The organism is Paenibacillus chondroitinus NBRC 15376 (assembly GCF_004000765.1).
Classification (GTDB): Bacteria; Bacillota; Bacilli; order Paenibacillales; family NBRC-103111; genus Paenibacillus_E; species Paenibacillus_E chondroitinus.
The window spans coordinates 1-115,343 of the sequence record NZ_BILW01000016.1; the positions used below are offsets into that span (position 1 = coordinate 1).

Sequence of the window (115,343 nt, forward strand, 5' to 3'; positions counted from 1 at the left end):
AAACTTCCCGATCTGCTTTTTTGTGTGGAAGAATGGAGCCGCGGCTAAACTTCCACCGTCGGCAGCTTAAAGCTGAAGATGGAGCCCAGGCCAATGGCGCTTTTCACTTCCAGCGAGCCGCCGTGATCAACGGCGATCTTTTGGCAAATGGAGAGGCCCAGGCCTGTCCCGTTTTCTTTGGTGGTATAGAAAGGATTGAAGATTTGCTCCATTTCGGTTTCGGACATGCCCTCGCCGGAATCCTCAATTTCAATGATCGCGAGTTCATTTTCCTGTTTAATGCGCACGTGAACATCGCCGGGATGCTTCATCGCTTCGAATGCATTTTGGATCAGATTCAGCAAAACTTGTACAATTTTATCCCGATCAATGAAAATATAAAGCGCTTCTTCCGTATCTTCGAAAATAATGGTGTGTCCGCGATAAAGCGCATCCGATTCCGCTAAGGATAGAACCCGATCCAGACACTCCGTGATGGACTCCGGCTTCATATTGCTGATATGCGGTTTGGAAAATTGCAGGAATTCCGCGGTCAGCTCATTCATTCTACGAATCTCACTCATAATTAATTCATGCCAAGGCTGAATATTATATTGGCTTTTGGTCGCGATTTGCATGAAGCCTTTGATCGTTGTAAGCGGGTTTCGAATTTCGTGCGCCATTCCTGCCGCCAATTCGCCGATCATCTTCATTTTCTCAGAGCGGAATAAATGCTCCTCTCGTTTGAGCCATATTTCCCGTTTGCTTTTGAACAAGCGCTCCTCGGCCAAGGAGATGAGTTCTTCCTTCGTTGCAGCCTCAAGTGGGTGCTCGGCAAAGCTGTAAGTCACTTGGAAGCCCAAAATATTTGAATTCAAGGATTCGCTAATATTAGAAATAAGGTTCTCTTTCGCAGGTAAAATGATGGCAAACCGGTCTCCCGCGTAACGGGATATGGCATAGGAATCATAGAAAATGCTGCCCAGCAACAGCGCAATTTGATTCAAGGTTTCATTTCCGTTGTGGATATTCTCGTAATTGATCGACTTGAAATCCTGAAAGTCCAACAGCACCAAAACAAAACTGAAGCGCTTAACCATTAAGTTTTCAACAGTGGTTACGTAGCCTTCATAATTCAATAGCCCTGTCAGCGGGTCATGCGTCGTGAGATAATCCTTTTCTTCGCGTAAACGTTTCTTTTCTGACTCTGATTTAATCACATATTGGACAAGCAGCACGAACATAACCGCGCTTGCAATATCGTAGATCGACACCAAGAGATTGTAGGTGGTGAAAGGCACATAGCTTAAACGTATGCACGTATATAAACCGATGTACACGACCGCTTTCTGCACGGTGTAGGTATACTTCTGCCCGTTTTGTATCGAAAAGCCGATCAACATATAATACAGCAGCAAACACCAATTCAGATGACTGGACCAATGAAACAACGCGAGGAAGATAAACTGGATGTTGGGTAAAAACGGGTGCTTTCGCTCGAGGGCGATGCTGAGGTAAAAAGCGCAGCCTAATACAATAACTGCTGTGGTATTTGGTGCATTCCCCATTGCTATGGATGATACCATGGTCAAGCAACAAATAAAGGGAATACCTATATGTTTGATTATCTTGATGACCAACGGATAACACTCCCGACTCTTGTATAGAATTGGCAATCTTCATATTGTTAGATTATAAACGAAGTTGGATTCAATATATGTCGGTTTATGTCACGAATTTCGTTAAATTTTGATGATTTTTTTTAGGTGTTTTTAAGCGTTTGAGAGAAGGATGTCGATTGAACGACACCCCTGTTACCGGTGATTCCGATACTCCTTGGGAGACATTTGAAATTGCTGCTTGAATACGTTGGTAAAATAGTTCGGCTCGTCGAAGCCAATGGCGCAAGCGATTTCGAATATTTTCATATCCGTGTTTCGCAGCAGCAGGGCAGCTTTATCCATGCGTAGACGGGTCACGAAGCGAGTGAAGCTTTCCCCGGTTGCTTTCTTAAACAGCACGCTAAAATAGCTGGAATTAAGGTGAAGGTGAGCGGCTACATCCGTTAGGCGGCACTCCTCGTTGTAATGCTCCTCGATGTACTTCGTAGCTTTCTCAATGACATTGTCGCTTTTGGACGCTTGCCAGTGATTGAACAGAAGCAGGAAGTTGTTCACCTGTGCGTCTGCCCAGCGAAGGACTTCCTCCACCGTCCAATGGGCTTGCGGCATATCGGTCGGTATTCTTGCCGTTGCTGTATGACCGTCGGGATCGAACTGTTTCTGAATGGTTCCCAGCAAAGCAATCGAGAGCGTGAGCGCCTGAATTTTCATATCTTCAGGCAGCTGATGGGACAAATCCGTAAGCAGCTGATTGAGAAGCTGCTGCAGCGCGTTTTCCTGTGCGATCAGAATAGCGGACATCAGCTTCATTTCCAACTCATTGACTTTCGCCTGATTTAAGGAGAGTGTCATGCCTGAGCCTGTACCCGCTTCTTTATCGATTCGTTCGCCGTCAGAATCCGAAGGGGTCTCACTGCTCTTGAACTGGTCATAGAATTCAGCCAGCTGTTTATAAGGAGGAGCTGCACCCATAGGTTGAACGTTCACACGAATGTTCAAGTATTCGAGGGAAGCATCCTGCACAGCTTGGATGAAGCTTTCGTCCGGCCCAGGCTGATCGGCGACCACGACGAAACGATCATGTTCAACCAAGAGGAGCCTGGCGGGAAGGCCGGCGCCTTTCAACAGCTCCTCGACAATATTGGAGAAAGCGAATTGGATTAAGCTGAGGTCCGTTTTGCCGTAGTTTTTGAGAGCCAAGTCTTCGCTGTTCAGCTGAAGCAGCCACAGCTCCTTCGTCAGAAGAATCTCATCCATGTTTTTCATGGCTGCGTAAGACGAAGGCAGATCTAATAAAGCTGCACGCAGCTCTTGGTCCTGCTGCAATTTGCGCTGGGCGAGAAGATGCTGCTGCTGCGCGTATTTCTCATAATACCGCTCGGAGGCTTTATTCATGACTTGCATGACATCCTGTTCGGTGCAAGGCTTGATCAGCAGATCGAGAGCTCCGAGTCTGACGGCTGCCTGGGCGTACTCAAAATTTTTGTAGCCTGTAAGGATGATCACCAGCAGATCCGGATAATGCTTCCTTAGGTGCCCTACGAATTCGATCCCATCCATGACAGGCATGCGAATGTCCGTTAGCACGAGATCAGGCTTGACCCGATCTACCAAGGCCAGCGCGTCTTGCCCATTGCTGGCCTCCCCGACAACGTTCCAGCCAACTTGTCCTTCTTCGAACATTTTGATCAAGCCCTTACGGAAGTTGGGCTGGTCTTCCACGATGACAACGTTACCCTTCAGCATGTTGGCTCAGCTCCTTTCTAGTTGGGTGATTAGGCAGGATGAGGCGCATCGTCGTTCCGCTATTCACTACGCTCTCAACTTCGAGGCGGTAAGGCTGCCCGTGAACGAGCTCCAGACGCCTAACAACACTGCGAACGCCCAGGTGTTCCCGTCCATCCGAGCGCTGAGGCAGAGAAGCCCCCTTCGGTCCCAGCAGGATCGCGATCGCGGATTCATCCATGCCGCAGCCGTTATCGGTCACTTCAATTTCCAAATGGTCATGGTGCCGATGAGCTCGAATGACCAAGATTTTATGAGATACCTTATTGCGAAAGGCATGTACGAATACATTTTCTACAAGAGGCTGGAGAAGGAAGCGCATCATCTCGTTGTCCAGCACCTGCTCATCCGCTTGGATAATCGTTTCCAAATCCGGTTCGAATAATTCGGTTTGCAGCTTCACATAATTGCGAATTTGCTGAAATTCTTCCTGTACGGTTGTCAGTGTCCGGACGGGCATCAGGGAGTACTTGAGCATTTCCGAAATGGTGGCGATTAAGGCGGCGGTGTCCTTTTCATTTTGCAAATAAAGCTTCCAATAAATTTCGTTGAACATATTGTGCAGAAAATGAGGGTTAAGCTGAACCTGCAGCGCTTTGAGCTCAGCTTCCCTTTCGCTTAGCTGCGTGAGATAAACTTCTGTAATCAACCTGCCGACCTGTTCAGCCATGGCATTGAAGCTCTCGCCCATATAGGCGAGTTCATCTTTGGTACGGATTTCAATGCGGGCGCTGAAGTCACCGGAACGTACTTTGCGAAGTCCAAGCAGCAGATCCTTGATCGGTCTCAAGAGTTTGCCTGTCGAGATGACGATAAGGATGCTCGTTAACAAAATACTGATGAAGCCAGTATACGCAATGCGTTTGGATAAAATTTTATTTTTAACTTGAATGTCGGAAAGGGATGTTGAGCTGACAAGCTTGAAGGAGGTCGCTTTGGAAATCCCCTGTACATAGAGATGATTGTTCATCACCCGGGTTTCGCTCATATCCTGCAGCATCTGGGCTTTCTCCGCTGTTTCAAGCGTGGAATTGCTGTAGAGCAATTCCTTGTTTTCGTTGTACAAATAGACTTCGCCTGTACCGTCTTTGATTAACTCTTTCAATATCCCGGCAAAAAAGGATTCATCCACAGCCATGACGAGAACACCATAGGTTTGCAGAGCGCTATTTTTCATCAGCCTCGCGATAATAATGGTTTGCCTGAAGCCACTAGGTTCAATCGAGCTGGGCAGAGGCATGCTCATCCAGGCCAGATTCCCATAGGTATCGTTTAGTTTGGACCGGATGATTCGAAAGGTTGGATCATCCAAGTTTTTAATCGCAGAAGTCGTATAGCTGAAATAAGAGGGATTGCCGTTTAAGTCATACAGATACATCCCTGTAATATAAGGCGCGTCAGATTTGATTTGGAAAATCTGCTCTTCGATTTGCTTTTTATCATAATACAGATTAAAGGCATCGGCATCCTCTTGGGAATTGATGCGTTTGATGAGCATTTCAATTTGCGGATTGAATACTACGGTCTGGGATACACGCACAATTTCCTGAACCTTCATCTCAATTTTGGCCAAAGCCTCTTCATTCGTGCGGGAAAACTGCTTGCTGATCTCCTCTTCGAATAACTTCAGATTATACTGATAAGTCAAATAACCGGTAATCCCGAAGGCAAGTAAAATGATGGCGGACAGGCTAATAATGAGTCTGATTCGAAAGCTGCGGTTGATGCCTATGAGTAGTTGTCGCCAGATTTGCATCTCAGATTCCCCAATTAACTTATAGTTTGCAAGCCATAACGTTGCTGAGGACATTATACAATATTTCTGTCAGATAAAAATCGCTTTCAAACATGACCAAATGAATTTATAGAATCTTCTATAATTTTTTAAGGGTTTTGATACACGAACCCGGGTATGATAGGATGCATACCAACGAATTAGGGAGTGAGCAAGCATGAGCAGTCGAATCGGAGAACCCCCTGTCACTTCATCATCAGTGAACCTGCACAAGACAGCTTCTTTAAAGCGGAGCAGGCGATTGAAACAAAATATTCCTTTGTTCATCATGCTGATTCCAGTTATCGCTTATTATGTGATCTTCAAATATTGGCCTATGGGCGGACTTGTTATCGCTTTCAAAACCTATAACTTTGCAGATGGCATCTGGAATAGCCCTTGGGTGGGACTAAAGAATTTTAACCTGTTGTTTTCCAGCGCGAGCACGCTCCAAATCATTTGGAACACATTTTGGCTGAGCTTCCTAAGCTTGGTGCTCGGATTCCCGGTTCCCATTTTCCTCGCTGTTTTGCTCAATGAGGTCCGGAAGTCATGGTTCAAAAAATGGGTGCAAACGATCATTTATTTACCGCACTTCTTCTCTTGGGTCATCGTGTCAGGTATCGTATTATCGTTATTTGCCACCGATTATGGTTCCATCAATAAGGTGCTCAAGCTGTTCGATCTGGAGCCCATTACTTTTTTATATGAATCGAACTCATGGATCAGCATCTTTATCGGTTCTGGCATTTGGAAGGAAATGGGTTTCAGCACGATCATCTACCTGGCTGCTCTAACGACCATCGATCCGTCGCTTTATGAATCGGCCTGTATGGATGGAGCTACCAAGTGGCGTCAGATGTGGCATGTAACGCTTCCCGGCATTCGGCACACCATTATTTTATTGCTGATCTTAGCGATGGGTAAAATTATGGAAGTTGGGTTCGATCAAGTCTATAACTTACAGAACGCTGCCGTTGCGGACGTGTCGGAGGTTATAAGTACTTACATTTATAAAATAGGGCTGGGCAGCTCGCAATTCAGCTTAACGACAGCCATGGGACTATTCGAATCGGTCATTAGCTGCAGTCTCGTGTTAATCGCCAACCGAATCGCCAAAAAATTCGATCAAGCCCTGTTCTAGAGAGGAGGACATGTAGTGAAAGCGACAAGAGGAGAAAAGCTTTTTTATACGGTCAATTACGTGCTGCTTGCACTCATTGCCTTAACTTGCATCCTGCCGTTTATCCATATCATAGCGTTATCGCTTAGCGATCGGTCATCTGTAGATTCCGGTCATGTCTTCTTTTGGCCGATAGGGCTGCAGTTCACGGCCTATAAAATTTTCTTCATCGCAAGCCCGGCTTTCAACGCCTTCAAAAATAGCATCTTCATTACCGTGGTCGGCGTGGCATTAAGCTTATTGGGCACCATTTTAGCAGCGTATCCGTTGTCAAGATCCTATTTGTTCGCTCGTCGCTATCTGGTTCTCGGCATGGTATTCACGATGTTATTCGCCGGTGGTTTAATTCCAACTTATCTCGTTGTAAAAAACATGCATCTCATTGATTCCTACTGGTCCTTATGGCTGACAGGATTCATTAGTACTTACAACATGCTGCTGATGAAAAGCTATTTCGAGAACATTCCTTATGAGGTGCAGGAAGCTGCACGAATTGACGGATGTAGTGACACCGCACTGCTCATTCGCGTCATTTTACCCTTATCCTTGCCGATGTTGGCGACTCTGGCGTTATTTTATGGCATTAACTATTGGAACGCGTTCATGAGTGTTCTAATGTATATCAATAAAAGCGATATGATGAACTTAACTGTCGTTGTGCAAGCCATGCTGCAAAAAAACGATTTACTGAACTCTCCTTCCCTGAATACGGAGGAGCAAGCAGCGGTTGCTACAGAGATGGTGAAAGCTGTGGGCGTTGTTGTGATGGTTGTGCCTATGCTGGTGATTTATCCTTTCTTGCAGAAGTATTTTGTCAAAGGCGTCATGCTTGGATCCGTTAAGGGTTAAAAACGTTGGTGTTCCCGTTTAACAAAACTTCACTATAAAATTTTGCAGGGGGAAAATGTGCATGAAAAACATGAAACTGTGGCTTGGAATCACCGTAGGGGTTGTCGCGCTTGGTGCAACGTTAGTTGGCTGCAGCAGTGACAAAAAAGAAGGGGCAGCAGCAACGACAAGCAGCAAAACGGGTGAAGAGAAACCGGCAAAGCGTGGCGATGTAACCGTATCCATGTATGATCGGGGTGCAGTACCTGCATCAGAGGGATCCTATGAAGAGAACCGTTGGAGCAAATGGATCAATCAAAACGGACCTGTCAACGTAAAGTATGTTCCTATCCTCCGCAGTGATTCAACCAAAAAATTGAACGTTCTGTTTGCGTCGGGTTCCGCTCCGGATATCGTCAACGAGTACAACACACCGTTTCGAGGAAGTTTGTACGATCAGAAACAACTTCTTCCTATTGATAACATTTTGCAATATATGCCTGAATACAAGAAACTGCTGGATCAATATCCTCAATTGAAAAAAGCGGGGACGAAACCGGACGGGAAGCTGTACGAGATCGGTAAGGTGAAAGAGGCGGTTCCTGCCCATATTTTGCTCATTCGGACCGATTGGTTGAAGAAATTGAATCTGGCGATGCCGACCACAACGGATGAATTATTGAAAGTGGCTAAGGCTTTCGCTGACCAAGACCCTGATGGGAATGGTAAAAAAGATACATACGGCCTGAATATGAGCACGTATTCCGAGCAAGCCATCAATGAGATGTTCGGCGAGAGTTCTTCGAGCTCGCTGCTGGCTTGGGATCTGAAGGATGGCAAAGTTGTCCGTGCGTGGGACAAAGAGCTTGCTTCGCTCACCTTCAAGAAGCAGCTCTACGATGAAGGCCTGATCGACAAGGATTATATCAACGATAAAGATGGCGCCAAGGCGAAACAGGACTTTTTGAATGGGAAGATCGGCATTTATGTGAAGTTCACCGGCGGCTGGTATGACTTTATCATGAACGATCTTACGACACTGCAGAAAAACGCGCCTGGGGCGGAAGTGGCTCCATTAGGTTATCCGAAGTCACCGCTGGGGACATTTACCGGCGCCATTGATAACCCAGTTCAAATGACAACCGTTGTGAACGCTAAATCGAAAGATCCGGAAGCCGTTGGCCGCTATCTTGACTTTATTATGAAGCCGGAGACCGCTAAGAAAATTGTCAATGGAGACGAAGGCACACATTGGAAGAAAGCCCCCAATGGTTGTCCGCAAGCGATCGATCCTGCAAAGTCCAAGAACGAAGTCAGCTATGCGTACGACTATACCATGTTCTTCTCATCGGGCGTTGATAAATGTACGTATGTACTGAATGGTTTCAATGCTGAAGTACCGGCGCAAAAAGCAGGAATGGATATGTATAAAGAAGTTCAGAAGCTCTATTTCGATCCGCAAAGAGAATATCCGGGAATTGCCTTAGGTGACCATATGCCTGTGTACAGTGCAGATCTGCAAGTTATTAACACAACGATTTTGAAAGAAAAAGGCGACCTGTTCGTGAAAGCCATTCTAAGCGGCGCTAAATACACGCCGGAGCAAGCGATCAAAGATTCGCAAGCGGCTTGGGCGAAAGCAGGCGGCCAACAGCTCGAGGATTTCATGAACAAATGGTATCAAGAGAATAAAGATACGGCATTCCTGGCTAAGGATGCGATGATTATCGCGAAGCAGCAGATGGAAGCAGTGAAGTAAATCATTCTTGAAGGAGGGCTGGATATCGATTAGGATGCCTGTGCATTCAGGTTCTCATCGGTGTCCAGCATCTTGCATCATGGGGGGAATCATAATGAACAAAGTTAAAGTAGCTATCATCGGATGTGGCGGTATCGCAACGGGGAAACATTTGCCTAGCTTGAGCAAGGTTGCGGAGGCTGAAATCATCGGTTTTTTCGACATCTTCCCGGCAAGCGCACACCAAGCAGCAGCGAAATTTGGCGCTCCCGGTGCTAAAGTATACGACGATTACCGCGAATTATTGGCAGATCCTGCGATTGATGTTGTACATATTTGTACGCCGAATGATACGCATGCGGAAATCTCGATTGCTGCTTTGGAAGCAGGCAAGCATGTTATGTGCGAGAAGCCGATGGCCAAAACAGCTGCGGATGCCCGTCGTATGGTGAAAGCTGCCAAGCGGACAGGCAAAAAATTAACGATTGGTTATAATAATCGGTTCCGAGCAGACAGTCAGTATTTGAAAAGGGTCGTTGAAAATGGCGATTTGGGCGAGATCTACTTCGCTAAAGCACATGCCGTTCGCAGACGCGGTGTCCCTACTTGGGGAGTTTTTCTGGATGAAGAGAAACAAGGCGGCGGTCCATTAATTGATATTGGCACACATGCGCTTGATTTGACACTGTGGTTAATGAATAACTATGAACCTAAAGTGGTGCTGGGCACTGCTTATCATAAATTGTCACGCAAAGAGAACGCCGCTAATTCATGGGGATCATGGGACCCGGATAAATTCAAGGTCGAAGATTCGGCATTTGCTATGATTGTCATGAAAAATGGGGCCACCATTATGGTGGAGGCCAGTTGGGCGCTCAATACGCTGGATACCAAGGAAGCGAAGTGTACGCTTTGCGGTACCGAAGGGGGAGCGGATATGCAAGACGGGTTGCGCATTAATGGCGAGAACCATAGCCGTCTATATATGAACCAATTGCAGTTTGAGGCCAAGGGTGCAGACTTCTACGAAGGCAAGAAAGAAAGCATGCAGGATAAGGAAATTCGTCTATGGATTGATGCCATTATGCATGATAAAGAGCCGATCGTAACGCCAGAGCAGTCCTGCATCGTATCGGAAATCCTTGAAGCGATATATGAATCGAATCGAACTGGAAAAGCCGTATATTTTGACTAAATGATCGAAAAAAGATCGGAAAAGGAGTCTCAAACGATGATTAGAGTTGCGATGTTGAGCTTTTGGCATGTTCATGCCAAAGATTACGCACGTATGGCAAGTCAGCATCCCGACACCGAAATCGTGGCTGTTTGGGATGAAGATGCGCGGCGTGGCAGAGAGAAAGCCGGTGAGTTCAGCGTCAGGTTTTATGAGAAACTGGAGGAGCTCTTGGCCAATCCTGAGATCGATGCGGTTATTGTGGATACACCCACAACGGCGCACCGGGATGTAATTATCGCCGCGGCTCGTGCGGGTAAGCATGTCTTTACAGAAAAGGTTGTTGCTACTACAACAAAGGAATGCAAGGAAATACTAGCGGCGGTTGAAGCTGCTGGCGTGAAGCTCACCGTCTCTTTGCCGCGGTTGTACACCGGGTTCACCCAAAGCATCATGAAGGCTATTCATGAAGGCTATCTTGGCACGATATCGACGGTGCGTATCCGGCTTGCTCATAACGGCGCGCTCCCGACAGAGAAAAATCCGAATGGCTCGCTGCCTTCGTATTTCTTCGATTTGAAGTCATGCGGGGGAGGAGCCTTGATGGACCTTGGCTGCCATCCGATGTACTTAACTCGCTTATTTCTGGGTTTGCCGGAAAGCGTCAGCGCCAGCTTCGGCTATATCACGGGGCGCGAGGTAGAGGATAGTGCTGCAGCTACGTTGCGTTATCCAAGCGGAGCACTAGGGATTGTTGAAGCGGGATTTGTAAATAGCTACTCGCAATTCGACATTGAGGTGCAGGGGACCGAGGGAAGCATGAAGTATTCTCGCACCGATGATCGGGTCTATATCCGCAGCTCCAAGTTATCAGGTGAGGCAGCAGCAGAATGGCAAGTGGCGCAGGAACTTCCGGCGAGTCTGCCGACTCCGTTCGAACAGTGGCTGTCACATATACAGAACCAAACAACAGCTTCAGAGAACATTCAATTAGCGCTTGATTTAACACGTTTAATGGAAGCATCGACGCAATCGGCACAGACGGGCACAGCTATTTATTTGCGAGATCTTACCGAATAAGGCGGCATTTCCGCAGAAAGGCCAGTTCATCCCCTGCATATGGAAGAAGGGTGATCTGGTCTTTGTCATAATAGAAGGAGGCATAAGGATGATCGACAAAGGGGAATATTCATTTTCAACATGCTGGAATATCAAAAAACATACCATTGGCCGGGAGATGGTGGAGGAAATTAAGAGGCTTGGCTTTCGATATGTAGAACTGAATTACAATGTGACTGAAGAGATGATGAAAACCATTGAACCAATGATTGAAAAAGGGGAAATAGGCGTTTCGAGTGTGCACAATGTGTTTCCGTTCATCGACGATAAGGATTATGATACCGATTCCGTGATGCTGGGTTTTGATGACGAAGAGAAGCGCAAACGCTCTGTGGAGCTGCTCATTCGATCCCTGGAATATGCTAACCGCTATGGAGCGAAAGCCGTAGTCGTACATCCTGGCGAAATCCCATTTGAATATAATATTGATCTGGATTTGAAGAAGCTTTATCAGGAGCATGGAAGGGCGTCGGCGGAGTATCAAGGGCTGTGGCAGAATATGCTGGAAAGGCGCCAGAGGCTCAGTCCTCGGTATACGAAACGGATCCAGGATAGCTTGGACGAAGTGAGTGATTATGCAGCGAAAAAAGGATGGAATATCGCGATTGGCATCGAAACGCGCTCGAGATCGTATCAGATGCCGACGCTGATGGAAGCCAAGACGATTTGCGATCATCTGGAGGGGAGCCCGGTTCGTCTTTGGTACGACATCGGTCACGCGATGATGATGGATCGAATGGGTTTGTACGACAATTTGAAGGAGCTGGAGGAAGTTAAGCACTATATTTATGGTGTCCATATTCATGAAACACTCGGGCTCTCCGACCATTGGTGTCCTTATGTACACAGCAAGGATCTGCATTTCTTTGACCATTTCCTTGAGGCTATCGACATTGCCAAGGTTAAAGTGTACGAGTTGAAGGCGGTATGTCAACCGGATGAGATCGAGGAGAGCCACAGACTGATCACAAGTAAAATAGCGGCCGGGAAAGGGCAATAGGTGATACACATGGACTTCATATATAAACGGTTGGTGGAAAATAACGACGATTTGGCGGCATCTGCGCTTCAAAGCCAAGTGCTTGATCCGGCATCCAAGTATTACGGCGGAATTATTGACGAGACGGGCATTGCACGTGCTAGTCATCATAGTACGCCTGTTTATATTGCTGCCTGGGCAGCGGCCTTGGTGAATCCAGACTCCAGATTCTACCATAGCGAGTCATTAGCAGCTTCCTTGGAACTGGCAGCAGCGTTCATGCTGAACAGGCAGCATCCGGACGGAACGATTTCGCTGGGGTCAACCAATTACAACTCCCCACCTGACACCGGTTTTGTGATTGGCGGCGTGGCGCAGATTTATCAGCTGCTCGCTGGTCATGATTGGTCGGTCCTACAGCCAATAGCGGGCCAATTAAAGCTATTTCTTGAACGGACGATACCGGCCATGCTGACGGGCGGCTGCCATACGCCGAATCATCGATGGGTGCTTACGGCTGCCTTAGCCCAGATGTATGATATTTTCAAAAGGCCAGAGCTCCTCGCAAGAGCGGATGAATGGCTCGCAGAAGGCCTGGACATTACGGCAGATGGCGAATGGACGGAGCGGAGCAACGGCATTTATAATGCCGTCAGCAATGTTGCGCTGTATCATACGGCTCGCATCTTGCATCGCCCCGAATTATTGGATAGCGTGCGCCGGAATCTGCGTATGATGGTCTACCTCATCCATCCGTCAGGTGAAGTGGTGACCGACTATTCGGGCCGGCAGGATTTTGGCCAAACCTATGACATGGCTACCTATTATACGATTTATCGCTTAATGGCTGCACATGACAAAGACCCGCTTTTCGCTGCCATGTGCGATTATGCCGCTGGTTTCGTCAAGCGTCCTGACGGCGTAAACAATAACGCTCTGCTGCACGTGCTGCTTTATCCGGAAGTAGAAGAAACCATCCGTGGCTTGGAACGCGTCGAACTTCCCGATCAATATGCTTGTATGCTGAATCAGCATCATCCTATGAATGAGCACCTGAGCCTCATCGATGCTGTCGGCCATCATCTGAAAATTCAGCACAGCTCCATGCATCTGGCATTTGGAGCGCCGGTCGTGCGCATTCGCGAGAAGGAGAAGAGCATAACGATTATGCCGCAAACGCCGTCCTTTTTCTCGCTTCGTCATGGGAAAGTCAGGCTGCTGGGCATTAAGCTGTCCACGTCCTTTTCTCCGGGGATCGTTAAATTTGATCAGTTAACCGCCCAGGATGGTGTTTATCGACTAAGTGTCGGTATGGAAAAAGGCTACAATGGACCTGTTCCGCAGCAGCATCTTCCCCTTACGGCGAAAGGACCGGTAAGTCCGTGGTATTTGCTGCCGCATCAGCACCGGCCAATGACGCATTTGCAAACCCATGAGCTGAAGGTGGAAATTCAACAAAATTCGTCCGACTGGACGGTGCGCATACATTCCGATGAGCGGGAAGACGTCTTTACGCAGCTAACCTTTATTCTGGGCAATGAAGGAGCAGTAGAAGGAGAAGATCTGCATGAAGCAGGCGACGGGAAATATTTCCTCAAAAGCGGATCTATGACCTATCGGGTGGAGGAAGACAGCATTGAAATATCTTCAGGAGCTTTCGAACACTTATTGCCTATCCTTCGTGAAGACCAGCACCCGGCAGGCTGCCAATATGTCCATGTGAACTTGGTGACGCCGTTTGACCGAACCTTCACAGTAAGACTGCTGTAGAAAGGATTGTGGAGAGATGACCACCTATTTCAATGAACAAGAGAGCATCCAGTCCCGCTTAGGCCAAGACGAAAAACGCACGCTGAAAGTGCTTGCTGATCGCTATATCGGTGCCAATCCGCCTGTACCGTTTGCCTTTCGGGCGTTCAATCGAGCAGGTATGCTGCAAAATGACGAGGGTTTATTCGACCTCAATCTTCATCACAAATTCCCTGAAGCAAAGCAGGGGCAAATTTCTTATGCTTACTCGCTAGTATGGAGCGATAGTGACCGGAATCTGGACGTGTTGATGCGTTGTTTGGGTCCGATTCAGTTTTACTTTAATAATGAGCTATCCTACCGTTCCAACGTTATGGATGAGCTGAAGCCGGATGCGACTGTCAAGTTGAATCTCAATTTCGTCAAAGGCTGGAATCGTCTTTTCATAAAAGCGAGAGTGACGGCGGCGGGATTCGGATGTCTATTCGGATCGGATGAAGCCAAAGTTAGAATTTTGAATGTGCGTTCTCCTTTTGCTGAAAGAGCAGGCCAGGCAGGATGGGTATACTCCGCTCCAATCGACGCTGACCTGTTCGAGGAGAGTCCGCTGCCGGCAGCGTTCTCTTCCGAGAAAGAGCAGGGCGTCAAGTGGCTACCGGAATCTGACTGGCGTGAAGAGGAGCTGGCTTTACAGGTTTGCGAGCGCTTATTCGGCCTTCAGCCAGGCAAGCGGGCATACGCTTGGACACAGCTGAACGCTACCGGCATCGGCAAGGCTCCTTATGTGTTAAAAGGGAGCACAACCGGGCCGCTGGCGGTTTGGGTGAACGGTCATCCAGTCGCTGCGGTTCAGACGGCGGGCAGCTTCGAAGTGGAGGTGCCGCTAGCCTTCGGCAAACACGATATGGTGGTCCGCAGCGAGTGTGAACCAACTTCGCAAGCGTGGGGCTTCACCGTGCAGGCTTATGCGGGCGGAGATCAGGTACCGTTCCATGCGCCTGTGGACGTGCATGGCTCGGATGAGGTTTGGCTCTATTTGGGTCCTTTTGATGCCAATGTGGAACTGAATGAGAATGAAATCGCTACGACAAAGCGCGTTTTTGCAGGCAATTACTGGCGCTTGGACCGCCCAGAGACGTGGATTCGTCCCTATTATGAGAACGCCATGCTGAGCAATAAATGGACCGTTGGCCATGTGACCAACTTTGCCCGCTGGGATTATCCGCTCGGGGTGACCATCTACGGGCTGCTGCAAACCGGCCGTTTATTGGAACGGCCAGACATTCTCTCGTATGCGCTCGCCCATGTTCAAAGCTGTACGGATATGTTCGAGTACTCGCTATGGGACCGCGAGCAGTACGGGTTCCCGGCCATCAATCAGCAGCTGGTCATGATGAAAATGCTCGACAACTGCGGATCGTTCGGATCGGCCATGTTGGAATCGTACAAAGAAGCTCAGCATGCGGGTTATCTGCCGATTGCCCACAGGATTGCCGACTTCATGCTTCAGCAGCTGGAGCGGAAGGAAGACGGGGCTTTTTATCGTGTGTGCCAGGATGAGTATTCGGAGAATACCATGTGGGCGGACGACCTCTATATGAGTACGCCGTTCCTGTGCCGTTATGCGGCGGTAACAGGAAATCGTGAAGCGCTGGATGAGGCGGCGAAGCAGTTCCTGTTATTCCGGAACTACTTGTTTATGCCGGAGCAGCGCATCATGTCCCACGTATTTGATTTCAAATACGGGATGCCGACTAGAATTCCTTGGGGGCGCGGCAACGGATGGACCTTATTCTCCCTGACCGAGGTGCTGGAGGCTTTGCCGGCAGATCATGCGCTTCGCGCTGAGCTTGTCCGCTTTTTTAACGAGCTGTGCGCAGGCTATGCCGAGCTTCAGGCAGCAAGCGGACTATGGCATCAGGTGTTGAATGACCCTGATGCGTATCAAGAAGCTTCTTGTACGGCGATGTTTGCGTATTCGTTTGCCAGGGGCGTCCGCTTTGGCTGGCTTGCCGAGCCGCAGCGGTTCATCCAGGCTGCGCTTAAAGCTTGGGACGGCTTGACGCGGTATGCCATTGACGCGCAAGGTAACGTGCACGGCGTTTGCAGCGGCTCGCGGTACGCTTTTACAGCGGATTATTACAAAAAGGATCTGCTTACCGTTACGAACGATAACCACGGGGTAGGTATCATGATGCTGGCGGGCACGGAGATCGTTAAGCTGAAGGGTTGGTTGAGGGAACCGGCAAGATGGGATTGAAGACGTCCTGTCACGGCGGATTTTATATTCAAAAAGTTCTATTTTTCTTTGTCGATTTCTGACAGGAAATAGCTCTTTCCTCTAGTATGCGAGAGAGATTCTCTCGATGTATTAGAGGTTTTTTGTATTTTCTACAATTTCCTACAGGTAACCTAAGCAAATAGTGCTAAAGATACATAGTATAGGAGTATAGCAGTCATAAAACTTGCTAGATTTATATAACATGTACGCCATTATACGAATACATTGCGGGGTGAGTAGGAGGATGCTTCCGATTAATGCAAAAGCTAGCCAGAGAGCCGTTGATGTTTTGAATTATTTGTATGCGATATCAGGATCCAAAACATTAACGGGTATTCATAACTGGCTGGAGGACCCAAGTGGTTATGTCAATGAAATTAACAAGCTGTACGGTGATTATCCTGGTGTCGCCGGGTATGAGATGGGGCCCATTTCAGGTCAGACAGCTGCGCAGGTCACATCTCAAAGACAAAATGTAACGAATGCAGCAAAGAAATATGTTCAAAGTGGCGGTCTCGTGACCATGATGTGGCATCAGAACTATCCACTCACAACCTACACCTGGTCCAATGTGCAAAGGAATACGACGGATGCGGAGTTCAACCGTGTGTGCACGCCAGGAACAGCAGAGTACAATTGGCTGATCTCGGAGTATGACAAGGTTGCGGTTTTTCTGAAACAGCTGAGAGATGCCGATGTTCCCGTTCTATGGCGCCCGTACCATGAGATGAACGGCAACTGGTTCTGGTGGGGGAAGAAGCAAAATTTTAAACTCCTTTGGGACATTATGTATGATCGGTTTACGAATTATCACGGCTTAAATAATTTGCTTTGGGTTTGGAATGCGAATGCGCCTAAGAGTTCAGACATTAACCCTTACATGACACATTTCGTAGGGACAGGCAAATGCGATATTTTAGGAACGGATTTATATATGTATGGCAGTGAACCCTTTAAGCAGGAATATTATGATGGTCTCGTCGCTATTTCAGGTGGAAAACCGGTTGCTGTTGCAGAAATCGGCCAATTATTTCCGAGCGCAACCTTTGCGAAGCAACCCAAATGGGTATGGTTTATGGAGTGGGCAAATTATTTATATGACTATAATACCTCATCTCAGCGAAATGCCTTATACGCGACTTCCGTAGAAAGAATGTTGAATCGAAGTAAGGTTTATATCCCCACAACACCGATTCCGGATACGCAAGCACCGACAATGCCGATGAATTTGGCGGCGTCTTCCAAGACAATGACTTCAGTTACACTGACATGGACGGCATCCACAGATAATATTGGCGTTACGGGGTACGAAGTTTACGTGAATAACACAATCTTGGCGGGAACTACGACCACGACCAGCTTTACGGTCACGGGTCTGACGGCGAATACGGCGTACCGTTTTCTAGTAAAAGCAAAAGATGCTGCGGGGAATAATTCTGCTTTTACGCCACCGCTCACGGTGACAACGGATGCCATTTATACGGGTTTTGTTCGTGGGATTAATTTCGGAGGAGCATCTGTCACGATGGATGAGCAAACCTGGTTAGCTGGAGATCATGTTCTATTCACGTATTCCTCCAATAGCAAAACTTACGTCAATTCGCCGGCAATTACACCGGTTCCAGCTGTTGACAGCGTTTCAAGCGTAATGCTTAATTCTAAAATTTATGCTTCAGAATCCAGTTTTACGGTTGCTCAAGCGCTGTCCAATGGCAATTATCAAGTGTATGTTTGGTCTCTTGAAAGTGCTCAAGCAAATCCGTCTTCTTATGATGTGGTTCTTGAAGGTGTGCAGGTCACAACAGTCCCAATCGGTTTATTAGCTCTAAACAATTGGGCTAGATATGGCCCTTACAGTGTCACCGTGAAGGCCGGCGTACTGAGTATGGAGGTGCGTCGGGTAACTGGCGATCCGGGCCTGGCAGGGATGGCGGTCTACACAGCCGCCGTGTAAAGCAGAAAGTCCGACACCCACTTAACGTGTGTGTCGGACTTTCTGCTTTCATTGCTCTGTTAGCAGGTGAAGGACTCGATAAAACGTAAATCGATACCGAAGAACATCCAGGAGAAACCATTCCAACGGAAGCCGGCAATGGAATTACGACCGACAAAAGTCGGATAATACCAGAACTGCTGGCCATTGCTTAGCCATACGTAGGTAAAGCGGAACATGCAGCGTCTAATGCCACCCGGATCTACTGCGAATGTAGAACCAGCCAAAGATTGCGGCTTTTGCGGGGTATACGCAGGCGGAGCCGATGTGGGCGCTTGCTCATTGCCGCCTGTTACGCCAGGTTGCCCTGGGAATCCAGGCTGCCCCGGGAATCCAGGCTGCCCCGGGAATCCAGGCTGTCCTGGGAATCCAGGTTGCCCCGGGAATCCAGGTTGCCCCGGGAATCCAGGTTGCCCTGGGAATCCAGATTGCCCTGGGAATCCAGGTTGCCCTGGGAATCCAGGCAAGCCCATGCCAGGCAGGCCGGGAAGTCCGAGCATGCGTGTATCATATACAGGTACCCAAGCGTAGGCTTGCGGTACAGGATAGCCGTATGCATAAGGCGCGGGTTGAGGATAGGCTTCCGCATACGCAGGGTTAATTTCGGGCTGCTGCAATACGTCAGTTTCCCGTTCCGATTGCCGAGTCTCTTGTTTTTTGTTTGAAGTCATGAATGTAAGTTCCTCCTTAGGTTAAAGCGGATTAGTCGATACTTACTATATGCAGGAGGCTAGACGAATGTCACGGTTAGAACTGGTCTAGAGGAGAGATTTTGCCAAACTATACCATTAGTCCTAATTATATTTTGATTTATGAAAGCCCTAGGCTTTTTCTCCTAGTAATATAGGAAAAATACGGGATTTACCTCCCATGGTTGGAACCTAATTTGTCGTATATAATAGAAATTGGTTATATTTTGAAATAATTGGGGCGGGGTTAATTGAAAGAACTTACGGGGAAAATGTTGAAATACGATGTAACAACGAGCTATGGGCTTGTATTGGCACCAAGCTTAACCGTTCTTACGGCAGAGCATTTAGATTTATTTAGACAGCATCGTATTGACTTCATGGACATTATTACGACAAATCCCCAAGAGCAACTGGAACAAGAACTAGTCGTCGCCGACACCCAAGATTCTTCAGGAATTCTAGTACAGCAAGCTTCTCAGCTAGCCAAGAAAATTTTCGAGCAAATAGAGTCAGAGAATAAAATCCCATTGCTTGAAATTAAGAGCCAACTCATTCCTATTGTTCAGCAAGCTGCCGAACATCCTGATTTATTCGAATTACTTGAAGCTGTCAAAGCCAAAGATGAGTACACGCATCAGCACAATGTCGGAGTAGGCATACTTTCGACACTAATCGGAAAGTGGCTTAAGATGGAAGAAAAAGAGATAGCCTTGTTGACGTTAGCGGCTACTTTGCATGATGTTGGTAAAATTAAAATATCGCAAGACATTCTCCAAAAGCCGGGGAAATTAACAAAAGATGAATTTAACACCATGAAACAGCATACCATTCGGGGCTATAACATGCTGAGGGAGACTGTTGGAGTCAACTACCGAGTTTCACTTGTTGCCTTGCAGCACCATGAGCGAGCAGACGGAAGTGGATATCCTATGGGTTTAAAAGATAGCCAAATCGATCGCTTGAGCCGGATTGTTGCCGTTGCCGATGTCTTCCATGCCATGTCCTCGAATAGACCTTATCATGAGATGATGCCGTTCTACGAGGTTGTACGACAGATGCGCGCAGGTCTTTTTGGAGAGTTGGATCCACATATCGTATCCGTGTTTCTAAAGAATATCATTCGAAGTTTAGTCGGCAGGAAAGTGAAATTGACGGATGGTCGTTGGGCGGAAGTCGTCTATATTAATCCTACAGATGATACAAATCCACTTGTAAGAGTCGATGAAGCATTTGTAGACCTTAGCCGAGAACGCCACATTCATATAAAGGAAGTTGTTGTATGATGCCTAATTCAAAAGCAGAGAATACAGTTTTGCAACAATTTTTCACGAATTATGGGCTGACGCAGCGAGAATCGGAAATTCTTTCCCTGATCGCAACTCACGGGTACACAAACAAGGAAATTGCTGAAAGCTGTTGCATCAGCGAGAAAACAGTCAAGATTCACCTAGCGAATATTATGAGCAAAATTGGCATTGGCTCGATGCGCCGGTTGCTGGCACTACTTTTGCAGCAAGCGTTGATGGTTTCAGGGCTTACAAGTGAGAAAAATTTAGTGAAATCCGTGGGGATGAATTAAGAAAAAGAGAAGGCCTTTCGAGGTGCTTTTCTTTTTTTTTATGCGCATTTTCGGTGATACAATTTGGAACTTAGAAATGGAATATTTTGTTGACATGATACGAAAAGTATCTTAAAGTAGTAATAGAATTAAGATACAAATAGTATCATTGAATTTCGAAAAAAGATGACTTCTCACGGAGGGGAAACATGGAAATTAATTTAAAAGATTATTTGATGATTATAAAGAAGCGTTGGTGGCTAATTGCATTAATTGTATGTGGTTGTACCCTTCTAACCGCCATGTATACGACAGCCAATTACGTTCCGATTTATCAGGCTTCGACAAAATTGATTGTCAACAAAACATCTGAACAAGGTCAACTAGGCACGGAGCAAATCGATTATGGAGCCATCGGTGTTAATATGGCCCTCATTAATACCTACAAAGAAATCATTAGAACCCCGGCGATTATGGATAAAGTCGTTCAACGCTACCCTGACCTCAACGTATCTACCGACCAATTAATTTCTATTGTTAATGTGTCGAACCTCAATGAAACGCAAGTGATGTCGATTACGGCCCGACATGTTTCCCATGATCGAGCGGTGAAGATTGCGAATGCCGTATCGGATGTTTTCCAAACAGAAATCCCCAAAATTATGAAGGTCGATAATATCACCATTCTGAATAGAGCCAAAGTTCAGGACAATCCTATACCCGTGAATCAAAAGTCAAATCAATACATCATTCTTAGTTTTGTTGCATCGCTCGCTGTTACAGTTGGTATCATTCTTCTGCTGGACGCTTTAGATGATACTTTGAAAACGGATGAGGATGTTCGAGAGGCTTTTGAACTCTCAACCTTAGCTTACATACCGAAAGTGAAAACCAAAGCACTAAGGGCGGCACAGAAAAACAAATCCAGAAAAAAAGTAGAGGATATTGCATATGCCAAAACTATCCACTGATTCTTCCATAACGATGCAAAAGAATCCTAACTCTCCGGCATCCGAAGCTTATAGATCTTTAAGATTTAATATCGATTGTTCGGTATTTGGGCGTGAAGCAAAGACGATTACCGTCACATCTTCAGGCAGAGGTGAAGGGAAAACAACGACGGCTATTAATTTAGCCGTTGCGTATGCACAAACGGGCAAGAAAGTGGTGCTTGTAGATGCTGACCTGCGAAATCCTTCCATTCACTTAACGTTTCGTGAGGATAATGCTAAAGGGCTGACCAATTATCTGGCTAATCAAAGTACATTGCACGAGATCGTACGGGAATCTTATATTGAAAATTTATCATTCGTAACTTCGGGTCCTGCTCCTCAAAATCCTTCCGGCTTATTGGCCTCTCACCAAATGGATGTCTTGCTGGCAGAGCTTAGTGCGACATATGACATGGTTATTGTGGACACAACCTCCATTCTAACAGTAACGGATGCCAAGATTATGGCAACAAAATGCGATGGGACGCTCCTTATCGTCAAATCCGGTAAAGTCAAACGCGGGATCGCCAAGAAAGTGAAAGAAGAGCTCCATCTGGCCAATGTGAATTTAATTGGCGTCGTCATGAATGAAGTGAAAAGCGATTATGCGTCGTCGTACCTTTAATCGTTACGGGAAATCAAAGTAAGGGGAGAGAGTTCATATCCAATGAGAAAAAAACGGCGGAAGCAGCAACCGAAAGTCGTGAGAACCCTTTGTATTTTGACTTTAAGCATTGGCATATTGGCCGGGTGCTCGGATACGGCAGTGAACAATGCAGACAGCAATTCCATGTACAGTGATCAAGCGCCGAAAAGCATTAAAGCCTTCAAGGTCATTAAACAAAAAATCGGTGATCCGTTGGAACGTGCGGCAGAAGCACAATCATCAGCACAATTTGACATTACATCCAAGGCAGCCGGAGATATTGATCAAATTTTGAAAAAACGCGGAGATATGGTTCAAGAAGGCGATGTGATTCTCCGGTTGAGATCCGGCGATCTCCAGACACAGAGAGAAACCGCGGCTATTGCTGTACAAACGGCTCAGGATGCGATAGAAAAAGCGAAAATAAGAGCTAAAAAAGAGACGCAAAACCAAAAGTTAGATATGAGCAATGCCATTCAAAAGATGGAACTGTCGATGACGGGTTTAATGCGAAATTACAATAAAATGAAAAACGATTATGATATCGGACTGGTTACGAAAGCTCAGCTCTACCAGATGGAGACTCAAATGATGAGTGCCCGCATGGATCTGGATCAGCTTAAACAGAAGCTAAGCGCTGTAGAGCCGCAGGAAGTTTCTCCTGAATTGGACGCGCAGCTCAAAAATGCTCAGGTTAACCTGCAGCAGCTTGACCAATCGATGAAAAACCTTGAAGTGAGAGCTACGGTAAGCGGCTTATTGACGGAGATGCCGATGGAGGCAGGGATGGCGCTGCAGGCAGGAGCTAAGGTCGGGGTTATTCAAAGGCTGGACCCGATTAAAATTAAAGCACAGTTATCAGAAGCGGAAACGAACCAAATCGGTAATAAAACTCAGCTTTCTTATTTCGTAGTGGGAGCAAATGAGAAATATAAGGGAGCTATCAGCTATCTCTCCAAAGTGATCGATCCGGAAACGAAGGCCTATGAAATTAATCTTGAAGTGCCGAATAAAGATTTGGCGTTGAAACCTGGCATGAAGCTGAAGCTTCAACTGACGGAAGAGCAGGACCAGATTGTAGTGACCGTCCCTACCTACAGTATTGTTAAAGAAGGTGACAATGCATTCGTATTTGTGCTCAATGGAGACACCGTAGAGAAACGCAGCATTCAACTAGGCAGATTGAACGAGCCTAATCAAGAAGTGCTTTCGGGCCTCAAAGAGGGAGAACTGGTCGTGAAAACGAGTCCAAGTCAGTTAAGCAATAAACAAAAAGTTCAAATGACGGCTATTGAAGAGCAATAAATAAAATTGGAGTGACTTGACTTGAAAATAAATTGGAAACATACGATGGTTATGTTCATTTTATCCGTTTCACTCGTGATTCCATCAGCAGCTTTCCATGTAGCAGCCGATGAAAAATATGCATCAACAACGACGGTGAAAAGCTATTCGTTGACAAGTGATATCAAGGTAGAAGTGAAAAGTATTTTAAACGAATCAACCCCCGAAGGAGCTAGAATCGGCACGGTTGTACGTTTGTATAACGATGGGGATCGCCTGACGGGCGTACCGGAGTATGAAGTTCGTGCCAAGACGCAAGAGGGCTTGGAATATATCATGCGTCCAAGTCAGGCTAACGCCAAAAACATTCAGCCCAAAGAGACGGTAGAGCTTAGTTATATGACGGTCATCGAGCGCTTTGATGTCTTTTCATTAACGGATCTTTCCTTCTATGATGTAGACGAATTCGTTTATCCCAAGCAAGAAAAGAAAATCATATCCCTGCCGATTTCAGACTTAGAATGGAAGGGTGAAAAGGCAGTCCTTACCGATCCTTCTACGACGAAGAAGTGGGAAGATTCGTTTACGATCCCGGTGCTGTCCAGCACGCTGTCATACAAGCCGGTCAGTCTTGCTGAACAGAATACACCGGACGGGCCTATGACCATTGTGGCATTGCTGGCTAAGAATACGGGGGATAAGAAAACCAACATCCCTGACTTCCGGATCAATGGCAAATCCGAGAATAAGATTTACAGCGGAAAGCGAATCGAGAAAGATCCGATCACCCTCGAACCTGGGGAAGAAAACTATGTCCATTATGCCATTCCGATTAGAAACAAGATGGATTTGAAAAGTTTGTCGGTCCTGACGCCAGAAGACTTTGTGGGTGAAGACAACAAACATACCGAATATTTGATTGGCAGATTGACGATTACACCGCCAGGAGCTAACGATGTGCGGTATTTTATGAATCAATTGTCACAATATGAGTGGAATAAACCGCTTCAGATAGACCCTTTAACGAAGCTGATTCGGCCAGAAATCAGTGTTTCCATGGTAGATCTTCGCGTCTATGAAAGTGCGGGAGGCGGATTTAAAGCCGCTGTGGCCAAATTCAAGCTGCTCAATAAGAGTGAAAGCCCCTTGCAGGTTCCTCTCTTTCAGACGGTCCTGACAAGCAGCAGCGGTAATAAATATTTGGGTACAAGACAAAATACGCAGGTAGACACACTCATTCCTAATCTAAGCTACGTCATCTACTATTCCTTCATTATTCCGAATGCCGAAAACGGTGAGCAGTTAGCCATGGAAATTACGGATGGGAAAAGTGTACAGCCCTACAACCTGCCAGTTGCTGCCTTCAAGACGAAAGTTATGGATGAGACGGACGATAAGGATGCCGCCTTCTTTCCTTTCCAAGTCACGTTGAATAATTGGTCAATTGGAATCAACTACAATATGGGACAAGGAAGTGTTCCTTACTCGTATAAAAACAATCTGGATTTCGGCATTAAACTTCAGGATGAAATCGTTGTTGATCAAAGCTTTTCTCAAATGAGACTTGAGTTCGCCGATGCCAAAAACAGAATCATGGCTTCCAAGGTCTTAACCTTTACAGGAGATAATAAGCTGGTTAGCGGAGCACAATCCATTGATTTTAACGCGGACCGATTGGAAAATACCGTCTATCTTCGGATTTATGAAATTATTGATACACCATTTGGTGAAGCAAGACGCCTTGTCCAAACAGTGAAACGATAGGAGAGCGAATGCGATGAACGATGAAACGAAGAAGGTACCCAAATTGTATACTCGCCCCATGGTACTAAGTCAACAGCCGGTTCGCTTTGAGACAGCGCAGAGCTGGAATAAAGGCAAAGGCAATTTGAATCACCCAGGTAAAGGGAATGGCGGCATTAATTATCCCAACCCTCCGTATACCGGACCTCATAATGGCAATGGAAACGGCAAAAATAAGTGAATTTATTCGAGGAGGTTAATGGCTAACTGCCGTTGGCCTCAACGATCAATTAAGTCCCAAGGGGATGTACAATGGCGCGTTTTCACACAATGATTGGAGAGCATCTGGTTCAAATGATTTGCGACTCCGATCAGATGACGTATTGGATTGAGCGAAATTTCCCCGTGGTAGATACGAGCAATCGAAACCCGGATCTCTTCATTCAACTTACAGGGGGATATGGGACACCTTTTGTTGACTATCACGTGGAGATTTCCAAAGAATCGCACAAGATCTTATTTCAAAGGGCAGATTATTGCATCGAGACCAGCTTGGATTATCAGGACTCCAACATTTCTGTGCATAATGAGTTGGCGTTAAAACACGCGCTGATGAATCTATACAGCTCCTATCTGGTCTACCATCAGTGCGGACTGCTGATTCACTCATCCTGTGCGATAGATAAGGGCAAAGCCTATATGTTTGCGGGACACTCGGGGGCCGGAAAATCTACGGCGGCTAAGCTGTCGCATCCCCGGGAGCTGCTTTCCGATGAGGCAACCATTATTAAAATCACTCCTGGTCAGATCACGGTTTACGATTCTCCCTTTCGAAGTGAACTGGTTAGAACAGGTGCAGGAGAGACTAGTCCGTTAACCAACATCTATCTATTGCATCAGGCAATGGATAATCAGCTCGTTCCGCTTAGCAAATCGAACAGCCTTCTTTTTCTTATGAATAAAGTGTTTTATTGGTCTCACAGTTTGGAAGAAACAAGGAACATCTTCCGGCTGCTGCAGCAAGTCGTTCATTCGGTTGCGATTTTCGAGCTGCATTTTCAAAAAAACGAGACATTTTGGGAGCTGATATCCTAATGACCAAATACCTTCGGATGAATGATTATGAGTTTATTCAACTGGATATGGAATGTATTATTTTGAACACGGATGAATTTACGTTGACGAAATTAAATGAAGTAGGCGGTTACTGCTGGTCGTTACTTGGCGTGGCTCAGACAGTAAGCTCCATAAGCGAAGCGGTTCGCGAGGAGTATGCCTCCGTCAGCGAGAGCGTCGAAGAGGATGTTGAAGCCTTTTTAACGGAGATGATAGGGCGGGGTTTGGTCCAATATGCTGTTTCCTAAAGAATCGATCCAACTTCTTACACGTGTGATGGCCAAAAATGGCTGGATTGAACTTCCGGCACGAGGAACAAGCATGTATCCTTTTATCAAAAAAGGTGACATTTGCCGTTTCAGCGTTACTACCGTGGAAAGTATAAAAAAAGGCGATGTCCTTTTATTTCGTACGCTAGGCGGAAACTTGGTGGCTCATCGATTTTGCCGGATGGTCACAAAGAATCAGCAGTTGTATTACCTATGTAAAGGTGACACCAACTTAAAGCATGATGAAGCAATTGGGCTGGATCAATTGATTGGGAAGTTGACTTGGATCGAGCGGAAAAAGCGGATCATCCATACAACGGATCTATTTGCTCATGTTTGGGGAAGGATCATCCTGACATTTCCAATGATAACGTTATTATTAAGATTTTATCTAAATCGGAAAGAAAGCTTTCAAGTCTAGACTTACAGTGGAGTGTCGCGGGTATGATGGGAAGATTGGCCATAAAAGATGTTCGCACGACTTACTCCATATTGAAGCCCTACATGATTACGCATCGTAAGGCATACATGGGGCTATTCCTTTTGTTATTCGTGGATATCGGTTTAACGTTATCCTTCTCATGGTTCTTTGGCCATCTCACGGATGCGGCCATTCATAGTTTTTTTGGACGAATGAAATGGTTGGTGCCTTTAGGCGCGTTACTGGTTGCCGTAAGTATTGCTTCAACGTATCTCACAACACTGTGGGAGACCATCGCAACAAATGGGGTAAAAAGGGACTTCTCCGCTGATGTGTTCAAACATATTATGCAGCTGCCTGGAAAGCACATCGACGGTAAACATTCCGGGGATCTGTTGGCGCACTTCACGAATGATATTCATAATCTAGATGGCATTATTGGCAGCAGCCTTATTTATTTGATTAAATTACCGTTCATCTATGTGGCTGTTTTCATTTACTTGCTTCAAATCAGTTGGAAACTAGCGCTCGTAAGTGTGTTTGTAGCGCCTGTTGCCATGGTTTCCGGGGTTATTTTTGGCTTCATGCTTCGGAAAAATAATCGGCAGATTCAGGATTTAGTAGCTCGAATGAACGTGTTGCTGAATGAAACGTTCAGCGGTTTGTTCGTTATCCGTTCTTTCCTCATGGAAAAGTTCATTTTCGCCAAATATGTAAATAGGAATCAGGAACTATATGCACTGGAGCTGCAGAACGCCAAATTGCGCGGATGGTTTTATGTGGGGAGCCAGGCTGCTGCTTCCGTCACATTTTTGATAAGCCTATGTTTGGGTTCGTACTATGTCTCAAGCGGTGTCTTGACCGTAGGTGCCCTATTAACGTTTATCAACCTTGTTAACCACTTGGTATATCCGCTGACAGAGCTGGCCGGACAATGGGCAGGCCTTCAAAAATCCATTTCCGCCATGGAAAGGATATTTAAGATCCTGGAAATAGAGATTGAATCCGACAGCTTGCCTGAGGCTATTGCCTATAAGCCTATGCTGTCAGCCATTCATTTCAAAGATGTTTCGTTTAGCTATGATGGGCAAAAGCTTGTATTCGACCAATTTCATTTGCAAATTCCGCCCGGAAAGGTCGTTGCTATTGTCGGTTTAAGCGGGGCAGGAAAGAGCACTTTGTTTCATTTGCTTCAGGGCTTTTATTTGCCGCAATCAGGCAGCATTACAATCAACGGCCATTCGACTGCTGCTATGACCGTTTCCGAACAGAGGAGCTTATTCGCTCATGTTTCCCAAGAAACCGTGTTGTTCAGCGGTACGGTCAGAGAGAATCTGCAGCTAGCCAAACCTGGCATCACAGATGCCCAGATGATACAGGCGGCGTCAATTGCCGGCATTCATACCTTTATCACCACTCTTCCGAATGGATATGATACCGAAATCGGGGAGAGAGGCTCCAGACTTTCCGGTGGGCAGCGTCAGCGTATGGCGATTGCACGTGCCCTGTTAAAAGATGCTCCTATCCTTCTGTTGGATGAAGGCACGTCAGCTTTGGACAGCGAAACGGAGTATCATGTGCAAAAGTCGATGGAGAAGCTGTTATATAATCGCACCACATTAGTGATTGCTCATCGACTATCCACCGTACAAAATGCGGATCTCATCCTTGTTATGGATGAAGGAAAGATCGTGCAAATGGGCCGTCATGAAGAGATCATTAGGCAGGAAGGGCTGTATCGTCGATTATACCGGTTGCAAGCGGAGAAAGGAGCTCCTCCAAGTGATGATCATTCCTTTGATACACGCGTTGTATGATCCGCGGGCTTCTTTACCTCAGGATGTTACCTTTTATGAGAAAGCGTTAGAGGATATTGCGTACTTTGGCGTAGCTTCCCAGGTGTATTTCTTAATCCAACAACAAGGCAGAGGGGCGCAAGTTCCGCTCTTTTTTCAAGAACGATTAAAACAAGAATATAATGAAACGTTATATCTCAATCTTTTTATTAAAAATCAAACGGACCGGCTGCTGAAGAAATTTGAGGAGTTGGCGATTTCTGTCATTCCGCTTAAAGGCGTCTATTTGGCTGAAAAATATTTTGGTCACCTTGGAGCTAGAGGGACAACCGATATTGATGTGCTGGTGCAGAAGCATGATTTGGAGCGGGCTATTCAGTGTGTGAAGTCACTGGGATATACCAACGAACAAGAGAGCACAATGTCGCATTTCCACTGGAGCTTATCCAAACCATTGCCCCACTGTTCGGTTCCGCTCACGGTTGAACTCCATTGGGATTTCCTGATCGAGAAAACTTCGAATTTAAATATGGACGAATTTTGGGGAGAAGCGCTGCCGATGGCCTCCTTCCAATATGTCAGGGAGCTGTCTGTTTACCATTCGTTTTACATGATTTGTCTACATGGCTGGAGCCATTATATGAATTCGCCCAAATATTTTATAGATATTATCCAAATTCTCCAGGCAAGGCATGATCAGATTGACTTTAATCGGTTATTAGAAGATGCCGCTGCACATAAAACGCTGCGCAGAATGATAAGAACATTGCTTATCGTGTATCGTTATTTTCCTCATTTATCGGAGATTAAAGAATTGCCGTTGCCATTGCCGCTTCGAAGTAAGCTCAACTTTGAGGGGGCGTACAGGGGAAGAAGCCGTCGAAATTTCAAGCAATTTGTAAGTAAAGTTTATGATAAGTTTTTCAATTTTGATTCCCTTGGACATTCATGGGCAGCGCTCGTTCAATTCGTATGTAACCTAGGAAAAATGATGTTTTCGAGCGAGATGAAAAAGTTTTAGGAAGCAGTTGACAGTAAAGAACGAAGATGATATCCTGAAATTGTTCTCGATAAAGAACAGCAAGTGATCTAATAAATGAAATGTAAGTCGGGGAATTGAACTAGAATTATAAGGCATACGTTCACTTGAACGTTCTTTAAAAAGAACAATTAAGCAGCGAAATGCCAATTACTAATTGTACTGTGGGGTAGAAAATGAGTGCCATCGCCGGGATATTCCATTATGATCAAGAACCGATAAATACGGAACATGGTCATCGTATGATGTTCGATTTAGAGAAATATCCTGCTGACGATATTCAGGTATGGCATCATGAGAAGATCTTCCTGGGCTGTCATGCACAGTGGATCACGCCAGAGTCGATTGGTGAGCGATTACCCTACTATGATCAGAATAGAAAGTTAGCGATAACCGCTGATGCGATCATTGATAACCGAGATGAATTATTTGAGAAGCTTCAAATAGAGCGAGACCGGAGAGCTGGCATACCGGATAGTGAGCTGATTTTACTGGCCTATCACAAATGGGCTGAGGATGCTCCAAAGCATTTGATTGGCGATTTTGCCTTTATGATTTGGGATGAGAGGAAGCAAATGCTTTTTGGCGCCCGGGATTTTTCGGGGAGCAGGACGCTTTATTTTCACTCTAATGCCAAGCGGTTTGCGTTTTGTACGGCCATTGAGCCTTTGTTGACGCTACCCTATGTGAAGAAGGAACTTAACGAACAATGGCTGGCGGAATATTTGGCGATTTCTGCTGTGGTTGAAGCGGTAGATGCTTCAATAACACCGTATCAACATATTGATCAATTGTTACCGTCTCACAGCATTTCGATTACCGGCGGGCAAATAAAGCTTACGAGATATTGCACGCTAACTGCGGGAGAGCGGTTAAAACTGAAATCAAATGATGAGTACGTAGAAGCTTTCCAAGATGTTTTTCGAACAGCTGTCCAATCGCGTCTACGGACGAATCGTGGGGTTGGTGCTCAATTAAGCGGCGGATTAGATTCTGGCTCCATTGTCAGTTTTGCTGCTAATGCTCTAAGCAAGAATGCCAAACGATTGCATACATTTAGCTATATCCCTCCCAAGGATTTTAAAGATTATACGCCCAGGCATTTAATGGCGGATGAACGCCCCTTTATTCATTCGACCGTGCAGCATGTGGGTGGCATTAACGATCATTACTTGGATCTTGAGGGTAAAAACTCGTATACAGAAATTGACGATTTTCTGGAAATAACGGAACTTCCCTATAAATATTTCGAGAATTCCTTCTGGATTAAAGGGATATTTGAGAAAGCGCAGCAGGAAGGAATTGGCGTGTTATTAAGCGGCGCGCGAGGGAATTTGAGCATATCCTGGGGATCCGCTTACGAGCATTACGCCCTGCTTTTAAAAAAAATGAAGTGGGTTCGTCTTGTACAAGAGCTGCATCACTACAGTAGTAAAGTGGGAGGATCAAGGCTGCGGAGGCTTCCTGAAGTGGCAAGAGTAGCCTTTCCGATCATCGACCGAATATTCCCATCAGAGGATAAACCCTATATATTCCCGAGAATTATTAATCAGAATTTAGCTAAAAGAACGAATGTATTTAACAGACTAAAAGACTACGGTATAGATCAAACAGGTTGGTTTTCCTCTAATGCTAATCTGCATGAACTAAGGAGAAAGCACTTCAAGGATGTATTCCACTGGAATACGACAAACACCTTAACGGCAAAGTTGTCACTACGTTACTCGCTATGGCAGCGTGATCCAACCAACGATTTACGGGTGATCCGGTTTTGTCTTTCTGTACCTGAAGAACAATATGTACAAAACGGTGTTGATCGGTCACTTATACGAAGATCTACAGAAAAATTATTACCGGATAAGGTTAGGTTAAATCTGCATTATCGAGGAGTTCAAGGTGCTGACTGGGTTCATCGGATGATTCCGCATTGGGATACATATAAAGCTGAGTTAAAACAACTCAGTAAGGATGATAGAATCTTGAGCTATTTAGATGGTGATGTGTTAAATGCTGCGTTGGTAAAGGTTGAAGCTGGGGCTATACCAGAGTATGCGACCGATGCTGATTATAAGATTTTAATGCGCAGTCTAATCTTATATCGATATATGAAAAAATTTGCTTGAAAGGAGGTGAATATATATGAAAAAAGAATGGAAAAAACCGGAATTAGAAGTGTTGAATGTAAACATGACAATGCTTGATCCTAAAAACGGGAATCACCTCGATCATAATTATCCGACAGGAACGCCTAAAGACCAATTAACATGGAGCTAAGATTAACTTAGCTTAAAAACTAACTAGATTTCTTACATATGTTAAAGCCCTTATACATCTAGACAGTATAGGGGCTTTAACATAATCATGGTAACAATGGAGTGAAATAATGTTAGAAGTCAAACAAAAACTTATCTATAAAGCCTTTGGGTTAACGATATCAAGCGATATGGATTTGCCGGAGTTAATCAAAGTGAGTGAGCAGCAAGAAGCAGCGGATATTGAAATACTTATTGACCCGGATCTTACGCCATTATATTTTGAGTTATCTGATGATCCCAATCAATTTCTAGTCAAAGAGAATTTAACGATGTTTCATATTCCTGAAATCGCAACGTTCTCTATTCAGGATGGGAAAAAAATCACGGTTTCACCGATGAAAGAAGCAGAAGAAGGCGAGATTCGACTTCTCGTTCTTGGAACATGCATGGGTGTCATCTTGATGCAGAGAAAAATATTTCCTCTGCACGGAAGTGCTTTAGCAATTGAAGGTAAGGCTTACGCAATTGTTGGGGATTCAGGTGCAGGGAAGTCAACGCTAGCTTCAGCGTTCATAACTCGAGGGTATCAGCTTCTAAGTGATGATGTGATAGCAATCACGTTGTCACAGGATAACATCCCATACGTTACTCCATCCTATCCACAACAGAAGCTATGGGAAGATAGTCTTACCAAGTTTGGTCTGGTATCCAGCAATTATCAGTCTTTATACGGCAGAGTGGATAAATATTATATCCCGGTATCCACTAGCTACTGTACGGAATCCTTACCTCTCGCCGGCGTGATTGAACTTGTGAAAACAGTGAATGAAGATATAGAGATTCGTCTTATTGAAAAGCTCGAACGTTTCTATCCGCTATTTTATCATACCTATCGCAATTTCTTTATTCCTGGTCTAGGATTAGTCGATTGGCACTTTAAAACATCGGCGAGCATTTTGCATCATATTCAAATGTTTCAATTAAGTCGACCAGTATCCAGCTTTACAGCTCCTCAATTGGTTTCGACCATCCTGGGAACATTAAATTTGGGGGAATAAACCATGATGAATCATGAAACAATTTCACTGCAAGATTGTGTATGTCAAGGAAAAGGGAGCATCGTCAGCGATATGGGCGGTGAAAAAGTCATGCTAAGTGTTCAGAACGGTAAGTATTACAATCTAGGAGAAATTGGTGGTAAAATATGGGATTCTATTGAAAATCCTATTTCCATTGGCCAGTTAGTTTCTACATTAATGCGGGAATATGATGTGGACCAAAACGAGTGCGAGCAGCATGTAATATCCTTCTTAGCACATATGGCAGGAGAAGGTTTGGTTCAAGTTGGAGCTGATGGGCATCGTGAATAAAGTTAGAAGTTTTTTCTCATTAGATACGAAAACAATGCTTTTATTTATAGAAGCTTATATCTATTTGGGGTGGGCGCGTTTGCTACTCTTTCTTCCTTTTTCTAGGGTCGCACCTTCGTTAGGCGCTCAGATGGAGGAAACAACGATTAACCAAATCTTACTTAACAAGGCCACATTAAGCAGAGTTCACGATGCGATTCAGATTATGAGTCGACATACGTTCTGGGAGAGTAAATGTTTGGTTAAGGCTATAGCCGCTTTAAAAATGCTTGAAAAACGTCAAATAGAAAGCACACTGTATCTTGGGACCGGTAGGGACGAGTCTGGCAAAATGGTAGCTCACGCTTGGCTTCGCAGCGGTCCCTATTATATTACCGGAGCCGATGGCATGGAACGGTATGCCGTTGTTGGTAAATTTGCTAAAACAATCAGTCGGTAAATAATGAAGGAGCAGATTATAATGATGGACAATAATGTTCGTTTAGATTCGGCGCCTTTTTCTGATGAATTGAATTTATTGCTATCCATCATGAGAGAGGATCAGGTAGAAATAACGGATATCGATTGGGATAAATTCCTGGCACTCGGAAGACATCATCGGGTTTATTCCATTCTTTTTAACCATCTCAGGAAAACAGATGAAGTGGGGATTCCGCTGAGAGTGAAGCAAGCTCTGAAAAAAGACTATGAAAGCAACACCTTCAATATGCTGCGCTTGAGCGCACAGATGGAAGAGCTCTGTAAGCAGTTCTATAAAACGGATATCCGCGCTATCGTCTTGAAAGGACCTGTTCTTGCAGCTGATCTTTATGGCGATGTGTCCCTTCGAACATCACGCGACTTAGACATCCTGATTCCCATGCAAGATATAAACAAAGCAGAGGAATTGCTCAGAGGGTACGGCTACGTGAAGGAAGAGGAATACAAGACGATACTGAATGATTGGAAATGGAGACATCATCATGTCACCTATATCCACGAAATAACGGGAGTTACCCTCGAGATGCATTGGAGATTAGGCCCGGGTCCTGGGAAAGAGCCTGCTTTCGATGACTTGTGGGAACGGAAACGGATAAGCACGATTACGAGTAATCCTGTCTATTATTTAGGGAGAGAGGATTTATTTCTATTTCTTGCTTCACATGGGGCTCGCCATGGATGGTCCCGTCTTCGCTGGTTGGCCGATATCGATCGGATTTCCAGGCAAAACCTGGACTTCCCTAAACTTTACAAACTGCTGAAGGAATTCAGACTGCTCCATATTGGTGCACAAGCGCTTATTTTGGCTAAACAGCTTTTGAATACTCCGTTAACCGTGGATCTGGAATCAATTACTGCATCCAAGAATGCTAAACAATTAGCAAATGACGCCCTATTCTATATTGGGCAAATGATTAATCTGCACACACCTCCTTTACCGGAGCATGTGGCTAACTATCATAAACGTCATTTATTTTCACTGATGCCGACTCCGCATAAGATCCTTTTCGTCATGAGTTTCTTGTATCCATACCCGGAAGATGCCGAGACACTGCCTTTACCGAAACAATTGCAGTTCCTCTACTTCCCTTTACGTCCTGTCTTATGGGCATGGAGAAAAACATGGAAGCGTAACTTGTCACAGGGAGAAGTGTAATGGAACATCTCTTATATTTTATTAAACAGTTGCATGGCTACGCGGGTAAAATTTTATATGTGAACCTTCTGGCTATGATGCTCATCAGCTTCCTTGACGGCATGGGGATATTTTTATTGCTCCCATTGCTCGGCATCAGCGGTATCATGGACATTAATACGGGATGGAGCTCCCATCTAGGCATCATTAAATTACTGAATGAGCTTCCTAAGTCAGTATCGCTGATCATCATCGTAGGTGTGTATATTGCACTAATAACAGGTCAAAGTTTGATTCAGCGGAATCTCAACCTTAGAGATGTCAAAATCCATACCGGATTTATCAATCACGTAAGATTAGAGACATACAACGCCTTACTTCATGCGAACTGGGACTTTTTCATTAAGAAAAGAAAATCAGATCTCATTAACTCGTTGACTGGAGAGTTGGGGCATGTAACAACGGGATCCTATGTTTTTATGCAGTTCTTAACATCGATTATATTTACTTTGATCCAAGTCGGGATTGCCTTATGGTTATCCGTTAAATTGACGGTCTTTGTCCTATGCTGCGGACTAGTCGTCTCATTCTTTTCTCGTACTTTTATTAAAAAAGCAAACAAGATTGGAAATCAGTCTTTGGAAATCGGGAGAAGTTATATTGGCGGAATAACGGATCACTTCAATGGAATCAAGGACATTAAAAGCAATATGCTGGAGGAGTCACGCCGTAACTGGATGATAGATTGGTGTCAACAATTCGCGCGGGAACGATTCGCAGCTGCTAAAATTAGTGCGAATTCCCAGCTGTACTACAAGGTTTCGTCCTCTCTAATCATTGCTGTTTTTATTTACGCTTCCGTTATGCTCTTCCATACACAAGGACAGCAGCTGATGTTAATTATCCTCGTGTTTTTTAGACTTTGGCCTCGATTTCAAGGTGTTCAGACGAATCTCGAACAAATCGCCACGGCAATTCCTGCTTTTAAATCTTTGAAAGCTTTACAAAATGAATGTCGAGCATCCAGGGAAGTTAAAGAAGAGAATCATGACTTTAATTATGTGAAACCACTTCATATTGGGGATTACCTCGAATGCCGTGATGTGTCTTTTCGATATAATCGCAATGAAGAGGTTCGTTCACTCCAAGATATTAACTTGCGAATTTACTCCAATCAAATGACAGCAGTTGTCGGTAGATCCGGCGCAGGCAAAAGTACTTTAATTGATATCCTGATGGGATTGCTGCAGCCCGAGAAAGGGCAGGTCCTTGTGGATGGAGTTCCCCTTACGGGAACGAATTTATTATCTTTGAGAAAATCGATCAGTTATGTCCCCCAGGATCCGTTCCTTTTTAATGGAAATATACGTGAAAATCTGCTAATGATCGCTCCGGATGCAACAGAAGAGCAGCTCTGGGATGCCTTAGAGTTCGCCGCATCAGCAGAATTTGTCAGGAAGCTTCCTCAAGGGCTGGATACACTCATTGGAGACAGAGGCATCCGGTTGTCGGGTGGAGAAAGGCAACGACTTGTTTTAGCGCGAGCCATATTACGCAAACCTTCCATCTTGATCTTGGATGAGGCGACTAGTTCGTTAGACACAGAGAATGAGACGAAGATTCAAGAAGCGCTGGATCGGCTTCAAGGCAAGTTGACCATTATTGTCATCGCTCATCGATTGTCAACAATACGAAATGCTAATCAGGTTATTGTCATGGATCAAGGGACAATCGTTCAAAGCGGCGGATTTATCAAATTAGCGGAAGAAAAAAATGGGCTGTTTGCGAAATTTCTAGGAAATCAATTGACAGACTTGCAAACGACGGTTGCGAAGTAAATCTAAATTTAATAATTCGGATCATTGACATGTTCTTTATTAAGAACTACAATTGATATGAAAGATAAGGCATCATTCCATTCCCCTCATTGTCGCTTTAATTATTCATGTGTAGTAGTTCACTATAAAGAACGAATGAGATGCCAGTAGTAAGCTCTGGAATATTTATATGATCTAGGGGGCAATATCCTTGAATAATAAAAGCACCAGGATTCCAAAGATTATCCATTATTGTTGGTTTGGCAAAAACGAGCGGCCAGAAATCGTTAAAAAGTGCATAGCCAGTTGGCATAACCATTTAACTGACTATCAATTCATAGAGTGGAATGAAAGCAACTTTGATGTCAACAAAAATGTCTATGTGAAGCAAGCTTATGAAGCAGGTAAATTTGCATTCGTTAGCGACTATGCGAGGGTGTTTGCCCTATATCACTTCGGCGGCATCTACTTAGACACTGATGTTGAAGTGTTCAAATCCTTTGACGACCTACTGCATCATGAGTCATTCTGGGGATTTGAGCAGGAAAATTTTATTGCAACGAGTACGATCGGGGCTGCGAAAGAAAATAAGCTGATCAAAGTTTTTATGGATTCCTATCAGCATAAGAACTTTATTCGGCAAGATGGCTCCTTTGATTCATTGACCAACGTTGCCTTGATAACGAGGATGTTAGGAGACTGGGGAGTTAAGCCCAATGGCCTCTATCAAGAGATCAGCGAGGTTGGCACTTTTTATCCTCAAACGTATTTTTCCCCCTATGATTACATTAACTGCAGAACATTTATGTCCAATAATACTTATGCCATGCATCATTTTTATAAGAGCTGGTTGCCGCCTAAAGCAAGGTTTAAAGGTCAGATGAAATGGATGCTGGCCAAAGTAATTGGTGGCAACAATATCGCAAGAATGAGGGAAGCGCTCAGGAGGATCCAATGAAGAATATATTAATTGCATCCTTTGATATGGAAGTAGGGGGTGTAGAGAGAAGTCTGGTCAGCATGCTTGATCAGTTTGACTATAACTCGCATGAGATTGATTTAATGCTCTACAAACATCAAGGTGAGTTTATGAATTTAATTAATGATAAAACTAATTTATTAAGTGAAGTCCCGCAGTACACCACTTTTAGAAAGTCAATTGGACAGACTTTTCAAGATAAGCATTACACGATCGGCATATCAAGAGTCCTATCCAAGTTACATGCGGAGATGTTTAGACGAATCAGACGGGTGGCTGAGCCGGGATATTACCAAATGCAATTGATGTGGAAATATGCGCTGCCCTATTTACCTCAAGTTGAGAAAGAATATGACGTGGCAATCAGTTATTTATGGCCTCATTATTTTATAGCCCATAAAATTAAAGCAAAGAAGAAGATAGCCTGGATCCATACCGATTACTCCAATGTAGAAACAAACGTACAGATGGATCTGGAAATGTGGAGAGAATTTGATCACATTGTAGCCGTCTCGGATGCATGTAAGGAATCATTTTTATCCAAATATGGGGAATTAAAAAATAAGGTAATCGTTATAGAAAACATTACCTCTCCAGACTTTATTAAAGTTATGGCTGATAAAGAATCAGCTAAACCTATGATGAATGATCAAAGATTTAAATTAATGACCGTAGCTAGACTATCGCATGCCAAAGGAATTGATAATGCTGTAAAGGCTTTAAAGCTGTTAAAAGATAAAGGCTATAAGGAGATTGCATGGTATGTAGTAGGATACGGTGGGGATGAAGTCGCAATAAGGGAGTTAATTGAAAGCAATGGATTACAGGACCAATTTTTCCTATTAGGCAAGAAAACGAATCCTTACCCGTACATAAAAGCTTGTGATCTGTATGTACAGCCATCCAGGTATGAAGGCAAAGCAGTCACCGTAACGGAAGCGAAAATTTTAGGTAAGCCTGTCTTGATTACGAATTATGCTACCGCGAAGAGTCAGGTCGAGGATGGTATTGATGGGGTTATCTGTGAACTTAATATAGAAGGAATAGCAGCTGGAATAGAGCGGCTCTACAAAAAATATGAGCTAAGAAACAAACTAATTAACCATATTACGAATCAAGACTACAGTAACACGTACGAATTAGAAAAGCTGTATGGGGTGATGTAGACATGAATATTAAAGTAAGTGTAATCATCCCCGTCTATAACGCTGAAAATTATTTGAATCATTGCTTGGATTCTCTTATTGGTCAGTCCTTACAGGAGTGTGAGTTTATTTTTGTTAATGATGGCTCCAGGGATCAAAGCGGGCACATGATTGAAAACTATGCGAAGCATGATCCAAGAATAAAATTGTTTCATCAGGAGAATAAAGGTGTAAGTATGGCTCGAAATAAGGGGCTAGAGGAAGCTGCCGGTGAATATATCGGATTTGTTGACGCAGATGATTTTATTGAAGAGGACATGTATGCGACATTGTATAGCGCAGCTCGTGAAGGTGGCTATGATGCCGTTATTTCGAATTTTGAAAGTGAGATTGAGGGGCGGATGGTTACAACCAGGTATCCTTTCCCAACCAATACCATGCTTACAAGGGAATATATTGAGGAGAACATATTACCTTTCTTCTTGCAGTCTGATCAATTAAATACAGCTTGCAACAAGCTTTATAAACGCCAAGCAATCATTGACTTCCAAGCAAAGTTTCCGGAGAAAGTTGCATTAGGTGAGGATGGAATGTTTAATATGCAATTTTTTAGCCGGGCCGGCAGTGCGATGTATCTTGATTATACAGGCTATCATTATCGTGAAGTGGCGGGAAGTGCGACTAGAAACATTTTGGAAAAGGACTACTTCAAAAGAGCATTGGAAGTGTACACACTCGCCATGCCAGAAGCTCTTTTGAGGGGTGTGAATCCATTAAGACATAAGCAACTAAAGGCGATCAAATTAATTCATAGTGTAATGTCTTATGTTTATGTATATCTAAATGCATCAAACGAGTTAAATTTCAGCAAAAGACTTGGCTATGTGAGTGATATGATAAATAACCCTTATGTAAGAGAAGCCTTACCATTTTACTACAAGGAAGTCTACGGGACTTTAAATAGGTATGAAAAATTTGTCGTAAATATGATTCGAAGGAAATCAACCATAGGATTATACTGCGCCACAGCTTACAGCCGAATAAGAAATAAATCGAGTTAAGGAGATCAGAACATGAAGATTATGATGTTTGCTCATGATGGCAGTTTGAATAGAGGTTGTGAGGCAATTGTTCGCGCTTCGACTAGTATTATTAAAGAGAAAATGAAAGGAGCCAAAGTATTTTTAGCCTCGGGGAAACCGGAGACGGATCGTATCATTTCCAAAATAGATGGGATTTATGACGGATCACCTCGTGCTATTAAGAGATATTCGTATGACTGGCTTCTCTCATCAGTTAACGTAAAGCTTTTTAACAATGAATCGTATGCACTTGGAAAAATACACAATAACATCGTTAAACATATTCCTCAAATGGATATTTGCCTTTCCATAGGTGGGGATAATTATTGTTATGGTGAACAACCTGGCTGGTATGAAATTAACAAAAGAGTAAAAGCACAAGGCAAAAAGCTAGTCTTATGGGGATGTTCGATAGGTCATGAAGATATGTCAGACCGGAAATTAGAAGACTTAAAGTTGTTTGATCTCATTCTTGCTAGAGAAACGTTGACGTATCAAATGTTAAAAAGCAAGGGTTTGAATAATGTCAAATTATGTGCAGACGCCGCTTTCACAATGGAAAAGGAAGAGCTGGATCTGCCTAGTGGGTGGCAATCTGGAAACACCGTCGGTCTTAACTTTAGTCCTTTGGTGTGGAAGAAAAATGAAAAATCTCAAACGGCAGTCAGAGATCTCATTACCCATATTCTAAAAACAACTGATATGACGATAGCTCTTACTCCTCATGTAATTGAAAATGGAAATAATGATCATGAAATTCTTCAGAAGTACTATGAGGAGTTTCAGCATACCGGCCGGGTGATTTTATTGCCGAGTCATCTAAATGCCATTCAGTACAAGGGTTATATATCAAGAATGAGATTTTTTATTGGAGCTAGAACACATGCAACAATAGCAGCTTATTCCAACTTTGTACCAACGATGGTTCTAGGATACAGCGTGAAGTCCAAGGGCATAGCAAAGGATATTTTTGGAGAAGAAAAGTTGGTCCTAGGCATCGAAGAAATCTCGAATAGCCTACGCTTAATTTCTAAATTCGATGAGATGGTTAGAGAAGAAGAAACAATCAGAGAGACTTTGCAAGTATCTATTCCTCGTATCAAACAAATGTCCTATAAAGCTGTTGAGTATTTAGACCAATTAGTTTAATGAAATTGAGGTGTGTATGATGAAGAAAAAAATACTATTTGTCATACCCAGCTTAGCGGCCGGTGGTGGGGAAAAGAGTCTAGTCAATTTATTGTATCAAATTGACTATGATCTCTATGAGGTGGATTTACTCTTATTTAGCCGTAAAGGCGCTTTTTTAAGCACTATACCAGGTGAAGTGAACATACTAGATGTTTCTCCCCTGCGAAGTGTGTTTGCAGGCCAGTTAATGACAGCATTGAAGACTTTTCTTTTAAATGGTCAAATGATCCTAGCGTACTCTAGGCTAATGTTTACAATGAAGAATAGATTAATTAGGAACGCAGCTGCCTCAGAGCAATACACATGGAAATATCAGAGAACGTCCTTTGACCCAGTAGAAACGAATTACGATGTTGCAATTGGTTATTTAGAGAAATCATCGATTTATTTTATAGTGGATAAGGTGATTTCGAAAAAAAAGATCGGCTGGATCCATACAAACTATTCGGATTCTGGAATGGATTCGCATTTCGACAAGCCTTATTTTAAGCAATTGGATCATCTTGTAACTGTCTCTGAAGAATGTGCAAAGGCACTTCAAGAAAACTTTGAACAATTTAAGAATAAAATTAAAGTCATCTATAATATTGTTTCTCCTAAGATTATTAGACATGAGTCTGCTCGGGAATTAGACAGTAACTTCACTTATGATTTGAACTTCACAAATATTATTACGGTGGCAAGATTAAGTAGAGAAAAAGGGATTGATCTTGCAATTAAGGCATGTGAGATATTAGTTGCTCAAGGCTTTAAAGTCAGATGGTATGTATTAGGTGAGGGTAGTGAAAGAGAAAAACTTGAAAAATTGATCCAAGGTTGTGGCTTACAAAACCATTTTATCTTGGTAGGAATTAAGGAAAATCCGTATCCATATATAAAAGGTGCAGATATTTATGTTCAACCCTCCAGATATGAAGGTAAATCCATAGCTATTGATGAAGCAAAAATACTTCAGAAACCTATTATAGTAACGAATTATGACACCGCGAAGGACCAGATAACAGATGGGATCAATGGATTGATTGTTGAAACCACAGATGAGGGTATTGCAAGTGGAATTGAAGCATGTATAAATGATGCGCAGTTAAGGGAGTCTTTTATTAGCAATCTTGCCTTAGAAAAATTGGGTACAGAAGAAGAAATAAATAAGCTATACGAAATTTTTTGTTAGGGTGGTCTCTAGTGAAGAAAAAGATATTATTTGTGATGAATAACTTAAACTGCGGCGGTGCTGAAAAGGCTCTCATCTCATTATTGGACACTATAGACTACACGATGTATGATGTCGACTTGTTATTAATGAAACATGAAGGCTTATTTCTAAACAAAATTCCAAGCAGCGTTAATTTATTAGAAGAACCAACTGAATATAAGTACTTTGATATGTCAGTAAAATTAGCACTCGTTGATTGCATAAAAAAAGGGAGACTAGATATTGCAATATCTAGATTGCTTGCTGGAATCATTATTAGAACTGAAAAAAACCGAGTTCGATGTGAGCAAAGAGTTTGGAAGTATATATCGAAATCGTTGAAACATATAAATAAAAATTATGACATTGCGGTTGGATATCTTGAAAAGACACCGATCTATTTTTGCGTTGATAAAGTAAATGCATTAAAAAAGATAGGTTTCATCCATAATGATTATGACAAGCTAGGCATGGACCCATTGCTCGATAGACCATATTTCGAAAAACTGAAGAACGTGGTAACAGTCTCGGAAGAATGCGGGAACGTACTGAAGAATAGGTTTCCCATGTACGACGAGAAGGTGAAAGTCATGCATAACATTGTATCTCCATCGACGATCAATAAGATGTCCTTAGAGCAACGAGTTCTTAGTGAAGATGAAATAAAGATTGTTTCTGTTGGAAGACTAAACCATCAAAAGGGTTTTGAGCTAGCTATAGAAACATGTAAAGAACTTGTCCAAACGGGATACTCAATAAAGTGGTACATCATTGGTGAGGGAGAAGACAGAGAGAAACTGGAAAAAATGATCAGTCTGAATAGTCTTCAAGAAACCTTTATACTCATGGGGATAAAGGAAAATCCCTATCCGTATATAAGAGAGGCAGATATCTATGTTCAGCCCTCCAGATTCGAAGGCAAATCCATTGCGATAGATGAGGCAAAGATACTTAGGAAACCTATTGTATTAACGAATTTTAGTACGGCTAAAGATCAAATAACGAACAATGAAAATGGTTTAATAGTAGACATGAATTCGAAAGCTTTATATGAAGGGATTGCTTCTTTGATAGACAATTCAGCGCTTAGAGAGCAGTTTTCACTTCGTTTATCCAAAGAGAATTTAGGAACGGAGACTGAAATAAACAAACTTTACGAAATGTTTCAGTAATTATAGAGGGGACAGATAATGTGATTATTCAACTAATTGGTATCGCACTGCTTGGATTCATTGGGATTATTGTCGTAATTGATATAGTTCCTATATTTAGGGACTGGTTAAGTCGAATACATATTGGAAGATATCAAGATAAGCAGATTTGGAATAAATCTATCACTAATTTGGGCCTTAAGTGGCTAAATACAACTCCAAAAATCAAGGTGACTGATAATACAAGATTGGTAGTTATTGACATGTTGAAAGGGAATTATACGAAAAGCGCTATTCAGCATTGGCAAGAGGCGTCGTTACTATTAGGGCTATCAGAATATCTAATGAATCATGACGATAAAGAAGTACAAAATGAACTTAGGAAATTCCTAAACTCGAAATTTGATAGTCAAGGCCAGTGGATGAATAAGCCGGTGCATGTGGATGGGGCAATATTAGCTTATGCTGTAATGAAATTAGATTTTATTGAGATCGATCGATATAAACAGGCATTTGATTATACGTGGCAGATGATTAAAGACCATGTAGGGCACGATGGTACCGTGGCATATCGTAAGTTCATGAAAGGATACCGTTATGTAGATACGATAGGGTTTATTTGCCCTTTTTTAGTGTCTTATGGATTAAGGTATTCTATGGATGAATGCGTAGATTTAGCTATAGAGCAAATTAAAGCCTATGATGAGCAAGGTATGCTGAAAGGACACCATATTCCAAGTCATGCCTATCAAGTTGATCAAAAATTACCACTTGGACTGTATGGGTGGGGTAGGGGACTAGGATGGTATGCAATTGGCCTAATTGATGCATGGAATGAATTGCCTGCCGCACATAAATATAAGTCTGTATTAGAGGAAAGTGTGAAAAAGTTTGCTAAGGCTGCAATAACATTTCAGCAAGATCAGGGTAGTTGGAACTGGACTGTAACCAGAAGGGAAAGCAGGCCGGATTCATCTACTACAGCAACATTGGGTTGGTTCATGTTAAATGCTTCGCGGATCACAGACATATCGGAAGATTGTTTAAATAGTGCGAATAAAGCTACCAACTATTTGATGAAGGTTACCAGAAGGAATGGAGCAGTCGATTTCTCTCAAGGAGATACGAAAGATATTGGCGTATATTCGATGTTGTTTAATATACTTCCTTTTACTCAAGGATTCTGTATTAGAATGATGAACTCCCATAACAGTCCTAAGGTCGTGAAAAGATGATAATAAAAAGACTATATAAATCTTTAAAGGTTCGCATTCAAAATCGATTGTTTCCAAAAACAGAATTAGAGATACTACGGGAAAGAGGATTAAAATATGGTAAGAACTTTAAATTTTTTAATAGTCACATAGATTATGGTCATTGTTGGCTCGTAGAGATAGGAGATGATGTAACCATAACTAATAGTACTATTCTAGCACACGATGCAAGCACTAAACTATATTTTGGCAAAGCAAAAATTGGGAAAGTAAAAATAGGAGATAGGGTCTTTATTGGCTACAGTAGCGTTATTTTATGCAATGTAACTATTGGCAATGATGTAATTGTAGCGGCAGGTTCAATAGTTACAAAAAATATCCCCGATAATAGTATTGTAGCTGGAAATCCGGCACGTATTATAGGTAAAACATCTGACTATTTGGAAAAGCATAGGGAGTATCTTAAAGTTAAGCCAGTTTATGATACGTACTGGCCATATAAAACACAGGAACAAATCGAGATAATAAGGAAAGAGTTAGACAATGATTTCGGCTATGACGAATAATTTCGGTATAAGATGCGGAGATAAAAAATGAGGATAAATAATTCGATATTAAATATATCCGTAGGGCTTGGCAATCAATTTATTATTACTGCGCTAAGTTTTTTTTCGAGAACAGTATTCATTAATACTTTAGGTATTAATTATTTGGGAATTAATGGATTGTTTGCTAATATTTTAGCGATGCTTTCGTTAGCCGAAGCTGGAATTGGCTCAAGTATTATCTATAATCTTTATAAGCCTGTTGCAGATAATGACAAAGAAAAAATGATAATGCTTATGAAGTTATATAAAAAGGCTTATCTAGTCATAGCGCTTATTGTATTCATATTAGGCCTGTCCGTTATGCCTTTTCTTCATTATTTAGTAAAAGATACAAACGTTGAACATATCCATCTAATTTATTTGATTTTTTTAATAAATACAGTTATGCCCTATTTTTTTCAATACAAAAGTTCATTTCTTAATGTAAGTCAAAAAGGATATATTGTTACAGGGGTATTTTCAATATCATCTATTATTTCGACTTGTCTTAAGATTGGAATTTTATATACTACTCAGAATTACCTTGTTTATTTAATTATTGATAGCATAATTACACTTACTAATAATACTATTTTGTCTGTTATTGTAAATAAGCTGTACCCATTTCTCAAAGAAAAAATATCGAAGAAAATCGATGATATTACTAAGAGTAATCTGATTAAAAACATTAAAGCTATCATTTTACAAAACGTAGGATCGTATTTAATTTTCGGTACAGACAACATTATTATATCCTATTATGTTAGTGTTGCTGCGGTAGGATTATATTCCAACTATTATATGCTAATTGAAATTTGTAGAACTTTTATTAGCCAAATTTTCAATAATCTTTATTATAGTATAGGAAATTTAGTGGCGAAGGAAAGTAAGGAAAAAATATTTAGTGTATATAAAGTTACAATGCTTCTTACTTTCTGGCTATATTCTATGTTTGCAATTATTTTGTTTGTAACTCTAGAACCATTTATAAGCTTATGGATCGGACCAGAGTTTCTTATGGATAAACTGGTATTAGTTGTATTAGTGGTTACCTTTTTTGAAAGAGGGATGAGAAACTCGATTACCACGGTAAAAACAACAGCGGGTATATTTCATGAGGACAGGTATCTTCCATTGTGCCAAGCTGTAGTCAATCTAGTATTTTCAATTATTTTGGTTCAATCCATTGGGATTGCTGGTGTATTTATCGGTACGTTAATAAGTGCAATGATTGTTCCTTTCTGGACGACACCATATTTTGTATATAAGAAAGTATTCCAAAAGCCATTAATTGAATATTTCATCAGTTATTTTTACTATGCAGGAATAGGAGTTGGCACTTGCCTGATCACGTACTACGTATCTCATTTTTTTGTTGCAAATACGATAATTATGCTAGTGATGAAGGGGCTTACATGTTTGATCCTGCCTAACTTCATTTACATACTCCTATTTCATAAAAGTGATGAGTTTAAATATTTAATGGGAATAGTCAAGAATATAATGTCTAGACTGCAGCAGAAATTTATGCCTAAAGGTAGAACCGAAACTTATTAACTTACTAATTAATGCTGCCAATAATGTTCTTAATAAAGAATAATTCGAAATTTAGACTCAATTGGGCCACCTAATTATTTCCAAGTCTTTGTATAATAGAAGAAGTAAGTCGCTTTGTGTCGTTTCTATTTCTATAAAAACAGAGGGGGTTATAAATTATCGTAGTTTGTAAATAATGAAAATTAGTTAAACACCGCTTCAAGGATTCTTAATAACAGTCTTGGGTTTAAGATAATCTTATAAGGAGTGAAATTTTAAAATGCGTAGGGTTGTTTTTATGGCATTGTCAGCTTTCATGCTTTTCTTCTTAACGTGGCCTGGTGCTTCAGAAGCACAGACCACGTTTTCTGTGTCTAATCAAGAGCGTGTGTATGAGCTAGATTTAAAAAAGTGGAATATCTACAATGATAATTCTCATGCAGCTGAAACAACAGACGGAATAAATAATGCACTTATATGGGCCCATGAGCAAGGATATACTGTTTTCAAAGTTCCCGCAGGAACGTATCGCATAGCGAAAGGAACCAATGGACAATGGGACCCTCGCGGACGTATCAACATGGTTAGTGACATGACATTTTGGCTTGACGATAAGGCTGTAATTCAAAAAGAAACAAATGCCTATGCAGATTATTCGACATTGTTGGTAAACGTTGGTGTCAAGAATGTAACCATTAAGGGTGGTACCTACCGCGGCGACAGGGACACTCATGATTATTCGAGTGGAGGCACTCACGAGAGCGGATATGGGATTATAACAAAAGGTTCTTACAATGTTATTATCGATGGTGTAAAGACTCTAAACTTTACAGGAGACGGGCTTTGTATAGGCGGCGGAAGTGGTACAATGCAGGATTTGTATGCGAAGGATTTTGAAGCTGGAGGGATTGACGACAACGGAAAGCTTATATCTGATCAGACAAAAGTCAGAAGCAAGTCGAGTTGGAAACTTACGCATCCTTCGTATGAGTTAACAAACGCTGTTATTATTGATAATGCGCAGTATCTTTCAAATCAGTTTGATATTTACTTTTACAAGGCTGATGGTACGTTCTTATCTAAAGCAAAACAACAAAGTCAAGGAGAGTATATTTCTATTCCTCCTGGGAGCGACTCCATTAGGCTTGCTTTTAAAGGGACCATTCAAAAAGGACAATATCTAGAGATATGGAACAGGGTACAGTCGACTAATGTTACTGTTCAGAATTCGGAATCTTCTTTTAACCGCAGACAAGGATTGACCATTAACGGTGGTAAAAATGTTCTTGTACAGGGCAATAGCTTTCATGACATTGGAGGCAAAGACGGTACTGCTCCTATGGCAGGAATCGATGTGGAAGGAGGAGCGGGTGATAACGGCTTTATCAATGAAAACATTTCGATCAAAAATAATCAGTTCTATAAAAATAGCAGATATGACGTTATTTTCTACGATGGTCATGATGGGACGCTAGAAGGTAATCAGTTAGCTTCTGTTGGAGCGATTGGCTTAGCAGTGTCAGCCCCGTTTACAGGTGCTACAATAAAAAATAATAATTTTGAAGGTACAAGTATTTATGCAGCTCATGATGTGACGTTTATTGGAAATACGATGACTGATTCACTAACGCATTTTGAAGGCCCCAATATCAATATTAAAGGGATGACTGTAACAAATACGAACTTTGCTATCAGCAGCTCGGTTCCATTTGGTGTAAACGCTTCAGATGTAGTTATTAATATAACAAAGAGGACTTCAAATGCTGGCTTATCGATATGGCAAAATCCTGTTCATTTGACTAACATCACAATCAATGGAGCACCCTCATTAAGATCAGTTTCAGGCGGCAAGGTTGAAGGAAATATTATTGATAATCTAGTAGTTAATGATTACAATTCAACCTACGGATTGGATTTGCCGCCGGGGACCTACAACAATTGTGTATTTAAAGGGCCTAATGATGGGGGAAAAGCAGTACCAAGTGTAGGGCAGTCCGGAGAATATGTATTCAATAATTGCTCATTCACTGGATATGGCGGACTCAGTGCTGGGAACCCGAACTTGGATCTTACAGTCACGAATTCAACATTTAATACGACTGGAAATACAGCTGCCATTTCTGTAGATTCAGCTAAAAAGGTCACAATTGAAAATAACGTGATCGTTGCGAATGGGATTACTACAAAAACAACAGAAATTATTAAAATGAATGATTACTGGCAAAAAGACAAGCCATATGATATTTTATCGGCATCGATTAGGAGTAATAAAATCACCTCCAATATCGAAGCGATTGGGATATCTACGATATATGCTGGAGTTGGTGCACCTGCATTTACAATTGAAGGTAATATTTTGGAGAATGCAAATTTTAGTTTAAAAGCCAACGATATTAAGGATAACAATTAAACAAATGAAAAGGGAAGACAGGGGATTTCCCAATCTTCCCTTTTTAGATTGCAATTAGAGGCTAATGTTATCGATCATTCTAGTATTCGAGTTAGTGTCGGCGGTTACATTTTTGAAAATGCATCTTGCGATTGTCATGGATTTGTCACGTGTTAACCAATGTAAATTTATTTTTGTATCTTCAAGATAGCTAGTACTGATGACAGCCATGTTGACATTATCAGCTTTGCCGATGCTTGAAGTGATAAAAGTGCTGCGATTGTTTGTTACGTTTCCATTATAGTTTATTCCTACATTTTGAAATGTACAGTTATCGACAACTAATTTTCTTGTATAGCGCGCATCATTCGTTCCCAGAGAAATATCTCCACCAAGAATTCCGGTTTTACTTCTGGTAAAGGAACTATTGGTTAAATTACACCCTTCGAAGTTAGCTCCACCTTCAATAAGGGTAACCCCATCTATCTGTATGGGTCTACCTACGTAATTAGCAAGGGGGCGAATATCAATTTCATAGTTTTTAACTGTAACATTTCTAATGAGTCCACCTGTCATGATCAGTTGGAAATTGGGAGATAACGTATTGTCGTTTCTCCAATCCCGTTCCACAACAATATCTGAAATATAACATCTGCCGTAATTAAATCTGCTTATGTTGAACCCAGTTATCCCACTGTCTGTTATCGCCACAGGAGTACCGTTTAGTGTTTCTGATACTTGAAAACTATTTGTTTTAACATTTACAGTGTAGTAGAGTTTATCCACACTGATGCCTGTAGGGACTTTACCAACCCACTGTTCAAAAGAAATCTTTGCACCATTTCCCATTCCGTGCGGCGAACTATAAGTGAACGTGCTTGTAGGAACATCGACAGTTGGAGTACCCAAATATCCATATATACTTGAGCCATAGAACAAGCCGTTTTTTATCTGACAATTTGAAATTACCGCTCCTGTAATATCAGCAATTTTAATATTACCATTGTAACAAATTGCGCCATTTACAAAATTGTCGCCTTTGACGACAAGTTCACAATTAATTATTGTATTGTTGAGGTATTTTACGTACAGGTTGTTCGGATATGAACTGATTCCGCCAACATTGTAACCCTCAAATGTGTTATTCTCTAGAACCACATTAATACCATCTGCATTCACGAAGTGCCCGCGGCTATTATTAGATATATAGTTGTCTCTAATATAAATTCTAGTGTTGAGTTCTAAACCAGTTTGATTAAGCTCGGGTCGCCATGTTGGTATGTTTGTTTCTGACCACATTGACTCGATGTCGATGCCGAACATAGGGGCGGTTCCATCTTCAGTCACGCCATCATCAGCTTTACCAATATGATGGATTCTATTGTTAATAATCGTTACGTCAGTTGAGCCAGCATTAGAAATTCCCTGTCTCCTGCAGTGATTGAGATCACAGTCATGAATATAGATATTGGATCCCATTTGTTCTTGGGTGTAATCAGTAGGGTTAAGTTTGTATTCTAGCCAGGAAGTAAAGATTGCATCTCCAGTGCAATTACTGATAACTACATGATCGATTTCAATATTATTAGAGCCGGCAAGTTCAATACCATGTCCCCATTCATGAGTGTAGTTTTGGGAATCAACTTTTGCAGTAATTTGTGCAATCTGTGCGTCACTTAGCGGGCTTGAAGTGATGTCGATGGCAAATACCATTTTGTTAGCATTCTCAATTTCTGCAAACCACCCACGTCCTGTTGGGGCTGCGGGAGCGAATTGTCCGTTCGTTCTGGACCCAACTAAGGTACTATTGGATACCGTATCTTTGTATTGATAGAAGCTATAGCCTGAGGCTGTTACTCCACTGATACTCCAAAGCCTGAAGGCTTTTAATAACCCGGGATTACAATACCTGTCCACGATCTCGCTGCGGATGGAGTTAGCATTATTGTTTAGCGAGCCGTCGGCATTAACTCCTCCTCTTACAAACTTTATGCCTAGTTGATAAATATGTGTTTTCTTGTCACCCACAATTGTTCCACCTGAAATCCTTCCATTTGTTACGCCTTTCAAACTGAAGATCCTATACCAAGGTGATGAATTCGTTTCCAATTGTAAAATACAACCGGCAGTCATTTCGAAATGCATATCGCTTTGCATAAGGATACATGTGAAGGATGTGTTATCAATTTTTAATGCATAAGTACCACTTGGCAATATGCAATGAGTAATATTTTGGGATTTTGCCCAGCTTAGTGCGTCATTAATACCTTTTGTCGTAGCAGCGGATTCAGTGCCATCATTTTTAATGTTCCACCTATTTAAATCAATGACAAATGGATTAGAAGCACCACTTGTAGTTGGTTTCTTTGGAATCCAACTGGATTGAGTACTGTCATAGGTCAGCACGTCATTGTTAGCAGGGAGATTGTCCGTTAAATTAATGTCATCAAGGTCACCAAGATTAGCTTTTATCACCCACATTCACCTCGTTCTATTTTTCTAGTAGTGTATGATTTACCAGATAAAATAGTTCCAATTTAGAGTCACAATGGGCTGAACCTTTCAATATATTCCGCGTTGACACGTTCTTTATAAAGAACTACAATCGGAGATGTTGACCGTAACCATGTAACTCTCGTCCCAGTATGAAATATTAAATAGAAGAGGTGAAAATGTGAATAACCTTTATAATAATTTCTTAAAGGCTAATAATTTATTAGAGGGAAAAGTGTCTATTTATTTGGATTTTCTACGAGGGTTAGCTGCGATTCTAGTATTAATGGAACATCTAGGATCGAGACTATTCCTAGGTTATGGGTATTTACAGAATCCCAGCGCAATTATTAAATTATTGTATCTTCTTAACCTGCTGGGTGGACCATCGGTTATAGTTTTTTTTGTTCTTAGTGGCTTGTTTATATCGAGATCCGTTTTTAAATCAATCGTTGATAATAACTGGTCTTGGAAAACATACCTTGTGAATCGATTGTCAAGACTATACGTAGTATTAATTCCAGCATTATGTTTAACGATTATCGCTGATAACGTAGCTAGTGATTTTTTTGATTATAATAGGTATATGGATAGTTATACCAATATCAAGGAATTTATTGGGAATCTATTTTATCTGCAAAATATATTTGTCGGCAGTTATGGGTCAAACGGGCCTTTATGGAGTCTGAGTTATGAGTTTTGGTATTACATGCTGTTCCCTATTATTATTTTGCTATTTCTGAATCAGAAGAAAATCTTAAAGGTTGTGTACCTTTTCATTGCTCTAGCTATCATTCTCCTGATAGGGCAACGGATGAGTTATTATTTCTTAATATGGTTAGTGGGAATGCTTGTGTTACTTTTGCCGGCTACTCGAAGAGTAAAGAATAAATTTACTATGACTGCTTCATTCTTGTTTGTTTGTTTGGCTATGATCATGAGACCGCTGGTAAACAATGGGAGACTATTTGTTAAACATTATACAAATGACTTATTTATTGTAGATCTTTTTATAGGGCTATCTCTAGGCCTTTTAATTTACATATTCATGCATGGTACTGCAAAGAAAACAAAGCCAGAGAGTGAAAAAAAATGGATTGAAAAGACCTCGAAGTTGGTAGCCAGTTTCTCATTTAGTCTTTATTTAATTCATTATCCCATTATTAATCTTGTGTATTACTGGGCAGCTAAAAATGGTTTTAAAGGATTACAACCTAACTTAATATCTGTACTAATTGAAATATTGATCGTAGCCTTAATGTGCATAATTGCTTTCATGTTTTCAAGAATAACTGAAGTACGAACAAATGTTGTAAGAGCTATAATTATGAATATTTTAGAACGATTTAGTTATCATGATCAAAAAACAAAAGTGACGAAAATGGAAAACAATCTATTTAAATAAGATATCTTCAAGCTTCGAGTTAATCGGAGCTATGTAGTAGGTCTCAGAATATTTTTCGTTGACACGTTCTTTATAAAGAACTACAATTGAGCTAAGAGAAACGACAATCAATTATAAGTGTTGAATTCTACACATGAGTTCTTTATAAAGAACATAGCATGAATTTAATGTTCTTTATAAAATTTTTCAGGGTTAGGCAAATCTTTTTGTTCTTTATATGAAACGCCTCATGGGGTGTATTAGATCAGATGTTACACGAGTAGCTAACATTAAACTTACTTCGGTGATGCCTCCTAACCGTTATCAACGGAGGCACTCGGCCATGCTGTGGGTTGAATCGACCTTAGACGCGAGTCGTCAAAAGTGTGGTGCGAGGTGGGGTTAGATGCCCTAATAAGATTAAAGGATTTAATTATATGGTCTTTTTTACAAAGGCCTTATACTTAAGAACTTTAGTGAGAGGGTGCATTCATTTGTCATATCGACAAAGATTATCTTTATTAGTCTTCATTGACTCCTTTATCGTTATCTCCTCCATTTTCTTTAGCCGTTTTTTATTGAGTGCAAGTCTAGACGTTATCACGTTGCCTTTGGTTGTTAGCTCCATCACCTTACTACTTAGTCATCATGTATTTTCTTTCGTGTATAAGCTTTATAAGAAAGCTTGGGAACATGCGAGCATTGGGGAACTCATTTTTATTATAAAAGCTACTACCTACTCGTTAATTACCGTCGCTTGTGTTCAGCAGTTAATCATTCATGATATTTACTTCCGGTTACTTGCGGTGACATGGATGCTGCATATGATTCTTATTGGAGGTTCTCGTTTCTGTTGGCGGATCATTCGGAATACATATATTAAGAAGTCAGTCGTTAAGAAAAGAACACTGATTGTGGGTGCTGGGTCAGCTGGAACCATGGTGGTCAGACAGTTGATCAAAAACAACGATACTGAAATGTTTCCTGTAGGTTTCATTGATGATAATGTGAAAATTCACAATCTTGATATTTTGGGGATTCCTGTTATTGGGGGAATTGATCAAATAGAACGCGCGGTTAAAGAGCTAAATATCGATAACATCATCATTGCAATCCCATCCCTCAGCAAAAAAGACTTAAACCTTATCTTCCAGGAATGCACAAAAACCAACGCGAAGACGCAAACTCTCCCCAAGTTAGAAGATCTGGTATCCGGAAAACTTTCGGTAAATCACTTTATGGATGTGCAGGTAGAAGACTTATTAGGCCGAGATCCTATCGATTTGGATATAGATAGCATTTCAGGATACGTCACGAATAAAGTAGTATTGGTAACCGGCGCCGGTGGTTCGATTGGTTCTGAAATTTGCCGTCAGGTCGCGAAGTTTACTCCTCAGAAGCTGGTTCTGTTAGGCCATGGTGAAAACAGTATCTATTCCATCGAGATGGAATTAAAGGATTTATACGAGTCTACATCCATAGAGCTCTTTACGGAAATCGCAGATATCCAAGATGTTAAGAAGATGATGTCGATCATGAACAAATATCATCCGGACGTCGTTTATCATGCCGCTGCTCATAAACATGTGCCTTTAATGGAAAGAAACCCTGAAGAGGCATTTAAAAACAATGTGATAGGTACGATGAATGTAGCCATAGCGGCAAGCCAAAGTGCGGTAGATACGTTCGTTATGATCTCTACGGATAAAGCTGTGAATCCAACCAGTGTCATGGGCGCCACCAAAAGAATGGCCGAAATGATTATTCAGGATATGGATCGAAACAGTAACACGAAGTTCGTGGCGGTTCGTTTCGGCAATGTGCTGGGAAGCCGTGGCAGTGTCATTCCTCGTTTTAAGCAGCAGATTGTAAAAGGTGGTCCCGTCTCCGTCACTCATCCTGATATGATCCGCTACTTTATGACGATTCCAGAAGCCTCCCGGTTAGTCATTCAAGCAGGTGCGTTAGCGAGAGGCGGGGAGATATTTGTCCTAGATATGGGAGAACCCGTGAAGATTGTTGATTTGGCCAAAAACCTGATCAAGCTTTCAGGAAACTCGCTAGAAGATATAGGCATAGAATTTACAGGTATGAGGCCGGGAGAAAAGCTGTTTGAAGAGTTGTTAAATAGCGATGAGATCAATGAAAAGCAGGTCTATCCCAAGATTTATATCGGGAAAACATCGGAATTGTACATGGATGAAATAAAAGAAATGATATCCACCTACACCACACTAGATAAAGAGAATCTAAGAACTCAATTATTGAATCTAGCCAATAGTCATGTCATACCAATTCCAAAAAAATTAATCTCAATTGTTTAAAGAGGAGTTTTGAATCCATGAAAGTACGTAAAGCCATTATTCCAGCAGCCGGTTTGGGCACAAGATTCCTGCCTGCAACGAAGGCTATGCCTAAAGAAATGCTTCCCATTGTCGACAAGCCGACCATTCAGTATATCGTAGAAGAAGCAGTGGAATCGGGAATTGAAGATATCATTATTGTGACGGGGAAAGGGAAAAGAGCGATTGAAGATCACTTTGATAATTCCTTTGAACTTGAACAAAATTTATTTGAAAAACAAAAGTTTGACTTATTAACCGAAGTTCAGAAGTCGTCCAAAGTAGATATTCATTATATCCGCCAAAAAGAGCCTAGAGGCCTGGGACACGCGATCTGGTGTGCACGAAAGTTCATAGGCGACGAACCATTCGCTGTGTTGTTAGGAGATGATATTGTTCGTGCGGATAAGCCATGTCTGAAGCAAATGATGGATCAATATGAGTATCGCCATTCCTCCATCATTGGTGTCAAGCACGTTTCTGACGATGAAGTATCCCGCTATGGCATTGTGGATGGAAGACAAATTGAAAAGCAGCTATTTAGCATCAATCATTTGGTGGAAAAACCTAAGAAAGAAGAAGCTCCGTCTAATCTGGCCATCATGGGGCGTTATATTTTGACAGCACGAATTTTTGATATTTTGAATGACCAGAAGCCAGGCGCCGGAGGGGAAATACAGCTTACGGATGCCATTGAGGCGTTAAATGACCTCGAATCGGTTTATGCTTATGAATTTGAAGGTGAACGGTTCGATGTGGGTGAGAAATTGGGTTTTATACAAACCACGATTAATTACGCCTTGCAACGTGAGGATTTAAGATTCGATTTACTCAAATATCTTTCGTCCGTTCTGGAGAAAGAATTAATTAAGTAGGGGATACAGATGTCTAAAAAAGTGCTGTTATGCGCCACTGTTGATTATCATTTTAAAGCATTTCATTTACCTTACATGAAGTGGTTTAAGGAGCAGGGGTGGGAGGTCCATGTTGCCGCTAACGGTAATATGGACCTTCCTTATGTGGATGCAAAGTTTAATATTGCCATCCAGAGGTCCCCTTTTCAATTAAAAAACCTTAAAGCTTATGGAGAATTAAAGTCAATCATAGATGAAAATAAGTATGACATCATTCACTGCCATACGCCAATGGGGGGTGTGCTCGCACGTTTAGCAGCGCGGGAAGCACGGAAGAGTGGGACAAAAGTGATCTACACCGCTCATGGGTTTCACTTTTGCAAAGGGGCTTCGCGCCTAAACTGGATGGTTTATTATCCACTTGAAAAAATTCTTTCTTATTTGACGGATTGTCTCATAACGATTAATGAAGAAGATTATCAACTGGCCGTTGATCGTCGTTTCAGAGCAGGTCGAATAGAGCATGTGCATGGTGTAGGCGTAGATACCGTTCGATTCCATCCCATAAATGATTTACATAAGAATGAGTTGAAAGTAAAAGCTGGTTACAATTCAGAGGACATCCTCCTTTTTTATGCCGCAGAGTTTAATCAGAACAAGAATCAGCAAATGCTCATTCAGGCTCTAGCCTTAATTAAAAACGATGTCCCGAATACCAAATTGTTACTTGCAGGCGAGGGGCCGCTACAAGAGCAGTGCCGTAATCTCGCTAGAGAGTTAGGTGTGGAACATCAAGTCGATTTTCTGGGGTATCGAGATGATATTCACCTCATACTGCCAATGTGCGATGTTGCTGTTGCATCAAGTTTGCGTGAAGGGCTGCCTGTAAATATGATGGAGGCTATGGCTTGTGCTCTCCCAGTAGTTGCTAGCAGCAATAGAGGACATAGAGAGCTGGTTCTTAATGATAACAATGGCTGGATTGTAGAGCCCAATGATTACGAGGTCATGGCAATGAGGATTAAGCAGTTGGCTCAGAGTAAGGATCTTCGATCAAAGCTTGGCGATCACGGCAGAAATATGGTTGAGATCAGATATGCCATTCAAACTGTGCTAAATGAGAAAAGAAGTATTTATTCCCTATACATGAACGAAAAGGTGGATGTCATGTGGGCGATCCAATAAGGATTTTGCAAGTCGTCGTCAATATGAATCGTGGTGGAGCGGAGACCCTGCTCATGAATTTATATCGTAATATGGATCGATCCAAGGTTCAATTTGATTTTCTCACTAGTAAACCTGGCGTTTTCGATGCTGAAATCGAAGAAATGGGTGGAAGAATTCATCGTATTCCCTATGTATCGGAGATAGGTCATACGAAATATATGCAAGCTTTGGAGCACTTCTTTGAGACACATCCCCAATACCAAATTGTGCATGCTCATATGGACAAAATGAGTGGTTTCGTCTTGCGGGCCGCGAAGAAAGCAGGCGCACCTGTCCGAATTGCTCACAGCCATAATACAAGTAGTGAGGGTGGGGTTGCCGCAAGGGCCTACAAGTGGGTCGCTGGAACATTTATATCCTCTTGTGCAACTCATTTCGTAGCATGCTCGAATAAAGCGGCAAAATGGTTATTTGCCAACAAGGTGAATAAAGCAATGATTTTAAAAAATGGGATTGAGAGCGAGAAGTTTGCCTTCTCTCCTGAGGTTAGAGAGCAAGTTAGGCAAGAGCTGGGGCTTTCTTCGGAGAGTTATGTTTTAGGGCATGTAGGAAGATTTGCGCATCAGAAAAATCATTCGTTTCTTATTGATATTTTCGCACAGCTGCATCAAGAGAAACCGAATGCTGTCCTTATCTTAGCAGGAGATGGACCGCTGCGTGCAGAGATCGAAAAGAAAGTAGAAGCTTTGCATCTACAGGATAAGGTAAAGTTTCTTGGCGTCCGAAGTGACATTACTCGATTACTCCAAGCTTTTGATATGTTTGTATTTCCCTCCTTACATGAAGGTTTGCCTGTTACACTCATTGAAGCGCAGGGGGCCGGTTTGCCTTGTCTCATATCCGATAAGATTACCCAGGAAGTGGATATGGGCATCCAATTGGTGGAGCGGATATCGCTCGAAAACAAGTCGGTTTGGATAGAGCGGATAAATAGTGTTATCGCAAGAAATTTACCGAGACATATCCCGTCGTTCTCTTTATCGAACAATGGATACGACATTAAGAACAGCGCATCTTGGACGGAAGGGTTTTATTTAGGCGTATTGAGGTGATTGGATGAAGAAACTTACTGTGTTTACACCTACATATAATAGAGCTTATTGTCTGCATGTTTGTTACGAGAGCCTTAAGCGACAAACATCCAAAGACTTCGTTTGGCTGATCATAGACGATGGCTCGACAGATAATACGGAACAATTAGTGGCAGGTTGGATTTCAGAGAATGAGATCCAAATTCGATATCACCGCCAGGAAAATCAAGGGATGCACGGCGCCCATAATACAGCTTACAGGTTAATTGATACAGAGTTAAACGTATGTATTGATTCCGATGATTATATGCCGGATGGTGCCGTGGAACAAATCAACGCTTTTTGGGAATTACACGGTGGCGAGCATGTTAGTGGAATCGTTGGACTAGATTCTTTTACAGATGGCCGTATTATCGGCACGAAGCTGCCGGAGAATATGAAGCGTTCAACACTATTTCAGCTTTACAGCAAGCATGGCGTAATCGGAGATAAAAAGCTGGTTTATCGAACAGAGCTTACACGGGAGTACCCTTACCCTATTTTTGAAAATGAAAAATACGTCGGCTTAGCCTATAAGTACTATAAGTTAGACGAGCAGTACGAATTGCTTCTTATGAATGAAGTGCTTTGCTGCGTGGAGTATTTACCTGACGGCTCTTCAATGAACATGCTGAAGCAGTACCGCAAGAACCCAAAGGGTTTTGCTTTTTATCGTAAGGAGCTTATGAAGCTGCCGTTTGCTAGTTCACTTTTTAAATTCAGGCAGTCTATCCATTATGTGTCCAGCAGCCTGACTTCCGGCAATCGCAATTTCATGAAAGAAACACCTGCGAAACTGCTCACTCTTCTCGCAATTCCCCTTGGTGTCATGCTTTACTGGTATGTTATCAGAAAAACGAGTGTCACATAGAACTCGAAAGGAAAACAACAATGGCCATACTGTGGGTTAATCTGATTGTCGTCTATATCGCCTCCTATTTTTCAAGGATTTTGGCCAAACCTGTGGCAATTGGTGCTGAGGCTCTAGCGGTGAAGCCTAATAAATGGCTGGCGGGTATTGTTATGGCAACATTCGTAGTCATAGCCGGGCTCCGCAATAATATTGGTGATACTTTCTTTTATATGTATTCTTACAGATTAAATAATTACACATGGGAACAAGTAAAAGCTGAGAAGGATATAGGCTTCGGTATTCTACAAATGATATTGCAGAAAATCACTGATGATCCACAGTTGTTAATATTTCTCACGGCATTAGTGACTAATGTACTCATTGTCTATGTGTTGTATAAATATTCAAGATTGTTTGATTTAAGCATCTATTTATACATAACCTCAGGACTTTATATTATTTCTATGAACGGAGTAAGGCAATTTTTGGCATCTGCGATAGTATTTGCTGCTACCAAGTTCTTATTTGAAGGAAGCTGGAAGAAATATTTTCTTGTGGTTGCATTCGCTTCCTTATTTCACGGTAGTGCTCTAATTCTTATACCAATTTACTTCATTGTAAGAAGAAAGGCTTGGACAGCATCAACGATTGTTCTTCTGTCTCTGGCAATGATATTGATTCTAGGATATAGCGTAATATCAGATGCCATATTCACTGCAATTGCTGATACTCACTATGGCGAGTATAAAGATTTCCAAGAAGGCGGGGCTAACGTTATTAGGGTGGCCATCGGAGCGGTTCCATTGATTTTCGCATATCTGGGGAGAAATAAACTAAGAGAGATATTTCCTTACGGTGACTATGTCGTGAACATGTCTTTATTGAATTTTGTTGTCATGGCGGTCGCGACACAAAATTGGATTTTTGCCAGGTTTACCATCTATTTTGGATTATACAATATCATTCTCATGTCATGGGTCATCAGCCTATTCGTGAGGAGAGAACGAAAGTTTATCTATTATGCCGTTTTAGGTTTCTACCTTATTTATTTTTACTATGAGAACGTGGTTACTTTACATCTCTTTTATCGAAGTGACTACTTAAAATTTTAACTAACAGTCAGGAGGTTCAAAATGCCAATACTTATAACCGGTGGAGCCGGCTATATCGGAAGTCATACTTGTGTAGAGCTGCTGAACGCAGGATACGAAATAGTTGTTGTTGATAACTTAAGCAATAGCAGCCTAGAGTCTTTGAAACGAGTAAAAGAACTAACCGGTAAAGACTTTGCATTTTATCAGATTGATCTGTTAAACCGTCAGGATGTTGAGTTGGTTTTTAAACAAAATAAAATTGAAGCTGTGATTCATTTCGCAGGACTAAAAGCAGTAGGCGAATCCGTTCGTTTACCATTGCGATATTACCACAACAATATAACGGGCACGATCGTGTTATGTGAGCTTATGCAGGAATATGCGGTGAAAAAAATCGTATTCAGTTCGTCAGCAACCGTATATGGCATGTCGGATCAAGTGCCAATTACAGAAAACTTTCCACTAGGCGCAACGAATGCATATGGTCGTACAAAACTGATGATTGAAGAGATCATGCAGGACATGTATGTGTCCGATCCAACATGGAGCATTGCGCTGTTACGCTACTTTAACCCGATTGGGGCTCATAGTAGCGGCCGATTAGGCGAAGATCCAAACGGCACACCAAATAATTTAATGCCTTACATTACCCAAGTGGCAGTAGGGAGATTAAAGGAATTAAAGATTTATGGAAATGATTATCCAACTGTAGATGGCACGGGAGTCAGAGATTATATCCACGTCGTCGATTTGGCATGTGGGCATGTGAAAGCATTGGAGAAGATTATGGCAAGTACAGGGGTAGAGGCATACAACCTTGGTACGGGGCAGGGGTATAGCGTTGTGGAAATGGTGTTAGCATTTGAAAATGCAACCGGACAACATATTCCATATATGATAACAGATCGAAGACCAGGAGACATAGGCGTCTGTTTTTCGGATCCGAACAAGGCTAAGCGTGAGTTAGGGTGGAGTGCTCAGAGAGGCATTAAAGAGATGTGCCTGGATTCCTGGAGATGGCAAGCCCATAATCCATATGGTTTTCATAAAAAAGAAGAAGAAGTAACGGTATAGCGAGGGCTTACTCATGCGTATGTCGGTACGGACTGAAGGGGGATTCATGTTTGTTCCCTATAAATCAGAAATTTCTTAAAAGAATTAAGACGTTAATTTCCCTTATGAAGAAGGGAATAGTTACTCAGATTTGGTCGATCAAGGTTTTCAGTTCCGCTGACATGATAACAACGTTGTTAAATGAAACCGAATTAGACATGGATAAACCATCTATACAAGCTTCAGACGTAAATGATGCTCCAGCTGAATTTGTAGCAGATCCCTTTATTGTTAAGGAGGATTCGAGGTTCCATCTGTTCTTTGAGATCTTTAATAAAGAACTTGAACGTGGGCAAATTGGCTTAGCCATAAGCGCTGATGGGTTGAAATGGGAGTATCAACAAGTCGTTCTAAGTGAAAACTTCCATCTATCTTATCCTCAGGTTTTTAAAGTTGGGAACGAGATGTTTATGCTGCCTGAGACGATAGAAACCAATCGTGTTTTATTGTACAAAGCCAAACAGTTTCCTTATCAATGGGAAGTTGCATGTGAGCTGTTAGAGGGTAACTTCATGGATCCCTCCATTATCAAATACGATAATAAATGGTGGATTTTTGCAGGGACTGAAGGTGGGAATCTTCACTTATTCCATTCGGCGCAATTGGAAGGACCTTATCTCGTACATCCCCAAAGCCCAATAATTACTAGTAATCTGATGATTAGCAGACCTGGGGGAAGATTCATTTTTTCAGATAGAACGATCTATAGGTACACACAAGCGGATTATCCTCATTATGGCGATTCGGTAAGAGTGTTCAAGGTAAACAAGCTAACGGAGTTCCAATATGAGGAGGAGGAAATCTCCTTAATCTTGTGCGGTACGAAAAAAGAAGGCGATTGGAGAAAAGATGGGATGCACCATATCGACCAGCTAATGATTGATGATCATCAGTGGTTAGTAGCTGTCGATGGTCACAGTACCCAGAAGTCCAATTATTTTGTATGGAAGCTCAACCGTTTGAAATCTAAATTTTTAGTTAAGACCAATAGGAGCATGATTATGATGAAGCGATTTTTCGATTTGCTAATCTCAATTCCTTTATTACTCCTTTTTTCCCCGGTTATCGGCATTGTTGCTGTTTTGGTTCGAGTAAAGTTAGGATCTCCGATTATCTTCACACAGTTAAGGCCTGGATTGCACGGTAAACCGATTAATATCTATAAATTCCGAACCATGACAGATGCAAGGGACAACGAAGGGAATTTATTGCCCGATTCCATACGCTTAACTTCCTTTGGGGAATTCCTTAGAAAATACAGCCTTGATGAGTTGCTCCAATTAGTGAATGTGATTAAGGGAGACTTAAGTTTAGTAGGTCCAAGGCCGTTGTTAATGGATTATTTGACGCTATACACGGAAGAGCAGGCCAAACGCCATCAAGTACGCCCTGGAATTACGGGATGGGCTCAAGTTAACGGGAGAAACGCCATCTCATGGGAAGAAAAGTTCAGGCTTGATGTTTGGTATGTGGAGAATCAAAGCTTTCTTCTTGATTTTAAAATTCTAGCTTTAACTTTTGTGAAAGTGATTAAATCGGATGGAATTAGCCACGGAAATCATGTAACCATGGAGAAGTTCTCCGGATCAAATCTATCATGAAGGGTTTGGTACAGGTTGGATTTAGTCGTTATTGGTGAGGGTGGCCACAGCAAGGTCATCAAGGATTTGATTCATTCAAAAAGTGATGTTAAAATCATTGCCATTTTGGATGACAAGTATGACGAATTAACTGTAATTAATGAGATATATATAGGGCCCACCTCTTCCGCACATCTTTTATTGAGTCAAAGGAATCATCTTAAATTTGTAATTGCGATCGGGAATAACGAGGTTCGAAAGTCAATTGTGACAAAGCTTGGCCTAGCTAAGGAAAACTATGTTTCACTCATTCACCACACAGCGATTGTCAGTTCGAGTGCTTCTATTGGGAATGGTACAGTTATTATGGCTAATACCATTGTCAGTGCTGATACATGCGTTGGCGATCATGTGATCATTAACTCGGGTGCCATCGTAGAGCATGATAACCATATTGGTGACTATGCCCACATTGCTCCTAAAGCTACACTTACCGGTTCCGTGATTGTAAAAGAAGGGACTATGATTGGTGCGGGAGCAACCGTCATTCCTGGGAAAAGCATCGGAGAATGGGCGATTATCGGAGCAGGTGCCACCGTCATTAGTGATATCCCGACGAATAGTACAGCAGTAGGAACTCCGGCCAAAATTATTAGCAGCCGAAAGTTCGCCTAACAGCGCCCAGGGCGCTTTTCTTGTCCCAAGAACCCAAATAAAGGAAGTGCATACCCTGTGTTCACGCATACAAAAAGAATATATCTTTCCCCTCCACACATGAGCGGGAATGAAATGACCTATATTCAAGATGCTTTTGATACCAATTGGATCGCTCCGCTTGGCCCGCATGTCGATGCATTTGAAAAAGAGCTTGCCTCCTATGTGGGGGTTAACGACGCGGCTGCGGTTAGCTCCGGAACGGCGGCTATTCATTTGGCTCTACGGCTGCTGGATGTTCAAGCAGGGGATACGGTTTTTTGTTCAAGTTTAACCTTTGTTGCGAGTGCCAATCCGATTGTCTATTTGGGAGCTTCACCGGTATTTATTGATTCGGAACCAGAAACATGGAACATGTCCCCTCAAGCGTTAGAACGTGCCTTATACGATGCTGCCCAAGAAAGGAAACTGCCTAAAGCAGTCATTGTTGTTAATCTATATGGCCAAAGTGCAAAGATGGATGAAATCTTGGAGATTTGCCAAGCGTTTGATATCCCTGTAATTGAGGATGCAGCAGAATCGTTGGGCTCTACGTATAAAGGGAGAGCGAGCGGGTCATTCGGGAAATTTGGCATCTATTCCTTTAATGGCAATAAAATTATTTCGACTTCCGGCGGGGGGATGCTGGTTTCCAACGAAGGCGAGGAGCTGAATAAAGCTCGTTTCCTGGCAACCCAAGCGCGCGACTATGCGCCCCACTATCAACATAGCCAGACCGGTTATAATTATCGGATGAGCAATGTGCTCGCCGGGATTGGCAGAGCTCAGTTAGAGGTGCTGGAAGAAAGAGTTAACGCAAGAAGAGCGATCTTCAAAAGATATGTTCAAGAGTTAGCACATGTTCCAGGCATCGCGTTTATGCCCGAGCTGCCCAATACGCGTTCGAACCGTTGGCTTACAGTATTAACTTTGGACGAAAATGAAGCTGGTGTATCGGTTGAGGCGTTATTGGGAGCACTGGCGGAACAGAATATCGAGGCACGTCCAGTTTGGAAACCGCTTCATATGCAGCCTCTATTCGAAGGGGTTCAGTTTTACCCACATAGTGACAATGAGATTATATCCGAGCAATTGTTTAAAAGGGGACTTTGTCTACCATCCGGATCCAGTCTGTCGGAAGATGAGCAGATGCGGGTCATTACATGCATCAAAGAGTCATTGATTAAGGCCAAAAGCATAAGCGTTTAACACTGCGCCAAGCTTAAGCGCCTTCATTCATCTTCTGTCTGTGATGCTGCATTTTTTCAAATAGTGCTTCCTTCATTTCTATGTCAAGGCAGTCTCTATAAAGTAAAGAATTGTATGCATGCAAGACCTTATGGTAAGTACGCTGCGCCTTTTTCCATACACTCGTCGAAAGTGAATACATGACAGAATCCCTCCTTTTTTAAAAACTTATGTGGGAAATGGAGCATGTATTCAATTTATAGCGAATTATTACTCGATTGTTCTTTATTAAGAATTTTATTTCAAAGGAGATTTACAATGTGTGGAATAGTAGGGTATATCGGTAATCAGGACGCGAAAGCAATCTTGATTAAAGGTTTAGAAAAACTGGAATACAGAGGATACGATTCTTCCGGAATAGCTTTATTGAATGAAAGAGGTTCACATATATACAAAGAACAGGGACGAATAGCTGCACTTAACGATGTGATTGATCAGCAGGAGACAGCGTTAGTGGGTATTGGTCATACGAGATGGGCGACACATGGCAGACCTAGCCGCAGGAATGCACATCCTCATCAAAGCAACAGCGGTCGCTTTACCATTGTCCATAATGGGGTTATCGAGAACTTCGAGGAAATCAAGCGGCAGTTTCTATCAGGAGTACCTTTCGCAAGCGACACGGATACGGAAGTGATTGTACAGTTGATGGAGAAATTAGTGGAAAGCGGCTTAGAGGTTGAAGAAGCTTTTCGGCAATTGCTCGTCACAATGAAAGGTTCTTACGCCGTTGCTTTATTAGATAACGAAGATATCCATACGATTTATGTTGGTAAAAATAAAAGCCCCTTGCTCATTGGACTAGGCCAAGACTTTCATGTAATTGCAAGCGATGCTATGGCGATGCTGCAGCTAACGAATCAATTCGTGGAATTGATGGATGAGGAGATGGTCATTCTTCGCCAACATTCAAAAACGATTAAAACCTTGAGCGGAGAGCTCATGCAGAGGAGGCCTTTTCAAGTCAAGCTTGATGCCAGCGATATAGAGAAAGGGATATATCCGCATTATATGCTGAAAGAAATTGACGAGCAGCCCTTTGTCATTCGTAAAATCGTGTCCAAATACCAAGATGGCAATGGAGATTTGGTTATCGATTCTAACATTCGCAATAGCATGAAGGAAGCGGATCGTATCTATATCATCGCTTGCGGAACAAGTTATCATGCGGGACTGGTCGGTAAACAGTTGATTGAGAAAATAGCCGAAATTCCTGTTGAGACTCATATCGCAAGTGAATTTTTGTATAATAGACCGATTCTCTCCAAGCACCCACTTTTTATCTTTATTTCTCAAAGCGGAGAGACGGCGGATAGCAGAGGTGTATTAGTAGCCATCAAGCAGCTGGGTTATCCGACATTGACGATTACGAATGTACCAGGTTCCACGTTATCACGTGAAGCGAACTTCACGCTGCTCACTCATGCCGGACCCGAAATCGCGGTAGCCTCAACAAAAGCCTATACAGCACAAATTGCTGTATTAGCGATACTCGCATTTGACAGCGCGCGTGCAAAAGGAATCAATCAGGAAACCAACCCTTTCCACGAGTTAAGTATTGCCGCGAATGCGATGGAAATTATGATTAACAGGAAGGAGATGATGGAAGAGAACGTTTGGAAGTATTTGAATGCGTCACGCACCTGCTTTTTTATAGGGCGAAGCATGGATTACTACGCATGTCTGGAAGGCGCATTAAAGCTTAAAGAGATTTCCTATATTCAAGCCGAAGGATTCGCCGGCGGAGAATTAAAGCATGGAACCATTGCCTTAATTGAAGAGGGCACTCCCGTTATTGCGCTTTTAACCCAATCTCATATTAGGGGCAATATTAGGAGCAACGTCCAAGAAGTTCTGGCACGGGGTGCTCATGTTTGTATGATCAGCATGGAGGGGATGGAGGAAAAGCACGATCAAATCGTCCTGCCTGCTATTCACGAGCATCTTACCCCGTTGGTTTCGGTTATTCCGTTACAATTAATTGCCTATTATGCAGCCGTATATCGAGGTTGCGATGTTGACAAGCCAAGAAATCTTGCCAAAAGTGTCACCGTGGAGTGATGATAACCATGATCGGTCAAAATATTTCAAGTATACGGAAGCAGAGGGGGTACACATTGTCTGAGCTCTCAGAGCGGACAGGTATTTCCAAATCCTACTTAAGCAATATCGAAAGAAATCTCAAGCAGAACCCCTCCATTCATGTGATAGAAAAAATCGCAGAGGTTCTTAATGTGGATCTTAAGCTCTTACTGAAAATTACGGAAGATACGGGAACGAATCATCAACTGGATCAGGAATGGATGGATTTTATAGCTGATTTGAAACAATCCGGTATCGCCAAAGAACGCATTCATGAATTGAAAATTTTGATAGAGTTCATGAAATGGCATAACGATAAAGTTAACTAGTGAGCATTCCCAAGTCATCGGTTTGTACGATCCTGACTGCTGTTATAGATGAATCATAGCAAGAAGTAAAAGCCCCGCAGGGGGCTTTTTTCTTATTGTTCTTAATAAGAAACGTATTTGTTCTTTGGAGGAAATTCTGATATAATTATGAGAGCACCCATCACTTTGAGATAAGGGAAGATATGAAATGATTGGAAAACGAGTACAACAATTGAGGAAAGAGAAGGGCCTGTCACTGACAGAACTCGCTGAACGTGCAGGGGTTGCTAAATCCTATATTAGCAGCTTGGAGCGGGATATTCAGAAGAATCCTTCAATTCAGTTTCTTGAGAAAATTGCAGCTGTCCTTAAAGTGCCAGTCGAGAGATTAATCGATGAGCAGGATGAGACATCTCAGGATGGGCCTCAGCTCGATCAGGAATGGTATGACATTATTAAAGAAGCCATGTCATCTGGGGTTGATAAGCAGCAGTTTCGCGAATTTCTGGATTTTAACAAATGGAGAATGAAGCGACCAAACGATGAATAATCCAGATAACCTTGTGTAGATCTATGGGGACATACAAGGATCATTTTCAGCTGAATTTTGTGATTTTTGAGTCGTTTGGAAAGGGCTTCTTAGGAATGCGCGAATTTCGTCCATCGTAAAACCCATCTTACGTGCGCTCATAATAAGTTCGATCCACTCCGTATCAAGTTCTTCCAAATCCGTCTGATGCATCTGATGATTCACAAGTGACCCCTCCAAAGCATTCTTTGTGATACAAATCGTATCTGGTAATTTATTATCGCACGTTTTTTCCGCGAAATCAATCCCGATCATATTAAAATTATACAAATTGTATCGACGCTTATGTGATTCCCCTCGACAAATTCCGCATGAGCCTCCGCAGTTAGACCTAGAGATACTCGTAAGGGAAGGGGACATCTAGTGACCAATAAACGTATGAATCGCAGGGCGTTTCTTAAGTATAGTATGTCTGCGGTAGGATCTTTGGCGGCGCTTGCGGGAGCTAGCGGTCTATATAGCATCTTCGGCGAGAGGTATTGGATTCAGTTAAAAACAGTTCCACTTGCGTATCATCGATATCCTGCAGCATTCGCGGGTATGCGCATTGTTCAGTTCAGCGACACACATCTCGGTAAGTACTATAGTTTGGACCAATTGGCACGAGTGGTTAAGCTGGTTCAGCGGCAAAAGCCTGACTTGATTTGTTTTACAGGAGATTTATTTGATTCTAATTACGGTCAAATAAGTGACGATGTGATTCCGATTCTATCGCGGCTTCAAGCCAAATCGGGCAAATACGCGGTTCTCGGCAATCACGATATGCGCCTGGACCCTGGGCGGGTCAAGGATGTACTTGAACGATCCGGCTTTACTGTGCTAGTCAACGCAAATAAGTCGATTGTACGCGGAAATAGCCGTTTATGGATAGCAGGAATTGATGAAATGTTCCACGGTAAACCGGATCTGCCTCTCGCCTTAAAAGGTACCGTAGTAGACGAGTTCGTGCTGCTGCTTGCACACGAGCCGGATTTCGCAGATACCGCCTTGAAATTTCCTGTTGACTTGCAGCTCTCAGGCCATAGTCATGGCGGGCAAATTCGGATTCCTTTTTACGGGAGCCTATTTACACCGGATCTGGGACAAAAATATGAGGTAGGACTTTATACCTTCGAAAAAAGTGAATTTCACGTTTACACAAACCGCGGCATAGGAACTACATTGTTTCCGATAAGGTTCAATTGCCGGCCTGAAATTACCGTGTTTGTCTTGGAAACGAAGCAGCCATAACCGACAAAAACTCCGCCAGCTGATGCTGACGGAGTTTTTTTATTGGTTAATAGCAGAACCACTTTTTCCAAATATCGTAGGAATCCGGACAATCATTATTGCCCCAATTGATGTCGTCCCAGCAGTCTTCATACCAATTGTTGTTGTGATTGTTATTATTATTGTTGTTGCTGTTATTGTTATGATTGTCGTTGTTGTTATTATTATTGTTGCTGTTATTGTTATTATTGTTGTTGTTGTTGTTGTTGTTGTTGTTGCTATTGCTGCTATTGCTGTGATTATTATTGTTGTTACTATTGTTATTGCTGTTCTGGTATGTACTTGAACTAAATAACTTACTCAGATTAAACAAAGAAGTAAGCTGCGATAAGAAACTATTTTTCTGAGAAGTGCTTGACTCATAACCCGAAGCGTAAGCGGATACTGGAAACGTAATCGCACTGAAAATGAGAAGGATGAATAGAAACCTAGCAATTTTTAACAATGTACGTGGCCTCCCTCCATGAGTTGTTAAAGGATGAAAACGTTCTTTATTAAGAATTATACCGTAGATATTAGCTTTTGAGAACAGGAAAAGGCATAGATCATTTATCAAATTTGTGATACAATATGTAACATACAATAATTAGGAGGATTGATAGAATAGAGTACCTTGAGTTCATATGTAATAGCAAAAAATGGATACATACAATGAAATTTGATTATGGTCATGTGAGGTGCTATTCATGCAAGTTGTTCAACCGATAAGAGATCAAGAGAAAATTGAACAATTACAAGAAGTTTTAAAAGAACAATCAATTCGGGACTGGCTTCTCTTTACAATCGGGATTAATTCCGGACTTCATCTCAGCGATCTTCTATCATTGAAAGTAAAAGATGTGAGGGATCGAAATGTGGTAAGTGTTCGGGAGGAAAAAACGGGTAAAGTCAAGACATTCCAGCTTTCTTCACAGCTTAAGGCCTTTATCAAGGAGTATATTCAATATATGGACGAGGATAATTACTTATTTCCGTCCCAACGAACGGGTAATCCCATCAAGAGAATTCGCGTGTATCGAATTTTAAATCAAGCGGCGAAACAAGTTGGATTAACAGATATTGGCACTCACACACTCCGTAAAACATATGGCTATCATTACTATTTAAAAACGAAAAATGTCTCTGTACTTAGAGATTTGTTTAATCAGTCAGCGCCATCCGTCACCTTGAAGTATATCGGTGTAAATAAGTAGTAGCAGGCGAACATCGCTATTCTGTCTCATGACAGATACATAACGTATCGTAAGTAACGGAGAATGGATTTTTACTTTTTAAGAAAAGCTGAGCGTTGGGAGTAGGTCCACATATGAATCAAGAACTTAAGATTTCAATCGATATTCATCAGATTCTTCTCTATCTTGGCATCGACAAACAGAAATTTCAGGCTCATAAAGTCCAATTTGCTCGGCAATCAACTACTCCAACGAACGCTCAGCCCTTACAAAGGCAATGAACCGTTTTGCTTCATCTGGCGAAAGCTTTCGGCCATCAACGGTCAATGAAAACTTTTGCAAAATATTTTCATCTGTTAAATCAAGATTTTCTACAAAGTCCCGAACATCGTTATCAAGAACAGTTTGCTGAAGGTTCGTGCGTCCAAGCAAATAGTCAATGGAAACATTAAAAAAGTTCGCTATTTTATTAATGGTTTCGTAATCGGGCTCGCGACGGCTTGTTTCATAGTGAGAAAGGGATGCCCTGGATATACCAATTTTAATGGATAATTCTTCTTGGGTCAGTCCTCTCTTTTCACGTAAGAGGGCAATACGGTCTCCATACTTCAGCTTGATCATTCCTCACTGTTTATTTTTCTACCATTATATCCACGGTGTTTAACCAAATATACCAGAAAACCATTATAACAAAGCAAAGATTCATTTGACTAGATACAATATGTATTAAGGTGGTGTGAAGGCTTTGACGATCGGAAAAAGAAGCAAGTTAACACTGACTACCCCTTTAGAAGGTAAATTAACAATTGTTCAAATGTATGCGAGAAATATACATACGAAGTATGCGCTAATCGATATTTTGGAATTAGAGAAATCACAATTTACTTTCGAAAGTTCATTGATTTTACCTACGGATAACGAAATCATATACGGCTTTGAGCTTATCGTTGCGAATCGAAAGTTCCATTGCGAGGGTTGCATAGACCTTGTGAGTAAGAACAAAGATATATATTTGTATAAAGCGGCCGTTCAACCTAATGACTACGTAGAATTCGAATTGCTTTATGAAATAAATCAACTTGCAACTTTACATAATAAAGAATTTGCCAGAATCACAAAAAGCTACGAAGCTGATCGATATTATGATGACGTTGTGGTCAATTATATCTGTTAATAGGAACAAACCCCTTGTTAAGTTACGAAATGTATCTTATAATCATTTATATATACATATTGTAACAATAAACGACATTAAGATTCAGTAAAGGGGAGAAATTTATGTTTAACTTAGATATGGTGTATTGCGTGAAATGCGAATCGGTGATGTCCAGAAACAAAGCGGAGAAAGTGTTCAAAACAGGGTATTATAAGACTACAATCCCTCTGTGTCACTGTAAGGACTGCGCCAATGAGCGTTTGGAGAAATTAAGTGCTGAGTTGTCCGGAAATTCGCAGATTTGTTATTCCGGTTTTGAAGCCTCCGCATTTTTATTTACAACATAGGAGGCATGACCATGAGTCTGTTTGACAGCCGCCATAATAAATAAAGCCATCCCTTGATTTAAAGGGGTGGCTTTTTCATTTTTACTGAAGCAAATGCTTATAGGCACTATAGTCGATCTGCTCTCTCTCAAGGAAGCTGGTCAAGCTGCGGTAGTCACGCTTCGGAGTTGCAAGAATGTACCCCTCGATACAGTGATCTCTCGTTACCTCATTGGCGTTGGCCTCCAAAGCAACCTGTCCGATTCGAGCCGCGATGGAGTGCTTGGCAATATCTCTAAAAGCTGTTGGCACGGGAGAGACTAGCTGATCCAGGAATGATTTAGAGTCTTCTGTCCAAAGATGGCGAGAGCTGTCGACATAATGATTTTGCCAATCAAGCTTCGACTTTCCGTCTTCTTTGGGGAGCACCTTCAGGAACTTGCGAAACATGAAGTATCCGCCTACAGACATGAAGAACAGCAGGACAAACACCCAGAAAATAATGAACCACATAAAAAAATCGTTAGCCATATATTTGTCACCTCACTACCAAACGGTCATATATGATAAGAATTATACCTTATTTCTAGATTTCTTGCGACAATCCGAGTAAAATAGGAAGGTAGTAGATAGACACTCAATAAAGGAGCAATGAATCATGCCCAAAATTGGCTCACACGTTTCGTTCTCAGATAAAGGCTTGTTAAATGCAGCTGAAGAAGCAGTTTCATACGGTTCTTCCACGTTTATGATATACACAGGCGCACCACAAAATACGCGCCGCAAACCCATTGAAGATCAATACATTGAAGAAGGCAAAGCTTTGATGGACAAGCATGCAATGAACGAAATTGTCGTGCACGCGCCTTACATCATTAACTTGGGTTCCTATAAAGAGGATACCTTTGAACTGGCTGTGCGCTTCCTTCAAGAAGAGATTCGCCGAACGGCCTACATCGGTGTGCGCAATATCGTTCTTCACCCTGGCGCCTATACAGACAAGGATGCAGAGTACGGCATTGAACGTATCGCTGAAGGTTTGAACGAAGTACTGGCTGGCGTGAAGGATACTGACGTGAATATTGCGTTGGAAACAATGGCTGGCAAAGGCACCGAAATTGGCCGCAGCTTCGAGGAAATTGCGGAAATTATGGAGCGTGTGGAGTTTAACAACAAACTTACGGTTTGTATGGACACTTGCCATATTCACGATGCTGGTTATGATATTGTTAATGATCTGGATGGCGTTCTGCATCATTTCGATAAAGTTATTGGCCTAGAGAAGCTAGGCGTCGTTCACTTGAACGACAGTAAGAATCCTCGCGGGGCTGCGAAAGACCGTCATGCGCCGTTAGGCTCAGGCTGGATTGGCTTTGAAGCAATGAACAATGTGGCTAATCATGAGAAGCTGCAGCATTTGCCGATGATTCTAGAGACGCCTTGGATCGGAAAAGAAGACAAAACGCAGCGTCCGATGTACGAAGCGGAAATTGCTCTTTTGTCCGGCAATCTCAAAGGCCGCTTCGGCGAAGAGTTTCTGGATCATGTAGAGCGAATCGACCATATGTTTGGCAAAAAGGATATTCATTTCCGCGATTACGTGCTGAAAACTTGGGAGATTCTGAAAAACGATGCGAAAGCGAAAAAAGCGGACGGCCGCGAGCCGTTAGAGCGCTTGTACGATATTTTGCATGAAGAAAGATTGTTGTCCGACCTAAGCGAGGAGCAGCTTAACCAACGTCTTATCGTTTGGCTTGCCGGTCAGGATATATTGAAGAAGGCTTAATACAGATACAGATAACTTTCGAGTAGAAAGCAACTAGGGGGATTCACATGGAACGGGGAAATGCAAATAGTCTGACTCGCAGGGAGAGCGAATGGGCGAATAGAGCAAGAATGTTGATCTCCTGTCCGGATCAGCCGGGCATCGTGGCGGCAGTGTCACAGTTTTTGTATGAATATGGCGCGAATATCGTGCAGTCCGACCAGTATACGATGGATCCGGAAGGCGGGATGTTTTTCATCCGCATAGAGTTTGACTTGGATGACCTGGAAAACCGCGTGCAGCAATTGAAAGAAGCTTTTTCAGTCGTTGCTGACAAGTTCTCCATGGATTGGAGCCTGTCACTAGCTAATCAGAAGAAGCGTATTGCGATCTTTGTTTCGAAGGAAGATCATGCTTTGCTTGAGCTTCTCTGGCACTGGCGTGCAGGCGATTTGAATGCGGATATTGCGATGGTGATCTCCAATCACCCGGATATGCAATCGCTGGTAGAGCCTTTCGGCATTCCGTATTACCATATTCCGGTTACGGCAGATACGAAGGCTGAAGCGGAGCGCCGCCAGTTGGAAGTCGTGGGAGACAAAGTGGACGCTATTGTACTTGCCCGCTATATGCAGATCGTTTCACCGTCTTTCATCAAGCATTACTCCAACCGCATCATCAATATTCACCATTCTTTCTTGCCTGCTTTTGTAGGTGGTAAGCCGTATGCCCAAGCGCATAACCGCGGCGTGAAAATTATTGGCGCAACCGCCCATTATGTGACGGAAGAACTAGATGGCGGCCCTATTATTGAACAGGACGTTCAACGGGTTAGCCACCGTGATAATGTGGAAGACTTGAAGCGAATCGGCCGCCATATTGAACGGATCGTTCTAGCCAGAGCTGTTGCTTGGCATGTAGAAGATCGAATTATTGTTCATAATAATAAGACTGTCGTTTTCAATTGATGGGAAAACTAGGCTGTATCCAATTTAGGATGCAGTCTTTTTGCTGGTATGCGCAAATCCGACGAGTTTTAACGGTTTATTGTGGCAAAGCCTCAAAGCAAATGGTACAATAATGCAAGCGAGAAAAGTCACTTGTATGTACAAGTTATGACTTAGGTAAGTAGAGACATATAGGAGGGAATTTTCGAAATGACAGTAACAAATAAAACAATCGAACAATTAGCAGTTGACACGATTCGTACGTTAGGTATCGATGCCGTTGAGAAAGCTAAATCCGGTCACCCTGGTATGGTCATGGGGGCTGCTCCAATGGCGTACGTGCTGTGGAAGCAGCATATGAAGCACAACCCGGCGAATCCGAAATGGGTTAATCGTGACCGTTTCGTACTTTCTGCGGGTCATGGCTCCATGCTCCTATACAGCCTTCTTCACTTGTGTGGATATGATTTGCCGATCGAAGAGATCAAAAACTTCCGTCAATGGGGAAGCAAAACACCAGGACATCCGGAATACGGTCACACGCCAGGTGTTGACGCAACAACCGGTCCACTTGGACAAGGGATTGGTATGGCCGTAGGTATGGCAATGGCGGAAGCTCACCTGAGAGAGACATATAACAAAGAAAACTTCCCTGTTATCGATCATTATACATACGCGATCTGTGGCGATGGCGACATGATGGAAGGCGTTTCCTCTGAAGCGGTATCCTTGGCGGCTCACCTGAAACTGGGCAAATTGATTATGCTTTACGATTCAAATGATATCTCGCTGGATGGCGAGCTGAATATGGCATTCTCCGAAAACGTGCAGGCACGTTTTGAAGCTTATGGCTGGCAAGTGCTGCGTGTAGAAGAGCAAAACGATCTTGCTGCAATCTCCAAAGCGATCGCTGAAGCGAAAGCTGACACAACTCGTCCGACTTTGATTGAAGTGAAAACGACAATCGGTTTCGGCAGCCCGAACAAAGGTGGAAAAGGCGGACACGTTGGACCTCACGGATCCCCACTTGGTGGCGACGAAGTGAAATTGACGAAACAAGCGTACGGTTGGCCGGAAGAACCAGACTTCTTGGTTCCTGATGAAGTTCGTGCCCACTATGCGGAAATTGGTAAGGAAGGCGCTGCAGCTGAACAAGCTTGGAGCACTCTTTTAAATGATTACATTAAAGCCTATCCAGAATTGGGTAACCAATTCAGTGCAGCGGTTAATAATGAACTGCCTGCAGGTTGGGATGCAAACCTTCCGGTTTACAGCACTTCGGACAAGCCTATGGCAACTCGTGTCGCTTCCGGTAATGCGATCAACGCGATTGCTCCTTTGCTTCCACAATTGATTGGTGGGTCCGCGGATCTGGCGAGCTCCAATAATACGATGATCAAAGGCGAGTCCAACTATAGCGCAAGCAACTATGCGGGCCGCAATCTATGGTTTGGTGTTCGTGAGTTCGGTATGGGTACAGCAATGAACGGTATGGCACTTCACGGCGGCGTGAAAGTATACGGTGCAACATTCTTCGTGTTCTCCGACTACCTGCGTGCGTCCATCCGTCTAGCGGCACTTATGCAGCTTCCGGTTATCTATGTTCTTACACATGACAGTATCGCAGTTGGTGAAGATGGACCGACACATGAGCCGATTGAGCAATTGCCAGCGCTTCGTGTTATTCCGGGCATTACAGTCATTCGCCCTGCGGACGGTAACGAAACTTCCGAAGCATGGCGTTATGCGGTCGCTGAAGCTAAAGGACCGGTTGCGCTCGTATTGACTCGTCAAAATCTGCCGATCCTCGAAGGAACGGTTGAAGGTGCGAAAGCGAATCTGAGCAAAGGTGGATACGTAGTATCCGACGCAGCTAACGGTAAACCGGATGCTCAAATTCTTGCAACAGGTTCCGAAGTACAATTGGCTGTCGCGGCGCAAAAGCTGCTTCAAGCTGAAGGTATCAACGTTCGCGTTGTCAGCTTGCCAAGCTTGGAACTGTTCGAGAAACAGTCCAAAGAATACAAAGATTCCGTCATTCTTCCAGATGTCAAAAAACGTCTTGCTGTTGAGATGGCATTCCCGCTTGGTTGGGAACGTTATGTAGGCGATGAAGGTTCCATCTTAGGCATTTCCACGTTCGGTGCATCCGCGCCTGGCGATTTGGTTCTGAAAGAGTACGGCTTCTCACCAGAGAACGTTGCAGCTAGAGTTAAAGCTCTATTGGCTTAGAACAAACATAGCCGCGTTATTCACAAAGCCATAGCCCACCATGCGTGGGCTTAGCCTTATTTTATAGCCATTTTAGAGGGGGAACTATAAATCATGTCCAGCTTTGAAAATGTAACGGTATTGACGAAAGCTAACGTTTATTTTGACGGTAAAGTAACAAGCCGCACAGTACAATTCGCGGATGGTACGAAAAAAACATTGGGGATTTTGCTTCCGGGTGAGTATGAATTCGGTACTGATGTGAAAGAAATTATGGAAATCCAAGCTGGTGAGCTGAACGTCCTTCTTCCAGGCAGCAGCGAATGGATCAGCATCAAGGGACAAGGTGAATTCACAGTTCCAGCGAATGCAAAATTCAAGCTTGATGTGAAAACAGTTAGCGATTATATCTGCTCTTATATTAGTGAATAGGTAATCCTATCCCATACATCGGATGAACATTGTTCATGGATGTGTGGGATTTTTTTATTTGAGGGGCTTGTGCGAATCACTCCAAGGGTATAAAGTGCGAACCTCCATCTGAAGCACCTCTTCGATATCATTCATCCGCAGCCATAGCTGCTGTATATCGAAGAGTCCTTCTAGATGGGCAGCATGTCGAAGCTTCAAACTGGAGAGGGAAATACCAATGGCGTGAGGACGCTCCGGATGGACGATGAGGTCCTCCAACAGCACGGTGATGCCGGCATCGAACTCGTTAATCTCTTCCATGTTCAGCTGCTGAAAAGGTGCTCCCAGCGGCACATAGAGCGAATTTTTGCTGAAATCAAGCTCGTTTGGCCGAAACCGCAGTGATAGAAGGATAGGAACGATGCCCTCTTCATGATAATCATAAAAGACGGTTAGCTTTGCCACCTGCAGGCACCCCCCTAGATTTTAAAAACTCCAGCTTGTTCATGATTAAACGCGTCGCTTCGGACCAATTGGACGGATCGTATTTCTTGTTTGACTGGTTTTGGGTATATTGTTGAAACTCGTAGTCCAGGGAACCCTGCAGGACACGTCTCTCTATTTGATCGATCCGCGCTTTGGCAAGCCGGTAAGTGACTTGGAATTCTTCAGAAAGATAGGCGATCAATTCATTTTTGTTCTCAGGCAGCGCGAGGTTTCTCAGCATGGAGAGGGGAAGCGCCGCATAGAGTTGGAAAGCGGATGCGTCCTGCTCCTGCCAATTTACATAACGATCAGGCATTGCCATCTGGTTGCCGGAGTGCCGGAGAACATGGCAGAGTTCGTGCAGGAAATCTTCCCACTGCTCCTTGGGGGAGAGGCGACGGTCAACGTTAATGCTGAACTGCCCGTTACTTTCGATCGCCATACTGTTCATATCCATGGTATACACCCAAATGCGCAGCTTAGCCGCCAAATGCGTCATGCAAAGCTGAGAGGGCATTGTGATTTCGTGCTGCTCATATAAAGCTTCGACCCATTGTTCCAGAGGGGTTGTTTGATAGTGAGTAAACAGGGAAAACACCTCGATATGATTGAAATGAGAATATATGTTCGTTTTATAGGGATAAAGAAAAGCCCGAGGGGCTTAACTTCCTATCATATGTACTATTGCTCGCTATCCGGTGTACGGTTCATCTGCTGCTCTTTGATAAAGTGCCAGAACCGAAGCATTTCGTCCCGTCTTTCCTTTGGCGCACTTTGGAAGTCCTTAAAGAATAGGCTGACCTCAGGATCATCGATATCGCTAACCCCAGGTCCGGAAGGGGCATCCAGTGACTCTTCATCCGTCGGCGCAAAGCCAGCGAGCAGCAAGAGCTCGTCCTTGTCAGCGCGATTAAGCGCATCAGCTAACGCAATGACCGTTTCCCTGGATGGATTGAAGCGGTTATTTTCTATGGAGTTAATAAATGAATAACTAACACCGGACCGCTCTCCAAGCTCTCTAAGGGTAAAATGGTTCTGTTTGCGCAGCTGCCGGATTTGAAGGCCGAACTGGACCATATCTTTCATCGATTCATCACCTGTTCCTTATTGTAAATGGTTTGAGGTATAAAAAACAAGCGTTTTTTTCGTTTCTCAAAACTTTTGTGTTGAAATTATAAACAAGTTTAGCGTATGATTTGTTTATAATTTCAAAACGACAAATTTTGGGAGATGATGAGGATGTTGGAACAAGTTTTACACATAGAGCAAGATCAGATCGACAAGCGGGCTACGCGGAAAAGGGTGGAGAGTCTGCTGGATACCGTTCGGTTATACCAGACGCTCGGAAGTGTTCGCAGAGATGGTGCGATGCATGATGCGCATAAGGTGGCGGAAATGTCTGCTGAATATATCGTGGCATCTGCACGGGAGGAGCAGGCAGCGCTCTTATATGACGAGGTTGAGCAGGCGCTGTCGCGGCTGGACGAGCAGGAGGAGGAGATTATACGGAGACGCTACTTGCAGAAGGAGAAAGTGCTGGACTGTTTCCTATATCATGATTTCAATTTTAGTGAACGAACTTATCGCAGGGTCAAGGGGGGAGCACTCGATAAGCTAGCTTACATGTTGAGGGTAGTGGTCATTCGAACATCAAAATAACGTGTCCGAAAGTTGGCCGTTTATTGGCAGTCCATTCGAACTGAGGCATGGTAAGATCGATGTGTAGACCAAGAAGGCGGTGATGCTGCTGAAGAAGATCGAAGTAATCAATCTCCTGAAGTCTTTAAGCAAGACTCATTGGGAGAAGATGAAAGGATGTGGTTGAGGTAAAGAAAAAAATGTTTTGAATTTCAAAACAAAACAAGAAAAGAGGTGAGAGAATGAATGATTAACATGGCCAAACAATTGGCGCTGTTTTTACAAGCGAAAGGAGAGGGAACGCTCGGCACGGATCTGTTTGTGGATAGCGATTCTCAGAGCCCTGATGAGGCTATTACCCTTTGCCATGTCGGAGGCAGCGCGGAATTCAAGCTGGACGCTCCTGGCAGTTGGCGCAAGCTGAGCCTGCTGGTTAGAAGCGCAACCGCTGAGGGGGCGCAGGAGAGAATTTGGCGTCTCATTGGCCGCATGTTGGAGCCGGAGGAGGGTACCATTCAGGTGGATGGTGGACTGTATACGGTGCAAATTACGTCGCTGCCGGCAGGACAAGCTTTAGATGCACAAGGAAGAACTTCTATGAAAGCCGTCTTCCTGCTTAAGCAAATCAAGCCTGTCGTCGAATCGTGGCTGGAAGCTATCTCGCAATTCACGGAAACCGCACTTGGCGTGCAATGGCGTGTCTATCGCGGTTTCAACGGGACCTGCCGACCCGCAGTCTCATGGCAGTGTACAGGTTGGCACAGCGCAGCAGCCTCGCGAGGTGTTCAGCAGCTGTCCAAGCAATTCGTCGGCCATATTGCCGCTAGATCGGCAAGTGAATACCAGCTGGCAGCGCAAGTGCTGATGCTTGGCTTGGCTGAGCAGGCCAAATTGCCGCTTGGCGGATTAGGCGGCAGATGGTTAACAGTGCTGGACGCTCAAGCAGCGACTCGATCCGGTGATTTGTTTACGGGTGTGCTGACAGTAACATTGACGGGTGCTGCCGGCGTCACACCTGGTTCGAGTCCGTTGATAGCTGGTGTGCATACTGAACCAAAAATATAAAAAAGAGGTGACTGTTTGTGAAACAAAGCAAAACACAAATAAGCAGCAATACGAGTGATGAAATCGTGATGTATGACAAAGAAGAGCTAATGGCAAATTCTAAGGATCTCTTTGATTGTGCACCGGAAGTAATCGTTGGTGCCTTACAAGGAGATTCCGAAACGATGTATGCAATCGCCTATGTCAATCAAGCGGTTCAAAACTTTTTACAAAGGAAGGTGCAGGAATAATGGCAGGTGGAACTTGGAGTGTAACGGATCGACCGGTATTACCGGGATTTTATATGAACTTTGAGGCGGCGGCGCTAAGTGCGATCTTGCCGGGAAGTCAAGGTGTCGTTGCCGTGCCGGTTAAAGCAAATTGGGGAGCAGTGAGACAATTTGTTGAGATAACGAGTGAGCAAGGTATCTATGATGCTTTCGGTCGCGATCAAAGCGGCTCGGCTTCCGCGCAAGCCATTTTGAAGTTGGCCTTGCTGGGTAAGCCGAAGAAGGTGTTAGCTTACCGAATTGCGGATGCCACAGCAGCCAAAGCAGCTTTAACGCTGAAAGATTCGGCTTCGGCCAATGTATTGAAGTTAGAAGCTACATACGAAGGTGCGCGAGGTAACGGCTTCTCGGTCATTCTTCAGACGAATGCCGTCGATGCGTCGAAAAAGGATTTGAAGCTGCTTGAAGGCTCCTCTGTTCTGAAGACATTTACATTCTCGGCCAGTACCGTTCAGGCCGCAGCGGATGCTCTAAATCAAGACAACGGTAATGTTTGGCTGACAGCAACCGTTCTTGCCCCAGGCAATGGTACGCTAGCTGCCGTCTCAGGCAGTGCGTTGACTGGCGGCAGCTCGGGTATCAGCGGGATTGCTTCAGCGGATTACCTGAATGCTCTAAGCGCACTAGAGACACAGGAATTCCATGTGCTTGCGCTGGATGGAGTCACAGATACGGGCATTCAAGCATCGGTTGCTGCTTGGACGAGTCGTTTGCGCTCTGAAGGGAAAGGCATTACAACGGTACTTGGCAGTTCTACCGCTGATGATACTGCTTCTGATGCAGCAAGTCGGGCAGCGGCACGCAGCGCTTTATTCAATCATGAAGCAATTGTCAATGTAGGGACTGGAGCGATTCTCGCGGGTACAAGCTATAGCTCGGCATGGGTAGCAGCTTATGTAGCGGGGCTAATTGCGGGTCAAAAGCTGAGTGAATCTACGACTTACGCAGCTGCTCCGTTCAGTGATGTGACACGAAGATGGACGCGCAGCGAACAGGAGAGTTCGGTGAAAAACGGCGTTTTCCTGCTGTATCATGACGGTCAGAGGGTGAAAACGCTGCGTGGAATGAATTCACTCGTTTCTCTGCGCCAAGGACAAAATGCAGCTTGGAAGAAAATTCGTACGATTCGTGTCATGGATGCCATCAATCAGGATCTTCTGCGAACAGCGGAAGAGGCGTATATCGGAAAAGTAAATAACACAGAGGAAGGGCGTCTGGCTCTGGTGGAGTCAGCCAAGCGGTATATGCAGACATTGGCACAAGCCGGCGTCATTGAAACATCAAGCTTCGATGTGTATCTGGACCCGGCTTATTACGGAGAAACCGCTGAACTGACGCCAGAACCTGATCAAGTATATATCAAGTGGGATGCGCAGCTGACAGATGTGATGGAACAAATTTTTGGCACTTTTATCGTACATTAAGGGGGATTACGAATGAGTTTAGATGCGAGCAGAGTAATTTTAGGAACATATGGTTCGGTATTTATCGGTGGCGTATGGCAAACCAACTTTAATCATTTGGAAGCGAATGTGGAGATGCAGAAGAAAGAGCTCCAGCTTGCGGGAGATCCGTGGGTTCGGCATAAAAAAGGTGCGATGAAAGGCACCGGGACACTCAGCGGTTTCAAAGTTACGAGCGATATGATCGCAAGAGGATTTGATAAATTCAGTCTTGTATCCAAGTTGAATGATCCTGATGCATATGGTTTCGAACGGATTACACTAAACAATGTCATGCTGGACAAGCTTCAGTTGGCCAATTGGACGGCAGGGGAGGAAGTGAAGGAAGAAGTAGCATTTACATTCGAAGGCTATACGCTTAATGATCCTATCCGGGCTATTTAATCAGTTCAACAAAAGGAGGAATAGATGATGTTAACAGATGAACAAATTTTGCAAAAGCTGCTTGAGGCTGACCAGCTCCCGGAGAAAACCGTGACAATCGCTAGATTCGGTGTTCCCATTTTACTGCGCGGTCTGACTGGAAAGCAGGTGTTTACGCTCCGCGAACGATGCACAGAACGTGCCGATCGTCGAGGTGTACAAACCGATCGGCTTGATGAAGAGCAGTTTAATGTCGCTCTGATCTTCGCTGCAACCGTCTCCCCCAACTGGGGGGACCCTCGGCTGCTTGCGAAGTACCAGGCCAGCTCCGGTGAGGAAGTGATTAAGCGCATCTTGCTCGCAGGCGAACTGTCCGCGCTTGGCGATGAAGTGCTGGATTTGAGCGGATTTAATACAACGCTGGATGAAGTAAAAAACTAATTACCTCCGGGGGGCTGCCGGCGATGCTCCACGCGATATGGATGCGTCATCACCTGCGCCCCGGAGTATTCTGGACATTGCCTCGTGGGGAGCAGCAGTTCCTGCTTGCCAGTATGGAATTAGAGCTGGAGCATGAACATGCGCTGGAGCGGGAGCGCGAACGCGCAAGGAGGTGAAGTGATGAGTGAAATCGTGATGGTTAACAATTTGGCACGAGTCATGGCTGCGCAAGAGCGATTGCGCAGTTTGGTAGAACGGACAGGGTCTTCAGCGCAGCGGCTGACGGGGTTATTTAACAAAGCGGCTGAGGCCGGAACGAAGCTGAGCCAGATTACGGCAAGGCCTGCGATCGCAGGTCGGGATTACTTTTCTTTTGTTATAGACCGTATGCTGTTGCAGCTGGCGGACTTGGGACATACGAAGGTCGATGTGAAGCTGATGATCAACGATCAAATTATTCGGACGGCGAAGCAGCTGCGGGAGCTGCTGCAAGGGCTTGGCGGTGAGTTTTCCGGAAGTTTGGAGGGAAAGACGAAAGCTTCGGCGTCCGCTTCAGCAACTGCGGCTGTAATCATTGCCGCCCCACCTGAAAAAGGTCAGCTGGACAAGTGGCTTGACCGACTTTTGATCATGGCCGAAATTGTGAAGTTACTTGGTGAGGCCTTCGAGGCTTTTGGCAAAGGATTCAAAAGCTTTGCACAAGGGCTCAAAATTTTAAAAGGCTTGTTTGCCGGAAACGGCGGTAAGAAAGAGAAATGCAAGGACCCCTGCAAGGATAATGGCGGTAAACGTACGAAATCTGATGCCGATTCGAAGACCAAATCCAGATCGGGAACCAGGACGAAGAACAAGACAGGTGCGAGGTCGAAGAATAGGGCGGGAGCCAGGACCAAAACACGGGCAGGTGACCGTACAAATACGAGCCCAGGCGGCGGCAGGAACAAATCGAGAGTTAGAACGAGAAACGGCGGACAGGACAGAGGTCGTCAAATCGTTCAAGGCGATAGAGGAGGACATCCGGCTGAGCCAAGAACGTCTAACCGGTTAGGTAAGTTTAGCCGAGCCTCCAAGCTGCTCAGAACGACAGGTAAAGTGCTCAAACCGCTAGGAATCGGGTTGTCTGCACTGGATATTCTGACCTCGGACAATAAAGTGGGCGCTGTGATCCAAGCAGGTGCCGGTGTAGCTGGAGCTGCACTGGGTGCATTCGCCGGTTCTATTGTTCCTGGCGCCGGTACGGCTGTTGGAGGCATTATCGGTGGCTGGCTGGGGGATAAAGCAGGAGAGTTGATCGTCAATAAATGGTTTTCGGGGAAAGAAAAAGAACCTCCGAAAGAGGCGCGGACTGAGTTGTTGCCCGCAGATCGCGAGACTATTTTGATGTCCGCTTCAGCAGCGAGTGCTGGTGTGAGCGAAGGCGTTACTTCGAACAACTACAATATTTCTGTGGATGGTATTACGGTTAATATGCCGAAGGAAAAAGTGGACATGGAGGAACTGGCGATTACCATTGGTCACCAGATTGTTATGCAAATTGGAGCAGCTATCCAAAATCGTACGGAGAACGGAGGCCGAGCCTATGGATACTAAAGAAATGAATTTTACTTTGGAGGATCCCAATGGCATTTCCCTATGGTTTCCTGTGAATCCGTCCGAAGTTACTATTCGACGTGACAAAAGCTTTGAAACCATCACCATAATCCGTGGCGGTGAGTTGGATGTTCCGCAAGGTGTAAAAGTGAAGGAGATTGCATTCTCATCCTTTTTCCCGGCGGTGTATGATGCGAGTTATTGCAAATATAAGCAGCTGCCTGATCCCCAAACGGCGATGAATCAGCTTAATACGTGGATGGAGGGGCGAGATCCGCTTCGGCTTATCATTACGGGCACAGATGTCAACGTACTTGTAATGCTGTCTGCTCATAATAGCAGCTTCAAGGGCGGGGAGCCTGGCGATGTGTATTTTGATCTCATTTTTCGTACATGGAAAGATTACAAAATGAGAACACTGGATGAGCGCAGCGGCAGTTCGGGTGGACAGACAAGGCCTGATATTAAGCCGGTTTCTGCTACTTATCGGGTACAGCCGGGTGATTCACTTTGGTCTATTGCGAAAATGAAGCTCGGTTCAGGCAGCCGCTGGCGTGACCTCTACGAAGGGAATCGTACGCTTATCGGCGACGATCCTGATCTGATTTTACCTGGGCAGGAGTTGGTGATGCCGGTATGACAAATAACCTTTCGGATGGATCTTATGATATTTGGCTGGATGGGTCCTATGCGCTTCGAGACTTAATTTATGAGCTGACACTTGAAGAGGCGCTTGACGAAATTTCCTATAGGGCACAGGCTACAATCGTCGTCCCCCCGGATTTTCCAGGTATGAAGCCAGGTCAGGATGTACGAGTCGTAGGAGTACCCTACGGTAGTTCGAAGCAAGAAGATTTACTCCATCCCGCCGTTGTCTGGCAGTGCGAGAATAGTTATGAACGGGCGGATCGGCTGACGGTGACGATGTATGATCGTACGATTTATTTGGCTAAGTCGGAGGATGAATTTGTGTTTCCCGCAGGAATGACGGCAAGTGAACGCATACGCCGTTATGCGACGGGATGGAATATTATTGTGGGGGATTTGCCGGATACGAAAGTTAAGCTGGCGAAGTCCATCTATCGCGCAGAGACGATTTACAACATGATCATGAAAGATTTGAAAGAAACCGCTCGGAAGGGCGGACCGATGTACCGGCCACGAATGACAGTAAACGGTCTTGAGCTAGTGGAAATTGGCTCTAACTCTGTCGTATGGTCGCTGGAGCCGAGTGAAAATGTGATGAACATCATGCAAAAACGAACGTTGGAAGGTGCAGTAACCAAAGTGAAAGTACTCGGGACCAAAGAAGCAGGAGATGAGGGCGCAGCCCAAGTTTTAGTTATCGAAGAAGGTGAGTTAGCCGAACTGGGTACCCTGCAGAAAATCGTGCAGGACAGCAGCTATCGATCCGTCAGCGAAGCCAAAGAAGCGGCGAAAGCCATGCTTTCGGGCATACAGGAAACAATTAGCGTAACATCTCTCGATATTAATACCATTCGCGCTGGTGATAAGGTCGATCTGGCTGGAAGCGGGATGGAGTTGATTGCTATGACGGTTAGGCACGAGCTTGGTGATCCCGGCAAAATGGTGCTGGAATTGGGCAGCCCTGAGTTGGTTCGAAGGAGGTTCTATATGAATGAATCCGTATAAAAAGCTGGCAGCTGCATTAGACAACCGGATGTCTGTCCATGCGAGCTCGGCTGTAGCAGGAATGCCCGCTGAGCTGGGGACGATTACGGCAGGGGGGTTAAAACTTGATAGTTTTAAACATGAGATTTCCGACTACTATGTGGCGGATTGGATGACCAAGCTGTTTCTGCCGTCTTTTACAATCAGCGGTACGGTGACGGGCTTAACCAGTGGTAATGTGCCGGTAACCGGGCAAGGAAGATTTGCTTTTTCCGAATCAGAGGTCGAAGATGTACGGATTGCGTTTCAATCCGGCTTGAAGATAGGGGACCGTGTGCTGGCTATACCTGTGAATGATGGGAATGATGCTGTAATTTTGTGCAAGGTGGTGAAATAGATGCCGAATTTATTTCCGCTCGCGGTTACAGAAAAGAGTCAGCTGCCATTGCTAGGAGCAGGTACGGGAAGGGGGACAGTTGGATTCGGACGTAGTCCGAAGTTTGATTATGCCCTTGGGGAGTTTGTGCTGACGCAGACAGGAAGAATAGCCGAGTGTAGCGACACGGAAGCTTGGTTGCAATGGTGTCAGAAAGCTTTGCTTACTCAACGTTATACTTATCTGGCTTATTCACGGACTTATGGTCAGGAATTCGATGATTTGATAGCTAGACAATTGTCCAAACCAGCCAATGAAATGGAGATTGCCCGTATTACAAAAGAAACTCTGATGGTTGATCCGCGTACGGCGAGCGTTGGCCCCTTTACATGGAAGTGGAATCAAAGTGAGTGTTCGTTTCAATGCCAAATTACGAATGTTCGAGGCGATAAGAAAAATATCCTAGGAAGTGTGGTGATTAGTTAGCATGACCGTTATACCGAATTATTTGGCTGAACAAACCGAAGAAGCGATTCGAGGCCGTATGTTGGGCAATTTGCCTTCTGATTTGGACAAATCCGAAGGTTCCTACATGTGGGATGCGTTGGCTCCAGTCTCTATTGAGCTGGCGCTGGCGGCGATTCAGTCGCAGGAAGTCTTGCGGCGGGGGTTTGCCGGAACGACTTACGGTCCTTATCTGGACCTGCGTTGTGCGGAGCACGGAGTAACGCGCAAAGCTGCGGTGAAGGCCGCTGGCACCGTACGGTTTACGGGTTCGCCCGGTACGGCAATTCCTCCAGGCACTCGTATCGGAACATTGGCGGATACCGTGCAGGGGACGGCTTCCTTACTTTTTGAAACGATGGTCCCCGCTGTTATCGACAGCTCGGGTAGCGTGACATTGGAAGCTCAGGCCGTTTTAGGAGGTTTGAACAGCAATGTTCCGAGTGAGTCCATTGTCTTCGTAGTAGCACCGCATGCCGGAATCACTGGCGTGACGAATGTCACCCCAATGGTCGGCGGTGAAGATGCTGAAAGCGATAGCTCGCTGCTGAACCGTTATTATGCCAAAGTACGTTCCCCGGGTACAAGCGGTAATCGAGCTGACTATCTCAACTGGGCGCTTGATATTGCCGGCGTTGGAGCTGCTCAGGTGCAGCCGCTATGGAACGGCCCCGGGACGGTAAAGGTCGTCATCATCGGCACGGATAAAAGAAGCGCATCCCCTTCCACCGTGGCCGCCGTGCAGCAGTATATTTACCCGGCTCCGCCACTGACGGGCAAAGCACCGATCGGCGCGGTTGTTACCGTTGAGTCGGCCTCTGAAATTGCCATCGCTCTGCAGGCTAATCTTTTCTTGTATGGCACAAGAACGCTCGATCAGGTGAAACAAGATTTCGCCGTGGCTGTTCGCAACTATTTATCCGAACTGGCGTTCTCTTCTGATCCCAACGTACGTTACGTTCGTATTGGTTCTCTGCTGCTCGATACACAGGGGGTGCAAGATTACAGCAATCTGCTGGTGAATGGTATGAGCGCCAACGTTGTGGTAGGTACCGGTCGAGTTGCTGTCTTGGGGGAGGTGACGCTCACATGAGTTTCGTCACTTCCCCAAGCGGAAGGCGCATGAAGGGCTACTTGCCCGACTATTACGAAACGTCGCGGGTCATGGACTCTATCCTGCAAGCGCAGGGCGCGGAGCTGGATCAATTGCGTATCTCCCTGGAGGAGACACTGCAGCAGTTCTTTGTCAGCTCCGCTACGTGGGGGCTGGATGCTTGGGAGGCCGAGCTCGGCATCGCGACGGTGCCGGACAAGCCTGACGATCAGCGCCGGGCGGTGATCCATGCGAAGCTGCGCGGTGTCGGCACCGTCACCGTTGAGCTGCTGCATAGCGTGGCCAGCGCGTATGAGCGCGGAGCCGTCGAGGTCACACAGCAGCCGACGATGTACCAGTTCACCGTGCGCTTCGTCGACACGTTGGGTACGCCGCCGAACTTGGGTGACCTGCAGGCGGCCATTGAGGAAATTAAGCCGGCCCATTTGCAGGTCGTGTACCAGTATAAATATTTTCTGCTTAATCAGCTTCATCAGACGATGACTATAAAAGACTTGCAAACGAGGAAAATGACCGACTTCGCGCCATTTATTCCCGTTTCATAAGGAGGGAGCAAGCTTATGCCTAGCACGACCATGAACTTGGGACTTTATAAGAAAAACCCGTCTACGGACGGGAATGATACCTTTGATATTAATACGATGCTCAACGATAACTGGGATAGAGTTGATGCACAGCTCGGCGCACAGTTCGCCGACGCAGCTCCGACTCCCGTTAATTTGGTAAACGGGCTGCAGGTGGTTGATGTCCCGCAGACGGCACCGCTGGAGAATTTGCGGATAACGGGGCGGACGTTGGTTAATTTGTTGGGGCGGGATGGGAATTGTGAGGATTTAAGTAAGTGGAGTGCTTTTCAGTCCACACAATCCCTTAATACAGCAAACATAAAATATGGCAACAACTCAATTAAAGTAACTGCAACATCTGCTAATTATGCAGCGACCTGCAAAAATAACATAAGCTTACCGAGTGGTAATAAATATCTTGTATTGGCCGAGTTTAATGCTGGAACAGCGCCATATGCTGCTATAGAAGTTACTTCCGCAATAGGTGTATCAACTGGCGTAACGACTACAACAGGGTTTGGTCTTGCATATAGGAAATTTATTTCAACTGGATCAGTAGGCATCAATCTATACACGATTGCTACAGCTGCGGGTCAGTTCTTTTATGTGGATGGTGTACGGCTTTATGCATTATCGGATGCAGAGTATTCGGCAATTGATGGTATGACAACAACACAAATTGCAGCTAAATACCCATATGTAGATGATGTTAAGCATGTAACCGCTCCGTATGTCATTAAGTATGGGGAGAACTTGTTGCCGCCACTTTATGATTACAACCTGAATTCAGGTTCTCCAACCATTGTTTCTCCTTACAGCGGCTTGGTTACAAACAATGATAAATTCATTATTCAAATTCCGGTAATTGCAGGACAAGCATACTCTATTTCCGCTACATCTTTTGATACAAATGGTAGAATCTTTGTCGCTGAAAATGGTGGAGCAACTAAGGTTGATATTTCAGGCAGCGGACTACTTAAATCCGAAAACTTCACTATTGGGGCAGGAATTACACAAATTAATATAAGGTTATTAGGGCTATCTGCAACACCAACAGCCATGTCTAATCCAATACTTAACCTTGGCTCAACAGCTAAGCCCTTTGTAGGGCGTAATGATAATCTTATTACTTTCCCTAACGTAAGGCTTGCGGGCTCTATTGATGGTACAGTGTATGACACATTGTTTGAGCGTGACGGAAAATACTTTATTGAAAGACGGTTTCATGAAGTAACTTTAGATGGCAGGTTGAATTGGGGAATCAATACGGACTTTACGGGATATAAGCGTGTCTATATTAACGTGGGGGCTAACATTACTGCCAATACTCAACGCGGTGTAAAATATGATGGTAAAATTTTGGGGGCTATTTCAGCCGTCGATGGTATCCAGTTAAACAATGACGGGAATCTATTTTTAGATATTGCTGACACGGACAGCGGATGGGGAGAAAGCTATTTACCTTCCAACGACGAGGTAAAGGCATATTTCTATGGTTGGAAGATGTATGATGGCGTTAACGGCGCTAATTCGTATGTGAGTGGAACTAAAGCGTGGTGCTATCGTGCTTCAGTTGGGTACTCGGGTGGAACTAATACACTCCCTACAGTCATAATCCCTGCAAACGGATTTTGGTCACCGTACAGGATAAGCTATCAACTTGCTACACCATTATTCCAAGAGATCTCGGTAGAAGGCGGCATATCATTTCATGAGGGATTGAATAAGATTGAAGTAGGACAAGGAATGATTGTACGGGAGAAAGCTAACCCGAATACGGCAGACCCGGGATTCTATCGATTTAATAGTTCGTATTTATTTGATTCTAAGTTAACAAACAGGACGAGCAGAATTTTAACTATTTATAAGAATGGTAAAGTCGATACCGCAAAATGGATTTTGATTAACGGGCTTGATTCTGGATTTGCATACGGGACACAATATGCCCAAATATCGGCAGCTAACTTTGACTCAACAGCCGTATACGAAGTCACCTATCTAGCTCTAGAACAATACTTGCTTTCCATTCCTGTTCAAGCTATAACAGGCCAAGTGGCAAGCAACTTAAAGACGGTCGTTGAAATACTGGCAACGGATCAGGCAGACAACGAAGCACGGTTAAGTGCAACAGAGCAACTAGCCCAACAAATTTACAACGTTCCGAAGCAGACAACGGCTCCAATGTCCTTGTACGTTGATGCGGTAAATGGTGTGGATAATAATGATGGCAGCGCGACTAGACCGTTTAAGACGATACAACGAGCGGTTAACAGCATCCCGCAAATTGTCAGTCACCTGTGCACTATTTATGTAGCAGCGGGAACATATGCAGAAGATGTCACGGTGTTAAACTACACTGGACAAATTACTATTATAGCAGCGAATACGGCACAAGACGCAACGAAAGTTAACTCTATCTCAATCAACCACTGTAAAGGTAGATTTGAAGTTACAGGATTTACTGCTACTTCGGCAACGACACCGGGGTTTAATGCGTTGTATTGCGATGCAGCAATATTTAATACTTGTTGGGTGACGGCATTTTCTGCAACACAGCCTGCTTTTGCCTACGTTACTTCTGTAGGAAGAGTCCAAGCAGGGGCCGCAGCAGGTAGGACGGTAGGCATTTTGGCTACCTCATATAGTCAAATTGCGGTTGTTCAAGTTGGAGGATCAGGAAATTCCGTGGGAGTTCAATCGGAGTATGGTTCGCATATCGGCATTCACAGCGTACCAACACCAACAGGTTCTATCAATTTTGTAACGCAATTAGGCGGCTTGATCGTCTCGACAAACGGTGTTCTTAACCCATGGGGGGATAACACTCAAGATCAACGTACAGCGGTACTCGCTCAACATGCAACAGCGGGCGTGGCAGTTTCTGCTAATGTTGACACGTTTTTAACATATACCACTGCGGTAAATCAAGGTGGCGCGTGGGATGGAGTAAATAAATTCACAGCACCCTCGGACGGATGGTATTTAATTTCAGCACATAATAGCTTCGTAGGCGTGAGCGGAACACCTAACATTGTTTATTCGGTCTATATTGACGGTGTAGGGTATTTAGAAAATATGGGTGCGCATATGGTTCAGTCTGCATCTACTTACTGTAATGGAGCAGCAAATAAAATTATAAAGCTTACAAAAGGGCAGTATTTTCGGGTAGCCGTAAACATTAATCAGGCATGTACTACGAATCCGGATGCAAGGGCTAGTCGATTAGAAATAGTACGCATAGCGTAAGAAAAAGGAGACTAAGAAGCATGGATATGGTTAAAAGTATTTTTCACTTATTCCCAGGTGCGCAGCCTGGCGCAGACTTCAGAATAGCCGTGGATACTTCCGAAGAAAACATGAAGCCTTATATTTCGTTTTGGAACCTTGAAGCCGCTCAACCAACCGAAGAAGAACTACAAGCCGCATGGAAAGCCATGCAGCCAACACCCGAATCCCAAATCGCCAATGCTAAACTCTCAAAAACAGCCGAACTCAACACAGCATGCAACGCAGCAATACTTGCAGGTTTCACCTCCAACGTCTTAGGCGCAAACCACACCTACGACTTCGACTACGAAGCGCAAACGAATCTCAACACGATGCTCAACGCAATCATAGCTGGTCTAGTCTCTGAACCTATCATTTGGAAAGCTAGCAACAAGCTTCAGCCACATACGATTGATCAATTTAAGACATTGTTCACAGACAGTCTCACCCACAAAACGACCAGCATCAACAAGTATTGGGAGTTAAAAATGACCGTCGAATCAGCGAACAGCATGGAGGGTGTGGCATCTATCTCATGGTAAATATTTTGAAAACACAACCATTCTTCCTCCCATCTCAAAAGAAAGGAGCGAAACCAATGAACCAAGTTATGTTCAGCTCGATTTTGGCTGCGCTTAGCGCATGCGTGACCTATGCCTTCGGCGGGTTGAGTGAGTTGCTGGGACTCTTCCTGATGACAATCGCCGTAGACTATGTCACAGGTATTGCGGCCTCCATGAAGGAACAGCGCGGTCTGAACAGCCAAGTTGGCTTTTGGGGGCTTACCCGCAAAGGAATGATGCTGCTTGTGATCATGCTGGCTCACCGAATGGACTTACTACTAGACACGAATATCATGATGACAGGGGCAATCTATTTTTATTTGGCCAATGAGTTTATCTCGATCACTGAAAATTATGGACGGCTAGGGCTGCCGCTGCCCAGCTTTTTGAAACAAATGATTCAAGTACTTCGCAACAAGAGTGAAGGTCTATGAACAAAGAACGTTTTATCGAGCAAGTGGCACCTGCTGCACAAGCGAATATGCGGGAGTTCGGTATTTTGGCAAGCGTGACGATAGCTCAGGCCATTTTGGAAAGCGGCTGGGGTAACCATGCGCCAGGCAACAATTTGTTTGGCATCAAGGGGAGCGGGCAACAGTTAGTTACGCAGGAGTTCATTAACGGCAGATGGCTGCAAATTGTTGATGGCTTCTGTGTTTACGACAGTTGGTATGAAAGCATTCGTGATCATTCCTATTTTCTATCCCAAAATCCCAGGTATGCCAATGTCTTGCATGAACTGGACTACCGATTGGCCTGTCAGAAGCTGCAGCAAGCAGGTTACGCAACCGATCCGCTTTATGCGGACAAACTGATTCGTATTATTGAAGGGAGCGATCTCACGAGATTTGATCAGATTGAAGGGAAAGGGGAGTATATGATGAGTAGTGAAGATGCGGATAAAATCATTATGTTTCTGTCCGCCGCTTGGACAAGCACTGAAGATGCTGAAGCTAGAGCGGAGTTTCATCGCTTGGCGGACGAGCTCCGGAAAGCATCCGGGCAACTGTGATGAGCCTGTAAGAATAAGAGTCTTTTCCGACTCTTATTCCTGCATTTAAGCTAATAGGTATCAAAATAGAAGCCTCAAAAGTCCTTGTTTCTTCCAAGCACCCGTGCCTCCAAATAAAATAAACCGCCTCTCCCAATAGGAAAGACGGTGTTCTTCACATCAATGAGTTTACATGTAGCTGTGTTTTTTCAAAGTTTCATATTTTTTTCATTTATTCATGTTTCAAGTACTTCTAACCTCTACAAAGTATATGCAATATGCTCTTCAATATATTTCTCCAACTTAATTCGCACATAAGGCGGTAAGCCGGAAAGCATACAGCCATAGCGGAATTTATCGCCATCGGTCTCGATTCGAATCACGCGAGCGGTGATTGGCGGGAGCTCCGCTTCCTGCGGGAAGTGGATGACGATGAACATATCCGGCGCAAGTGGTGCAGCGGTTGTGATTTGCAGTCCGCTTTCCGATAAGTCGAACAGCGTGCCGTCGATGTTTTGCCCGGAGAAGGAACCTTCCTGCTCCCATTGATAGATGGACAATTTCAAGTTGATATCCAGCTTCACGCGCGTGTTCCGGCGGCGTTCGCGGCCAGAAAGCGGCGATGCCTGCTTTTCTTCAATGACAGCAGCAGGTTCGCTAGGTTTAGCGATTTGCTGCCCCATCCAGTCTTCGTAGCATTGGATGACGGAGCTCAGGTCTTCATCGCCGAGGCCTTTGCTTAATCCCATTTGGAACAAGCCCGCCGTTGTTTGCAGCAGCGGAACCGGTAATTGGAAGTTACTAGCGAGTCCTTGAGCAAGCAAGAGATCCTTGAGCATCAGCTTCAAGGAGAATTGATTGCTGAAATCGCGATTTAATATTTTATCGCCTTTGAGGTCGACTATTCTGCTGTTTGCGCCGCCAGAGCGGACAATTTCTAGAAATTTCTCAAGGTTAACCCCTGCTTTGGATGCAATAGACAAGCCTTCGGCAAAACCAAGTAGGTTAATACCCACCATGGTATTGTTGGCAAGCTTGGCATAGGAACCGGAGCCGGAAGGACCTAGATAAAGGGCTTTACGGCCCATCGCAAGGAACAACTGCTCATGTTCTTCAAACACTTCCTGGCTGCCGCCGACCATGAACGCGAGCGAACCCTCTTCGGCAGCAGGCTTACTGCCTGTGACAGGCGCATCGAGGAAATCGACGAAATGGGCGGCAAGCTCCTCGGCCAACTTTTGGCTCGTTTGTGGGGAAACGGTACTGGAATCAATAATCGTAAGAGCCGGATGAATACCGCTTAGAACGCCTTCTTCGCTGTAGAATATATCCAACAAAGCAGCGTCATTGCTAAGCATGGTAATCAGTACATCTGAATGACGGGCGGCATCGGCGGGTGTTGCAGCCACTTCAGCGCCAAGACGAGCCAGCTCGTCCGCTTTTTCGGGAGTACGATTATAAACGGTTACCATAAAACCTTTTTGAATAAGGTTAGCAGCCATGGGTTTGCCCATTGTGCCAAGTCCGATAAAGCCGATACGTTTCATGATCATTCACCTCTGGAATCATTTTATCATGGGAAATCTAACCTGTGAATGCCTTCTTTACTTGCTTTTGTACAAGCAAATAAGTATGCTAGGAAAAGGAAAAAAATAGAGATGGAGGCGAGCATATTGAGCTCTAAGCTACAATTTGACTACAGCAAGGCATTGTCCTTTTTATCCCAACATGAGGTTGATTATTTGTCTGGACAGGTAGAACTGGCACATGATCAGCTGCATAACAAAACAGGTGCCGGCTCTGATTATTTAGGATGGGTGGATCTGCCTGAGAAATATGACCGTGAGGAATTTGCTCGCATTCAAGCGGCTGCTAAACAAATTCAATCCGATTCCGAAGCGCTTGTCGTTATTGGGATTGGCGGTTCTTATTTGGGAGCACGCGCTGCGCTTGAAATGCTTTCTCATTCGTTCTATAACATTTTGCCTAAAGATAAAAGAAAAACGCCTGAGATTTATTTCGTTGGAAATAACATCTCCTCTACATATGTAACACACCTTCTTCAATTGTTGGAGGGCAAGGACTTCTCCGTTAACGTAATTTCGAAATCCGGTACGACAACAGAACCGGCGATTGCGTTCCGTATTTTCCGTGAATTGCTTGAGAAGAAATATGGCAAAGAAGCCGCTCGCAAACGTATCTACGCAACAACGGATCAAGCGAGAGGCGCTTTGAAAACGCTGGCCAACGAAGAGGGCTACGAATCTTTCGTTATCCCGGATGATGTAGGTGGACGTTACTCCGTACTGACAGCTGTTGGCTTGCTGCCAATCGCGACAGCTGGTATTGATGTGGAAGCGATCATGAAAGGCGCTGCGGATGCTCAGCGCGAGTTCGCGAATCCTAAGCTTAGCGAGAACCAAGCGTATCAATACGCTGCTGTTCGTAACGCGCTTTACCGCAAAGGCAAAACGATCGAAATTCTCGTGAACTATGAGCCGTCCTTGCATTTCGTTTCGGAATGGTGGAAGCAGCTGTTCGGCGAAAGCGAAGGGAAAGACTACAAAGGTATCTACCCGGCTTCCGTAGACTTCTCGACAGATCTTCACTCCATGGGCCAATTCGTTCAAGACGGCAACCGCATTTTGTTTGAAACGGTGATTCAAGTCGACCAAGTGGCTGATCATATTACGATCGGTACAGATGCTGACGATTTGGACGGTCTCAACTTCCTAAGTGGAAAAACGATGGATTTCGTGAACAAAAAGGCGTTCCAAGGAACCATGCTTGCTCACACGGACGGACATGTGCCGAACCTAATCGTTACGCTGCCGGATATGACGCCTTACTCCTTCGGGTATATGGTGTATTTCTTTGAAAAAGCATGCGGCATCAGCGGTTACCTGATGGGCGTGAATCCTTTTGACCAACCGGGCGTTGAAGCTTACAAGAAGAACATGTTTGCGCTTCTGGGGAAACCTGGTTATGAGAAAGAAAAAGCGGAGCTGGAAGCACGCTTACAGAAGTAAATGACGAACGTAACGAACCAAAACGATCGATCCAATCGGATTGGTCGTTTTTTTTCATAGAAAATTACCATTATTTATGTGGTAAATTTTCTTACAATATTGTCGAAGTCATAAGATGTGTGTAGAATGTAATGAAACAGTTGTTTCCTTCTACCAAGAAAGGTCGGCTATGCTAGCAAATTTCAAAACAATCCAATCGTACGGATCGTCGGAAATCATCATCAAGAAGTCGCGTTTCATCGGTCATGCCAAGCCTGTGGAGTCAGAAGAAGAGGCTATCCACTTTATTGAAGCGATCAAGAAGGAACACAAAACGGCTACACATAACTGCAGTGCGTATGTCATCGGAGACAGGGACCAGATTCAGAAGCAGTCTGATGACGGAGAACCGAGCGGCACGGCAGGTAAGCCGATTCTGGAAGTGATTAAGCATCAAGGGCTCAAGAATATCGCAATCGTCGTAACCCGTTATTACGGCGGCATCATGCTCGGCGCGGGCGGACTCATTCGGGCTTATACGGATGGAGCCGTGGTGGGCATTGAAGCTGCACAACCGATTTACAAAGTGAATCATCAGAAGGTAATGATTGAGGTTGATTATACGTGGTATGGCAAAATCGAGAATGAACTGAGAAATCAGGGAATGCTTCTCGGGGATATTGATTTTACTGATAAGGTTACAGTAACTTGCTATCCTTTGGCAGCGGCAGCGGATGCGTTTATCAACTGGGCAACAGATTTTACGCAAGGTCAAGGTGTTATTATCGCTGGAGAGAACGAGTACATCGTTCACAAGAACCTGCCCGAATAGGCAGGTTCAAGACTAAACAAAATTAAATAGGCTAAGGATGCGGAGGGATAGGAATGGCTAGGAAAGCAGTCGCGCAAGAGCTTAGCAGAGAACGAATACTTACCGAGGCGCGGGATTTATTCGCCACTTTTGGCTATCGCGCTTTAACGATGCGCAGCATCGCAAAAGCAATGGGTTACAGTCATGGTGCGTTATATTATCATTTTACTGAGAAAGCGGAACTGTTTTATGCGTTAATTAAAGACGATTTCTCCATGCTGATGCAGCGTCAACGAGAAATGATCGTGCGTGAACATGGATTTAGCGTGAATTTGCTTCAAAAGTTAATGATGGAGTTCGTCTGGTTTGGACTTAGCAATCCGAACCACTATGAAATGATGTTCATGCTGAACGAACCTGAACTTCAGCAGTATTCCCGTACCGAACAAGCGCAATGCCTCGAAATGTTCTCCATCGTCGTTCGTCAGGTTGTCACGGACCAGCCTGGTTTCGAAAGCAGAAAGTTTACTCTTCCTTGGAATTTGTTTATGTCTTTACACGGCCTCATCTCGTATTGCATCCAGTTTAAAATTACTTATGAAGAAGCCCGCAAGCTGGCTGATGAGCACATTCGTCTCATATGCGTAAGCTTGGACCTAGATTCTTATGAGCAGCAGCGGCCGCTTGTCAAAATGGTGGGTCCGCATGTGCCGATCACCAATGCCATATAACTAGTTAAGGAAGAGAGACGAGGGTCTTTCTTCTTTTTTTTGCCTGTGTGAAGCTTGTATTTTACATTAGCCCCCATGTGCATTAATATAGGGAAAGAAAAGCTGGGAAGGATGAGGGTCTAACATGGATTTAAATCAGTGGTCGGAAGAGAACGTGGAATTTATGTTTGAAGAAATAAAGAGGAAGCTGCGCATGGCTACGGGGGGCTCCATTAAGGCTTCTAACGTGAAAGCGGAAGCGTATGAGGATCTCAAAGATTTATACGACATGGTCGCAAGCAAAGATAGATTCAGTATCAGCGAGATCGACGCTATCACAACTGAGCTTGGAAAGATTCGTAAGGGATAAGCTATTATTGATAAAATGCTGTTTTTCTAGGTGTATGGCCTGGAAAAGTGGCATTTTTTTATAGACAAACGACTATTTTTCCGAGTGGGTGGACAGCTATCCAAGCGATGTTACCTACACAGGAGTACACTGTAGAGCAATGTATCCCTGGTGGCTAAAAGGAGGTGGACGTTCGTGGAATCCCAAATTCGTAAAGAAGACGTTCGTAAGCTGGTCGGCAAACAAATTGTGGCTCTTAAGAAAGACGGAACAAGCGTGTCCGGTAAATTGGTAAGAATCAGTGGTAACACGTTGATCGTAGCTCCACAAAAAGGTAAAAAAGTGCAAGTTAAAGCGATTGTTCCTTTGGTACTGTTTGATCTGTTAGCAATTGGTACTGCACCTTTTGCATACGGTGGTTTCGGTCCAGGATTCGGCTTTGGCGGCTTTGGCCCTGGTTTTGGCTTTGGTGGCTTTGGCCCTGGTTTTGGCCCAAGCTTCGGTGGCTTCTGGTAGTAAGGTAAAAGTTGAGGGCTGTGCCAAAATGGTGCAGCCCTTTTTGTGTATATCAAGACCAAGTGGACTCCTCGCACTTACGACCTTCTGGTTATTCGTACACCAATTGGTTGACGAATGAATAGGCTAGCATACAGGATTTATCCCATAGCCTTGTCAACCCATGATAGGAGTGAGCACTATGCCGAGTTCCATCGTTTTCAACATGATCAATATCAACAATCAGAATACAAATGCCACCATCGGGATCGGTGAGAATGCACAGTCGAGCTGGGATTCCCACAGTAAGAACAATTACGGAACCGGTGAATTCATCGGCAATTCGATCTCCGCTAACATCGTGAATTTGATTTTTGATAATGACTTTATTGATGCTCCAATTAATGATCAGGATTTCAAACCAGCTGTCACGAATCAAGCCTAATCGAGTGAGGTGAGTCGCATGCAGAGATCAGCTCTTTCGGCCATTCCGCTAGATCCGCCGCTCATTCAGTTTGACGCCATTCATGTGAATGCGATATCGGATGCTTCCGGCATTTTTATCGGGACGAATACACAAGTGTATTGGACAACAAGCGGCAAAGCGAATTCCGGCTTAGGCGAAGTAAGCGGCGAGAACAATTATGTAGTCAATAATGTTAACACGGTTCATGATAATGATATTATCGACGCGCCTTACACCAAAGGAGATCTCGTCATTGGCCGGGTCTAAATGGCAGCTTCCATTCACATTTAGTCAGGCGTTTGTGTGGTGCTAATGACTTCTTCCGGCTTCTTGGCTCCTGGCGTTGGGGTAAAGCCGGAGGCTTCCGCCTGCGCGGTAATCATCTCCTGAAGCCAATCAGGCGTTTCATTATCGCCGACATTGAGCATGTCGAGGAAGTCGGAGTCATTGAGCATGGAGCGTGTTCCGACTAACTGGTTGTTGTCGCCTTCCACAGCGCCAAAACCTTGTACAGTCTTCTGGTTGCTCTGAAAATCGGTCGGCCAATTGTTGCCCATATTGATACAGGATGCACTTTCAACCGATCCGATTCGAATCGAGCCGATGATAAACGTCGGTGACATGAAGGAGGACAAAGGCGAAACACCTCATTTCGTTTTGGGTTGCGGCGGTGTGTACTTGTAGCCAGTGGCGGTACGCTCTGTCGTTGACGCCGCGCCGTCGCTGCTCGGCTCCGCTGAAGCGGGTGACGGTCCCTTAACAGGGGGAGGGGTCGGCCTTGAAGCGCCCGCGGGCGGCTCTTTTGTCACTTGAGCACGTGCCATTGTCTCATCGTGAGGGCCTTTTTTCTCATTGGGCTTAGCCCCGAAGTTGTTGCCCAGATTTAAGGAGCCGCTCAGTTCCTTGATATCCAAGTGATCCAAACGAAAGGTTAGATTTTCTAAGACAGGCTGATGAACATGCAGAGTATCTATATGAATCTGCGGATGCTTGGCGGTCAGGTTGGATAACTCTTCTTCTAGTTTTTTCAAGCGCTTTTCTAATTGCTGAACGGTAAGGGAAGACGTAGTAGTAGTAGTAGAAGTGGGCTCAGATCTAGCGTGTAAGGTCGCTCCGGTTGGTGAAGGCGGTGGCGACACCTCTCTGGCTCCTGGTGGTTTGGGAGGCGGCGTTTTTTTCTTTTGAAACCACATGGTTGATTCTCAGCTCTTTCGGATAAAGGGTTGGAAATCAATGCGGTCCCCATCGCTAACGACATGTTTACCGCCGATCACGACATTGCCCTCGCCATCCACTTCTCCGAGTCCCTGATTGGTCTTCACGGAGTGCCGCCTGCCGACGATCCGATTCGTTCCCTTGTTCACACTGGATGATGCCGCAAGGCTGTCGATATGAATTGATTGAAATTGGATGCGTACCACAATAATCCCCTCCATATCCGCTTTTCCGAATGTTCTCTTTTTAATTATATGGGGACAAACGAAGATTCATTTCTCTTTTCCGAAAATCCCAAAACAAATAACGCTCAACCTGATCCTATTGCGGGCAGGTGACAGCGTCTCCGGCGGCATAAGGCGGTTGAACGTTATGTGAACTGAATAGGAATAACCTTTTCCCCATCGGGTGGTGATAAAGGAATGCGGATGATGAGCAGACCGTTATGATACTGCGCCCGCATTTGTTCGGTCAAAGCTCTTCCGGGTAAGCGAATGGTCCGCTCAAAAGCTCCGAAGAAACGCTCGGACAGCCTCATCTGCTCATCCAGCACTTGATACGGCCGGACAAGATGTCCCCGGATTAACAGCGATTGATCGCGAAAAGATAGTTGAATCTGCTCGGGGGCGGACAACCCGGGAACCTCTGCGACAACGACAAGCTCTTGCGGTGTTTCATACATATCGATTCTTGGCCCGGTTAACGGGATGATACTGGCAATGTCCTGCCAGAATTCAGGGCCCAGCACATCGCCGGCTTGCGCCGTGAGCCCTTTCCAATCGGGCTTTGGCGGACGGTTGCCTGGAGGATTCATCGACCATCATCACCTGACTTTTGCATAAAAAATAGCGCTGCAAGCAGCTTGCTATTAGTTTATGTGCAGCCGCGGCGGATTATGGCATCTCTTGGGAAGCGGATCAATGCGGGGGTCGCTGCTCCGCCAATTTCTGCTGCGCCATGCGCACGAGTTCCTTGACCATCGCTCCGCCGATAGGACCGCCAACCTTGCCCGCGTCTTCCGAGCTCAATTGGCCGTTGTACCCTTGCTGAAGGGGAACACCCAGTGTTCTGGCGACCTCATATTTGACCAAATCAGGCCGCTCTGGATTTACATTGTATCCTTGATTTCGCATGACTTGAGCTTTAAGAATTCCCAGTCCATGTTCGGATCCGGGCACGATGGCCCGGTTGCTTCTTCTACGTGCCATTAGGCATCACCTCTTGGTGATTAGGATACCCCACGGCTGGTGGGACCATTAGCCCGAAATGTAAAATATTTATGCCCCAAATAATTCCCAATGGTGTATAAGCCATTTCCCACCAAAATGGCGCCATTGTGCAGCCAATCTGCCCGCAACTCAGGCCACAGTACGCCTGCGGCTTCAGCCAAAAGCAGACCGCAGCTATAAGATAAGCCATAACAGCTTAAAATAATGATCGCAAATTTCCACCAACTGCTGCCCACACTGGCATTCGAGCGGAAGGTAAACGTGCGATTTAGTGTATAGCTGACGATTGCGCCAAGCGTATTCCCAGCGAAGGTCGAGAGCCAATAGTTCAGATGCAGCACATTGAAAAAAACGAAACTGGCGGAAAGGCCAACCAACGTATTGAATACGCCGACAAGTAAAAATCGTAGGAAGCTTCCTGATAACAATGCTAATAATCGTTGTTGTATCATGTTATCGGCGGTTTGAAGCAGCCGGGATGGATGGAGGGTTTACAGCAGGCAACTCCGCTTGCTCCTGAGCATCCTGAGCGCTTCCTTTCAATACTTTTTCAATGACAAAAAGCGGCCGTTGCTTCACTTCTTTATAGATTTTTCCTATATATTCGCCAATTAAACCAAGCGCCAGCAGCTGCACACCACCAATGAACCATACGGACAAGACCAGTGAAGTCCAGCCTGTCACATTGGCTCCCAGCAGTTTGCCAACAATAGCATAGAGGGCGGCAACGACACTAAGAAGAAACAGGACGAATCCCATTAATGTAACAAAACGGATCGGAGTTACGCTGAAAGACGTGATGCCGTCGAAAGCGAAGGCAAGCATCTTGCGCAGCGGATATTTGGATTCTCCGGCGAAACGTTCTTTCCGAGTGTAATACACTTGAGTGGACGGGAAACCAAGCAGCGGCACCATGCCCCGCAAGAATAAATTAACCTCTTGGAATTTCTCCAAATTATCGAGAGTACGCTTGCTCATTAATCGAAAATCCGCATGATTGTAATGTATTTTTACCCCAAGGGAAGTCATTAGCTTATAAAAACCTTGCGCGGTTGCCCGTTTGAAAAAGGTATCTGCAGACCGGTCCTGACGGATACCGTAGACGATATCGAAGCCCTCGCGGAATTTGAGGACGAACTCTCGGATCACATCCGTATCATCCTGGAGATCCGCGTCAATGGATACGACACAATCGGAATAAGATTTGGCGTGCATGAGACCGGAAAGTAAGGCGCTTTGATGCCCCGCGTTTCGAGCCAGTTTTAGACCGGTAACAAAGGTGTTTGAGGCGTGAAAGCGTTCGATCAGCGACCACGTTGCGTCTTTGCTGCCATCATCAACCAATAGCATGGTGCTTGTGCTTGCGACCAGTTGATCGGTAATGAGGGCGTCGATGACACCGCTGAGCCGGAAAACCGTTTCCGGAAGAACTTCCTCTTCGTTATAACAAGGGACCACAATGGTTAAAATCGGAGTAGCCACAATACCTCGTCTCCATCCTGAATAGATCATATATGTAGAGAATGATACAGGCTTTCATTATAACGTAAAAGCTCACAAAAAAGTAAGCGGCCGAGACGAATTCATCGTCCCAGCCGCTTGTAATCGTCATTACCAACCAAATCCGAAGGTACTCAATACGATAACCAAGAGGATGAATAAAACGAGGACTACAGCAGCTCCATTGTAGGTTGTTCCGCATCCATAACTCATGTCTATCCCTCCCTTCACAAAATTACTATATGTCATTCATCTAGATGATGTATGGATGAATGTCCATAGTGATTCATTTTATTTGGGGATGTATCCGCTTGATGTTGCGATGCGGGGCTGATCACGATAGAGTTTCCCATTTGGCCCACATTTCGGGCGGATTCAGCTCATAAACTTCGTTTTCCCGGAACATAAACTGATGCATAATAAACTCCCGGCGAATCGTTGCGAAATCGGGATGATATTGTTTAATCCATTCGTTCAGCTCTTTCTCCGTATAGGTGCGCCCCTTTTCGAGCTGGTCAATGAGGTGTCCCAGAACGATCAACTTCTTTTTAAGCTGAGCAGGGATATGTTTTAGCTTGCCGTCCTGTGTGAAAAAGTTGCGAATGATGGACAACTTCAGGTTCTGACGGGTGTCTTCGGTCTGCATGGTTGCGGATTCTCCTTTCTGATTTTTGAAAATGAGATCGGCTGTCGCGCTGGCGTTGCTGCGGATAAAATACTCATTTAACGCGAAATAAATCGTATTCTTGTCACGGCGTTCGTGAATGAGGCTGGCTTCACGGAGTTTAGCGGCATGATGCGTAATTGTAGCGGGCGTAACGCCTAGTTTCTCCGCAAGCACTTGACCGTTTAATTCCCCATCTCTCAGCAAAATGAGCATGCGAATACGCGTCGCGTCAGACAGCGCTTTATGGTAGGTAATAATTTTATCTAACTGCATGGCGGGGCACCTTCTTTACAAAACTAATTTGTTGCTCATCTAATTAGATATTAATTAAATTAGATTGTGAAGTCAAGACGGCGGGATCGGAAGTGCTCAAAAGTTTCTTATTTAGTTCTGGTCATGTAAAATAATAGACAGAGTGTTCATCATGGTTTTTGATTAAAAGGGGATTGGCCTAATAATGCGTGTACTTATAATGACGGCAGTAGCGCCTGAAAGGGATGCTGTGCAGCGGGGGCTTGGCCATGACAGCAGGTTTGAATTCGCTTTGGCTGGCGTAGGCCTTGCGGCGGCAGCCGTTAATGGTGCCATGGTGCTGGCCGCAGCACCGTATGATTTGGTTGTTATCGCCGGTATTGCCGGCGGATTTCCCGGACAAGCGGAGATCGGATCGCTTGTGGTCGCGAGCGAAATCATCGCCGCGGATCTTGGGGTGGAGCTGCTGGACGGCTTCAGCTCCCTCGACGACCTCGGCTTCGGCACAACGCGCGTCAGCGTTGCGGCCGGCATAGCCGAGCGACTAACGGCGGCGCTCACGGCAGCCGGCCTTAGCGCGCGCACAGCGCCAGTGCTCACGGTAGCGACAGCTACCGGGACGGCCGCTACCGCTGCCGCGCTTGCAGCGCGCGTGCCCGGAGCCGCCGCCGAAGCCATGGAAGGCTTCGGCATTGCCACGGCCGCTGCATTGCGCGGCGTGCCTGTGATTGAAATTCGCGCGATTTCCAACGCGGTTGGTCCGCGTGACCGCGATGCTTGGCGCATCGGGGACGCTCTACAAGCTTTAGAAGCTGCAAGTTCAGTCTTAGCGGAGGTGCTTTAAAATGAAAATTGCGTATTCACCTTGTCCCAATGATACTTTTGTGTTCCATGCTTGGGCGCATGGCTTAATCCCCGGCGCTCCGGAGCTGGATGTCCTATATGCCGACATCGACATTACGAACAAGCTGGCTGCCGAAGGCACTGGCCCCGACGTGCTCAAAATCTCTTACGCCGCACTCCCATGGGTGCTGAAAGAGTACGCCCTGCTGCCCTGCGGCGGCGCCTTGGGCAGAGGCTGCGGTCCGCTCGTGCTGACGCAGTCCGGCGGAACAAACCCTGACCCGGCTCAGCTAAGCGGCCGCCGGGTCGCCGTGCCAAGCGAGCGCTCGACCGCGTACCTGCTGTTCCGCCTCTGGGCGGAACAGAACGTCCCCGGCGGCGTCGGCGAAATCGTGGTCATGCCGTTCCACGAGATCATGCCCGCCGTGCGGGACGGCCAGATTGACGCCGGCCTCGTGATTCATGAAGCGCGCTTTACTTACCCGTCGTACGGGTTAGCGCTTCTCAAAGATTTGGGCAGTTGGTGGGAAGAAGACACCAACTTGCCGATCCCGCTCGGCGCCATTGTAGCGCGGCGCTCGATGGATCTTGAGGCGCTTGCGGGCTGGGTCCGCGCCTCCGTGGAATACGGGTGGGCGCATCCGGAAGCTTCGCGCGACTACGTCATGCAGCACGCGCAGGAGATGGACCCGCAGGTCGCTCAGGCGCACATCGACCTGTACGTGAATGAGTTCACCGCCAATCTTGGCGATGACGGGTATGGCGCTGTTTTGACGCTGCTTCAGCGCGCAGCAGAGGCAGGCATTGTGCCGCAGATGGATTATGCGGCATTGTTGAAGTAGGTAGGGGAACTACAGTCCCCTATTTAGTGTTAAAACCACCGTGCCCGGCAGCAAGGGAACTGGCGTCCGCTATTCTCCCGATTCTCGGAGAAAAGCACCGCCTTGGGCTGAAATAGCGCCCTATAGTTCCCCCAAATTAGCTATTTCCCACTATTCACGCCAAATAGCACCCTGTAGTTCCGTAAGGACACACAAGTAGCACTATCAACATAAAAGAGGACCGAAATCCCAACCCTGTTGGAATCTCGGTCCTCTTTTCATCTCAGTTGAATCTCATTCCTCTATCTCAAATCTCTTGCATCATTATCCTCACGCTTATCATCCAATCAAATTCTGCGGCTGCCCTTCAAGAAAGGCGCGCACATTGTTAACAGCAGTCATCATCAGTCTGGCGCGCGCTTCTTTGGTTGCCCAAGCAATATGCGGGGTGATGAGCACATTTCGCGCATGCAGCAAGGGATTATCCGGCGTTGGCGGCTCTACCGTCAAAACGTCGAGACCGGCGCCTGCCAGACGCCCTTGGTTCAAGGCCTCAGCAACATCGGCCTCATTCAGAAGACCGCCTCTAGCCGTGTTGATGAGGAAAGCCGTAGGCTTTATAAGTGCAATTCGGTCTGCATTGATAAGTTCCTTTGTCTCCGGGGTCAATGGACAGTGGAGAGAGATGACATCGGACTGCTGCAGAAGCTCACCCAGCGAAACCCAAGTAAGGCCTTCGACAGGCTCAGGTGTACGTCTACCGCTGCCTGTGGCAACTACGTTCATGCCCATGGCCCTGGCGATAAGCGCCACTTGCTTGCCGATTTGGCCTAAGCCGATAAGGCCGATCGTTTTGCCGCTTAGCTCCGTGAGAGGTGATACCGTGTAGCAGAAGTCAATTGAGCTGGACCAGCCCCCTTTTACAACGCTATCGCTATGCTGCTGTACTCGGTTGCAAAACTCCAGCAATAGAGCAAAAACCAACTGAGCAACCGATTGCGTGCCATATGCAGGAACATTGGTTACAAGAATGTCATGCTCCTTAGCCGCTTGTAAGTCAATAATGTTATAACCCGTCGCAAGGACGCCTATGTAGCGAAGCTTAGGAAGCTGCTGTAATGTGGCTGCGGAAAGCGGCGTCTTGTTCGTTAACACGATGTCAGCTTCAGCCGTGCGATCCACAATCTGTGATTCAGCGGTACGTTCATAGACAATAACTTCTCCGAGAGCGTGTAAACCGTCCCAGTCCAAATCGCCGGGATTTAACGTATAACCGTCAAGCACAACAATTCGCATTTGTAATAACTCCTACTGGCTTATTTTTTTGCGGGCAATTCACGGAAAGGGTTCATGAACACCTTCGGAATGTTCGTTTCAAAACGCAGCAGCTCACCCGTTGTCGGATGCAAAAAGGCAAGTACGCGCGCATGAAGTCCGAGGCGGCCGATTTCTTTTGTTTTCGAACCATATTTCTTGTCGCCGACGACTGGGTGTCCGATGTCCTGCATGTGGACGCGGATCTGATTTTTACGCCCGGTTTCCAGATTAACCTCAAGCAGGGAGAAGTTCCGGTTCGCTTGTAGCGTTTTGTAATGTGTTACCGCGTGCTGACCGTCATTTGGATAAGGTGTGGAGTACATTTTGAGAGATTTGGGATGCTCCTTCAGCCAGGAAGAAACGGTGCCCTCTGGTTTTTTGACCAACCCTTCCACCAGGGCCACGTATGTACGCTCTTTCACACTATCCTGCCAGGTGTTTTGCAGATGCTGCTGAGCTTTTTCGTTTTTGGCGAACATCATGACACCTGAAGTATCCCGGTCGAGTCTATGCACAACGAAAATCCGGGCTTTCGGATCAAGGTTACGCACATGTGCCGTCAGCTGGCGGTAGGCGGTAATTTGGTTTTCCTCCGGATTGGTTGCGATCGATAGAAGTCCGGAATCCTTTTGAATGACGATAACATCCTCATCTTCGTGCAGAATGGACATCCCGGCGAGCGGGATATTTTCTACGATTTTCTCTTTGCTGATGGTTACCGTTTGCTCAGGCTGCAGGGGGTGGTTGTAAGCGGTGACGGCTTTACCATTCACGGATACCTGTCCGCGTGCCAGGGTGGCTTTCACGGAATTTCGGCCAACGCCGGAAAGCTTTTCCAATAAAAAGGGCAGCAGCTCCGTTGCCTCTTTAACCGTATACTGGCGCGTGTTCGCCTCCGTAATGGCTTTGGTTGAAACCGGTTTATGCGTTTGGCTCTTGTTGATTTTGAGCTTGGGGTTGTGATTTTGATTTTTGCCAGGGCTTTGATGCTTGCCTTGCTTTTTTGGCATAAAATGACCTCCTTTTCAATAAATACGCACGCCGATCTAATTGTGTATGTCTAACAATATATCATGTTCACAAAAACAATAGAAACGTTAACATGCAATTTCATGTGTGATGAAGCGGAAAACTCAGCGTCTGTAACTTTTGTGTAACCTCCGAAAGCGTATAGTAAGAACATATCAAAAGAATATTGCTCCTTACATAGATGAAAGGACGGGTACTTTTCATAATGGGAAAATCGTTCGATTTCTTAACGTTCCGGCAAGCACGCAGGATCTTCATGCAAGGGATTCAATTTTTGTATAGAACGAGAGCAATCACGTATGTTCGGGAGCAAACGAACGAAACACCGCATTTTCTTACAGAGGCATGCCACCCTGACGCTAATCAAGGCATTCTTGCGGTGACGAACCATTATATCGCATTCTTTGACCGAAATAAAAAAACGATGGAAAGGTTCCCATTGCTGCATACAACCGGCTTAGGTTTTGATACGATTGATTCTCAGCCAGTTGTCTGGATTGAGGGATCATTTGAACAGGGGACTGGACGTCATTATTGGTACGTAACGAAGCAGAGACCCTTCCTTGAGGCTGTGAAGGAACAGATGGAAAAAGGCGTTGTTGCCCAAGAAATTGCAGCCATCAAGCGGAATCAAGCGAAGCTGGACTCCTATATGGCGACTGTGAATACAAGACTAAATGAGAACCGTGAAACGATTTTGTGCAGCATGAAAGCAGAGATCGATGACCATGCGGACACGCTCTTGCAGAATATGCAAGTTATGCTGGAAACCATGTGGGAGGTTTTCCTGACGGGTGCAGCGCCGCAATTGAAGATTTTGAACCCGGAAGAAATGCAGCTTTTTAGAGACAATATTATTTGTTATGCAGCAGTTAAAGGTAATCGCATTGCGAAAATTGTGCTGGAGGCCAGGGGCTACAACCTGCCTACGGAAGATGTATTTATAGAAAGCGATGTTTTTATCAATGAGTATTATAATACGGTGTTACCTCCGTTTGAAGTTTTGGAGTTGGTATATGAGGATGTTCGCACCGTTTACCAAAAGTTTTTTCCCGCAACCGCTTTGCATCAAGAGCAAGTTGCCATGATTATTTCTGAGGCTGTTAATCTGGGCTACAGAGTGACCATCGCGAACGCTATGGTTATTGTGAAAACGCCACTGCGCATTGCGAATTAAATAGAAAGCTTTGGAAGGTGCACTCTGCGGATTGCGCTTTTTTTGTATAGAAGGTGGAAACCTCCAAAGAATTTTGTACAGCTAGTCATATTGTTTAAATGCCCTGTTCCTTATATGATAGAACCTAACATAGAACGGAATGGTGGTGCATCGGTGTCTTTTGCGCAAGTCAATGGCGTTAGCCTTTACTACGAATTTATTACATCCACGCGCGACTCCGAAGAAACGATCGTTTTTTTTCATGGAAACGGTTTTGACTCCTCACGATGGGGACAATTGATTGACGGCTTAAAAGAGGATTATCATCTGCTGCTTGTTGATCTGCGTGGATGTGGAAAAAGTGAACCAACCTTAGGCGAGATCTCATGGGACCTATTTGTCGATGATATTTATACGTTGATTGGGCACTTGAATCTGCAAAATTTTCATCTGATAGGACATAGTTTTGGAGGGTCCTTGGCCATTTTCTTCGCCATCCGGTACCCGAAGCTAGTGAAATGTCTCGTCCTTATCTCGATTAACGTGCTGTTTCCAGAGACGAGTGGGAGCACTGTCATTAAGAACTATATGGATTTGATTGAAAAATACGGTATGGGCTATATGCTCCAACATTTTCTTCTCCCTTCGCTAACGGTCCATCCGTTTCGACATGAGGAAGCTCAGCGTTTGTACAACATGTATGTAAAAGTGCCCGTTGAAAGTTACATGAAACTATTTAAGCTGCATATTGAGCAACGACCTGTCAGTGAATTATCATGGATTCAAAGTCCTACCCTGCTGCTTGCTGGGGAATGTGATACAGTTTATCCTTCTTCTTTCCAAAATATGACGGCCGAGCTTATTCCGGACGCTACGTTTTATATCGTTCCCAATGCTGCGAATGCCATATTTATCGATCAGCCTGATGTAACGGTCGAATGGATCAAGGGTTTTATTCAAAGGAAGATGAATCTACCGGCAGAAGTGGAAGACATGGAGCCGTCGGAAATGGCAAGTTCCGTTCAACACATGTGGGATTCTTACCTGCAAACGTTGATCCCTAGCAGAAAAAATCCGGAACCCGTTATGAAAGTGGAACTTTTATTCGGATTTCGGGTGAGCGTGAACGGACAGGAAATTTTGGATGGCTGGAACAAACGATATGCCCAAAATATCTTCGTCTACTTGGTTTTACACCCGTCTTCAACCAGAGAAGATTTGTGCGATGCGATTTTTCCAACGCTGCCCTTACCTATTGCCCTGAAAAATTTAAAGGTTTATCTTAACTATTTGAAAAAGTTGCTTACCTATGATCAAGATCAAAACTCAATTTTGAAAACGGACCGTAAGCAGTTATATTTACAGTGCAAGATCCAGTGCGATCTTCTTGATTTTTTTGAACATATCAAACAGACCCTGCATCACGAGGATAACGAAGCGGAGATGTATGATCGCTGTACTAGATTGTTTCGTTTTATACGCAATAAGGAGATTATGCCAGGTATTTTTGACCAATGGTTCATTGAGAAGAAAGCGAGAGCAGAATTCAGATTAGGTTTACTAGCGGCTTGGTTGTCTGGACAGGAGATGAAGCGGGGGAATGTCATGAAAGCAGCCGAATTTCAAAAACTCGCTAACTATTATACCAACGTAGAAGAGTAAGAGGGAGCTTGGTCAAGCTGCCCTCTTTTTATTATTTATGCACAGATAGTGTGCTCCCCATGAAAAATTCCCCCTGCAGCCGCACGTGTTCGAAGGGTAAATGCGGGTTGGCAATCCGCCAGAGCATCCGGTCTGCGGCGCGATAGCCCGATTCGCGGATAGGCAGCTGTGGGCGTGAGCACAGCGGGAGCGTATCGATTTGCTCGTTGAGCAGCGCGATAAATGAGCATTGCTGCGGAATTTGGACGCCCATTCGACGCAGGGTATAGTACACTGGCGCAGCCTCTTCGTCGATGCCGCAAATAACAGCCGATGGCTTGCGCTGTTGATAGAGCTGTTCGACATCGTGCAGCCACTTGTCCGTGCCATCGCGTTTGGTGACGTGCTCCCGCGGTTCGACTGCATAGCCGGCTTCCTTCATGGCTTCGCAAAACGCCTGCCACCGAATAACGAACCCCCGCTGATCCTGCGTATCTCCCACGTACAGAATATTCCGATGCCCCATTCGGACTAACCTGCGTACGGCCTGGAACATCGCTTCGTACACATCCCAAATGACACTATCCACTTTTGATTCCGGTGGGGGGAAATTGAGCAAAATCCGTGGCAGCGGCAGCTCCAGCAGCTTCTGCTCCAATAGATCGTGATTCATTCTCGGCGCGATGAAAATTCCTTCTGCATATAGCAGCTCCTGATCTTCCGCCCAGCTTTCAAATTGTGAGGGCTTCAGATCCGGCGGGATGAGCAGCGGCTGGACGGTATGTCCGAATTCCATGAACCGCTCATGAAGGCCTTGCAGCAGCAAGCGATTGAAATTCAAGGACATCTTATTTTGAACGAGTACAAATCTGCGCTGAACGACAGGGTACGGAGAGATATGATCAAGCTGCAGCGTTTGTTTCTGGTCCTTGGTCATATAACCAAGCTCGCGTGCAAGTTTAAATACTTCACTGCGTGTTTGTTCAGACATGCCAGGCAGTCCGCGAAGTGCCTTGGATACCGTTTGAATCGTTAAGCCAAGCTGAGCGGCGAGATCATGGAGCGTTATTCTTTTGCGCATAAGTTCCGAAGTCCCCTTGTACGAGTATGTAGTAATTTTAAACTAATTTTAAACTAAATTGAAAGTTAAATTTCAACTATACTTGGGAAAAGCGAGACAGCAGCCTGAATACTAAGTTCTGAATTCGATACAAGGGAGAGATCGAGATGAATAAAATCATAGAAGCGGATATTGTTGTTGTTGGGGGCGGTCCGGCAGGTGTTAATGCAGCTATTGCTGCAGGGCGGAGTGGGGCTAAGACGGTTTTAATCGAAAAGTATGGGTTCATTGGCGGGATGTCAACGGCTGCGCTCGTATATCCTTGGATGACCTTTCATACGACGGAAGGCAAGCAGGTGATCAAAGGACTTGCGCAGGAGATCATCGATCGTCTTATGGCGATGAATGCTTCCCCGGGGCATCTCCGAGACACCGTTGGATTCGTGAACACCATAACGCCGTATCACCCTGAGATTTACAAAGTACTGGCGGTGGATATGCTCAAGGAGGCAGGCGTTAAGCTGCTTTTCCACAGCTTTGTTGATCAAGTGGAGACTGCGAATAACCGTATTCAAACGGTGCAGCTTACATCCAAATCCGGGAGAATCGATGTCCGCGGCAAAATATTTATCGACACGACGGGGGATGCCGATCTGGCTTACTTATCTGGCGCTCCGTGCCTGCAAGGCCGTGACGGGGATAAGCTGACACAGCCGATGACGATGAAATTCCGTATGCGCGGCGTGGATTTGGCGGGTGTGAAGCAGTACATGATCGATCACCCGGATGAGTTTTATAAAAAGACACCGTTCTCCGAACTGGCTGAACTGCCATTGTCCGGTGTGCTGGGTTACTTCAAGCACTGGAAGGAAGCGAATTTGCCGATCAATCGCGATCAGGTGCTTTTTTTCACAGGGCCTGAAGAGGACGAAGTACTGGTCAATACTACGCGTGTACAAGGGCTTGACGGTACTAACGTGGAGGATTTGACCGAAGCGGAAGAGCTTGGACGCAAGCAGGTGTTGATGGTGGCGGAGTTCATGAAAAATAACTTGCCAGGCTTTGAGAAAGCGTCGATCTCATCGGTCGGCGCCCAGATCGGCATTCGTGAAACGCGCCGCATCGACGGCCAGTATGCGTTGCAGGTGGACGATGTCGTGCAAGGCCGCCATTTTGAGGATGTCATCGCGCGAAGCGGGTATCCGATCGACATCCATGATCCTTCCGGCAAGGGCGTGACGGCTGCCTGGGTCAAAGGCGATGGCGCCTATGACATCCCTTACCGCTGCCTGCTCCCGCAAAAGATCGAGAACCTGCTCACTGCAGGACGCTGTATCTCGACGACGCATGAAGCGTTAGCCACGACGCGCCTGACTCCGAGCTGCATGGCAACGGGCCAAGCAGCTGGCTCGGCTGCCGGCCTTGCCGTGAAGCACGGCGTACTGCCGGGCGAGATTGATATTGCCGAGCTGCAGGCTTTGCTTGTGCAGGACGGGGCGCTGCTTTCGTAGTTTGTGAATGCGAATGTCAGCTGTATTCCCGAGAATAGGGGACCACAGTTCCCTGAGTAAGGGCATAGCGGTATTCAACGCTTGGTTATTGGACTATGTTTTTTGCGCGAGGGAACTACAGTCCGCAATTTCGTATAAAAGGCACGGTTTTCGCCTGCGATGGGAACTAGCGTCCGCTATTTTACCGGTTTTACGTGGAAATCATGTCAGTGCTGTGAAGTAAGACCCTGTAGTTCCCCTATGTTAGAGGAAACAGTTGTATTCCCCAGAATAGGGGACCACAGTTCCCTGAGTAAGGCATAAGCGGAATTCACCGCTTAATTATTGGAATTTGTTATTGGCAGATGAGGTGAAACTCCAGATAATCGGCAGAAAGTGGATCGGAGTGTGGCAATTAGCAGGAGTAATCGACGCAACTCAGTGGCAGTGAAGCAAACCCCGACTGAGGTGATGTTGTACAAAGCCGTATGCGCACCCCCGGCATAGGGAATACTTATACTTACTCAATGTGTGAGAAAGGGTGGGTTTCCCTATGCTTTTATATCAATTAACGCAGTGGTTCGAAGAACGCACATCTCTGCAGCAGGCGCTGCAAAGCGGCACGGCTGAGAGCAGCAGCGATTTGCAGCAAAGGATTCAAGACGTTGAACAGCAGCTGCAATCCCATGCCGAAAGATGGAAAAATGCGATCCAAGAAGCCTCATATTTGCAGTTTCCCTATGAAAATCCGCAGCTGGACGATGATATGGTGCTATAACCGTTACGAAGCGTGCACCTTTCTCTGCACCTTTGTATTTCCTCGGTTTTCGTGTAGAATTAGAGAGAACGATAAACGAGAATAGAACGAGGTCTTTTTACAATGAAAGTACTAGTAACGACGTTGAATGCCAAATTCATCCATACATCCTTGGCGCTGCGCTATTTGAAAGCGTTCTGCGAGAAGGATTTTGATGTTGAAATTACCGAATATACGATCAAAGACCCAGTGATGAACGTTGTCTCCGACCTGTACCAGAGGGCGCCGGACGTGCTGGGCTTTTCCTGTTACATTTGGAACATTGAAGAGACGATTCATATTATTAAAATGATTAAAAAAATCAGGCCCGAAATCCTAATCGTGCTAGGCGGCCCAGAAGTATCTTACGATACGGAGTACTGGATGGAGCGCATCCCAGAGGTGGATTTCATCGTTATGGGCGAAGGCGAAGAGACCTTCCACCAATTGTTGACGGAGATCTCAACGACGCGCAAATATCACTTCGTGTACGGGCTCGCGTACCGCAAAGGCGAAGAAGTCGTGCTCATGCCGGGCAGACCGAAACTCAAGCTCGATGACATTCCGTCACCGCATCGGTTCAAAGAAGATTTGCCGAGTTTGGCGAACCGCGTCGTTTATTTCGAAACGAGCCGCGGCTGCCCGTTCTCTTGTCAATTCTGCCTTTCCAGTATTGAAGTGGGCGTGCGT

117 protein-coding genes and 1 pseudogene (1 of these 118 running past the window's edge) are annotated in these 115,343 nt (G+C 44.5%); 93 read left to right on the forward strand and 25 right to left on the reverse strand.

Annotated elements, in window-relative coordinates:
* Positions 1 to 44 precede the first annotated feature (44 nt).
* The 3 genes from PCH02S_RS18375 to PCH02S_RS18385 form a co-directional block, all read right to left on the reverse strand.
* Positions 45 to 1,619: an ATP-binding protein gene (locus PCH02S_RS18375; RefSeq protein WP_127455400.1), complete on the reverse strand. Its 1,575-nt coding sequence runs from the start codon at positions 1,617 to 1,619 to the stop codon at positions 45 to 47.
* A gap of 174 nt (positions 1,620 to 1,793) precedes the next feature.
* A complete protein-coding gene (locus PCH02S_RS18380) occupies positions 1,794 to 3,347 on the reverse strand; it encodes a response regulator transcription factor (RefSeq protein ID WP_127455401.1) in 1,554 nt (517 codons plus the stop codon).
* On the reverse strand, positions 3,334 to 5,142 hold the full coding sequence (locus tag PCH02S_RS18385) for a sensor histidine kinase (protein ID WP_164819618.1): 1,809 nt from the start codon (positions 5,140 to 5,142) through the stop codon (positions 3,334 to 3,336). Before PCH02S_RS18385 ends, PCH02S_RS18380 begins: the two co-directional genes overlap by 14 nt.
* A gap of 307 nt (positions 5,143 to 5,449) precedes the next feature.
* Here PCH02S_RS18385 and PCH02S_RS18390 point away from each other — a divergent pair, with 307 nt between their 5' ends.
* The 9 genes from PCH02S_RS18390 to PCH02S_RS36725 all read left to right on the forward strand — a co-directional run bounded on the left by PCH02S_RS18390 (position 5,450) and on the right by PCH02S_RS36725 (position 18,165).
* A complete protein-coding gene (locus tag PCH02S_RS18390) occupies positions 5,450 to 6,304 on the forward strand; it encodes an ABC transporter permease (RefSeq protein ID WP_246069156.1) in 855 nt (284 codons plus the stop codon).
* A gap of 15 nt (positions 6,305 to 6,319) precedes the next feature.
* Positions 6,320 to 7,192 carry a carbohydrate ABC transporter permease gene (locus tag PCH02S_RS18395; RefSeq protein WP_127455404.1) on the forward strand — a complete coding sequence of 291 codons (873 nt, stop codon included), beginning with the start codon at positions 6,320 to 6,322 and terminating at the stop codon, positions 7,190 to 7,192.
* Positions 7,193 to 7,253: 61 nt separating this feature from the next.
* Positions 7,254 to 8,930 (forward strand): extracellular solute-binding protein, encoded by a 1,677-nt coding sequence (locus tag PCH02S_RS18400; protein ID WP_246069150.1) that lies wholly within the window; start codon positions 7,254 to 7,256, stop codon positions 8,928 to 8,930.
* Between the two features lie 94 nt (positions 8,931 to 9,024).
* Positions 9,025 to 10,104, forward strand: coding sequence for a Gfo/Idh/MocA family protein (locus PCH02S_RS18405; protein WP_127455406.1), 1,080 nt, complete (start codon positions 9,025 to 9,027; stop codon positions 10,102 to 10,104).
* A 36-nt stretch (positions 10,105 to 10,140) separates the two neighbouring features.
* Positions 10,141 to 11,163: a Gfo/Idh/MocA family protein gene (locus PCH02S_RS18410; RefSeq protein ID WP_127455407.1), complete on the forward strand. Its 1,023-nt coding sequence runs from the start codon at positions 10,141 to 10,143 to the stop codon at positions 11,161 to 11,163.
* An 88-nt stretch (positions 11,164 to 11,251) separates the two neighbouring features.
* The gene (locus PCH02S_RS18415) at positions 11,252 to 12,202 is read left to right on the forward strand and encodes a sugar phosphate isomerase/epimerase family protein (RefSeq protein ID WP_127455408.1); all 951 of its coding nucleotides are present in this window, start codon (positions 11,252 to 11,254) and stop codon (positions 12,200 to 12,202) included.
* 9 nt (positions 12,203 to 12,211) lie between these two features.
* Positions 12,212 to 13,951 carry a hypothetical protein gene (locus PCH02S_RS18420; RefSeq protein ID WP_127455409.1) on the forward strand — a complete coding sequence of 580 codons (1,740 nt, stop codon included), beginning with the start codon at positions 12,212 to 12,214 and terminating at the stop codon, positions 13,949 to 13,951.
* 16 nt (positions 13,952 to 13,967) lie between these two features.
* Complete coding sequence (locus PCH02S_RS18425) at positions 13,968 to 16,190, forward strand: glycoside hydrolase family 88/105 protein (protein WP_127455410.1); 2,223 nt, start codon at positions 13,968 to 13,970, stop codon at positions 16,188 to 16,190.
* A gap of 265 nt (positions 16,191 to 16,455) precedes the next feature.
* Positions 16,456 to 18,165, forward strand: a complete 1,710-nt coding sequence (locus PCH02S_RS36725) for a glycosyl hydrolase (protein ID WP_164819619.1) — start codon at positions 16,456 to 16,458, stop codon at positions 18,163 to 18,165.
* Between the two features lie 59 nt (positions 18,166 to 18,224).
* On the opposite strand, the gene PCH02S_RS18435 is transcribed toward PCH02S_RS36725, so the two are convergent.
* Positions 18,225 to 18,677: a collagen-like triple helix repeat-containing protein gene (locus PCH02S_RS18435; RefSeq protein ID WP_127455545.1), complete on the reverse strand. Its 453-nt coding sequence runs from the start codon at positions 18,675 to 18,677 to the stop codon at positions 18,225 to 18,227.
* 467 nt (positions 18,678 to 19,144) lie between these two features.
* Here PCH02S_RS18435 and PCH02S_RS18440 point away from each other — a divergent pair, with 467 nt between their 5' ends.
* From PCH02S_RS18440 to PCH02S_RS18580, 29 genes are all read left to right on the forward strand, one after another.
* The gene (locus tag PCH02S_RS18440) at positions 19,145 to 20,179 is read left to right on the forward strand and encodes an HD-GYP domain-containing protein (RefSeq protein WP_127455412.1); all 1,035 of its coding nucleotides are present in this window, start codon (positions 19,145 to 19,147) and stop codon (positions 20,177 to 20,179) included.
* The gene (locus tag PCH02S_RS18445) at positions 20,176 to 20,475 is read left to right on the forward strand and encodes a response regulator transcription factor (RefSeq protein WP_127455413.1); all 300 of its coding nucleotides are present in this window, start codon (positions 20,176 to 20,178) and stop codon (positions 20,473 to 20,475) included. The genes PCH02S_RS18440 and PCH02S_RS18445 overlap by 4 nt, the downstream gene beginning before the upstream one ends.
* 188 nt (positions 20,476 to 20,663) lie before the next feature.
* Entirely contained in the window at positions 20,664 to 21,425 is a 762-nt protein-coding gene (locus tag PCH02S_RS18450) for a YveK family protein (protein WP_127455414.1), read from the forward strand.
* On the forward strand, positions 21,406 to 22,071 hold the full coding sequence (locus tag PCH02S_RS18455) for a CpsD/CapB family tyrosine-protein kinase (protein ID WP_127455415.1): 666 nt from the start codon (positions 21,406 to 21,408) through the stop codon (positions 22,069 to 22,071). The genes PCH02S_RS18450 and PCH02S_RS18455 overlap by 20 nt, the downstream gene beginning before the upstream one ends.
* Before the next feature lie 42 nt (positions 22,072 to 22,113).
* Positions 22,114 to 23,397, forward strand: coding sequence for an efflux RND transporter periplasmic adaptor subunit (locus PCH02S_RS18460; RefSeq protein WP_127455416.1), 1,284 nt, complete (start codon positions 22,114 to 22,116; stop codon positions 23,395 to 23,397).
* 21 nt (positions 23,398 to 23,418) lie between these two features.
* Entirely contained in the window at positions 23,419 to 25,140 is a 1,722-nt protein-coding gene (locus PCH02S_RS18465; protein ID WP_127455417.1) for a hypothetical protein, read from the forward strand.
* Between the two features lie 13 nt (positions 25,141 to 25,153).
* Positions 25,154 to 25,360, forward strand: coding sequence for a hypothetical protein (locus PCH02S_RS18470; RefSeq protein ID WP_127455418.1), 207 nt, complete (start codon positions 25,154 to 25,156; stop codon positions 25,358 to 25,360).
* 71 nt (positions 25,361 to 25,431) lie between these two features.
* Positions 25,432 to 26,214: a hypothetical protein gene (locus PCH02S_RS18475; RefSeq protein ID WP_127455419.1), complete on the forward strand. Its 783-nt coding sequence runs from the start codon at positions 25,432 to 25,434 to the stop codon at positions 26,212 to 26,214.
* Positions 26,214 to 26,483, forward strand: a complete 270-nt coding sequence (locus PCH02S_RS18480; protein WP_127455420.1) for a PqqD family protein — start codon at positions 26,214 to 26,216, stop codon at positions 26,481 to 26,483. Before PCH02S_RS18475 ends, PCH02S_RS18480 begins: the two co-directional genes overlap by 1 nt.
* Positions 26,470 to 26,925: a signal peptidase I gene (locus PCH02S_RS18485; protein ID WP_127455421.1), complete on the forward strand. Its 456-nt coding sequence runs from the start codon at positions 26,470 to 26,472 to the stop codon at positions 26,923 to 26,925. Before PCH02S_RS18480 ends, PCH02S_RS18485 begins: the two co-directional genes overlap by 14 nt.
* Positions 26,926 to 26,948: 23 nt before the next feature.
* Positions 26,949 to 28,742 (forward strand): ABC transporter ATP-binding protein, encoded by a 1,794-nt coding sequence (locus PCH02S_RS18490; protein WP_127455422.1) that lies wholly within the window; start codon positions 26,949 to 26,951, stop codon positions 28,740 to 28,742.
* Positions 28,711 to 29,742: a nucleotidyltransferase domain-containing protein gene (locus PCH02S_RS18495; protein WP_246069157.1), complete on the forward strand. Its 1,032-nt coding sequence runs from the start codon at positions 28,711 to 28,713 to the stop codon at positions 29,740 to 29,742. The genes PCH02S_RS18490 and PCH02S_RS18495 overlap by 32 nt, the downstream gene beginning before the upstream one ends.
* A gap of 194 nt (positions 29,743 to 29,936) precedes the next feature.
* Positions 29,937 to 31,883, forward strand: coding sequence for a lasso peptide isopeptide bond-forming cyclase (locus PCH02S_RS18500; RefSeq protein ID WP_127455424.1), 1,947 nt, complete (start codon positions 29,937 to 29,939; stop codon positions 31,881 to 31,883).
* Between the two features lie 16 nt (positions 31,884 to 31,899).
* Positions 31,900 to 32,034 carry a paeninodin family lasso peptide gene (locus tag PCH02S_RS18505; RefSeq protein WP_127455425.1) on the forward strand — a complete coding sequence of 45 codons (135 nt, stop codon included), beginning with the start codon at positions 31,900 to 31,902 and terminating at the stop codon, positions 32,032 to 32,034.
* A 109-nt stretch (positions 32,035 to 32,143) separates the two neighbouring features.
* Positions 32,144 to 33,073 carry a phosphoenolpyruvate carboxykinase (ATP) gene (locus tag PCH02S_RS18510; protein WP_127455426.1) on the forward strand — a complete coding sequence of 310 codons (930 nt, stop codon included), beginning with the start codon at positions 32,144 to 32,146 and terminating at the stop codon, positions 33,071 to 33,073.
* Between the two features lie 3 nt (positions 33,074 to 33,076).
* Complete coding sequence (locus tag PCH02S_RS18515) at positions 33,077 to 33,385, forward strand: lasso peptide biosynthesis PqqD family chaperone (RefSeq protein ID WP_127455427.1); 309 nt, start codon at positions 33,077 to 33,079, stop codon at positions 33,383 to 33,385.
* Positions 33,369 to 33,824 carry a lasso peptide biosynthesis B2 protein gene (locus PCH02S_RS18520; protein ID WP_127455546.1) on the forward strand — a complete coding sequence of 152 codons (456 nt, stop codon included), beginning with the start codon at positions 33,369 to 33,371 and terminating at the stop codon, positions 33,822 to 33,824. Before PCH02S_RS18515 ends, PCH02S_RS18520 begins: the two co-directional genes overlap by 17 nt.
* A 24-nt stretch (positions 33,825 to 33,848) precedes the next feature.
* Positions 33,849 to 35,021, forward strand: a complete 1,173-nt coding sequence (locus PCH02S_RS18525) for a nucleotidyltransferase domain-containing protein (protein ID WP_127455547.1) — start codon at positions 33,849 to 33,851, stop codon at positions 35,019 to 35,021.
* Positions 35,021 to 36,838, forward strand: a complete 1,818-nt coding sequence (locus PCH02S_RS18530; RefSeq protein ID WP_127455428.1) for an ABC transporter ATP-binding protein — start codon at positions 35,021 to 35,023, stop codon at positions 36,836 to 36,838. The genes PCH02S_RS18525 and PCH02S_RS18530 overlap by 1 nt, the downstream gene beginning before the upstream one ends.
* Positions 36,839 to 37,028: 190 nt before the next feature.
* Positions 37,029 to 37,775: a glycosyltransferase family 32 protein gene (locus tag PCH02S_RS18535; protein WP_127455429.1), complete on the forward strand. Its 747-nt coding sequence runs from the start codon at positions 37,029 to 37,031 to the stop codon at positions 37,773 to 37,775.
* Entirely contained in the window at positions 37,772 to 38,962 is a 1,191-nt protein-coding gene (locus PCH02S_RS18540; protein WP_127455430.1) for a glycosyltransferase, read from the forward strand. The genes PCH02S_RS18535 and PCH02S_RS18540 overlap by 4 nt, the downstream gene beginning before the upstream one ends.
* A gap of 2 nt (positions 38,963 to 38,964) precedes the next feature.
* The gene (locus tag PCH02S_RS18545) at positions 38,965 to 40,002 is read left to right on the forward strand and encodes a glycosyltransferase family 2 protein (protein WP_127455431.1); all 1,038 of its coding nucleotides are present in this window, start codon (positions 38,965 to 38,967) and stop codon (positions 40,000 to 40,002) included.
* A gap of 12 nt (positions 40,003 to 40,014) precedes the next feature.
* A complete protein-coding gene (locus tag PCH02S_RS18550; RefSeq protein WP_127455432.1) occupies positions 40,015 to 41,172 on the forward strand; it encodes a polysaccharide pyruvyl transferase family protein in 1,158 nt (385 codons plus the stop codon).
* 19 nt (positions 41,173 to 41,191) lie between these two features.
* Positions 41,192 to 42,385: a glycosyltransferase gene (locus tag PCH02S_RS18555; protein WP_127455548.1), complete on the forward strand. Its 1,194-nt coding sequence runs from the start codon at positions 41,192 to 41,194 to the stop codon at positions 42,383 to 42,385.
* Positions 42,386 to 42,396: 11 nt separating this feature from the next.
* Positions 42,397 to 43,578, forward strand: coding sequence for a glycosyltransferase (locus tag PCH02S_RS18560; RefSeq protein ID WP_127455433.1), 1,182 nt, complete (start codon positions 42,397 to 42,399; stop codon positions 43,576 to 43,578).
* A 20-nt stretch (positions 43,579 to 43,598) separates the two neighbouring features.
* On the forward strand, positions 43,599 to 44,792 hold the full coding sequence (locus PCH02S_RS18565; RefSeq protein WP_127455434.1) for a glycoside hydrolase family 88 protein: 1,194 nt from the start codon (positions 43,599 to 43,601) through the stop codon (positions 44,790 to 44,792).
* Positions 44,789 to 45,337: an acyltransferase gene (locus tag PCH02S_RS18570; protein WP_127455435.1), complete on the forward strand. Its 549-nt coding sequence runs from the start codon at positions 44,789 to 44,791 to the stop codon at positions 45,335 to 45,337. The genes PCH02S_RS18565 and PCH02S_RS18570 overlap by 4 nt, the downstream gene beginning before the upstream one ends.
* Before the next feature lie 27 nt (positions 45,338 to 45,364).
* Positions 45,365 to 46,915, forward strand: a complete 1,551-nt coding sequence (locus PCH02S_RS18575) for a lipopolysaccharide biosynthesis protein (protein ID WP_127455436.1) — start codon at positions 45,365 to 45,367, stop codon at positions 46,913 to 46,915.
* A gap of 259 nt (positions 46,916 to 47,174) precedes the next feature.
* The gene (locus PCH02S_RS18580; RefSeq protein WP_127455437.1) at positions 47,175 to 49,304 is read left to right on the forward strand and encodes a right-handed parallel beta-helix repeat-containing protein; all 2,130 of its coding nucleotides are present in this window, start codon (positions 47,175 to 47,177) and stop codon (positions 49,302 to 49,304) included.
* A 54-nt stretch (positions 49,305 to 49,358) separates the two neighbouring features.
* Here the strand turns inward: PCH02S_RS18580 and PCH02S_RS18585 are convergent, their stop codons facing one another.
* Positions 49,359 to 51,758 (reverse strand): right-handed parallel beta-helix repeat-containing protein, encoded by a 2,400-nt coding sequence (locus PCH02S_RS18585; RefSeq protein ID WP_246069151.1) that lies wholly within the window; start codon positions 51,756 to 51,758, stop codon positions 49,359 to 49,361.
* A 199-nt stretch (positions 51,759 to 51,957) separates the two neighbouring features.
* On the opposite strand from PCH02S_RS18585, the gene PCH02S_RS18590 reads away from it, so the two are divergent.
* The 15 genes and pseudogenes from PCH02S_RS18590 to PCH02S_RS18655 all read left to right on the forward strand — a co-directional run bounded on the left by PCH02S_RS18590 (position 51,958) and on the right by PCH02S_RS18655 (position 68,174).
* On the forward strand, positions 51,958 to 53,181 hold the full coding sequence (locus tag PCH02S_RS18590) for an acyltransferase family protein (protein WP_127455439.1): 1,224 nt from the start codon (positions 51,958 to 51,960) through the stop codon (positions 53,179 to 53,181).
* A 473-nt stretch (positions 53,182 to 53,654) separates the two neighbouring features.
* On the forward strand, positions 53,655 to 55,484 hold the full coding sequence (locus PCH02S_RS18595) for a polysaccharide biosynthesis protein (RefSeq protein ID WP_127455549.1): 1,830 nt from the start codon (positions 53,655 to 53,657) through the stop codon (positions 55,482 to 55,484).
* Between the two features lie 17 nt (positions 55,485 to 55,501).
* Complete coding sequence (gene galU / locus PCH02S_RS18600) at positions 55,502 to 56,377, forward strand: UTP--glucose-1-phosphate uridylyltransferase GalU (protein ID WP_127455440.1); 876 nt, start codon at positions 55,502 to 55,504, stop codon at positions 56,375 to 56,377.
* Positions 56,378 to 56,386: 9 nt separating this feature from the next.
* Positions 56,387 to 57,541 carry a glycosyltransferase family 4 protein gene (locus PCH02S_RS18605; RefSeq protein ID WP_127455441.1) on the forward strand — a complete coding sequence of 385 codons (1,155 nt, stop codon included), beginning with the start codon at positions 56,387 to 56,389 and terminating at the stop codon, positions 57,539 to 57,541.
* Positions 57,526 to 58,635 carry a glycosyltransferase family 1 protein gene (locus tag PCH02S_RS18610; protein ID WP_127455442.1) on the forward strand — a complete coding sequence of 370 codons (1,110 nt, stop codon included), beginning with the start codon at positions 57,526 to 57,528 and terminating at the stop codon, positions 58,633 to 58,635. Before PCH02S_RS18605 ends, PCH02S_RS18610 begins: the two co-directional genes overlap by 16 nt.
* Before the next feature lie 4 nt (positions 58,636 to 58,639).
* Complete coding sequence (locus tag PCH02S_RS18615; RefSeq protein ID WP_127455443.1) at positions 58,640 to 59,524, forward strand: glycosyltransferase family 2 protein; 885 nt, start codon at positions 58,640 to 58,642, stop codon at positions 59,522 to 59,524.
* 20 nt (positions 59,525 to 59,544) lie between these two features.
* On the forward strand, positions 59,545 to 60,618 hold the full coding sequence (locus PCH02S_RS18620; protein ID WP_127455444.1) for an EpsG family protein: 1,074 nt from the start codon (positions 59,545 to 59,547) through the stop codon (positions 60,616 to 60,618).
* A gap of 21 nt (positions 60,619 to 60,639) precedes the next feature.
* Positions 60,640 to 61,674 (forward strand): UDP-glucose 4-epimerase GalE, encoded by a 1,035-nt coding sequence (galE, locus tag PCH02S_RS18625; protein WP_127455445.1) that lies wholly within the window; start codon positions 60,640 to 60,642, stop codon positions 61,672 to 61,674.
* Positions 61,675 to 61,871: 197 nt separating this feature from the next.
* Positions 61,872 to 62,615, forward strand: a pseudogene (locus tag PCH02S_RS37160) (glucosamine inositolphosphorylceramide transferase family protein); the annotation flags it as partial.
* Between the two features lie 102 nt (positions 62,616 to 62,717).
* Positions 62,718 to 63,314 carry a sugar transferase gene (locus PCH02S_RS18630; RefSeq protein WP_127455550.1) on the forward strand — a complete coding sequence of 199 codons (597 nt, stop codon included), beginning with the start codon at positions 62,718 to 62,720 and terminating at the stop codon, positions 63,312 to 63,314.
* Positions 63,315 to 63,329: 15 nt separating this feature from the next.
* Positions 63,330 to 63,968, forward strand: a complete 639-nt coding sequence (locus PCH02S_RS18635; RefSeq protein WP_127455446.1) for an acetyltransferase — start codon at positions 63,330 to 63,332, stop codon at positions 63,966 to 63,968.
* A gap of 114 nt (positions 63,969 to 64,082) precedes the next feature.
* Complete coding sequence (locus PCH02S_RS18640) at positions 64,083 to 65,195, forward strand: DegT/DnrJ/EryC1/StrS family aminotransferase (RefSeq protein WP_276562911.1); 1,113 nt, start codon at positions 64,083 to 64,085, stop codon at positions 65,193 to 65,195.
* 297 nt (positions 65,196 to 65,492) lie between these two features.
* Positions 65,493 to 67,295, forward strand: coding sequence for a glutamine--fructose-6-phosphate transaminase (isomerizing) (gene glmS, locus PCH02S_RS18645; protein WP_127455447.1), 1,803 nt, complete (start codon positions 65,493 to 65,495; stop codon positions 67,293 to 67,295).
* 8 nt (positions 67,296 to 67,303) lie between these two features.
* Positions 67,304 to 67,645, forward strand: coding sequence for a helix-turn-helix domain-containing protein (locus tag PCH02S_RS18650; RefSeq protein WP_127455448.1), 342 nt, complete (start codon positions 67,304 to 67,306; stop codon positions 67,643 to 67,645).
* 187 nt (positions 67,646 to 67,832) lie between these two features.
* On the forward strand, positions 67,833 to 68,174 hold the full coding sequence (locus PCH02S_RS18655; protein WP_127455449.1) for a helix-turn-helix domain-containing protein: 342 nt from the start codon (positions 67,833 to 67,835) through the stop codon (positions 68,172 to 68,174).
* 21 nt (positions 68,175 to 68,195) lie between these two features.
* On the opposite strand, the gene PCH02S_RS18660 is transcribed toward PCH02S_RS18655, so the two are convergent.
* Complete coding sequence (locus PCH02S_RS18660) at positions 68,196 to 68,378, reverse strand: anti-repressor SinI family protein (protein ID WP_246069152.1); 183 nt, start codon at positions 68,376 to 68,378, stop codon at positions 68,196 to 68,198.
* Positions 68,379 to 68,576: 198 nt separating this feature from the next.
* Here PCH02S_RS18660 and PCH02S_RS18665 point away from each other — a divergent pair, with 198 nt between their 5' ends.
* Positions 68,577 to 69,443, forward strand: coding sequence for a metallophosphoesterase (locus tag PCH02S_RS18665; protein WP_127455450.1), 867 nt, complete (start codon positions 68,577 to 68,579; stop codon positions 69,441 to 69,443).
* A gap of 46 nt (positions 69,444 to 69,489) precedes the next feature.
* On the opposite strand, the gene PCH02S_RS36990 is transcribed toward PCH02S_RS18665, so the two are convergent.
* Positions 69,490 to 70,065: a hypothetical protein gene (locus tag PCH02S_RS36990; RefSeq protein ID WP_407670101.1), complete on the reverse strand. Its 576-nt coding sequence runs from the start codon at positions 70,063 to 70,065 to the stop codon at positions 69,490 to 69,492.
* Between the two features lie 103 nt (positions 70,066 to 70,168).
* On the opposite strand from PCH02S_RS36990, the gene PCH02S_RS18675 reads away from it, so the two are divergent.
* The gene (locus tag PCH02S_RS18675) at positions 70,169 to 70,675 is read left to right on the forward strand and encodes a tyrosine-type recombinase/integrase (RefSeq protein ID WP_127455452.1); all 507 of its coding nucleotides are present in this window, start codon (positions 70,169 to 70,171) and stop codon (positions 70,673 to 70,675) included.
* A gap of 222 nt (positions 70,676 to 70,897) precedes the next feature.
* On the opposite strand, the gene PCH02S_RS18680 is transcribed toward PCH02S_RS18675, so the two are convergent.
* Positions 70,898 to 71,266 (reverse strand): helix-turn-helix domain-containing protein, encoded by a 369-nt coding sequence (locus PCH02S_RS18680; RefSeq protein ID WP_174806797.1) that lies wholly within the window; start codon positions 71,264 to 71,266, stop codon positions 70,898 to 70,900.
* A gap of 133 nt (positions 71,267 to 71,399) precedes the next feature.
* Here PCH02S_RS18680 and PCH02S_RS18685 point away from each other — a divergent pair, with 133 nt between their 5' ends.
* On the forward strand, positions 71,400 to 71,828 hold the full coding sequence (locus PCH02S_RS18685) for a hypothetical protein (protein WP_127455454.1): 429 nt from the start codon (positions 71,400 to 71,402) through the stop codon (positions 71,826 to 71,828).
* A 104-nt stretch (positions 71,829 to 71,932) separates the two neighbouring features.
* On the forward strand, positions 71,933 to 72,157 hold the full coding sequence (locus tag PCH02S_RS18690; protein ID WP_127455455.1) for a hypothetical protein: 225 nt from the start codon (positions 71,933 to 71,935) through the stop codon (positions 72,155 to 72,157).
* An 81-nt stretch (positions 72,158 to 72,238) separates the two neighbouring features.
* Here PCH02S_RS18690 and PCH02S_RS18695 read toward each other — a convergent pair whose 3' ends face one another.
* Complete coding sequence (locus PCH02S_RS18695; protein WP_127455456.1) at positions 72,239 to 72,667, reverse strand: DUF2621 domain-containing protein; 429 nt, start codon at positions 72,665 to 72,667, stop codon at positions 72,239 to 72,241.
* A gap of 127 nt (positions 72,668 to 72,794) precedes the next feature.
* Here PCH02S_RS18695 and PCH02S_RS18700 point away from each other — a divergent pair, with 127 nt between their 5' ends.
* From PCH02S_RS18700 to ppnP, 4 genes are all read left to right on the forward strand, one after another.
* Complete coding sequence (locus tag PCH02S_RS18700) at positions 72,795 to 73,922, forward strand: deoxyribonuclease IV (RefSeq protein ID WP_127455457.1); 1,128 nt, start codon at positions 72,795 to 72,797, stop codon at positions 73,920 to 73,922.
* A 47-nt stretch (positions 73,923 to 73,969) separates the two neighbouring features.
* Positions 73,970 to 74,869 carry a formyltetrahydrofolate deformylase gene (gene purU / locus PCH02S_RS18705; RefSeq protein WP_127455458.1) on the forward strand — a complete coding sequence of 300 codons (900 nt, stop codon included), beginning with the start codon at positions 73,970 to 73,972 and terminating at the stop codon, positions 74,867 to 74,869.
* 189 nt (positions 74,870 to 75,058) lie between these two features.
* The gene (gene tkt, locus PCH02S_RS18710; protein WP_127455459.1) at positions 75,059 to 77,080 is read left to right on the forward strand and encodes a transketolase; all 2,022 of its coding nucleotides are present in this window, start codon (positions 75,059 to 75,061) and stop codon (positions 77,078 to 77,080) included.
* Between the two features lie 93 nt (positions 77,081 to 77,173).
* A complete protein-coding gene (ppnP, locus tag PCH02S_RS18715) occupies positions 77,174 to 77,491 on the forward strand; it encodes a pyrimidine/purine nucleoside phosphorylase (protein WP_127455460.1) in 318 nt (105 codons plus the stop codon).
* A gap of 54 nt (positions 77,492 to 77,545) precedes the next feature.
* Here ppnP and PCH02S_RS18720 read toward each other — a convergent pair whose 3' ends face one another.
* The 3 genes from PCH02S_RS18720 to PCH02S_RS18730 all read right to left on the reverse strand — a co-directional run bounded on the left by PCH02S_RS18720 (position 77,546) and on the right by PCH02S_RS18730 (position 79,042).
* Positions 77,546 to 77,935: a hypothetical protein gene (locus PCH02S_RS18720; protein ID WP_127455461.1), complete on the reverse strand. Its 390-nt coding sequence runs from the start codon at positions 77,933 to 77,935 to the stop codon at positions 77,546 to 77,548.
* Positions 77,910 to 78,473 carry an ImmA/IrrE family metallo-endopeptidase gene (locus PCH02S_RS18725; RefSeq protein WP_127455462.1) on the reverse strand — a complete coding sequence of 188 codons (564 nt, stop codon included), beginning with the start codon at positions 78,471 to 78,473 and terminating at the stop codon, positions 77,910 to 77,912. The genes PCH02S_RS18720 and PCH02S_RS18725 overlap by 26 nt, the downstream gene beginning before the upstream one ends.
* Before the next feature lie 164 nt (positions 78,474 to 78,637).
* Positions 78,638 to 79,042 (reverse strand): helix-turn-helix domain-containing protein, encoded by a 405-nt coding sequence (locus PCH02S_RS18730; RefSeq protein ID WP_127455463.1) that lies wholly within the window; start codon positions 79,040 to 79,042, stop codon positions 78,638 to 78,640.
* A gap of 153 nt (positions 79,043 to 79,195) precedes the next feature.
* On the opposite strand from PCH02S_RS18730, the gene PCH02S_RS18735 reads away from it, so the two are divergent.
* From PCH02S_RS18735 to PCH02S_RS18815, 18 genes are all read left to right on the forward strand, one after another.
* Positions 79,196 to 79,615 (forward strand): hypothetical protein, encoded by a 420-nt coding sequence (locus PCH02S_RS18735; protein WP_127455464.1) that lies wholly within the window; start codon positions 79,196 to 79,198, stop codon positions 79,613 to 79,615.
* 225 nt (positions 79,616 to 79,840) lie between these two features.
* Positions 79,841 to 80,659 carry a minor capsid protein gene (locus PCH02S_RS18740; RefSeq protein ID WP_127455465.1) on the forward strand — a complete coding sequence of 273 codons (819 nt, stop codon included), beginning with the start codon at positions 79,841 to 79,843 and terminating at the stop codon, positions 80,657 to 80,659.
* 17 nt (positions 80,660 to 80,676) lie between these two features.
* Positions 80,677 to 80,889 (forward strand): hypothetical protein, encoded by a 213-nt coding sequence (locus PCH02S_RS18745; protein ID WP_127455466.1) that lies wholly within the window; start codon positions 80,677 to 80,679, stop codon positions 80,887 to 80,889.
* A complete protein-coding gene (locus PCH02S_RS18750; protein ID WP_127455467.1) occupies positions 80,889 to 82,352 on the forward strand; it encodes a phage tail sheath subtilisin-like domain-containing protein in 1,464 nt (487 codons plus the stop codon). The genes PCH02S_RS18745 and PCH02S_RS18750 overlap by 1 nt, the downstream gene beginning before the upstream one ends.
* A 12-nt stretch (positions 82,353 to 82,364) precedes the next feature.
* Entirely contained in the window at positions 82,365 to 82,775 is a 411-nt protein-coding gene (locus PCH02S_RS18755; protein WP_127455468.1) for a phage tail tube protein, read from the forward strand.
* 24 nt (positions 82,776 to 82,799) lie between these two features.
* Positions 82,800 to 83,195 (forward strand): phage tail assembly chaperone, encoded by a 396-nt coding sequence (locus tag PCH02S_RS18760; RefSeq protein ID WP_127455469.1) that lies wholly within the window; start codon positions 82,800 to 82,802, stop codon positions 83,193 to 83,195.
* A 23-nt stretch (positions 83,196 to 83,218) separates the two neighbouring features.
* Entirely contained in the window at positions 83,219 to 83,371 is a 153-nt protein-coding gene (locus PCH02S_RS35775) for a hypothetical protein (protein ID WP_164819622.1), read from the forward strand.
* A 4-nt stretch (positions 83,372 to 83,375) separates the two neighbouring features.
* The gene (locus tag PCH02S_RS18765) at positions 83,376 to 84,785 is read left to right on the forward strand and encodes a hypothetical protein (RefSeq protein ID WP_127455470.1); all 1,410 of its coding nucleotides are present in this window, start codon (positions 83,376 to 83,378) and stop codon (positions 84,783 to 84,785) included.
* Positions 84,775 to 85,425 carry a LysM peptidoglycan-binding domain-containing protein gene (locus PCH02S_RS18770; RefSeq protein ID WP_246069153.1) on the forward strand — a complete coding sequence of 217 codons (651 nt, stop codon included), beginning with the start codon at positions 84,775 to 84,777 and terminating at the stop codon, positions 85,423 to 85,425. The genes PCH02S_RS18765 and PCH02S_RS18770 overlap by 11 nt, the downstream gene beginning before the upstream one ends.
* A complete protein-coding gene (locus PCH02S_RS18775; RefSeq protein WP_127455471.1) occupies positions 85,422 to 86,438 on the forward strand; it encodes an XkdQ/YqbQ family protein in 1,017 nt (338 codons plus the stop codon). The genes PCH02S_RS18770 and PCH02S_RS18775 overlap by 4 nt, the downstream gene beginning before the upstream one ends.
* Complete coding sequence (locus tag PCH02S_RS18780; protein ID WP_127455472.1) at positions 86,425 to 86,814, forward strand: hypothetical protein; 390 nt, start codon at positions 86,425 to 86,427, stop codon at positions 86,812 to 86,814. The genes PCH02S_RS18775 and PCH02S_RS18780 overlap by 14 nt, the downstream gene beginning before the upstream one ends.
* Complete coding sequence (locus PCH02S_RS18785; protein ID WP_127455473.1) at positions 86,815 to 87,279, forward strand: DUF2634 domain-containing protein; 465 nt, start codon at positions 86,815 to 86,817, stop codon at positions 87,277 to 87,279.
* A 1-nt stretch (position 87,280) separates the two neighbouring features.
* Positions 87,281 to 88,390, forward strand: a complete 1,110-nt coding sequence (locus PCH02S_RS18790) for a baseplate J/gp47 family protein (RefSeq protein ID WP_127455474.1) — start codon at positions 87,281 to 87,283, stop codon at positions 88,388 to 88,390.
* Positions 88,387 to 88,956 carry a YmfQ family protein gene (locus PCH02S_RS18795; protein ID WP_127455475.1) on the forward strand — a complete coding sequence of 190 codons (570 nt, stop codon included), beginning with the start codon at positions 88,387 to 88,389 and terminating at the stop codon, positions 88,954 to 88,956. Before PCH02S_RS18790 ends, PCH02S_RS18795 begins: the two co-directional genes overlap by 4 nt.
* A gap of 15 nt (positions 88,957 to 88,971) precedes the next feature.
* Positions 88,972 to 92,223: a pectinesterase family protein gene (locus PCH02S_RS18800; RefSeq protein WP_127455476.1), complete on the forward strand. Its 3,252-nt coding sequence runs from the start codon at positions 88,972 to 88,974 to the stop codon at positions 92,221 to 92,223.
* A 20-nt stretch (positions 92,224 to 92,243) separates the two neighbouring features.
* Complete coding sequence (locus tag PCH02S_RS18805; protein WP_127455477.1) at positions 92,244 to 92,786, forward strand: XkdW family protein; 543 nt, start codon at positions 92,244 to 92,246, stop codon at positions 92,784 to 92,786.
* Positions 92,787 to 92,842: 56 nt separating this feature from the next.
* Complete coding sequence (locus PCH02S_RS18810; RefSeq protein WP_127455478.1) at positions 92,843 to 93,241, forward strand: phage holin family protein; 399 nt, start codon at positions 92,843 to 92,845, stop codon at positions 93,239 to 93,241.
* Positions 93,238 to 93,819 carry a glycoside hydrolase family 73 protein gene (locus PCH02S_RS18815; RefSeq protein WP_127455479.1) on the forward strand — a complete coding sequence of 194 codons (582 nt, stop codon included), beginning with the start codon at positions 93,238 to 93,240 and terminating at the stop codon, positions 93,817 to 93,819. Before PCH02S_RS18810 ends, PCH02S_RS18815 begins: the two co-directional genes overlap by 4 nt.
* Before the next feature lie 239 nt (positions 93,820 to 94,058).
* Here the strand turns inward: PCH02S_RS18815 and PCH02S_RS18820 are convergent, their stop codons facing one another.
* On the reverse strand, positions 94,059 to 95,345 hold the full coding sequence (locus PCH02S_RS18820) for an NAD(P)-binding domain-containing protein (protein WP_127455480.1): 1,287 nt from the start codon (positions 95,343 to 95,345) through the stop codon (positions 94,059 to 94,061).
* Positions 95,346 to 95,471: 126 nt separating this feature from the next.
* Here PCH02S_RS18820 and PCH02S_RS18825 point away from each other — a divergent pair, with 126 nt between their 5' ends.
* The 7 genes from PCH02S_RS18825 to PCH02S_RS18855 all read left to right on the forward strand — a co-directional run bounded on the left by PCH02S_RS18825 (position 95,472) and on the right by PCH02S_RS18855 (position 99,904).
* The gene (locus tag PCH02S_RS18825; RefSeq protein ID WP_127455481.1) at positions 95,472 to 96,827 is read left to right on the forward strand and encodes a glucose-6-phosphate isomerase; all 1,356 of its coding nucleotides are present in this window, start codon (positions 95,472 to 95,474) and stop codon (positions 96,825 to 96,827) included.
* 169 nt (positions 96,828 to 96,996) lie between these two features.
* Positions 96,997 to 97,638: a YigZ family protein gene (locus tag PCH02S_RS18830; protein WP_127455482.1), complete on the forward strand. Its 642-nt coding sequence runs from the start codon at positions 96,997 to 96,999 to the stop codon at positions 97,636 to 97,638.
* A gap of 53 nt (positions 97,639 to 97,691) precedes the next feature.
* Positions 97,692 to 98,348 (forward strand): TetR/AcrR family transcriptional regulator, encoded by a 657-nt coding sequence (locus tag PCH02S_RS18835; RefSeq protein ID WP_127455483.1) that lies wholly within the window; start codon positions 97,692 to 97,694, stop codon positions 98,346 to 98,348.
* A 124-nt stretch (positions 98,349 to 98,472) separates the two neighbouring features.
* Positions 98,473 to 98,697, forward strand: a complete 225-nt coding sequence (locus tag PCH02S_RS18840; RefSeq protein WP_127455484.1) for a DUF1128 domain-containing protein — start codon at positions 98,473 to 98,475, stop codon at positions 98,695 to 98,697.
* A 174-nt stretch (positions 98,698 to 98,871) separates the two neighbouring features.
* Positions 98,872 to 99,192: a 50S ribosomal protein L33 gene (locus PCH02S_RS18845; RefSeq protein WP_127455485.1), complete on the forward strand. Its 321-nt coding sequence runs from the start codon at positions 98,872 to 98,874 to the stop codon at positions 99,190 to 99,192.
* Between the two features lie 181 nt (positions 99,193 to 99,373).
* Positions 99,374 to 99,616 (forward strand): spore germination protein, encoded by a 243-nt coding sequence (locus PCH02S_RS18850; protein ID WP_157317981.1) that lies wholly within the window; start codon positions 99,374 to 99,376, stop codon positions 99,614 to 99,616.
* 18 nt (positions 99,617 to 99,634) lie between these two features.
* Positions 99,635 to 99,904 carry a hypothetical protein gene (locus PCH02S_RS18855; RefSeq protein ID WP_127455487.1) on the forward strand — a complete coding sequence of 90 codons (270 nt, stop codon included), beginning with the start codon at positions 99,635 to 99,637 and terminating at the stop codon, positions 99,902 to 99,904.
* Positions 99,905 to 99,924: 20 nt separating this feature from the next.
* Here the strand turns inward: PCH02S_RS18855 and PCH02S_RS18860 are convergent, their stop codons facing one another.
* From PCH02S_RS18860 to PCH02S_RS18900, 9 genes are all read right to left on the reverse strand, one after another.
* A complete protein-coding gene (locus tag PCH02S_RS18860; RefSeq protein ID WP_246069154.1) occupies positions 99,925 to 100,272 on the reverse strand; it encodes a hypothetical protein in 348 nt (115 codons plus the stop codon).
* Positions 100,273 to 100,284: 12 nt separating this feature from the next.
* Positions 100,285 to 100,776: a hypothetical protein gene (locus PCH02S_RS18865; protein ID WP_127455488.1), complete on the reverse strand. Its 492-nt coding sequence runs from the start codon at positions 100,774 to 100,776 to the stop codon at positions 100,285 to 100,287.
* Positions 100,777 to 100,839: 63 nt separating this feature from the next.
* Positions 100,840 to 101,058 carry a hypothetical protein gene (locus tag PCH02S_RS18870; protein ID WP_127455489.1) on the reverse strand — a complete coding sequence of 73 codons (219 nt, stop codon included), beginning with the start codon at positions 101,056 to 101,058 and terminating at the stop codon, positions 100,840 to 100,842.
* A gap of 164 nt (positions 101,059 to 101,222) precedes the next feature.
* Complete coding sequence (locus tag PCH02S_RS18875) at positions 101,223 to 101,666, reverse strand: Hsp20/alpha crystallin family protein (protein ID WP_127455490.1); 444 nt, start codon at positions 101,664 to 101,666, stop codon at positions 101,223 to 101,225.
* Positions 101,667 to 101,769: 103 nt separating this feature from the next.
* Complete coding sequence (locus PCH02S_RS18880; RefSeq protein ID WP_127455491.1) at positions 101,770 to 102,060, reverse strand: alpha/beta-type small acid-soluble spore protein; 291 nt, start codon at positions 102,058 to 102,060, stop codon at positions 101,770 to 101,772.
* 20 nt (positions 102,061 to 102,080) lie between these two features.
* Entirely contained in the window at positions 102,081 to 102,533 is a 453-nt protein-coding gene (locus PCH02S_RS18885; protein ID WP_127455492.1) for a GtrA family protein, read from the reverse strand.
* A gap of 1 nt (position 102,534) precedes the next feature.
* The gene (locus tag PCH02S_RS18890) at positions 102,535 to 103,593 is read right to left on the reverse strand and encodes a glycosyltransferase family 2 protein (RefSeq protein WP_276562912.1); all 1,059 of its coding nucleotides are present in this window, start codon (positions 103,591 to 103,593) and stop codon (positions 102,535 to 102,537) included.
* Between the two features lie 99 nt (positions 103,594 to 103,692).
* A complete protein-coding gene (locus tag PCH02S_RS18895) occupies positions 103,693 to 103,794 on the reverse strand; it encodes a YjcZ family sporulation protein (RefSeq protein WP_127455494.1) in 102 nt (33 codons plus the stop codon).
* A 121-nt stretch (positions 103,795 to 103,915) separates the two neighbouring features.
* On the reverse strand, positions 103,916 to 104,521 hold the full coding sequence (locus tag PCH02S_RS18900; protein ID WP_127455495.1) for a DUF2087 domain-containing protein: 606 nt from the start codon (positions 104,519 to 104,521) through the stop codon (positions 103,916 to 103,918).
* A 184-nt stretch (positions 104,522 to 104,705) separates the two neighbouring features.
* Here PCH02S_RS18900 and PCH02S_RS18905 point away from each other — a divergent pair, with 184 nt between their 5' ends.
* The gene (locus tag PCH02S_RS18905) at positions 104,706 to 105,344 is read left to right on the forward strand and encodes a futalosine hydrolase (protein WP_127455496.1); all 639 of its coding nucleotides are present in this window, start codon (positions 104,706 to 104,708) and stop codon (positions 105,342 to 105,344) included.
* Position 105,345: 1 nt separating this feature from the next.
* Positions 105,346 to 106,185: a 1,4-dihydroxy-6-naphthoate synthase gene (locus tag PCH02S_RS18910; RefSeq protein WP_127455497.1), complete on the forward strand. Its 840-nt coding sequence runs from the start codon at positions 105,346 to 105,348 to the stop codon at positions 106,183 to 106,185.
* Between the two features lie 318 nt (positions 106,186 to 106,503).
* Here PCH02S_RS18910 and PCH02S_RS18915 read toward each other — a convergent pair whose 3' ends face one another.
* Positions 106,504 to 107,460 carry a D-2-hydroxyacid dehydrogenase gene (locus tag PCH02S_RS18915; RefSeq protein ID WP_127455498.1) on the reverse strand — a complete coding sequence of 319 codons (957 nt, stop codon included), beginning with the start codon at positions 107,458 to 107,460 and terminating at the stop codon, positions 106,504 to 106,506.
* A 20-nt stretch (positions 107,461 to 107,480) separates the two neighbouring features.
* Positions 107,481 to 108,491, reverse strand: a complete 1,011-nt coding sequence (locus PCH02S_RS18920; RefSeq protein ID WP_127455499.1) for an RluA family pseudouridine synthase — start codon at positions 108,489 to 108,491, stop codon at positions 107,481 to 107,483.
* Positions 108,492 to 108,715: 224 nt separating this feature from the next.
* Between PCH02S_RS18920 and PCH02S_RS18925 the strand changes: the two genes are divergently transcribed.
* Positions 108,716 to 109,687: a hypothetical protein gene (locus PCH02S_RS18925; protein ID WP_127455500.1), complete on the forward strand. Its 972-nt coding sequence runs from the start codon at positions 108,716 to 108,718 to the stop codon at positions 109,685 to 109,687.
* A 153-nt stretch (positions 109,688 to 109,840) separates the two neighbouring features.
* Positions 109,841 to 111,328 (forward strand): alpha/beta fold hydrolase, encoded by a 1,488-nt coding sequence (locus PCH02S_RS18930; RefSeq protein ID WP_164819623.1) that lies wholly within the window; start codon positions 109,841 to 109,843, stop codon positions 111,326 to 111,328.
* Between the two features lie 31 nt (positions 111,329 to 111,359).
* Here the strand turns inward: PCH02S_RS18930 and PCH02S_RS18935 are convergent, their stop codons facing one another.
* Positions 111,360 to 112,388: a LacI family DNA-binding transcriptional regulator gene (locus tag PCH02S_RS18935; RefSeq protein WP_127455502.1), complete on the reverse strand. Its 1,029-nt coding sequence runs from the start codon at positions 112,386 to 112,388 to the stop codon at positions 111,360 to 111,362.
* A gap of 146 nt (positions 112,389 to 112,534) precedes the next feature.
* Between PCH02S_RS18935 and PCH02S_RS18940 the strand changes: the two genes are divergently transcribed.
* The 3 genes from PCH02S_RS18940 to PCH02S_RS18950 form a co-directional block, all read left to right on the forward strand.
* Positions 112,535 to 113,878, forward strand: coding sequence for an FAD-dependent oxidoreductase (locus tag PCH02S_RS18940; protein WP_127455503.1), 1,344 nt, complete (start codon positions 112,535 to 112,537; stop codon positions 113,876 to 113,878).
* Positions 113,879 to 114,410: 532 nt separating this feature from the next.
* Positions 114,411 to 114,635, forward strand: a complete 225-nt coding sequence (locus PCH02S_RS18945) for a hypothetical protein (RefSeq protein ID WP_127455504.1) — start codon at positions 114,411 to 114,413, stop codon at positions 114,633 to 114,635.
* A 102-nt stretch (positions 114,636 to 114,737) separates the two neighbouring features.
* Positions 114,738 to 115,343, forward strand: partial view of a B12-binding domain-containing radical SAM protein gene (locus PCH02S_RS18950; protein ID WP_127455505.1) — the 5' portion only. Its footprint extends 1,158 nt past the window's final position; the window shows 606 of its 1,764 coding nt (coding positions 1-606); its start codon is at positions 114,738 to 114,740; its stop codon lies off the right edge, out of view.

Bases quoted from the DNA above. Each gene is read 5' to 3' on its own strand.
- PCH02S_RS18380 (WP_127455401.1), bottom strand. From the start codon at position 3,347: ATGCTGAAGGGTAACGTTGTCATCGTGGAAGACCAGCCCAACTTCCGT.
- PCH02S_RS18385 (WP_164819618.1), bottom strand. From the start codon at position 5,142: ATGCAAATCTGGCGACAACTACTCATAGGCATCAACCGCAGCTTTCGA.
- PCH02S_RS18390 (WP_246069156.1), top strand. From the start codon at position 5,450: ATGCTGATTCCAGTTATCGCTTATTATGTGATCTTCAAATATTGGCCT.
- PCH02S_RS18400 (WP_246069150.1), top strand. From the start codon at position 7,254: ATGAAAAACATGAAACTGTGGCTTGGAATCACCGTAGGGGTTGTCGCG.
- PCH02S_RS18405 (WP_127455406.1), top strand. From the start codon at position 9,025: ATGAACAAAGTTAAAGTAGCTATCATCGGATGTGGCGGTATCGCAACG.
- PCH02S_RS18410 (WP_127455407.1), top strand. From the start codon at position 10,141: ATGATTAGAGTTGCGATGTTGAGCTTTTGGCATGTTCATGCCAAAGAT.
- PCH02S_RS18415 (WP_127455408.1), top strand. From the start codon at position 11,252: ATGATCGACAAAGGGGAATATTCATTTTCAACATGCTGGAATATCAAA.
- PCH02S_RS18420 (WP_127455409.1), top strand. From the start codon at position 12,212: ATGGACTTCATATATAAACGGTTGGTGGAAAATAACGACGATTTGGCG.
- PCH02S_RS18425 (WP_127455410.1), top strand. From the start codon at position 13,968: ATGACCACCTATTTCAATGAACAAGAGAGCATCCAGTCCCGCTTAGGC.
- PCH02S_RS36725 (WP_164819619.1), top strand. From the start codon at position 16,456: ATGCTTCCGATTAATGCAAAAGCTAGCCAGAGAGCCGTTGATGTTTTG.
- PCH02S_RS18435 (WP_127455545.1), bottom strand. From the start codon at position 18,677: ATGGGCTTGCCTGGATTCCCAGGGCAACCTGGATTCCCAGGGCAATCT.
- PCH02S_RS18445 (WP_127455413.1), top strand. From the start codon at position 20,176: ATGATGCCTAATTCAAAAGCAGAGAATACAGTTTTGCAACAATTTTTC.
- PCH02S_RS18450 (WP_127455414.1), top strand. From the start codon at position 20,664: ATGGAAATTAATTTAAAAGATTATTTGATGATTATAAAGAAGCGTTGG.
- PCH02S_RS18455 (WP_127455415.1), top strand. From the start codon at position 21,406: ATGCCAAAACTATCCACTGATTCTTCCATAACGATGCAAAAGAATCCT.
- PCH02S_RS18460 (WP_127455416.1), top strand. From the start codon at position 22,114: ATGAGAAAAAAACGGCGGAAGCAGCAACCGAAAGTCGTGAGAACCCTT.
- PCH02S_RS18470 (WP_127455418.1), top strand. From the start codon at position 25,154: ATGAACGATGAAACGAAGAAGGTACCCAAATTGTATACTCGCCCCATG.
- PCH02S_RS18475 (WP_127455419.1), top strand. From the start codon at position 25,432: ATGGCGCGTTTTCACACAATGATTGGAGAGCATCTGGTTCAAATGATT.
- PCH02S_RS18480 (WP_127455420.1), top strand. From the start codon at position 26,214: ATGACCAAATACCTTCGGATGAATGATTATGAGTTTATTCAACTGGAT.
- PCH02S_RS18485 (WP_127455421.1), top strand. From the start codon at position 26,470: ATGCTGTTTCCTAAAGAATCGATCCAACTTCTTACACGTGTGATGGCC.
- PCH02S_RS18490 (WP_127455422.1), top strand. From the start codon at position 26,949: ATGATGGGAAGATTGGCCATAAAAGATGTTCGCACGACTTACTCCATA.
- PCH02S_RS18495 (WP_246069157.1), top strand. From the start codon at position 28,711: ATGATCATTCCTTTGATACACGCGTTGTATGATCCGCGGGCTTCTTTA.
- PCH02S_RS18500 (WP_127455424.1), top strand. From the start codon at position 29,937: ATGAGTGCCATCGCCGGGATATTCCATTATGATCAAGAACCGATAAAT.
- PCH02S_RS18505 (WP_127455425.1), top strand. From the start codon at position 31,900: ATGAAAAAAGAATGGAAAAAACCGGAATTAGAAGTGTTGAATGTAAAC.
- PCH02S_RS18510 (WP_127455426.1), top strand. From the start codon at position 32,144: ATGTTAGAAGTCAAACAAAAACTTATCTATAAAGCCTTTGGGTTAACG.
- PCH02S_RS18515 (WP_127455427.1), top strand. From the start codon at position 33,077: ATGATGAATCATGAAACAATTTCACTGCAAGATTGTGTATGTCAAGGA.
- PCH02S_RS18520 (WP_127455546.1), top strand. From the start codon at position 33,369: ATGGGCATCGTGAATAAAGTTAGAAGTTTTTTCTCATTAGATACGAAA.
- PCH02S_RS18525 (WP_127455547.1), top strand. From the start codon at position 33,849: ATGGACAATAATGTTCGTTTAGATTCGGCGCCTTTTTCTGATGAATTG.
- PCH02S_RS18530 (WP_127455428.1), top strand. From the start codon at position 35,021: ATGGAACATCTCTTATATTTTATTAAACAGTTGCATGGCTACGCGGGT.
- PCH02S_RS18540 (WP_127455430.1), top strand. From the start codon at position 37,772: ATGAAGAATATATTAATTGCATCCTTTGATATGGAAGTAGGGGGTGTA.
- PCH02S_RS18545 (WP_127455431.1), top strand. From the start codon at position 38,965: ATGAATATTAAAGTAAGTGTAATCATCCCCGTCTATAACGCTGAAAAT.
- PCH02S_RS18550 (WP_127455432.1), top strand. From the start codon at position 40,015: ATGAAGATTATGATGTTTGCTCATGATGGCAGTTTGAATAGAGGTTGT.
- PCH02S_RS18555 (WP_127455548.1), top strand. From the start codon at position 41,192: ATGAAGAAAAAAATACTATTTGTCATACCCAGCTTAGCGGCCGGTGGT.
- PCH02S_RS18570 (WP_127455435.1), top strand. From the start codon at position 44,789: ATGATAATAAAAAGACTATATAAATCTTTAAAGGTTCGCATTCAAAAT.
- PCH02S_RS18575 (WP_127455436.1), top strand. From the start codon at position 45,365: ATGAGGATAAATAATTCGATATTAAATATATCCGTAGGGCTTGGCAAT.
- PCH02S_RS18580 (WP_127455437.1), top strand. From the start codon at position 47,175: ATGCGTAGGGTTGTTTTTATGGCATTGTCAGCTTTCATGCTTTTCTTC.
- galU (WP_127455440.1), top strand. From the start codon at position 55,502: ATGAAAGTACGTAAAGCCATTATTCCAGCAGCCGGTTTGGGCACAAGA.
- PCH02S_RS18605 (WP_127455441.1), top strand. From the start codon at position 56,387: ATGTCTAAAAAAGTGCTGTTATGCGCCACTGTTGATTATCATTTTAAA.
- PCH02S_RS18615 (WP_127455443.1), top strand. From the start codon at position 58,640: ATGAAGAAACTTACTGTGTTTACACCTACATATAATAGAGCTTATTGT.
- PCH02S_RS18620 (WP_127455444.1), top strand. From the start codon at position 59,545: ATGGCCATACTGTGGGTTAATCTGATTGTCGTCTATATCGCCTCCTAT.
- galE (WP_127455445.1), top strand. From the start codon at position 60,640: ATGCCAATACTTATAACCGGTGGAGCCGGCTATATCGGAAGTCATACT.
- PCH02S_RS18630 (WP_127455550.1), top strand. From the start codon at position 62,718: ATGAAGCGATTTTTCGATTTGCTAATCTCAATTCCTTTATTACTCCTT.
- PCH02S_RS18640 (WP_276562911.1), top strand. From the start codon at position 64,083: ATGACCTATATTCAAGATGCTTTTGATACCAATTGGATCGCTCCGCTT.
- glmS (WP_127455447.1), top strand. From the start codon at position 65,493: ATGTGTGGAATAGTAGGGTATATCGGTAATCAGGACGCGAAAGCAATC.
- PCH02S_RS18650 (WP_127455448.1), top strand. From the start codon at position 67,304: ATGATCGGTCAAAATATTTCAAGTATACGGAAGCAGAGGGGGTACACA.
- PCH02S_RS18655 (WP_127455449.1), top strand. From the start codon at position 67,833: ATGATTGGAAAACGAGTACAACAATTGAGGAAAGAGAAGGGCCTGTCA.
- PCH02S_RS18675 (WP_127455452.1), top strand. From the start codon at position 70,169: ATGCAAGTTGTTCAACCGATAAGAGATCAAGAGAAAATTGAACAATTA.
- PCH02S_RS18690 (WP_127455455.1), top strand. From the start codon at position 71,933: ATGTTTAACTTAGATATGGTGTATTGCGTGAAATGCGAATCGGTGATG.
- PCH02S_RS18695 (WP_127455456.1), bottom strand. From the start codon at position 72,667: ATGGCTAACGATTTTTTTATGTGGTTCATTATTTTCTGGGTGTTTGTC.
- PCH02S_RS18700 (WP_127455457.1), top strand. From the start codon at position 72,795: ATGCCCAAAATTGGCTCACACGTTTCGTTCTCAGATAAAGGCTTGTTA.
- purU (WP_127455458.1), top strand. From the start codon at position 73,970: ATGGAACGGGGAAATGCAAATAGTCTGACTCGCAGGGAGAGCGAATGG.
- tkt (WP_127455459.1), top strand. From the start codon at position 75,059: ATGACAGTAACAAATAAAACAATCGAACAATTAGCAGTTGACACGATT.
- ppnP (WP_127455460.1), top strand. From the start codon at position 77,174: ATGTCCAGCTTTGAAAATGTAACGGTATTGACGAAAGCTAACGTTTAT.
- PCH02S_RS18725 (WP_127455462.1), bottom strand. From the start codon at position 78,473: ATGCCCTCTCAGCTTTGCATGACGCATTTGGCGGCTAAGCTGCGCATT.
- PCH02S_RS18730 (WP_127455463.1), bottom strand. From the start codon at position 79,042: ATGAAAGATATGGTCCAGTTCGGCCTTCAAATCCGGCAGCTGCGCAAA.
- PCH02S_RS18735 (WP_127455464.1), top strand. From the start codon at position 79,196: ATGTTGGAACAAGTTTTACACATAGAGCAAGATCAGATCGACAAGCGG.
- PCH02S_RS18740 (WP_127455465.1), top strand. From the start codon at position 79,841: ATGATTAACATGGCCAAACAATTGGCGCTGTTTTTACAAGCGAAAGGA.
- PCH02S_RS18750 (WP_127455467.1), top strand. From the start codon at position 80,889: ATGGCAGGTGGAACTTGGAGTGTAACGGATCGACCGGTATTACCGGGA.
- PCH02S_RS18755 (WP_127455468.1), top strand. From the start codon at position 82,365: ATGAGTTTAGATGCGAGCAGAGTAATTTTAGGAACATATGGTTCGGTA.
- PCH02S_RS18760 (WP_127455469.1), top strand. From the start codon at position 82,800: ATGATGTTAACAGATGAACAAATTTTGCAAAAGCTGCTTGAGGCTGAC.
- PCH02S_RS35775 (WP_164819622.1), top strand. From the start codon at position 83,219: ATGCTCCACGCGATATGGATGCGTCATCACCTGCGCCCCGGAGTATTC.
- PCH02S_RS18765 (WP_127455470.1), top strand. From the start codon at position 83,376: ATGAGTGAAATCGTGATGGTTAACAATTTGGCACGAGTCATGGCTGCG.
- PCH02S_RS18770 (WP_246069153.1), top strand. From the start codon at position 84,775: ATGGATACTAAAGAAATGAATTTTACTTTGGAGGATCCCAATGGCATT.
- PCH02S_RS18775 (WP_127455471.1), top strand. From the start codon at position 85,422: ATGACAAATAACCTTTCGGATGGATCTTATGATATTTGGCTGGATGGG.
- PCH02S_RS18780 (WP_127455472.1), top strand. From the start codon at position 86,425: ATGAATCCGTATAAAAAGCTGGCAGCTGCATTAGACAACCGGATGTCT.
- PCH02S_RS18785 (WP_127455473.1), top strand. From the start codon at position 86,815: ATGCCGAATTTATTTCCGCTCGCGGTTACAGAAAAGAGTCAGCTGCCA.
- PCH02S_RS18790 (WP_127455474.1), top strand. From the start codon at position 87,281: ATGACCGTTATACCGAATTATTTGGCTGAACAAACCGAAGAAGCGATT.
- PCH02S_RS18795 (WP_127455475.1), top strand. From the start codon at position 88,387: ATGAGTTTCGTCACTTCCCCAAGCGGAAGGCGCATGAAGGGCTACTTG.
- PCH02S_RS18800 (WP_127455476.1), top strand. From the start codon at position 88,972: ATGCCTAGCACGACCATGAACTTGGGACTTTATAAGAAAAACCCGTCT.
- PCH02S_RS18805 (WP_127455477.1), top strand. From the start codon at position 92,244: ATGGATATGGTTAAAAGTATTTTTCACTTATTCCCAGGTGCGCAGCCT.
- PCH02S_RS18810 (WP_127455478.1), top strand. From the start codon at position 92,843: ATGAACCAAGTTATGTTCAGCTCGATTTTGGCTGCGCTTAGCGCATGC.
- PCH02S_RS18815 (WP_127455479.1), top strand. From the start codon at position 93,238: ATGAACAAAGAACGTTTTATCGAGCAAGTGGCACCTGCTGCACAAGCG.
- PCH02S_RS18820 (WP_127455480.1), bottom strand. From the start codon at position 95,345: ATGAAACGTATCGGCTTTATCGGACTTGGCACAATGGGCAAACCCATG.
- PCH02S_RS18830 (WP_127455482.1), top strand. From the start codon at position 96,997: ATGCTAGCAAATTTCAAAACAATCCAATCGTACGGATCGTCGGAAATC.
- PCH02S_RS18835 (WP_127455483.1), top strand. From the start codon at position 97,692: ATGGCTAGGAAAGCAGTCGCGCAAGAGCTTAGCAGAGAACGAATACTT.
- PCH02S_RS18840 (WP_127455484.1), top strand. From the start codon at position 98,473: ATGGATTTAAATCAGTGGTCGGAAGAGAACGTGGAATTTATGTTTGAA.
- PCH02S_RS18850 (WP_157317981.1), top strand. From the start codon at position 99,374: ATGCCGAGTTCCATCGTTTTCAACATGATCAATATCAACAATCAGAAT.
- PCH02S_RS18855 (WP_127455487.1), top strand. From the start codon at position 99,635: ATGCAGAGATCAGCTCTTTCGGCCATTCCGCTAGATCCGCCGCTCATT.
- PCH02S_RS18875 (WP_127455490.1), bottom strand. From the start codon at position 101,666: ATGAATCCTCCAGGCAACCGTCCGCCAAAGCCCGATTGGAAAGGGCTC.
- PCH02S_RS18880 (WP_127455491.1), bottom strand. From the start codon at position 102,060: ATGGCACGTAGAAGAAGCAACCGGGCCATCGTGCCCGGATCCGAACAT.
- PCH02S_RS18885 (WP_127455492.1), bottom strand. From the start codon at position 102,533: ATGATACAACAACGATTATTAGCATTGTTATCAGGAAGCTTCCTACGA.
- PCH02S_RS18890 (WP_276562912.1), bottom strand. From the start codon at position 103,593: ATGATCTATTCAGGATGGAGACGAGGTATTGTGGCTACTCCGATTTTA.
- PCH02S_RS18895 (WP_127455494.1), bottom strand. From the start codon at position 103,794: ATGAGTTATGGATGCGGAACAACCTACAATGGAGCTGCTGTAGTCCTC.
- PCH02S_RS18900 (WP_127455495.1), bottom strand. From the start codon at position 104,521: ATGCAGTTAGATAAAATTATTACCTACCATAAAGCGCTGTCTGACGCG.
- PCH02S_RS18905 (WP_127455496.1), top strand. From the start codon at position 104,706: ATGCGTGTACTTATAATGACGGCAGTAGCGCCTGAAAGGGATGCTGTG.
- PCH02S_RS18910 (WP_127455497.1), top strand. From the start codon at position 105,346: ATGAAAATTGCGTATTCACCTTGTCCCAATGATACTTTTGTGTTCCAT.
- PCH02S_RS18915 (WP_127455498.1), bottom strand. From the start codon at position 107,460: ATGCGAATTGTTGTGCTTGACGGTTATACGTTAAATCCCGGCGATTTG.
- PCH02S_RS18920 (WP_127455499.1), bottom strand. From the start codon at position 108,491: ATGCCAAAAAAGCAAGGCAAGCATCAAAGCCCTGGCAAAAATCAAAAT.
- PCH02S_RS18925 (WP_127455500.1), top strand. From the start codon at position 108,716: ATGGGAAAATCGTTCGATTTCTTAACGTTCCGGCAAGCACGCAGGATC.
- PCH02S_RS18935 (WP_127455502.1), bottom strand. From the start codon at position 112,388: ATGCGCAAAAGAATAACGCTCCATGATCTCGCCGCTCAGCTTGGCTTA.
- PCH02S_RS18940 (WP_127455503.1), top strand. From the start codon at position 112,535: ATGAATAAAATCATAGAAGCGGATATTGTTGTTGTTGGGGGCGGTCCG.
- PCH02S_RS18945 (WP_127455504.1), top strand. From the start codon at position 114,411: ATGCTTTTATATCAATTAACGCAGTGGTTCGAAGAACGCACATCTCTG.